Here is an 83,682-nt window from a genome sequence, read left to right as displayed (position 1 = left end):
CGAGCCGGCGCCTGCCGCCCCGCGTGCGCGCAGCCTGCCGCCAGGGCGGCCGGCCGCGGCGCAACCGGCCCCGGCGCGGGGTCGCCCTCCGCTTGCTGCCAAGGCGCCGCAGCGCACCGCCCGGGCGCCGGAGAGCGAAGTGGACGAGTCCTACTTCGGGCGCTTCTGACCATGCAGGGGGGCGCTTTCCATTCGCAACCCGTGCGGCAGATGCTCCGTCTGGCCGCGGCGGGCGAGTCCCTGCTGGTTCCCATCGAGGCGGTGCACGAGATCCTGGAGGTCGGCGCGCTCACGGTCATCCCGCGCTCGCCCGCGCTGCTGCGGGGCGTGATGAACCTGCGGGGCGCGGTGGTGCCGGTGATCGACCTGGCGGCGCGCTTCGGCATGGCCCCCACCCAGATCGAGCGGCGCAGCGCCATCGTGGTGGTGGGCCTCGAGGGTGACGCCGAGCGGGAGCGCCTGACGGCGGGAATGCTCGTGGACAGCGTGTTCGAGGTGCTGGAGGTGCGTGCCGACCAGCTGGAGCCGGTGCCCACGCTGGGCGTGCGCATTCCGGCCGGCCTGGTGCTGGGCATGGTGAACCTGCCGGGCGGCTACTCCGCGGTGCTCAATCTCGAGCAGATCCTGCACCCCGAGCAGCTGTGCGAACTGATTGGAGCGGCGCAAGCCGATTGAGCGCGTGGCACAGCAGCTTCGCCCCGAGACCTTCGCCGCCATCACCGAGCTGTTCCAGCGCACCTCGGGCATCCGGCTCGTGGAGAGCAAGCAGGCCCTGGTGTTCGGGCGCCTGCAAAAGCTGGCGCTCGACCATGGGGCGGCCGATGTCGAAACCTTCGCGCAACGCGTCATCAAGGGCCAGGTGAGCGAGCGCGTGCTGGTCGACGTGATCGATCGGCTCACCACCAACGAGACCTACTTCTTCCGCGAGCCGCAGCACTTCGATGAGCTGCGGGCGCGCACCAAGGCCCGTGCCAAGACGGCGGAGTGGACGGTGTGGAGCGCTGCGTCCTCTTCGGGTGAGGAGGCCTACTCGATTGCCATGCTGCTGGCGGAATGCCTGGGCCTCACGGCGGCCTGGCGGGTCATCGGCACGGACCTCAGCACCGCCATGGTGGCGGCGGCCCAGAAGGCCCTGTACTCCCTGGAGCGGGCCCGCAATGTGCCGGAGCCCTACCTGAAGGACTACTGCCTCAAGGGGCATGGGCCTTACGAGGGGCAGCTGCTCATCGCCCGCCCGGTGCGTGCGCATGTGCAGTTCCTGTGCGCCAACCTCATGCAGCCCCTGCCGCCGGAACTGCCCGAGTTCGACGTGATCTTCCTGCGCAATGTGCTGATCTACTTCGATGCCGAGGCCAAGGCCGCCATCGTGCGCCGGGTGATCGAGAAGCTCAAACCCGACGGCGTCTTGTATGTGGGGCATGCCGAGTCCTTGACGAACCTGAACCTGCCCCTGCGCACCGTGGCGCCAGCCACTTACCAGCATGCCTGAACCGACCCGTCCGCCCTTCCCCGCACCGGGCAAGCCCGCGCAGACGCTGAACCTGCTGCCGGGGCAATGGCATTTCGGGCCGCAGGGCAATCTGGTGACGCTGCTGGGCTCCTGCGTGGCCATCACGCTCTGGCATCCGCAGAAGGGCCTGGGCGGCATGTGCCACTACCTGCTGCCCAGCCGCACGCGGCGCAGCGGAGAGCCGCTGGACGGCCGCTTCGGCGACGAGGCGCTGGAGCTGCTGCTGCAGAAGATTCGCCTGCACGGCACCCACCCGCAGGACTACCACGCCCATCTGTACGGCGGCGCGGACACCTTGCCCGACGGCATGAAGGTCAAGTTCAACGTCGGCGAGCGCAACATCGAACAGGGCTGGTCCCTGCTCGACCAGTACGGCTTCCAGTTGCAGGGCGTGGACGTGGGCGACACCGTGCCGCGCACGGTCAGCCTCAAACTGCCCGAGGGCCTGGTGACGGTGCGCCGCGGCCCGTCCGTGAACTCGCTGCCGCCCAAGCTGCCATGAACCCACCGATTCGCGTCGCCATCATTGATGACAGCGCCGTGGTCCGCAAGCACCTGAGCGCGTTGCTGGAGGCGGCCGGCATGCAGGTCACCATCACCGCCAGCGACCCGCTGTTTGCGTGGCCGAAGCTGCAGGCCGACTGGCCGGATGTGATCGTCCTGGACGTCGAGATGCCGCGCATGGATGGGCTCAGCTTCCTGCGGCAGCTGATGGCGGAGCACCCGCTGCCGGTGGTGATGTGCTCGACGCTGACCGAGGCCGGCGCGGAGACCACGCTGCAGGCTCTCGCCGCCGGCGCGGTGGGTTTCGTCACCAAGCCCAAGCTGGGTCTGAAGAATTTCCTGGAAGACCAGGACAACGGGCTGGTGCCAGCGGTCAGGGCGGCCAAGCGGGCCAGCCTGAAGGCCTTGGTGCGCTTCTCGGCCCCCACCGCGGCGCCAAGCATGCCTTCCAGCGCGGCGCCCGTGCGCGCCGCGCCTGCCATGCCGCTGGCACAGACCACCGACCGCGTCATCGCCGTGGGCGCCTCCACCGGTGGGGTGCAGACTTTTGAGTCCCTGCTCTGCCAGCTGCCGCGCGACATGGGCGCCGGCATCGTCCTGGTGCAGCACATGCCGGCCGGCTTCACGGCCAGCTTCGCGCAGCGCCTGGCCCGGGTCAGTGGCCTGGATGTGCGCGAGGCGGTGGACGGCGAGCGCGTGCTGGCCGGCCGGGTGTTGATCGCACCGGGCGGGCGCCACATGCAGCTGCGTGCCAGCGGCGCGCAGTACCAGGTGGAGGTTCGCGACGGCCCGCTGGTGAACCACCACAAGCCCTCGGTGGATGTGCTCTTCAAGTCCGTGGCCCAGGTGGCGGGGCGCAACGCCATCGGGGTGCTGCTCACCGGCATGGGGGACGACGGTGCGCGCGGCCTGCTGGAGATGCGGCGGGCCGGCGCCTACACCGCGGCGCAGGACGAGGCCAGCTGCGTGGTGTACGGCATGCCCAAGGCGGCCTTTGAGCTGGGGGCCGCGGTGCAGGTGCTGGACTTGGAGGGGATTGCGGCGGCGATCCAGCGACAGATCAAGCCGGCCTGAGACGGCGCAGGCTCGGGGAGCGCCGCGCCGCCGTTCAGATCAAGCGCTGAACCACCGTCAGCACTTCGAGCGGGCTGAAGGGCTTGACCAGGTACTCGTCGGCACCGGCCTGGCTGCCGGCCTGGCGATCGGTGCGCTCCGTGCGCGCGGTCAGCAGCACCACCTTCGTGCGGCGCAGCCGCGGGTCGGACTTGATGGCCTTGCAGACCTGCAGGCCATCCATGCCCCCCGGCATCATCACGTCCAGGAGGATCAGGTCCGGCGCCAGGCGCTGCGCGGCAGCCAATCCGTCCGGGCCGTTGCTGGCCTCGTGGATGTCGTAATCCTCGAATTCCAGCGTGACGCGAACCAGCTCACGGATGTCTTCTTGATCTTCAACAATGAGCACGCGTTTCATAGGGGTGAGGCCGGGAATTTGCTGACTGGAATCATGCCTCATCCACACAGGGGCTCGGCTAGCATCAGATCGCCATATCGCCCAGGAATGCCGTGAAACCCCTCCCGACTTCGACTGCAGGATTGCGCGCCCACGATCTCTTGATGGCGGCCTTGGTCAGCTTCCTGTCGGTGCTGCTGATGTTGGGGGCTTGGGGCAAGTCGATGCAATGGACGCTGATGGGCCTGGGCGCCGCGTTCCTGGCGCTGGCCTGGTGGCTGCGCCAGACCCAGGGCGGCAGCTTCTTGGCCCGCTCCGGCCTGGCCATCCTGGGGGGGCTGCTGCTGGTCTTCATCGAGGCTTTTGCGCGTGTGCCGCTGGGCGATCGCGCCTACGGTGCGGCCCTGCCGGTGCTGCTGGCCCTGCTGCTGCCCTACCGCGACTGGCGGGTGCTGGCCCTGGCGGGTGCTGTCAGTGCCGTCGGACGGCTGGCCTTCGGGCAGACCGAGATCACCAACATCCTGCTGCTGCTGGCCTTGACCGCCGGCTTGGCGCTGCTGGCCCATCGCATGGACCTGGAAGCGAACGAGCGCTTCGAGTTGGAGTTCCTGGTCAATGCCATGGGGCGCGAAGGCCCGATCCGCCTGAACCTGGATGTGGTGCGGGCGGAATCCACCATGGGGGTGCGGCTCAAGCAGGTGCAGCAACGCATGGCCGAGGCCCTGGGGCTGGTCCGTGAGGCCACGCTCTCCATCCATCAGGTGTCCGACGAGCTGGGCCACAGCGCGGTGGAGCTGCGCGAGCGCACCGAGCAGACGGCCAAGGGCCTGGAAGACGCGGCGATGAGCCTGGAGCAGATCAACGTCATCGTGCAGGAAAGTGCGCGGGCGTCGGGCGAGGCCAAGAAGCTGGCCGGCGAGGCCAGTGGCCAGGCCGAGCAAGGCGGCTTGGCCGTGGGGCGCCTGGTCACCACCATGCGGGACATCGATGCCTCCTCGCGCAAGATCACCGAGATCATCGGCACCATCGACGGCATCGCCTTCCAAACGAACATCCTGGCGCTGAACGCGGCGGTGGAGGCCGCACGTGCGGGCGATGCCGGCCGTGGCTTTGCCGTGGTGGCAGCGGAAGTCCGCATGCTGGCGGGGCGCAGCTCTGAGGCGGCCAAGGAGATCAAGCAGCTCATCACGGCCTCGCTGGAAACCGTGGAGCGCGGCACGCGCGAAGCCGAACATGCGGGCAGCCAGATGAACGAGCTGGTGCAATCGGTCATTGGAGTCGGGCGGGCCTTTGAGTCCCTGACGGCCGATTCGGCGGAACATGCGGCATCGATTGACGTGGTCACCTCTTCCGTCAAGGAGCTGGACTTGGTGACCACGCGCAACTTGGATGTGGCGGTGCGGGCCAGCGAGATCGCAGCGTCTTTGCTGCAGGAGGCGGCCCGCTTGGCCGAGGTGCTCTCCAGCTTCCGCCTGGGCAACGACGACCAGGTGGCTCAATTGCTGCAACAAACCCAGGCAGCCGCCAGCTTGGCGCAACAGGCTGCCCAGGAGGCCGTGCAGTTGCGTGATCGCTCCGCCACGGCGCCCTCCGGCGGCATCGACTTCTTCTAGGTCCCGACTGCGCTGCGCGCCCCTGGTCTCAGGGGTCAAGTGAGCGGAAGTGCTCAAGCACCCGCCCGGCCTCGGCCGCCAAGGCGCGCACAACAGCACCCGCCTGGGCCGGCGTTTCCGCCAGGGCCGTTTGAGCCTCTCCGGCAAGCTGCGAGAGTGCCTCCGCCCCGAGCATGGCGGCATTGCCCTTGAGGGTATGTGCAAGGCGCACGGGCTCCTCGCCCGCCGGCTCATCCAGCGCGCGCAGCAGGCGTTCCACGATCTCCGGCAGCTCCCGCACCAGGGTCCTGAGCATGCGCTGGTAGATGCGCAGGTAGCCGCCCATGTGTGCCACGGCGGCGTCCACCTCAATGCCGGCCTGGCGTGCCAGCGCCAGGGCCGGGTCGTTCGGGTCGCCCGCCAGCTCGGCCTTGCGTTCGGCGGCGGACTTCGGGCGCCGCACGGTGGCCCAGCGCAGGATGGTGGCAATGAGCTGGTCGAGGTCGAAGGGCTTGCCGACGTGGTCGTTCATGCCCGCCTCCAGGCAGACCTGCCGATCGCTCTCCAGCGCATTGGCGGTCATGGCAATGATGGGCAGCGTGTCTCGACCGGCGTTGCTGCGGATCGCCCGCGTGGCATCCAGACCGTTCATCACGGGCATCTGCATGTCCATCAGCACCAGATCGCAGACGCTGTCATCGCCGATCAGTCGTTCGACGGCGATACCGCCGTGTTCCGCAATCTCGACCAACGCTCCCTCGGCCTCGAGCAGCTCACGCGCCACTTGCTGGTTGAGTGGGTTGTCCTCCACCACCATGAGGCGCAGCCCGGCCAGCCGCTGGCTGGAGGGCGCGGGGCCTGTCGCCTGCGCCGACTGAGGGCCCTGCCGCAGGAGTGCGAGGGCACGCGCGAATGCGCTCGGAAACACCGGCTTGGGCAGCACGGCCCCCGCATGCCGACCGAGGGCGGCCTCGGCCTGCGGGCGTTGCGCCGCCAGGGCCAGGATGAAGCAGGGCGGGCAGCGCGGATGCTCGAGCAGGGCGGTAAGTCGGGTGGCGCGCTCAACCCCCACAGCATCCCAGTCCACCACCCACAGCGAGTCTCCGGCGGGGCCTTCGTCCGTCGCGTCCAGGCGGCTCCGCAGGGCCTCCAGGCTGTCGACGGGGGTGAGCGGCCAGCCCAGGCCCTGCAGTGCGCGCGTCACCACGTCCGCTGCGGCCGCGGAGCCGCCGAGCAGGCAGACCCGAGACGGAGCGGCCGGCCCGGCCTGGACCGGGGCGGCTTCCGGCAGGGGCAGCTCCAGCTCGAACTCGAAGCAGCTGCCTTGGCCGGGGGCGCTGCGCAGGCTCAGGCGGCCGCCCATGAGCTGGATGAGGCTGCGGCTGATGGCCAGGCCCAGCCCGGTGCCGCCGAAGCGCCGGGTGATGGACCCTTCGGCCTGGGTGAAGCCGCTGAAGATGCGCTCCTGTGCCTCGGGGGCGATGCCGATGCCGGTGTCCTGCACCGCGAAGCGAACCCGGACGCGCTGGGCGTCCACGGCCTGGGCGCGCAGGCGGAGTCGAACCTCGCCCCGCTCGGTGAACTTGAGCGCATTGCCCAGCAGGTTGATCAGCACCTGCTGAAGGCGCAGCCCATCCAGCACCACCTTGCTGGGCAGCTGGCTGTCGATGTCGAACAGCAGCTCCACCGGCTTGCTGCCGAGGTTGGCGCCGAAGATGGTGGCCAGGTCGGTGAGGAAGCGGGCGAGGTCGAGCGGCTGCGGGTCCAGGCTCATGCGGCCGGCCTCGATCTTCGAGAAGTCCAGCACGTCGTTCAGCAGGCCCAGCAGGGACTTGGCAGCGGCCTCGGTCTTGCTGGCGTAATCGCGCTGGCGCTCGTCCAGGGCGGTGCGCTGCAGCAGCGCCAGCATGCCCAGGATGGCATTCATCGGCGTGCGGATCTCGTGGCTGACGTTGGCCACGAAGGCGCTCTTGGCCTGCGAGGCGGACTCGGCCTGCGCGCGGGCCTGCGCCAGCGGCGTCACGTCGACGACGAAGCTCACGAAGTAGTCGTCGCCGGCCAGGCCGTCCACCACATGCAGCACGCGGCCCTCGGGGCTGCGGTGCTCGCGCTCGGTGCCCAGCTGGTCCATCAGTTCGTCGCTCAAGCGCTTGAGCGTCACGGCATCGCGCTGCGGTTCCTCGGCCTGCAGCATGGCCCGGATGAGGGCGCGCATCGAGGTGCCCGCCTGGACCTGTTCGGGGGGCACGCCCGTCAGGGCGGAGAAGCTCGCACTGGCTTCGATGAGCTGCTGCTCGCCATCAAAGATGGCCAAGGCGGTGCCGGTGAGCTCCAGGGCTTTGCGCGTCAGTTCGCCGGCGCGCCGCGCCAGGGCTTCGGCCTGCAGCCGCGCCGTCACATCGGTGTAGGTGGTGACCACGCCGCCGCCGATCAGCGTGGCACGGCGTGCCTCCAGGGTGGCGCCGTGGGGGACCTGGCGCATGAAGATGTCGGGCGCCTGGGGGTCATAGATGGACCTGCGGCGTGCTTCCATCAGTTCGTCCAGGGCGCCCGGTCCGTAGTCCCCACGCTGCGCGAAGTAGCGCAGCATGTCCTCCACGCGGGTCTGGCCCGGCCGGCACAGTTCGGCCGGCAGCTGCAGCAACTGGCCCAGCAGGGGGTTGGCGAGCACCAGGCGCTCTTGTTCGTCGAACACGCTCAGGCCGGAGGGCAGGCTGGCGATCACGCTGTCCAGCAGGTTGCGGCTTTGCTCCAGCGCGGCCGTCATCTCCTCGCGCTGGGTGACGTCCTGCACCGCCCCCGCGAGACGGACCGGCAGGAAGTGCTCGAACTCCACCTCGCCAACCAGGCGGAACCACTGCAGCGGGCCGCTGCCGGCCCTACCCGCCTGGAGCACGAAGTCAAAGTTCTCGCCGCTGCTTTGTGCTTGCCGCAGCGCCTGGCGCAGTTGCCGACGCGCCTGCGGTGGGTAGAGGCGCAAGACCTCACGCAGCGCGGCCGTGTGGCCCGGCGGCAGGCCATGCAGCAGGCAGGCCTGGTCGTCCAGCACCAGGGTGTGGTTGACCAGATCCAGCTCCCAGCCGCCCACGCCGCCGACGCGCTCGGTCCGGTCCAGAAAGGCGCGGTTGGCCCGCAGCGCCTGCTCGGCGCGACGCTGCGCGCTCACATCGATGCAGACCCCGAGCAGCAGCGTGGCCCCCGTGTTCTTGCGGCTGACGCGCCGGCCCTTGAGCTGCAGGACTTTGTGCGCCTGGTCCAGGGTGTGCAATTCCAGTTCGAACTCGAAGGCGTCGCCGGTGATCAGCGCTTGCATCAAACGCACCGCCACCGCGCGCCGCTGCGCACGCGACACATGGTGGCGCCACACCCAGTTCGGGCTGCGGCCGGGCGGCATTCGGCCGAAGTGGGCCTCCATGGAGCTGTCCCACTCCATGCGGTGCGAGCCGAGGTCCATCGACCACAGCCCGATCCCACCCGCCTCGGCCGTCAGCTGCAGGCGCTGGAAGAGATCGTTCAGGGCCACCTGCTGCTGCTTGCGCTCGGTGATGTCGCTCTCGACGGCCAGGAAGGCGCTCAGCTGCCCCGCGCGGTCCCGCAGGGCCTGGATCTCGAGCTCGATCCAGTACTCATGGCCGTTCTTGCCGCGGTTCAGCAGTTCGCCCCGGAAGGGCTTGCCAGCGTTCAGGGCCTCGCGCAGGCGCTGCAGTTCCTGCTGGCTGGTGCCCTCAAACTGCAGCAGCTCGCCAGGGGTTCGGCCGATGGCCTCGGCCGCCGTGTAGCCGGTGATGCGTTCAAAGCCCTCGTTGACCCACTCAATGCGCCGCGCCGGGTCGGTGATGATGACGGCGTTCGACGTGCGCCGTGCCACCGCGGCCAGGCGGTCCAGCTCCCGGGTCAGGGCCGAGACTTTGTCCTCGGTGGCCTGCAGGGTCCCGATCTGCTGGCGGATCCACAGCGCCAGGGCGATCGATGTGAGCAGGAGCAGCCCTCCGGCCAGGTGCGCGGGTAGCAGGGAGAAGGCATGGTCCAACTCCGGCGTGCTGGACAGGCGCAGCTCAAAGGTCTGGCCCAGCGAGGTGAATTGCCGCGTCTGGTTCATGCGGCCGGCTTGCGCCGGCGCGCCCACCCGGTGCACCAGGTCGCCCTGCGTGGCACCGCGCAGCTCCAGTGACAAGCGGTTGCCGGCCAGGGAGGCCACCTCCGCAAAGAGTTCCTTGGCCACCAGCGGGGCATAGGGCACGGCCAGCAAGGCCCGGCGCCGCTCGTCCACGGAGCCCGCCGGCATGCCGTAGCGGTAGGCGGGCAGGAAGAGCAGGAAGCCCGGCGTCTTGGCCTGGTCCTGCACCAGCTCGATGGGGGCGGACAGGCGGGGCTCGCCGCTGTCGATGGCGGCCTCGATGCCCGCGCGGCGCCGGGGTTCGCTGCCGACGTCCAGGCCGACCGCGGCCAGGTTGCGCTCGGTGGGTTCGACCGTCTTGATGACGTAGTGCGGGTCCGGTGCGCGGCCGTTCAACTGCTTGACGCGAAACGTTGGCCAGCCCGCCTCACGCTCGGCGGCTTCAAACGCGGGCAGCGCGGCCCGCTCCACCCGTTCGATCAACCCCAGCCCGCGCACGCCCGGGAACTCCTCGTCCAGGCGCCGGGCCTCCATCCAGGTGCGCAGCTGCGCCCGCGTGAAGCTGCCGCCCTGCACCGACATGCCGGCCGCAATGCCGCGCAGCCCCCGCACCGGCGTGTCGAGCTTCTGTGCGTAGTTGCGGGAGACGAGGTCGGCGAGCCGCTCGAACTCCTGTCGCTCTTCGCGCAGGATCTGGCTGCGCAGCCACAGGGTGATGCCCAGCGCCAACACCAGGCCCAACAGCAGGGCGATCAGCGGCAGGCTCTTGCGGCGGCTCAGGAGAAGCTTTTTGAGCAATGGGGCTCCTCGGCAGACGAAATTCAAGGGGGCCGGCAGCGCGCAGCGTGCGCGTCAGCAACAAGGACGGGCGGCTTGCCCACCGGGCTGCAACTATCCTAGGGCGCCATGACGCAGCAAGCCTCCGTGACCACCCAAGAGATTGCGCCCGAGCAACTCTGCATCGGTCTGTACGTGCACCTGGATCTGCCCTGGTCTGCGCACCCCTTCACGTTCTCCAGCTTCAAGATCAAGGACCTGGGGCAGATCGCGACGCTGCAGTCACTTGGGCTGGAGCGAATCCGGTATTCCGCTTCGAAGAGCGATTGCGCACCGCTCGCGTTGCCGCCGCGCACGGCCGAGCCCGCAGCGCCGCCCGCCATGGCGTTGGCCGATGACCCGGCCCTCAAGCTCAAGCGGGAGCGGCTGGAGCGCATGGCCGCTCACCATGCCAAGGTGGCTCAGTGCGAGCGTGAACTGCTGTCGAGCGGCCGCGCGGTGAAGTCCATCACGCAAAACCTGTTTGCCAAGCCCAAGGAGGCGTACGCGGAGGCCTCGGGCCTGATCTCCGGTCTGGCGGCGTCCATGCTGGTCGATGCCGACGTGGCCATCCAGCTGATGGCCGACAAGGTCGGCGGGGAGGACGTCTACCACCACTCCTTGAACGTCGCCATCTTGTCGATGGTGCTGGCGCGCGAGCTCAAGGCCCCGCCCGCAGCGATGCAGGTGCTGGGGCTGGGCGCCCTGCTGCACGACATCGGCAAGGCCGACTTGCCCGAGCGCGTGGTGCGCAAGAGCACCCCGCTGACGGCGGCCGAAGCGGTCGTGTATCAAATGCACTGCGAAAAAGGCGTCGCCATCGCGCAGGCCATGGGCGTTGGCCCCGAGGTGCGGGCGATCATCGAGCAGCACCACGAGTGCTCAGACGGCTCGGGCTACCCCAAGCGCTTGAGCGGCACGCAGCTTGGGCTGCTCGTCCGCGTGGTGGCCCTGGTGAACGCCTATGACAACCTGGTCAATCCGCTTGACCCGCGGCGCGCGCTGACACCGCATGAGGCCATGTCCGTCATCTACGGGCAGCGCCGCGCGCAGTTCGACAACCTGGTTCTGACCACCTTTGTGCGCAGCGTGGGCATCTACCCGCCGGGCACCGTCGTCAACCTGAGCAACGGCACGCTCGGCATGGTGCTCTCCGTCAACAGCAGCCGGCCCCTGAAGCCCACCGTGCTGGTGTACGACCCCGCCATCCCCAAGGATGGCGCCATCGTGGTCAACCTGGAAGAGGAGCCTGAGGTCTCCGTGGCCACTACCGTGAAGCCGGCCGATCTGCCCGCCGATGTCTTCGACTACCTGTCGCCGCGCCGAAGAACGACCTATTTCTTCAACACCGAGGGCGGGACCTGAACCGCAGCGCCTGACAGGGTCAGTGTGCGTGCGGGGGCCGGCGCTCAGCGTCCACCTAAGGGCGAGCCGCGCGGGCTGAAGGTGCGCGGAAACACCACCGCGCTGTCGCGGTCGCGCAGGCGATAGCCCATCGCCGGGCGGCGCGAATCCCCTTCCACCGCGCCGGCCTCTTCGAGGAACTGCGCGGCCAGCATGCGTGTGCGAAAGCCGCTCTTGTCCACCGGGCGGCCCAGCACGATCTCGTACACGCGCTGCAGCTGCGGCAGCGTGAAGGGCTCGGGCAAGAGGAAGGCCGGCAGTGAGGTGTACTCCACCTTGGCGCGCAGGCGCTCCACCGCGGCGAGCAGGATCTCCGCGTGGTCGAAAGCCATGCGCGGCTTGGCCAGCAGCGCATCGACCTCGAACCAGGCCACATCGGCCGCGTTGGCTCCCTTGGTCAGCGTCAGCTGCGCGCCGGCGATCAGCGCAAAGTACACATGCGTGGCCGACCAGCCGCGCGGGTCGCGCGCCGCGCCGCCCCAGCTGCCCAGCTGCTCCAGATAGGGGCTTTCCACGCCGGTCTTCTCGCGCAGCTTGCGGCGCGCGCAGGCCTCCAGGTCGGCGTCCAGCGCCACGTTCACAAAACCCCCGGGCAAGGCCCAGCGGCCCGGAAAGGGCTCTTCGCCTCCCTTCGGCCGCTGCACCAGCAGCACCTGCAGCTGCTCGTCGATGACCGAAAAGATCACCACATCCACCGTGGTGAAAGGGCGCGGGAACTCCATGCGGGGTTTGCTGACCATGGGATCGAAGGCTTGACGCTTGAAGAGTTGGGTTGTATTGTGCAACTTATTGAAGGTTGTACAGAACAACTCATAAGGAAACCCCATGCTGGGCATTCGATTCATCCGCGCACAACCCACCGTCCACCTGATGCAGTTCCGCGCCGGCCGCCTGGTGCGCGAGGGTGCCGGACAGTCCTTCTTCTATTACGCGCCCACCAGCACCCTGGTGGCCGTACCCGTCGGCAGCCAGGACCGCCCCTTCATGCTGGAGCTGGTGACGGCGGACTTCCAGGCCGTCACCGTGCAGGGCCAGATCAGCTACCGCATCGCCCAGCCGGCCCAGGCTTGCCGCCTGATGGACTTCTCGCTCACGGCCGACGGCACGGGCCACGCCTCCGAAGACCCGCAGCGCCTGGGCGACCGGGTGCTGATGCAGGCCGAGGTGATCGTGCAGCAGGCCGTGCAGGCCTTGGCGCTGAAGCAGGCGCTGTGCAGCGCGGCGCCGATTGCCCGTCGCGTGCAGCAGGAGCTGGCCCAGCAGGCGGAGATCCAGGCCCTGGGCCTGGAGATCCTGGGCGTGGCCATCCTGGCCGTGAAGCCCACGCCGGATATCGCCCGCGCGCTGGAGGCCGAGGCGCGCGAGCAGAACCTCCGGGCCGCCGACGAGGCCATCTACCTGCGCCGCATGTCCGCGGTGCAGAACGAGCGCGCCATCCGCCAGAACGAGCTGGACACCGACATCGCCGTGGAGAACAAGCGCCGCCAGATCCGCGAGGCCCAGCTGGAAGCCAAGGCCCTGCAGATGCGCAAGGAAAACGAGCTGCGCGCCGAGCAGATGGACGCGGACGTGGCGCTGGAAGCCCACCGCCAGGAGCTGGTGCAGGGCCAGGCGCAGAACAGCCGCACCCTGGCCGAGGCCGAGGCCTACCGCGTGGCCGCCGTCATGCAGGCGCTGGAGAAGGCCGACCCGAAGCTGGTGCAGGCTGTGGCCGCCATGGGCATGCAGCCCGGCCAGCTGATCGCCCAGGCCTTCGGCGGCCTGGCCGAGAAGGCCGAGCGCATCGGCCAGCTCAATGTCTCGCCCGAGCTGCTGCAGGGCCTGCTGGGCGGAACCGCGCCGGCGAGCAAGGGCCATGGCGAGCGGCACTGAACGCCGCCTGGTGCTGGTGACGCGCCGCACCCGGCTCGAAGCGCTGGTGCAGCAGCACCACACGCTCGGCCAGGCGCGCTTCTACGTCGAGCACCTGGGCGCGGACTTCGAGGACTACCTGCGCGAGCACCAGGCCTACAGCCACAGCCTGGCCATCTGCAGCGCCGCCCTGCAGCGCTGGGGCCGCAGCCAGACCCTGGAGCGCAGCCTGCTGCCGAACTTCGTCTTCGACGCCGACGACATCGTGCTGACGCTCGGCCAGGACGGCCTGGTGGCCAATGTGCTGAAGTACCTGAACGGCCAGCCCCTGGTCGGGCTCAACCCCGAACCGACGCGCTGGGACGGCGTGCTGCTGCCCTTCGAGCCCGCCGACCTGGCCCGCCTGCTGCCTGAGGTGGCCGCCGACCGCCGGCCGCTGCAGTCCGTCACCCTGGCCGAGGCCGTGCTCTCGGACGGCCAGCGCCTGCGCGCCGTCAACGAGCTCTTCATCGGCCCGCGCACGCACAGCTCGGCGCTGTACGAGATCGAATGGGACGGCCGGCGCGAGGCGCAGTCCTCCTCGGGCGTGATCGTCGCCACCGGACTGGGCAGCACGGGCTGGCTGCGCAGCATGCTGACCGGCTCGGCCGGCCTGGCCGCCGTGCCCCGGACCCACGCACCCGAACCCTGGGATGCCGAGCGCCTGACCTTCGCCGTGCGCGAGCCTTTCCCCAGCCGCAGCTCGGCCGTGGGCCTGGTGCACGGCCATGTCAGCACCCAGCAGCCCCTGCGCCTGCGCTCGCGCATGCCCGAGCAGGGCGTGATCTTTTCCGACGGCATGGAGGCCGACTTCCTGCGCTTCACGGCCGGAGTGGAGGCGACGATCGGCCTTGCGGCGCAGCGGGGTTGTCTGGTGCGGTAGCCAAGCGCAACCCAGCTTCATAAGAATTCAAACGACATGAGCAAGAACACCCTGACAAGCCTGAGCAAGTTCCTCAGCCTGGTGCTGCGTCACCAGCCCCAACTCATTGGCCTGCACCTCGACGAGGCCGGCTGGGTTGGCATCGACACCCTCCTGGAGCGGGCCAACGCCGCTGGGCACGCGCTGACGCGCGCGTTGCTGCAGCAGATCGTGGACACCAGCGACAAGCAGCGCTTTGCGATCAGCGCGGACGGCCTGCGGATCCGCGCCAACCAAGGCCACTCTGTCGAAGTCGAGCTGGGCCTGGTTGCGCAAGTACCGCCAGCCCGGCTGTTTCACGGTACGGCGAGCCGCTTCCTGGATTCGATTCTGAGTTCCGGCCTCAACAAGGGCGCCCGCCACCATGTTCACCTCAGTACCGACCTGAGTGTGGCGGGGGCGGTAGGCCGGCGCTACGGGCAGCTGGTGATGCTGGAGGTCGATGCCGCGTCGATGCAGGCACAAGGCCATTGCTTCTTCCGGTCGGAGAACGGCGTCTGGTTGACCGACAGCGTGCCACCCCGCTTCCTGAAGGTACTGACTTGAAGAGCCGCTGCATCGCGCTGGATGCGGACGGCGTGCTGCTGGACTACAACCAGGCCTATGCCCAGGCGTGGCAGCGCGCCTTCGGCGTCCGCCCCGAAGAACGCGACCCATCTGCCTACTGGGCCATGGACCGATGGGGCGTCAAGCGCCTGGAAGGCGAACAACTGGACCGACTGCGCGCCGCCTTTGACGAGAGCTTCTGGAGCCACTTGCCCGCCATGGCCGGCGCGATCGGCGCCTGCCAGCAGCTCGACACGGCCGGCTTTGAACTGGTCTGCGTTTCGGCCATCCATCCGCGCTACGAAGCCGCCCGGCTGCGCAACCTTCAACAGCTGGGCTTCCCGATCGCGCGCGTGATCGCCACCAGTCACGGCGACGGTTCACGCAGCCCGAAGGCGGCGGCGCTGGAGCGCTTGATGCCCTTGGCCTTCGTGGACGACTACCTACCCTACCTGCGCGGTCTACCGCCGCGCATCCATGCGGCACTGATTCACCGCCAGAAGCGTGGCTCACCCAACACCGGGCCGGAGCTCTCGCTTGCCCATTCGCACCATGAGGACCTGGCCGCCTTTGCCACATGGTGGATGAAGGAAGGGCATGAGCAATATGACTGAAGCAATGCATCAAGCGTCCGTGCAGCCCGCTGCCGCAAGGGCTGAACGGGATCGCTACCGTGGCGCACTCCTCGGGCTGGCCTGCGGCGACGCCGTGGGCACCACGGCGGAGTTCATGCCCAGGGGCAGCTTTGTGCCCGTCACGGACATGGTTGGGGGTGGACCGTTCGCCCTGCTCGCCGGCAAGTGGACCGACGACACCTCCATGGCCCTGTGCCTAGCCGAAAGCCTGCTTGCCAAGGGGGGCGTGGATGTGTGGGATCAGATGGCCCGCTACGCCAATTGGTACGAGTGGGGGTACTGGAGCTCCACTGGAACCTGCTTCGACATCGGCATCACAACAAAAGGCGCGCTCCACCACTTCCTGACGACTGGCGAGCCACTGGCTGGGCCAACCGATCCGCAAAGCGCTGGCAACGGCTCCTTGATGCGACTGGCGCCTGTTGCGATGCGCTATGCAGGGGATGAGACGCAGGTGCAGGACATGGCGGCCCTCAGTTCCCAGACGACCCACGGTGCCGCCGAGTGTCTGGATGCCTGCCGGCTCTTCGCCGTTGCACTGAGCCGCGCCCTGCAGGGTCGCCCCCGGCAGGAGGTGCTCGACCTCGGTTCGCTGCAGCTGCAGAGTCCTTCGATTCAGCGCTTGGCACAGGGCAGCTATCGCCTCAAGCGGCGCGACGAGATCGTCGGCAATGGTTACGTCGTCAACAGCCTTGAAGCGGCACTTTGGTGCTACCAGCGCCACGAGTGCTTCGAGGAAGCGGTGCTGGCAGCCGCCAATCTGGGCGACGACGCGGACACCACTGCGGCCATCACCGGGCAGCTGGCCGGCGCCACCTGGGGGCATGGCGGCATTCCCGCCCATTGGCTTGAGCGCCTATGCCAGGCCCAAGAGATCGGGGGCCTGGCGGAGGCCCTCTGGCGCGCACGTCAGCAGCTGTGAGGGCCGCCGTGTAGGCAAAGCCGTCACCCAGGGCGGCCGCCTCGTCACGAATACATCAACATCACGACTTCATATGCAAACCCCCTTCTTCCAAGCCTGCGCCGAAGCCCAATCCATCCTCATCGCCGGTGCCGGCGGCGGCTTCGACGTGGTCAGCGGCATCCCGCTCTACCTCTACTTCCGCAGCCTGGGCAAGCAGGTCGTGCTGGCCAATCTCTCCTTCACCGCCCTGCCCTTCGCGGACTGCGAGGAGGTGTTCCCGGGCACCTACCGGGTCACCGAAACCGCGGCGGAACTGCCGTACTTTCCGGAGCGCCACATCCTGGAGTGGCTGCGTGAGCGCGGCGAGGCGCCGAGCATCTATGCGCTTTCCAACCAGCTGGGGGTGCAGCCGCTGCGCGCGGCCTATGCGCACCTGCTGGAAGGCCATCAGATCGACACCCTGGTGCTGGTGGACGGCGGCACCGACAGCCTGATGTTTGGCGACGAGGCCAAGGTCGGCACCATCGTCGAGGACGCCTGCTCGATCGTCGCGGCCGGGTGCCTGCCGGTGCCCAGGCGCTTCCTTGCCGCCATCGGCTTCGGCGTCGAACACCAGCTGAACCACCACGCCTGCCTGGAGAACATCGCCGACCTGATCAAGGGCGATCAGTACCTGGGCGCGCAGGCGTTGACCCCAGCCCTGCCCGAGGGCCGCGCCTTTGTGGAGCTGGTGGAGCACCTCAACCAACGCATGGCCCTGCATCGCAGCATCGTCACCAACTCGATTGCCAGTGCCATGCAGGGCGAGTTCGGCGACATCCACTTCACGGCGCGCACCCAGGGCAGCGTGCAGTTCGTCAATCCGCTGATGGGCCTGTACTGGTACTTCCAGCTCGATGGCGTGGCCACGCGCATCCGCTTCGCGGCCGAGATCGAGCACAGCACCAGCATGCGCGAGGTGGCCGATGTGTTCCAGCGCTACCGGATCCTGAACAGCCGGCGGCTGCCCAAGGCGATTCCCCTGGCCTGATGCCGGCGCCCGCAGGCGCCGGGCAGGCCCGAAACTCCGACCCTGTCAACGCCTTCGTTCGCACGGCCCACCATGCTCCGCTACCAGATCCTCCCCGTCACCGACTTCCAACAGAACTGCTCCCTGGTCTGGTGCGACCAGACGAACGAGGCCGCGCTGATCGACCCGGGCGGCGAGATTCCGCGCCTGCTGGCGGCCGTGCAGCAGCGTGGGTTGACGCTGAAGGCGATCTGGCAGACGCACGCGCACATCGACCACGCCGGTGCCACCGGTCAGCTGGCGCGCGAGCAGGGCCTGCCCATCGTGGGCCCGCACCCGGACGACCAGTTCTGGATCGACGGCCTGCCGCAGCAGAGCCAGATGTTCGGCTTCCCGCCCGCCGAGCACTTCACGCCCACACGCTGGCTGCAGGATGGCGACACCGTGCAGCTGGGCCAGGAGACCGTGCAGGTGCGCCACTGCCCGGGCCACACACCCGGCCATGTGGTGTTCTACAGCCCCACGGCGCAGCGCGCCTTCGTGGGTGATGTGCTGTTCGCCGGCTCGATCGGTCGCACCGACTTTCCGGGCGGCAATTTCGAGCAGCTGATCGCCTCCATCACCCAGCGCCTGTGGCCGCTGGGGGACGAGACCGTGTTCATCCCCGGCCATGGGCCGGAGAGCAGCTTCGGCGCCGAGCGGCGCAGCAACCCCTTCGTCAGCGACGCTGCGGTGCGGCGCGGCTGATCAGTCCAGACCCGTGTAGCGCCACCAATCCCGCGTGAAAGGGTGGCGCTGGTGGCCAAACACGCGGGCCTGCGTCAGATCGGTGCGCAGCGCATGGCTGTGCGCCAAGTAGGGGGCGTAGGCCAGCATCAGACGCTGGGCCTGGCGGATGTCGGCCAGGCGTTCGGGGCCGTCGGGCAGCTGGCGCTGGCGCTCGTACAGGCGGTCGAAGGCGGGTAGCGCGAAGCGGGCGTCGTTGGCCTGCCCGGCGTTGGGCCCATAGCCCAGCGCGAGGAAGAAGTCGGCATCGGGCAGGCTGGTGCTCCAGGCGAAGCTCCACATCATCAGCCGGCCGTTGAGCGAGTTCTTGATCAGCTCGCCGAACTGGCCCATCTCGAACTCGATGCGCAGGCCCAGGCGCGTCATCTGCTTGAGCCAGAGCTCGTTGATGACGCGCTGGCGGCTGTCGCCCGCCAGGCCGGCCATGCGCAGGGTCAGGCGGCGGCCGTCGGGGTGCTCGCGAAAACCGTCGCCGTCCACGTCGCGGTAGCCGTAGATGTCGAGCAGGGCGCGGGCGCGCGCCAGGTCGCCGCTGCCGGCCTCGCCGCGCAGGCTGGCGTCGTAGCCGTACACGCCGGGCACCACCAGCGATTGCGCGGCCAGGCCCTGGTTCTTGAACACGCGGTCCAGCTCCAGGCGGTTGTCGTAGGCCAGGCAGATGGCGCGGCGCAGGGCCACGCGCTCGGGTGTCAGGCCGCCGATGTCGGCGTCGCTGCAGTTGAAGAAGGTCTGGCGCACCGAGGCATCGAGCGTGCGGCGCGCCTGGATGCCGCGCTGCACCAGGTAGGGCGCCAGGCGCCCGCCCGGCAGGGCGGCCGGTGCCAGACCCTGCGGCAGTTCCAGCACGTCCAGTTCACCGCCGTGGAAGGCCAGCCAGCGCGGCTGTTCCTCCTGCACCACGCTGACCTCGACCTCGTCCACCAGCGGCAGGCGCCGGCCGCGCAGACGTGCGGCCAGGGCCTGGGCCTGCGGGTCGTCGGGCGGGGCCTCGCTGTCGAAGCGCTGCTCGCGAAAGCGCGGGTTGCGCTCCAGCAGGATCATCGAACCGCGCCGCCACTGCTTGAGCTGGAACGGGCCGGTGCCCACGGGGTGGGCGGGCAGCTCGTCGCCATAGCGCTCCACCACCTCGCGCGCCAGGGCGCCGGTGAGGCCGGGTACGGCAAACAGGTAGGCAAAGCGCGGCGCGGGCTCCTTCAGGCGGACCTCGAAGCGGTAGCGGTCGAGCGCGCGCAGGCCTTCCACGGGGCGGTCGTAGTCCAGCGCGCGGCCGGCCTTGCGCGCGGCCTCACGCAGCTCCTTCAGGCCCAGGATGCCGGCGCTTTCGAACAGGTGCAGGTGCTCGCTGGGGATCTGCGGGTCGTAGAAACGCTTGATGCTGTAGACGTAGTCGGCCGCCACCAGCTCGCGCGGTTGGCCGCCGAAGGCCTCGTCGTCCGCAAAGAAGATGCCCGGCTGCAGGGTGAAGACGAAGCGGCGGAAGTCGCTGCTGACCTCGGGCAGGGCGGCGGCCGTTTGCGGGCGCAGCAGGGCCGGGCGGGCCAGGTAGTCGTAGGTGAGCGGGCTTTCGAAGATGTGCGCGTTGACCGTCACCGAAGTTCGGTCGGACACGCGCGGCGGGTCGAAGCCGGTCTCGACCACGTCCACCACCACGCGCAGGCGCTTCCCTGGCGCGGCAGGGGCCGCCCCCAGGCCGGCCGCCGGCAGCGCACTGAAGCCCTGCAGCCAGCGGCGGCGCTGCATCAGCGGCTGGTGGCCGGTGGCAGCGGCGCAGGGGGCGGGAAGCGGCGGTCCGGCTTGGGCGCGCGGGCGAACAGGCCGGCCACCTGGGGCGTGGCGGCGCGGATGTCCTGGATGCGCGTCTTGCCCGAGGGGTGGGTGCTGAGCCACTGCGGCGGGGCGCCCTTGGCGGCCTGGCCCATCTTTTCCCACAGGCTGACGCCGGCCATCGGGTCGTAGCCGGCGCGCGCGGCCAGCTCCATGCCCACCAAGTCGGCCTCGGTTTCGTCTTCGCGGCTGAACTTCAGGGTCAGCAGCTGGGCGCCCATGCTGAGTGCGGCATCGCCCAGATTGCCCAGGCCGAGCAGGCTGGAGACGACGCCGGCACCGAGGCGGGTCACCGTGGTCTTGCCCATGCGCTCGCGCGCGTGCTCGCGCAGCGCGTGCGCCACCTCGTGGCCCATGATCGCGGCGACCTCGTCGTCACTGAGCTGCAGCTGCGCCAGGATGCCGTAATAGAAGGCGATCTTGCCGGCCGGCATGCAGAAGGCGTTGAGCTCGCGGCTGGTGATGACGTTGACCTCCCACTTCCACTGCTTGGCGCGGGGGTTCCATTCCTCGGTGAAGGGCAGCATGCGGGCGCCGATGTAGCGCAGGCGCTGGACCTGGGCGTGGTCCTGCGGCAGCAGGGCGCGCTTCTGCGCCGCCTCGTTCACCATCTGGCGGTATTGCAGGCTGGCGGCTTCCTCGATCTGCTCGGCCGGCGCCAGCTTGGTGAACTTGCTGCGCTCGCCCACCTGCACGCCTTCGCGCGCCCAGGCCGGCAGGGCCGCCACGGCGGCACCGGTCCCCACCAGGCCGGTGAAGAGGCGCCGCCCGCCCTCGGGCGTGCTGGCACAGCAATCGCAGCGGCCGAAGCCGTAGCGCGGGGCATGTTCAAGGTGGACGTGTTCCATGGGCGCAATTCTTCGTCAATCGTCGACGGCCAAGGGGCCAGCGGGTTGTTCGAGGCGCTCAATTTGGGGTCGCAGCGCCCAAAGCAAGAGGATGCCGGGGGCGGCGAACAGCAGACTGACCAGGAAGAACACCGGCCAGCCCAGGCTTTCGGCCAGCACGCCGGCCAACGGCCCCACCCACACGCGCCCCACGGCGCTGAGCGCCGAGAGCAGCGCGAACTGCGTGGCCGAATAGCGCTGCTGGCACAGGCTCATCATGAAGGCGATGAAGGCCGCCGTGCCCATGCCGCCGCACAGGTTGTCGATGGCGATGACCATCAGCAGCCCGCCGTCCAGCGAGGTGGGCGTGGCCAGTTTGACGATCAGCCAGTCGAAGGCCGGCACCTGCAGCGCCCCCAGCTGGCCCTGGCCCGCACCGGCCAGCCACCAGTAGCCCAGGTTGCTCAGGCCCTGCAGCAGCGCGAACAGCAGCAGGGCGCGAAACAGGCCCAGGCGCAGCATCAGCACGCCGCCGGCCAGCGCGCCACCGATGCTGAGCCACAGGCCGAAGATCTTGTTGGCCACGCCGACCTCGGCGGTGCTGAAGCCCACGCCGGTGAGCAGAAAGGGCGTGAGCAGGCTGACCGAGAAGGCGTCGCCGAGCTTGTAGAGCACGATCAGCACCAGCATGGCGGCCGCACCCGGCTGGGCCAGATAGTCGCGCAGGCCCCCCAGCAGGGTGTCGAAGCGGGCGCGGCGTGCCGTCCACGCCGCCATGGGCACCACCAGGCTCAGGCCGACGAGCAGCACCAGCAGGTCCAGCCATTTGCCGCCCATCGGCGTGGCGGGCGCCAGCCAGAGCTTGAGCAGCGGCGCCACGCCCTGCTGGGTGACGGCCACGCCGAAGCCCACTGCGGCCAGCACGGCCCCGAAGCCGAGCAGGTCGCGGCGCGCATCCGTCTCGGGCCGCAGGGCCTGCGCCAGGCGCGGGCTGGCCAGCAGGGTGAGCAGCGCGGCGCCGCCCATCAGCGCGGCGAACAGGCGGTAGACCTCCGGCCAGCTCAGGCCGCCGCCAGCGGCCGGGTCCACCCAGATGAAGGCCAGCCCGCCGCTGACGATCATGGCCAGGCGGTAGCCCAGGGTGTTCAGGCTGGCCCCCAGCGCGCGTTCGGCGGGCGGCAGCAGGTCGGCACGGTAGGCGTCGTAGGCCACGTCCTGGCTGGCCGACAAAAAGGCCACCAGGATCGCCAGCGCCGCGAAGGCGCCGAGCTGCTGCGCCGGATCCAGCTCCGAGAGCGCCCACAGCGCCAGCGCCAGCAGGGCCTGACTGAGCGCGATCCAGCCACGCCGGCGCCCGAACAGCGGCAGATCAAAGCGGTCGATCAGCGGTGCCCACAGGAACTTGAAGGTGTAGGGCAGGCCCACCAGCGTCAGGAAGCCGATGGTGGCCAGGCTCAGGCCCGACTGCGTCAGCCAGGCCTGCAGGGTCTGGCCGCTGAGCGCCAGCGGCAGGCCGGAGGCAAAGCCCAGCAGCAGGATGACGGCCAGCCGGTGCCAGCGGGCCAGGGTGGAGGTCAGGGGCACGGGAGGCTCTGAGAAAGCGGCGCGCGATTGTGCGGTCGCTGCCGCTCAAAGACTCAGGGCCAGGTGCGCAAACGGCCGCTGAGCTCTTCGGCCGGCATCGGCCGCGCAAACAAATAGCCCTGCTGTTGGTTGCAGTTGGCGGCGAGCAGGAAGTCGCGCTGGGCCTCGGTCTCGACGCCTTCGGCCACGACATCGATATCGAGCGCCTCGGCCAGGCCCAGCACGGCGCGCACCAGCACGCAGTCGTCCGGGTCGTCCGGCAGGTCACGCACGAAGCTGCGGTCCACCTTGAGCTTTTGCGGGCGCAGCAGCTTCAGGTAAGCGAGCGAGGAGTAGCCGGTGCCGAAGTCATCCACCGCCAGCGACAGGCCCAGGCCGCGCAGGGCCTGGATGGTCTGCATGGAGGTCTCCGAATCGCTCATCACCGTGCTCTCGGTCAGCTCGATGGTCAGCTCGCCCTTGCCCACGCCGTAGGCGCGGATCAGTTCGCTGAGCTGGTCGATCAGACGGGCATCGCGGAAATGGCTGGCCGAGAGGTTGACGGCGATGGAGCCCGGGTGGCGGCCCATGGTCTTCCAGCGTGCCAGCTGCTGGCAGGCGGCTTCCAGGGTCCAGGCACCGATCTCGCGGATCTGCCCGCTGTCCTCGGCCACCGGGATGAAGGTGCCGGGGTAGAGCAGGCCGCGCACCGGGTGCTGCCAGCGCACCAGGGCCTCGACCGAGCTGATGGTGCCGCTGCGCGCGTCCAGGATGGGCTGGTAGTGCAGCACCAGCTGGCCGCTGCGAATGGCCTCGGCCAGCTCGCGCTCCATTTCCAGCCGGGCGGCCAGGGCGGCGTCCATGTCCGGCTGGTAGAAGCTGTAGCGCGCGCGACCAGCCTGCTTGGCCTGGTACATGGCCATGTCGGCATGGCGCACCAGCTCGTCAAAGTTCTCGCCGTCCTGCGGGAACATGGCCACGCCCACGCTGGCCGAGACGGTGGCCTGCTGGCCGCTGGCCAGCTCGAAGCCTTCGGAAAGCGAGCCCAGCATGCGCTGCACGATCAGCTGCACGGTCTCGACCGAGGCGGCCTCGCGCAGCAGCAGCAGGAATTCGTCGCCGCTGATGCGGCACACCAGATCCGAGCCGCGCACCGCGGCGCGCAGGCGTTCGCTGACGGTCAGCAGCAGGCGGTCACCCGCAGCATGGCCCAGGGTGTCGTTGATGTTCTTGAAGCGGTCCAGATCGACGAACAGCAGGGCCAGCTGCTGGCCGTTGCGGCGCGCGAACGAGGCCTCGTGGGTGAAGACCTCGCGGAACAGCGTGCGGTTGGGCAGCTGGGTCAGATGGTCGTACATCGCCATCTGGCGCAGCTGGGTGTTCTTGGCCTCCATGTCGGCCAGCAGTCCGTCGATCTGCTCGCCGGTGTGGTTCAGGTGCTCGCCCAGCTCGCCCAGCTCGTCGCCGCGGTGCCAGTCCATCACCGGGTGGGGCTCGCGGGCGGCGATGGCGCTGGCCTGGCGCTTCAGCACATCGATGGGGCGCACCAGGCGCCAGTACAGCACCATCAGGATGATGATGCCGCCCAGCACCACCTGCAGGCCGACGATGGCGGCGATCTGCGTCTGGCGCTCCTTGACCAGGCGCTCGGTGGCGCCGTCATCGAAGGACACGGTGAGCGTGCCCAGCACCACGCCCTCACGGCGCACCGCCGCGGCCATTTCCACGGTGGGCCAACTGGGGTCGCACTTGCTCTGCTTGAGTTCCTTGGCACCCGGGCGGTCTTCCACCAGGCTGACGGCACAGACGCTGACATCGGCCAGCAGCTGCTCGATGGCGCGCTGGGTGGCCTGGGTGTCCAGCACCCACAGCGGGTCCACCAGCGAGGTCGAGGCCAGGTTCAGCACCGCCGCGCGCTGGCCTTCCAGGATGGGTTCGACGCTGCGGCGCATGAAGGCATCCGACAGCGCCAACACGATCAAGGCGGGCGCTGCGATGCCCACCACGACGGCGAGCAGGATCAACTGGCGCAGCGAAAGCTTGAAACGCGTGAGCATCAAGGGGTGACGAAGGGAGCTTCAACCATTCTGCGCCATGCCCGCCGGCCCTCAGGCTCGGGTCCACCCTCAGGGAATGACCTGAGTGCCATTCCGCCCACACCGCGCGCCCGTCGCGCCCTGGCAGGCCCGCCGGAGCCCGCCCACCTATGATGACCGGTTCCCCTGGAGACCCCCGCAATGTCAGGCGCAACAGCAGGTGAAGCGGCTTGGATCCGCGTGCGCGGCGCGCGCACCCACAACCTCAAGGCCATTGATGTGGACCTGCCCAAGCACAGCCTGGTGGTGATCACCGGGCTGTCGGGCTCGGGCAAGTCCAGCCTGGCCTTCGACACGCTTTATGCCGAGGGCCAGCGGCGCTACGTCGAGTCGCTCTCGGCCTACGCGCGCCAGTTTCTGCAGCTGATGGACAAGCCCGAGGTCGATGTGATCGAGGGCCTGTCGCCCGCCATCGCCATCGAGCAGAAGGCCACCAGCCACAACCCGCGCTCCACGGTCGGCACCGTCACCGAGATCCACGACCATCTGCGCCTGCTGTTCGCGCGCGCCGGCACGCCCTTCTGCCCGGACCACGGTCTGCCGCTCGAAGCGCAATCCGTCAGCCAGATGGTGGACGCCGTGCTGGCCCTGCCCGAGGGCAGCAAGCTGATGCTGCTCAGCCCCCTGGCGCGCGAGAAGAAGGGCGAGTTCAGCGATGTCTTCACCGCCCTTCAAGCCCAGGGCTTCGTGCGCTTCCGGGTGGATGGCGTGACGGTGGAGGCGCCCGACCTCCCGGCGCTGAAGAAGACCGAGAAGCACAACATCGACGTGGTGGTGGACCGCGTCAAGCTCGGGCCCGATGCCGCCACCGCCCTGCGCCAGCGCCTGGCCGAGAGCTTCGAGACGGCGCTGCGCCTCTCCGAAGGCCGCGCCCTGGTGCTGGACATGGCCAGCGGCCAGGAGCATCTGTTCAGCAGCAAGTTCGCCTGCCCGGTGTGCAGCTACGCGCTGGCCGAGCTGGAGCCGCGCCTGTTCAGCTTCAACTCCCCCGCCGGCGCCTGCCCCAGCTGCGAGGGCCTGGGCCAGGTGCTGGGCTTTGACGCCAGCCGCGTGGTGGCCTTCCCGTCGCTGAGCCTGGCCAGCGGCGCGGTCAAGGGCTGGGACCGCCGCAACCCCTACACCTTCGGCCTGCTGGAGGGTGTGGCCAAGCACTATGGCTTCGCCATCGAAACCCCCTTCGAGGACCTGAAGCCCGAGCACCAGCAGGTGCTGTTGCAGGGCTCGGGCGACGAGGAAATCGAGTTCGCCTACGTGAGCGAATCGGCCAGCGGCCGCAAGCGCACGGTCAAGCGCAGCCACCCCTTCGAGGGCATCCTCACCAATCTGCAGCGGCGCTACAAGGAAACCGACAGCGCCGCCGTGCGCGAGGACCTGGCGCGTTACCAATGCGCCCAGGCCTGCCCGGACTGCGAGGGCACGCGCCTGCGTCGCGAGGCCCGCCATGTGCACCTGCACAGCGCCGACCGCCCCGAGGACAAGGGCCGCGCGATCTACGAGATCGAGCGCATGACCCTGGCTGACGCCCAGGCTTATGTGGAAGGCCTGCACCTGAAGGGCGCCAAGGCCGAGATCGGCGCCAAGGTGCTGCGCGAGATCCACGCCCGCCTGCGCTTCCTGAACGACGTGGGCCTGAGCTACCTGAACCTGGAGCGCAGCGCCGAAACCTTGAGCGGCGGCGAGGCCCAGCGCATCCGCCTGGCCTCGCAGATCGGCAGCGGCCTGACCGGCGTGATGTACGTGCTGGACGAGCCCAGCATCGGCCTGCACCAGCGCGACAACGACCGCCTGATCGCCACCCTGCGCCGCCTGCGCGACCTCGGCAACACCGTGATCGTGGTCGAGCACGACGAAGACGCCATCCGCGCCGCTGATCATGTGCTGGACCTCGGTCCCGGCGCCGGCATCCATGGCGGCCAGGTGCTCGCGCAAGGCACGCCCGAGGAAGTGGCCGCCAACCCGGCCTCCATCACCGGCCAGTACCTCAGCGGCGCGCGCTGCATCGAGGTGCCCCAGCAGCGCCGCCCCTTCGGGCCCGACAAGCTTGTCATCAACAACGCCCGCGGCAACAACCTGCGCGGCGTCACCGCCGAGTTCCCGGTCGGCCTGCTGACCTGCGTGACCGGCGTCAGCGGCTCCGGCAAGAGCACGCTGGTGAACGACACGCTCTACGCCGCCGTGGCCAAGAAGCTCTACGGCGCCCACACCGAACCCGCACCCTTCGACCTGCTGGAGGGCATGGAGCTGTTCGACAAGGTCATCAACGTCGACCAGAGCCCGATCGGCCGCACCCCGCGCAGCAACCCTGCCACCTACACGGGCCTCTTCACGCCCATGCGCGAGCTGTTCGCCGAAGTGCCCACCGCGCGCGAGCGCGGCTACGGCGCCGGCCGCTTCAGCTTCAACGTGGCCGGCGGCCGCTGCGAAAGCTGCCAGGGCGACGGCGTGCTGAAGGTGGAGATGCACTTCCTGCCCGATGTGTACGTGCCCTGCGACACCTGCCACGGCCGCCGCTACAACCGCGAAACGCTGGAGGTGCTCTACAAGGGTCTTTCCATTGCCGACGTGCTGGACCTGACGGTGGAAGCCGCGCTGGCCCACTTCAACGCCGTGCCCGCCCTGGCGCGCAAGCTGCAGACCCTGATGGACGTGGGCCTGGGCTACGTGAAGCTGGGCCAGAGCGCCACCACGCTATCCGGCGGCGAGGCCCAGCGCGTCAAGCTGGCGCTGGAGCTGAGCAAGCGCGACACCGGCCGCACGCTCTACATCCTGGACGAGCCCACCACCGGCTTGCACTTCGCCGACATCGAGCTGCTGCTCAAGGTGCTGCACCAGCTGCGCGACGCCGGCAACACCATCGTCGTCATCGAGCACAACCTCGACGTCATCAAGACCGCCGACTGGATCATCGACATGGGCCCCGAGGGCGGCGCCGGCGGTGGACGGATGCTGGTGTGCGGGACGCCGGAGGATGTGGCGGCGCACCCCGAGAGCCACACGGGGCGGTATCTGGCGCCGTTGTTGCGGCGGGGGTGAGTCAGGCTGCGGGCGTGTGCGGGCCGGCCGCTGCCGGCTAAGAAAGTTCGTGCTGGGTCATCGCCGGCAACTCGCCAAACTTAGCGCGCAACGCCTTGGGCGGAGTCGGTGGGTGCATCCTGTTCAATGTAACTGCTGGCTCTCGCCTTACGCTCTGAGCGCTGGCCCAGGTACCAACAGACGACGGCGATCAGAAGTACTTTTCCGTGTTGAGACAGCAGGCCGAGCAGGACCCACCAGCGGCTCGCTCCGCAGCGGTGCAGCATCACCGTGGAGCAGGCGACAAAGAAGGCCAGCAGCACGATGTCCAGCGGGCCCGGTATGCGTAGCCACCGGTCGCCACCCAGCAGGATCCACGCGAAGGGCAGCAGGGAGAACAGCCACCATCCCACTGGCGGCTGGGCGAGTTCGCCAACACCCGTGGAATCCTTGCTTCGCTGGCTCAGGACCCGGTAGCCCAGCCAGGCAAAGACCCGAAATGCGATGGCCGTCCCGATGATCAGCGCGGTGGCCAGCCGGCCGTACGCGCAGGCGCCTTCGAAGCTGCTTCCGAAGTTCTGGCACGGCTGCACATGGACGATCCAAGCCGCAAGGGCTCTGATCAAGAGCGGGCCAGCAGGGCGCCGACCAAGCGGGTGGCTGTGCGCAGGAATTCTGAAAGGACTGGGCTCATTGCTGTGGTTTTGTCAAGAAGAGGTGCCGGCGCAAGAGCCAGCGGCAGGGCGCGATCGGCTTGGTTGCGGCCCTGCCGTATAAAGCTCACGCCCCAGTTGTGCTCGCCTAAGCCTCGGGCTCTGTCACCTTCACTCCCGAGCTGACCAAACTGCACACCACCACCTTGAGCCCCGCCAGCTCGCTGGCTTAAGCAGGTCGCTCCCTGTCCTGTCCTGTCTGATCCTTCTGACCCTTGGGCTGGCTGCTGGACTTGCCCAGAGCCTGCTGCTGCGCATCGTGCCTCGGCTACTGAATTGGCGGGCCACTCCAATTGATCGGAGCCTCTTTGGCGACCGGGTGGCCGTGCGGATAGAACGCCTGCTCGAACTCAATGAAGCCGGTCGCCTTCAAAAAGGCATCCCAATCGCGCCAGATTTCCCGCCCCTGCAGGTCGGTGTAGCGCACGCGCAATTCCTCGTCGCTGGGCGGCTTCTCGGGCGGTTTGCCGCGTTGGGTCCAGGCCTTCTTTGCACTCTTGAACAGGTCTTTGAGTGGGCCGCCCCGGCCTGAACTGGGCCCCTCCGGTGGCAGTGCCTTGGACCAACTCAGGGCCTTGAGCTGGTGCTGGCCGTCCGGCCCTACTTCGTACACCCGCAAGCGCACATGCGCGCGCGGCACCTTGATGCGCGGGTGGGCCAGCGCCTGGTCCAGCGCATCCCAGTCCTCGTCGTAGATCTTCGTCTTCTCTTTCGGGTCGTTGCTCATCAGGCCATCGTTGATGACCTGATAGACCTTGCCTTGTGCGTTGAAGCGTTCGTGCCGGAACACATTGCCCCCCGCATTGCGGGAGAAGATGCGTTCGGTGATGCCGCCATTGGGCGGGAACATTTCGCTCACCGTGCCGGAGGCCGTGGCCGGTCCGATGCGCACGCGCCGGTAGGCCTTGACGCTGTGCGGCAAGCCGTCCATCACCGACGTGGGGGTGGGCTGCGGAAAGCGGTAGATGGCAGCCAGTTTCGAGTCGTGCAACCGATGGTCGGACACGTTCTCGATCTGCGGCAGGCCCGTGACCCATCGCAAGCCCCACAGGTTGTCGGACTCGGCCTCGCCCCAATGCCCGGGCTGGGTTTCCAGTCGGTAGATTTCGCTCCAGAGATTGCCCTCACGGGCCTCTGCCTCAGAGGCGCCCATTTGCTGCACCGAGCCGATGTAACGGCCGCTGGCGTCGTAGCGATAGAGGAACTGCGAGCTGGCGCTCAGTCTGTCCACTTCGGCGCAAGACGTGCCAAGCTTGCGCATGCCGGCGACGAAGCGCTCCAGGCGCCCCTGGGGCCCGTAGAAGAAGCACTGGCGCTGCCCGGCTCTCTCTCTCCAGGGCTCAGGGCTGTTGATCTGGGGCTCCCATATCCGGGTCTGACGCCATTCCCGCAGCCGCCCCTGCGCGTCGTAATGGAAGGTGGAAATGAAGCGCGGGATGTACTTGGCCGCCATGGCCTTCAACACCGGCACATGCGCCAGGCTGGGTTCCCGCCAAATGGGTACGTAGTCAACGTGCTCAGGCTGGAGCTCTCGGTCCGGATGCCGCAGCCTCCACTCCTCAACGCGACAAACGCGCCGCTTGCCTTGCGCATCGCGTTCGTAGAACACGGCGAAGTGATCCCTAGATTCCCCTGCCTTGAAGGACTTCGCGTCGTAGCGCGTCGGATCCATGTGGTTCAGTGGGACGAAGCCGACGAACTGCGGCCTGTGGGGATAGTCGTCCGGCTTGTAAAGAAGCGCGCCGGACAGGGGCAAGTTCGTCGGGTTGGCGCCGGCCTTTTTGAGTGCGGCATCCAGCCCTTCATCGGCTTCTGCATTGAAGTGGAGGTCAAAGTAGACCTCTACCCCGGACGCCGGATAGGTGCCGAGGGACTCCGAGTTGAAGCACGCCGCCGTAACGGCCGGCGCTGCCAGCGAAAGTGCCAGCACGACACCCAGCATCCTCTTCATGAGAGGGTTCCGGATTCGGAGGGCGCTAGCCCGGCCATCTTCAGCTTCTCCTCGAACGCCTCCCGGCTCGGGATACCTGACGGGGAGCCCATGTCGGCGATGAGGAAGTCGCCCTTTTGCCCCCCCAGCCACTCGTTCTTCTCGTCAATCCCAAAGTCCAGCGGCATGGCGACGAAGAAGCCCGTGACTTGCTTGCGGAGGTGATCTGCCGCCCTCTCCATGTTGTGCACCTTGCCGGCGTAGTGAATTGCGGGCCGAACGGGCGGGGTCTGCATGTAGGCCGGAGCCAGGGCTGGAGGCTCGGCGCCGAAGTCGGGGGTGACGGACTGCAGATTGGGAAGACTGGGCACCGGCAGCACGGCGTCCGCAGTTCCAACCGCCACCGCGGTGACCGGTGCGGCCACCCGAACCCCATTGCGGATCGCGTCCGTCGCCACCCCAGACTTGCTGATGCGCTTGGGCCAGCGGTCGGCTACCTCGCTGAACTTGCGCATGCTGTTGCGCGGCGTGTGCAGGAACACCTCTTCGTAGGCCCGCGCGTTGTCTGCCGCGGTCTTTCTGATCGCACCAACAGTGGCCGCGCTAGCGGGCTTCAAAGGGTCGTAACCCTGTAGGAGATCAGTAGTCGCCTCCCGAGGCGGATACGACAACTCCCTGTCCTTCGGCAAGCCCGACTTCGAGTTGTCGGTGCCCTCCCGGTCCGCGCGCATGAACGCCTTGTCCTTGATCTCCAAGCCCATGTGCTTGCGCCACAGCGCCAGGCGCAAGTCGCGCGCAAAAGTTCGGGTAGTGAGCTTGATGCCATTGCCCAGGTCCACGCCCAGTTGCTTGTCGTTGTCGCGAATGACGGCCGCGATCTCGGAGTCGCCATTGCCGTTCAAGCTGCGGTCGTTGACGTTGGCGCTGCCGATGATGGCCACGGCGTCGTCCACGATCAGCAGCTTGCTGTGCACATAGATCTGCTCCGTGATGATGAAGCGGCCCTTCTCCTTGCTCAGGATGCGCTCCCCACCCCGCTCGCCCACACTCTTGGGCTCGCGCTCGAACAGCACGGTCTGGCCCCAGTTGCGCAGGTTCAAGAAGGTGATGTAGGGCTTCCAGGCGTCAGCCTGCATCTCGGCCTGAACCTCGGGCTCGCTGATGTTCGCGAGTTGGCTACCCTTCTTCTTGCGCGCCAGGGTTTCGCAGATCTTGCGCAGCAGGCTTTGCCGCCCATGCTTGATGGTCTGCAGGATCCAGTAGTGCTGCTTGGCCACGGGGCCGGCCGTCAAATTGCCCTCGGGATGGACGGGCAGCACCAGGTAGACATGGAAGGGAACCCCTGTAACGATGGCCCGAGAAATGCGGGCGGCCAGGCTGGCGGCGATCGGGTTATTGGCCGGTGACGCTTCGCCTTTGGCGGACGCCCCGCACTGTGAGATGAAGAACTGCGTCTCGATGTAGACATAGGCTTGCGCGGAAGCGATGCAATTCATCATGGCTTCCAGCACGGACTTCATGGGGCCGCCAGTTGTGGCCTCGAGGTCGCCGGTGTAGCGGTTGGCTGTCAGCGCACGCTCCTGCTCCACCAGCGGCGTGGACATGGAGCGCACGATTTGCACACTGACTCCTTGCCCGTCGGGCTGCCGCAGGTCGCCAAACAGCGCCATGCCGCCATGCTTGACAAGGAAGGCAGCGTCCATCGGGGTGGATGCACGGCGCCGTGCGTCGATGCGGTTGTCCGCCTGCGTGAAACAGAGATTCCAGCGGCGCGCAATGTTCTTGTAAATATCAAACACCGCCGCACCCTCGATGCGTGCATGCACGTCCTGCCACGGCATGCGGGGCTGGCAGCCCTCTTCCAGCGCGTGCAGCGCATCGAAGTAGTCGGGCAAGGCCTTCACTTCCTCCCAGGCCTGTCTGGCGTCATCCACCAGGCGACTCGGGTCTTCGGCGTAATAGGTGGCGTCCCGGGCCTTGGCCTCCAGATCGGCCACGGTGGCTTCCCAGGATTCCTGCAGCGACTTCTTCATCGCATCCAGCTTTTGCGCCATGTGCTGCAAGGCGATGCGCCCTAGATCCACTTCGGCCGACATCGAGGTGCCGATGGCATCCAGAACCCGCCCTTGCCGCATCTGCTGGCCCGCCAAGCGCTTTTTGGCCATGTAGTCGTTGTAGACCTTTTGCGCCGCCTGCAGCTTGCGCACCATGGCCTGGTACTTCTCCAGCAGAAACTTCTTGAGACTGCGGTTGACTTCCAGGGCCTCGATGAAGACCAGCACTTCGCTCCAGGTTCTACCCTCGGCCCACAACTCCTTGACGCGCGCCAACAGGATGGAGAGCACGTAGTACGGCTCGGCAAAACCCGGCAGTTGGCGACTGCCGGCCGGCAGGGGTCGCCCCATATTGGTCAAGGTCAACCGATGCTCTTCGGCCGTCAGTTCACGGCCCTTGGCAAGGCCCGGGTTGTACATGTCGTTGATGCGGTGCAGGTAGGGGTCTGCCACCACATCGAAGTTGCCGTTGTCCCAGCGTCCGTAGGTGATGTCCATTCCACCCACGAAAGCAAATTTGCCATCGACGACGATGAGCTTCTGGTGATGCGAAAAGCCGATGTTTTCCCAACCCCGGCCGGTGCTGGGCTTCTGCACTGCCACTTGGACGCGGCGCGGCTCATTGCTCCGGTTCAATGACTCCATGAACCGACGCACCTCGTTTTCGTGCGTGTAGGCTGGGCTTTCCACGCTGTCGTAGAGCAGGATCCGGACTTCAAGCGCGGGGGCTCGGTCCAGTTGCTCGGCAATCAACTGGCTGAAGCGTCCAGGATGGTTTGGATTGGAACGATTGACCAGTTCCACGTCGAAGTCCATCTGCCAATCCACGAACAGCAGGAACTTCTGCGCGCTGCGGATCGCTGCGGCAACGTCCTTGTAGAGCGCTTCGCCATCAACATAGAACTTCGCCTTGTTTCCATGGCGCGGCGCTGCAAAGTAGGGCCGCGAAACCGCCCAGTACTGAGGGGTGCTGTCTGCGCGCGTGTCAGTGGCAACGGCGACGTTGTGGCGCAAGTCAAGGACTTCGGTGCTCATCAATGTGCGGAGTCCTGCGACTCAAAGATCGGTTTCAGACTTGGGCTTGCCAAGCACCTTGCTGCCGTAATCGGTTTCGGCCCAGCGGCGCAGCTCTTGTTCCTCGTGCATGTCCATCTCCGCGAAGCGAGGTGCGTAATTGCGTGCGGCCATGATGCGAGTGACTTCAGCAGCCAGCGGATCTGCGTTGCTGTGCCGCCCTAGCACCAGCGGGACGCACTCAAGGCCGTAAACGAGGCAAACATCTCCTGCAAAGGCGCTGACATGCCGCATCAGCTGCTTGCGCTCTTCCGGGCTCAGAACCACCTTGCCGCTGGGGTCGGTCACGCCAGAGAAGTACACCTCGATGCGGGACGCCGGATCCACAAAAGCCGCACACCGCTGCACGGGATCCTCTATGGCGGCGATCCCAGGCTGAAGTCGAACGATCTCCCAGGGGCGCCCAGCCGCGCCAAGACCCGCCGGGCCTGGCAAATCCTTGATCGAGATCTCGAAGTTCAGATCCCGTGGCTCGATGGGCAGAGCCGGCAACTTGGGCATCGGATACCCCACCGTCGCCGCCGCAATCATGTCCTTCATCGCCGCCTTCACCGTGATCGTCCCCGGCGCGATCACGTCGATCTTGCCGGCCTGGATCACGATACAGGCCCCGCCGCTGGTGGCCAGGGTGATCTTCTTGGCCGCGGCCCAGTCGATGTGCTGGGTCTGGCTGCCCACCGTGAGCTGCTTCTGGGCATTGACCTGCAGCGTGTCGCTCTGCGCTTGGATCGTGATGTCCTTGTGCCCGGCGATCAGGTTGAGCCCGCTGGCGGTGGCGCCGGATCCCGGCGCGATCGCCCCGGCCAGGATGCCGATGGCTTGGCCGGTGTGCAGGCGGTAGTCGCCGCCCACAGCTTGTTCGAAGTCCTCGCCGGCCGCCTCGGTGATGGTGTGGCCTGCCGCCTGGATGTGGTCCTGCCCCGCCACTTCGGTGATGCCGCCCTGACCCTGGAAGGCGATCACCGGCGCCACGGTGTGGGGCAGCTTGTCGCCGCCGGTGTTGCGCTGCTGCGCGTCCTTCAGCGCGTCGTCCCAGGCCGTGCCGTCCACCAGGCCCTTGAGGGCGGTGAGCAGGGCGTGGGTCGGGGCTTCCTTTTCCGTCTGGACGCTGAAGCTGGCCTTGACCGTGCCCAGGTGCGCCATCAGCGGCGGCACGAGGTGGGTGGTGGCGGATTGGCTCAGCACCTGGCCGAGCTGCTTGAGCTGCTTGGCGATGGCGATGCCGGGGGCGTTGTCGCCGGCGGGTTCCTGGGCCTGGGTGGGGGCGGTGCTGAGCAGCAGGCCCTGGCCGGCGCGCAGGCTGACGTAGGCGTCGCTGCGCAGCTCGAAGCCTTCGCCGCGGAAGCTGCCGCGGTGGTTGTCGGCCTGGTGGATCAGGTGGCCGAGATTGAGCTGGCTGCTGTGGGCGGAGCTGTGCAGCTGCACGCGCAGCTGGCCGTCGCTGTCGTCCAGCACGAGCTGGTTGTAGCCGGTGTTGCCATCCCATTCCTGGCTCTTGAAGCCGCTCATGGCGCTGGCGTTGCGCTGGCCTTCGGCATCCAGCGCTTCGGGGCTGCCGCCGTGCCAGGCGGGGGCGTGGCCCTGGGTCAGATTGCCTTGGCTGCTCGGGCTGTGATCCGTCGAGAGGGCGTAGGGCTTGCGGTCCTCCTCGCCGCCCAGGCCGCCGGGCGTGGCGGGCAGGGCGCCTTCGCCGCGGCCGTCGTAGAGCGCGCCGATGACCTGCGGCTGCTCGATGTCGCCGTTGATGAAATCGACCAGCACCTGCTGGCCCAGGCAGGGGATGAACTGGGCGCCGCCGAAGGCGCCGGTCCAGCTCTGCTGCACGCGCACCCAGACGGAACTGGCGCTGGTGTTGGCGAACTGCGGCAGGCCCTGGAAGTCGTAGCGGATGCGGATGCGGCCCATGGCGTCGCCCACCACGCGGGCGTCGCGCGGCTCGGCGCTGCCGCGCTCATCCACCACCGTGGCCGAGAGCACGCCCGGGCAGGGCGCCTTGGGGTGCAGCGCGGTACCGGCGGGCCGGTGGATGGCCTCCAGCAGCGGGATCAGCTCGTCGTCGGGCTCTTCAATCGGTGCGGCATCCACGCCCAGCGCCCACCAGGCCGGACGCCAGGGGATGTCCACGCGTGCGCAGGCGAAGCGGTTGGCGTAGCCGTTCTGGGCCACTTGCTTGCGCAGCTCGGGCCCGACCCAGGCGGGCAGCGCATCCGCCCTGCGGTGCGCCCAGCCGCGCGCGGCCAGCTCGTCGCTCAGGGCCTTGGGCAGGTTGTTCAGGCCCACGTGGGCGATGGCGCTGAGCAGCAGGGTCTTGTCGCGCGCCTCGCTGCTCTGCACGTCCAGTGGGCTGTTGAGGATCTCGAAGCGCTGGCCCACCGCGAAGTGGCGCACGGTGCTGCGGCCGATGAAGCGCTTGTGCTGCACCTCCCAGCCTTCCTGCGCCAGGGTCAGGGCGCGGTCCAGCTGGCTGCGGCCCTGGCCTTCGAAGCCGACGCCCCAGCTGTGCTCGCCCAGGTGGGCGTAATGCTCCAGGCGCGGGGCGGCCTCGCCCAGCGTGCTCTGGCTGATGAGCGGCACCTCGGCGGCCACCACGCTGGCGGCAGCAGGCTGGCTGGCCACGCCGCTCAACAGCCAGGTGGGGATGAAGCGGGCCTGGCCCAGGGCCTGCACGGTGTCGCTGGTCTCGGTGGGGTTGTCGCGGTGGAAGCGCACCGGGCCGAGATCCGGGCAGGCGGCCTCGCTCGGGCTGTCGGCCAGGATCACCACCGTGTCGCTGTCGCGCTCGAAGCGCAGCACCAGGCCTTCTTCGCGCAGCAGGCGCTGCACGAAGGCGAGGTCGCTCTGGCGGTGCTGGACGACGTAGGGGCGCAGGCCCTCCGTCGTGGTCCAGGGGGACTGGGCCAGATGGGGTTCGACGCAGTCGGCATAGCGCCATTGCGCCTGCGGGGCGTAGGCGCCGAACACGGCGTCGAGGATGGTGGTGAGCGGCTGCTCCTGCCAGACCTGGCTGTGCTGGCCGTAGCCCAGCAGGGAGAGCCAGGAGCCCAGCAGCAGGCGGTAGCGGGCCAGGCCGCCGTCGGCTTCCTCGGCCTCGATGCTGAGCACCAGGGCGCTGCGCACACCCTCGCTGCCATCGGCCAGGCGCGTAAAGAGCCGCAGGCGCTGGCCGAGGATGGCATCCAGGTCCAGCAGCGGGTTCTCGCTCAGGCACACGAGCTCCAGCGACCAGGGCTGGTTGAAGGCCTCGCGTTCGGCCCAGGCTTCCACCAGCAAGTCGTCGGGGCCGAGGCCGTCGACTTCGGCGCGATAGAGCCGGCGCTCGGCGGTGAAACCACCGAGCAAGGAGGTGAGGAACGCGAGGGACATGACAGGTCCGCAGAAACAGGGCGGCGCGGATTGTGGGAAGCCGCGCGCCTTGTTGCGGGGTCGCCTTGCAATTGCTCACCATCGCTTGCAATTGCAGTCCCCGCGTCTGCGGGGAGTTCCTAGCTGGGTCCTGCGCTTAGGGCTTGACGGCGAGGCCCGCGCCCAGCACGCGTTGGCGCAGGCGTTCGGTGCGGCGGAAGAAGTCGACGTTCAGCAGCAGACCGGCCAGGTGCAGATCGGTGCGGCGGCCGTCGGGTTCGCGGAAGTGGCCGCGCAGCACGCCCTCGCGCTCGAAGCCCAGGTGCTCGGCCTGGCGCTGCGCCACCAGGTTGTTGGCGTAGAAGCAGGCGCTCAGGCGCTCCACGGCGGCGCGCTGGGCCAGCCACTGGATGGCCAGGTGCGCGGCCTCGGTGGCCGTCCAGCCCTCGGGCTCGGGCAGGCCGATCAGAAGCTCGGCGCGGCGCTGCGGCAGCGACCACTCCACCACCGAGATGAAGCCGCAGCCGCGGCCCTGGCGCTCGATGGTCCAGTGCATGGCGCCGCTCTCTTCGGGGATGGCCCAGTATTCGCGCAGCAGGGCCTCGTGCAGGGCGCCGTCGTCGGCCGGCAGCGGCTTGGCCAGGCGGTGGAAGCGCTGCATGAAGTCGCGGTCGCCCCAGCAGCGGCGCAGCAGCGCGGCGTCGATGGGGCCACGCCGGCGCAGGCGCACCGTGCGGCCCTGCACGGGCTCCCACCAGAAGGCCTGGTGCTGCCAGGCCCAGCGCGCCAGCGTGGCGTCCTTCGGGCGTTGGGCACAGGCGGTGTCCAGCAGGGCCAGGGCGTCGGCGCGGCGGCCGGTGCGGCGCAGGCGGCGCAGGTGTTGGGCTAGGGGTTCGCTCACGGCAGGGTCCAGGGGAAGTCGCGGACAGTGTCGGTCACGGCCGCTGGCGCGGCGGAAAGTCAAGGCTCGGCCCCCTGGCCGGTGCGAGGCAACCAATTGCTACGGTTGCGCCGGATGGGCCCCAACACAATGCCCGCCTTCATCAGAAGGGGGAGTCGACGATGGCCACGCTGCTGCTGTTCCGTTCCTGCACCGGCCCCGAGGTGGCGGCCCTGCGCCGCGCGCTGGCCGAGCAGCTCGGCGCCGATGCCGACGACTACCCCGGCCTGGCGCGCGGGGAGCGCTTCGATGCCCTGTGCGAGGCCGCGCTGCGGCGCTGGCAAAGCGGCGTCGGCCTGCTGGCCGACGGCCTCCTGGGGCCCCTGGGCCAGCGCCTGCTGGGCTTGCGCGAAGGCTTCGAGCCCCTGCTGCCGCTGCACCAGGTGCGCACGCTTTTTCCTGCCACCAAGCCGGCCAATGTGGAGCGCTACTGGCCCTATGTGGAAGCGGCGCTGCAGGCCTGCGGGCTGGTCGACCCCCTGCTGGTGCGCGCGGCGCTGGGCACCATCCGCGCCGAGACCGAGGGCTTTCTGCCCATCCCCGAAGCGCCCTCGCGCTTCAACACCCGCGACGGCCAGGCACCCTTCAGCGCCTACGAGGGCCAGGCTCGGCTGGGCAATACCGAGCCCGGCGATGGCGCCCGCTTCAAGGGCCGCGGCTTCGTGCAGCTGACCGGCCGCGCCAATTACCAGCGCCTGGGCGAACGCCTGGGCTTCGACCTGCTGGCGCAACCCGATGCGGCCTGCGCCCCCGAAGTCGCCGCGCTGTTGCTGGCCCTGTTTCTGCAAGGCGTGGCGCCGCGGCTGCGCAAGGCCATGGCAGCGCAGGATTGGGCGGCGGCGCGCAAGCTCGTCAACGGCGGCACGCATGGACTGGAGCGCTTTGCCGCCGTATGCGCCTGGAGCCCGCCCGTGCAGGCCCGCGCGCGCCAGAGCGTGGCGGCCCCGGCCACCGCCCGCAAGGACCCGGTGGACCTGCGCGACCGCCCCTACCTGCCCCCACCCACCAACCTGCTCGACGCCTTCCCACCCGACACCGAAGTGCGCGCCGCCCTGCCCGCCTACACCGCCGCCGGGCTCATCCTCAACCAGGGTCAGGAAGGCGCCTGCACCGGCTTTGGTCTGGCCTGCGTGGTCAACCACCTGCGCTGGCGCAGCGCTGGTCGGCCGGAAACGTTCGAATCCGTCAGCCCGCACATGCTGTACCGCTTCGCGCGCCGCTACGACGAGTACGCGGGCGAGGACTACGAGGGCTCCAGCTGCCGCGGCGCGCTCAAGGCCTTCTTCAAGCATGGCGTCTGTCTGAACGGCGACTGGCCACGCGGCGACGCGCGCCCGCGCTACGGCTACACGCGCCGCGCCGCCGAGCAGACCCTGGGCGTGTACTTCCGCGTGCAGCTGCGCGCCATCACCGATCTGCAGGCCGCCATCCAGCAGGTCGGCGCCGTCTATGCCGCTGCCTCCGTGCACGCGGGCTGGTACGCGCTGCAGCATGGCCGCGGCGACCACCCCGGCCCGCAAAGCCATGCCGACCTGCCGCGCATCGAGTTCAAGGGCGAGGCCCCGGGCGACGCCGGCCATGCCTTCGCCCTGGTGGGCTTCAACCGCGAGGGCTTCGTGGTGCAGAACAGCTGGGGCCCGGGCTGGGGCGCCGGAGGCTTCGGCCTGCTGAGCTATGCCGACTGGCTGAGCAATGGCATGGATGCCTGGGTGGTGGGTCTGGGCGTGCCCGGCGTGCTGGCCGGGCGCATCGAAGCACGCGCGCCCGGCTCCGGCAGCGGCGCCGCACAGGCCGGCGCCGGCTGGTGGAGCGAGGAGCAGGCCTACCGGCACAGCGTGGTGCTGGGCGACGACGGCCGCGTGCACCGCTACCTCAGCGAGGACGAACCCACGCGCAGCCTGCTGCACCAGGTGGCCGCCCTGCCCGAGGCCCAGTTCCGCCGCGGCACACCGCGCCAGCTGCTGATCTACGCCCATGGCGGCCTGAACAGCGAGGGCGACGCGATCCACCGCGCCCGCGCGCTGGGCCGCCTGGCCCTGGCCAACGGCGCCTACCCCCTCTTCATGGTCTGGAAGACCGGCCTGATGGAAACCTTGGGCAACCTGCTGCGCGGTGGCGCGCCCGCGGCCGGCCTGGGCGAACAGATCAGCGAGCGCACCGACGCGCTCATCGAACGCACGGTGGGGCGCAGCCTGGTGCGGCCGATCTGGAGCGAGATGAAGGCCAATGCCGAGCTGGCCTTCGAGGCCGGGCGCGGCGGCGATCTGTTCGTCTCCGCCCTGCTGCAGCTGGCGCAGGGCGGGCCGCTGAAGCTGCACCTGGTCGGGCATTCGGCCGGTGCCATCTTCCTGGGCCATCTGCTCAGCAGCCTGGCGCGGCGCGGCGGCCTGGGCCTGGTGCAGTCCGTCGAGCTCTACGCGCCGGCCTGCAGCATCGCCTTCGCCAACCGCCACTACGCCGCCCACCCCGGCGTGCTGGAACGCCTGCACCTGAACCTGCTGAGCGAGCGCCGCGAGCGCGAGGACGCGGTGGGCGGCATCTACCGCAAGAGCCTGCTGTGGCTGGTGGCCAATGCGCTGGAGACCGACCGCCGCACGCCCCTGCTCGGCCTGGCCGCCGCCTGGGACCCGGCCTACAGCAGCTGGGAGGGCAGCTCCAGCACCGCCGAAGCCCTGCGTCAATGGCGCCGCGCCGTGGCCGACAGCGCGCTGCAAGAGCGCCTGCGCATCCTCGACGCCGACTCGGTTTCCACCGCCCAGGGCAAGCCCATCCGGGCCGACCACGGCTGCTTCGACAACGACCTCGAGACCGTGCAGCGCACGCTGGAGCGCATCTGCGGCACGCCGCTGGCCGCGCCGCCGCAGGATTTGCGCGGGTTCTGAAACTGACAGACGGCGCTCAAGTGCGCCGCCCGTGCGGCCGATAGCAAGGCTTCATGACGCCTATGCGGAGGCCGTGATGAAGATCAGTTCCTCAGAGCTGGAGCTGGCCGCTGGCCATGCCTCCTGGCAGCGCCTTGAGCGCCGCGAAACCGACCGTGCCTGGATCGGCACCCGGAGGCCCGATTTCGACGGCCGGCCCAGCCTGCCCACGCGTGCGCAGTTCTCGCCCGCGGCCCAGGCGGTGGCGCAGGCGGCGCCCCCTTCCCGGCCCGCCACCGAGGCGGTGAGCGACCCGGCGCAGGCCAGTGCCGAGGCCGTGCGCCACGACCCACGCATGCAGCTGCTGCGCGCCATGCTCTGGCTGGTGTTCGGCGAGCAGCCGCCCGATCCGATCGACCGCCTGGAAAGCCCCGAGGACGCGCCGGATGCGGCCGATCTGCGACCGGCCGAGACCCCCGCCGCCGCCAGCCCGGCACCTGCGCCCACCCCGGCCCCCACGCCCCCGAGCGGCACGCAGCGCACCGTCGAGGAGACCCAGCTCTCCTTCGAATCCACGCGCTTCGAGGTGCAGGGCTCGGTGCGCACCGCCGATGGCCGCGAGCTGCAGTTCGAGCTCAAGCTGGAAATGAGCCAACTGCACTTCGAACACCGGCGCGAGACCAGCGCGGTGCAGGACCCGCTGGTGCTGAACTTCGACGGCCCCGCCGCCGACCTGCTCGGCCCGCGCTGGGACTTCGACCTCGATGCCGACGGCGTGCGCGAGAACCTGCCCGGCCTGGGCCCGGGGCGCGGCTGGCTGGTGTTCGACCGCAACCAGGACGGCGTGGCCAACGACGGCAGCGAGCTCTTCGGCCCGCGCAGCGGCGATGGCTTTGCCGAGCTGGCGGCCTTGGATGCCGATGCCAACGGCTGGATCGACGAGAACGACCCCGCCTGGAAGCAGCTGAACGTGTGGCGGCCGGGCGGCGGCCTGCAGTCCCTGGGCGCGGCCGGCGTGGGCGCGCTCAGCCTGGCGCGCCTGGCCACGCCCTTCACGCTGCGCGGCGCCGAGGGCTCGCCCGAGGGGCAGCTGCGCAGCAGCGGCTTCTACCTGCACGAGGACGGCCGGCCGGGGCTGCTGCAGCAGGTGGACCTGCGCGTCTAGGGCCTGTTAACACTACGCGGCGCCCGCCCCAGCAGGCCGGCTGGCTGGCGGGCGCCGCCCAGCAGCTGGCCGGCAGGGGCGCCAGGCGCAGCAGGCGGCGCGAGGCGCTGTGCTGCACCTCCAGCGCGGCCTTGAACTCCGGGTAGCTGGTGAGCAGGCGGTCGAAGCTGCCGTCGGCCAGCGCCAGCTTCAGCCCCAGCTCGATGCGCTCGGCGAGCGGAGCGTTGGTGTCGTTGACGAAGAAGTAGAACGGCGCCTCGTAGTAGAGGAAGAGCTTGTCCTCGATGGCCAGGCCGAGCTCCTGGTACTTCTTGAAATCGCTCTGGATCTCGTAGATGCCGCGCGGAAAGAAGTCGAAGCGCTGGGCGGCCAGCATCTTGAAGAGGTTCTCGTGCCAGGCCGAGCCTTCCACGGTGAAGCCGTTGCGCCGCATGATCTTCGTGTCCACCCACTGCGAACCCAGGCCGGCGGTGAGCTTGCGCAAGTCGTCCAGGGTTCGGATGCGGTCGAAGCGCGCCTGCTCGCCCTGGCGGATCAACAGGATGCGGTAGTTGTTCAGCTCCTTCAGCAGCGACACCGGAATGGGCCGCAGCCCGGTGGTCAGGCCCGGGTTGGGGGCGGTGAACACGAGATCGATGAGCTGCCCGTTCTTCAGCTCGGTCACGGCGCGCTCCAGGGAAATCACCTCCTTGAGGATCTGCACCTCGTAGGGGCCATGGCTGTCCTGGGTCTTCTTCAGTGCCAGCTCCAGCAGCTCGAAGAAGTAGCCCGGCCGGCCGTCCCGCGGGGCATCGAAGGCGGGCACGCGGACGCGCGTGGGCTCCGCCGCGTGCAGGCCGCCCGGGCCCAGCGCGCACAGCGCGGCGAGCAGCAGGGCGCGCCAGGCCAAGCGCCGCTCGGTGCCGAGGAACCAAGGAATCGGAAACAAGGTGCGCAAGACCATGCCGCAGATCCGTGGGCGGCCACGGATTCGTCGCGAGAGCCAGTTCAGGGAGCCCGGACGATACGGGGAACGGGCCGGACGCCGCTGGCGGTGGCCCCGAGAAGGTCCACCGCCTGTGTGCTGTTCACGCCGCGGCGCGCGCTCCGGGCGTGCTGAGGCCGGGCTGCAACAGGGGCTCCTGGATCCAGGGCCGGGGGTCGCTGCGCTGCAGCAGCTCGCGCAGGGATTGCGGGCTGCTGCCCGTCAGCGCACGCAGCTCACGCGCCATGTGCGCGCCGTCGCAGTAGCCGCTGGCCTGGGCGATCTGCTCCAACTGCGCCAGCGCCCCCTGGGCGGGCTGACCGGGCTGGTGCAGCAGGCGCAGGCAGTGCTGCATGCGCAGCACGCGCAGCAGGGGCTTGGGGCTGAGGCCTTGCAGGGCCTGCACGCGGCGCTGCAGCTGGCGCGCGCTGCAGCCCAGTTGGGCGGCCCAGCTCATCACGTCGAAGCCGGCCCAGTCGCGCACGGTCTGGGGCCAAAGCGGCGCCACGCTCAGGCCCTGCAGACGCTCCAGCAGCCATTGCTCCAGGCGCCAGACCTGCTGAGCCGGGCTGTCGCCGGGGTGGATCAGGCGCAGCAGGGCCTGGGTTTCGGCGGCGCCCAGCAGCGCTTCGGCCGGCACGCGGGCTTCGAGCGCGGGGGCGCGCAGCGGCCCCAGCCAGGCGCCCAGCACGCCGGGCTGGAACAGCACGGTGGTGACGACCGGCTCGCCGCGGTAGCGGCGCAGGCCGGGGCGCAGGCGCGGGCCGCAGAACTCGGCCCGGCCCACCGCCGCGCCGCTGTGGCCGTCCAGCAGCGTGCCCTCGCTGACGAGCGAGAGCGCGCCGCGCCACTGCGCCGGAAAGCGCTGCAGCGCCGGCAGGGGCGCCGCCTGCGCGCAGGGCCGGCGCAGTGCGAAGGCGTGCACGAAGGGCGCCAGCGCCGGGGCCGGCGCCAGCAGAAGCACGCGACTGCCGATCACCTCAGGCGGCCATGAAGCCCAGGTCTTGTGGGGTGAAGGCCGCCAAGTTCGGGAAGGCCGTGGCCAGGGCCGTGGCGTCCGCCCCGAACCAGCGCGCCAGCGTGGCGCCGAACTGCTCCAGCGAGGTGCTGGGGATCAGCGCGCCGCGGCCGTTGGCGTCGTCCGCCCCGCCCAGCGCCGGGTAGGGGAAGCGGCCGTAGACCTGGCCGCCGCGCACCGCGCCGCCCAGCATCAGCAGGTGGTTGCCCCAGCCGTGGTCCGAACCCGAGCCGCTGGGCTGCAGGGTGCGCCCGAACTCGCTCTGCGTGAAGCTGGTGACCTGGTTGGCCGTGCCCAGCTCCTGCATCGCCAGGTGGAAGGCGGCCAGGCCTTCGGCGAGCTGGCGCTGCAGGTCCCAGAAGGTCCAGCTCTGCGCCGAGTGGGTGTCGAAGCCGCCAAGCTGGCAGAAGAACACCTGGCGGCGCATGCCCACCGTGTTGCGCAGCGCGATGACGCGCGCCACCTGGCGCAGCTGGCGGCCGAGATTCGTGCCGGGGAACACGGTGTTGACGGTGGCACTGCCGCTGCTGCGCAGCAGGCCGTTGAGGGTGATGGCGTCGCGCCGCACCTGGTTGGCGGCCTGCACCAGGCGCACGCCGCCGTCCAGCATCAGGATCTCGTTCAGCGCCTGGCGGCGGGCGTTGGCGGCGCTGTCGGGCCACACCGCCATGCCGCTCATGTCGAGGTTGTTGTCGGGCAGCAGGCTGGCGCTCTGCACCTGGGCGCCAGTGGCGAACAGCGCATTGCCGGAGATGGACACGGCCGCCGGGAAGCGCGAGCTGCCGTTGCGGCTGTTGACCGCATCGGCCACGCGCCCGCCCCAGCCGGTGCCGCCGCCGTTGGCGTTGCCGGCCTGGGCGATGACCATCTGGTCGGAGTGCGAGTAAAGATTGCTGGGCAGGGGCACGCTGCCGGCCAGGATCTGCGCCCGCGTGGTGGGTGCCGCCAGCGGGCCCACATTGGCCACCGCCGCCAGCTGGCCCTGGGCCCACAGCGGGTGGATGGCCTGCAGGCCGGAGTGCAGCGCGAACGCGCCCTGCGGGCTGTTGACGGGCAGCAGGGTGGCGCTGTTGTCCGGCAGGGCCAGCGCGCCACGCGCCAGGCGGTAGGCGGCGTGCGCGGCGGTCTCCATGGGGATGAGGACGTTGTGGCCGTCGCAGCCGCCGGCCAGGTAGACGCAGACGAGCGCCTTGTAGTCGGTCTGCGTCTGTGCTCGCGCCGTGGGCAGGGCACCGGCGGCGGTGAGCGCGCAAGCGGCGCGCAGCAGGGAGCGGCGGGTGGTGGTGGGTTTCATGGCCGTTGCTCCTTAATGCTGAACAGCGTGCTGGCCCGAGAGCAGCGTGAGGTAGAGGGCGGTGAGCACGCGCTGCTGCGCGTCCGGCTGGGCGTTGATGGCATTGGCCAGGCTCTGGCGCATGGCCTGGGGCATGCGGCCCCACAGAAGGTTTTGGTCCACCGCGTCCACCAAGGCGGTGGTGTTGCCGGCCACGGCCTGGTAGGGGGTGAGATCGATGCGCCAGTTCGCGCCCGGTTGCACCAGCATCTGCCACAGCAGGTTGCCGCGCAGCGTGGCCTCGGTGGGCGTGTAGATCTGGAACTCGGGGGCGCTCAGCGTGGTTTGCGGCAGGCGGAACAGCGGGGAGTAGAAGCCGAACACCGAGGGCGGCGTGAGCGGCTCCTGCGCCATCAGGCTGAGTTCCCAGGTGACGGCATTGGTGGGCAGGAAGCCGCCACCCAGCGCACGCGCGGTGGCCGCCACATGCTGGATCGGGTCGCGCAGGCGGCCGTCGTTCAGGCCCGCCAGGTCGTTGCGCGCCTCGGGGTCCACCAGGATGGCGCGCACGGTGGCGCGCAGGTCGCCGCGGATGCCGCTGCCGTTGTTGTTGAACACGGTCGCGACACGGCGCACGTAGTCCGGGCTGGGGTTGCTCTTGACGAGCTGGCGGATCAGGCGCTGGGCCACGAAGGGGCCGGTGTTCGGGTGGTTGAACACGCAGTCCAGCGTGGCGCGCAGGTCGGCGTCAGCGCCCTGGCCGGCGGGCAGCACGCAGCCCAGGAAGCGCTTCTCGCGCGGGTCGTGGTTGATCTCGCGCAGCACCAGCGGGCCGCTGAAGTTCTCCCAGTTGTTGGTGCCGCTGCCCTGGTAGGTCCAACCCGTGAGCGCCAGCGCCACCTGCTGGATGGTGGCCTGGTCGTAGGTGGGCAGGGGCCGGCCATTGGCATCCAGCTGGGGCGTGCCGTCCGGATTCAAGCGCACCAGGCCGATGGAGAACAGTTGCAGCAGCTCGCGCGCGAAATTCTCGTTCGCGGCGGAGCCGTTCATGGGCTTGTTGCTGTTGGCCAGGTCCAGGTACTTGCCCATCTGCGGGCTGCGCGTCACCTGCTCCAGCAGCTGGCGGTAGTTGCCGAAAGCGTGGGCACTGAGCGTGCGCAGATGCGGCACCACCTCATCCGGGTAGATGTTCTTGTTGAAGCTGATGACCAGCAACTGGGCCAGCGCATAGGCGACGCGCTGGCGCAGCTGATCGGGCGCCTCGGTGAGGCGGTGCAGATAGCCCTGGGCGACGACGCGGCGGTCGCTGCCCGTGGTCACCGGGGTCTCGGGGGTCAGGAACTGCTCGTTCAGCCAGGCCTCGACGCCGAGCTGGCGCACGCGTGCCACGCTGCTGGGGCTGGGGCCGAAGGCGGCCTGATCAAGCAAGCGAGCGGCAGCCAGGTTGGGGGTGCCGGTGCCGGGCGGGATCGGGGCCGGGGCGGGCGGCGGTGCCGGCGTGGGTGCGGGAGCCGGCGGCGGCGCCGGGGTGGGAGAGGGCGCGGGGGACGGTGACGGGGAAGGTGATGGAGAAGGCGAAGGAGCCGGCGCCGCCGCCGTGAAGCTCACGCGCACGATGTCCGAGCCGATGCTGCCGGGCCCGAGCGCGAGCACCTGCACGGTCTGGCTGGTGCCGGCCCAGCTGGCCGGCGCGGTGCCGGTGGCCATGATCTGCGTGGCCGAGAGCCGCGTGGTGGAGGCCGGCATGCCAGCCACCAGCACCTTCACGTCGGTGCCGAAGGCGGCGCCGTTCAGGGTCAGGCTGTAGGCCCCCACCGGCACGCTGGTGGGGCGAGTGCTCCACAGGCGCGGCTGCACTTGCGTCACGGTGATGTTGGCGCTGCCCACCTTGTCCGGATAGGCGGTGCTGCGCGCGGTGACGGCCACGATATTGCTGGGCTGCGGCACCACGGCCGGCGCGGTGTACAGGCCGCTGCTGCTGACCGTGCCCAGCGTGCTGTTGCCGCCTGGGATGCCGTTCACCGCCCAGACCACGCTGTTGGGCGAGAGCGGCACATAGGCGGTGAGCTGGCGCGAGCCGCTGATGGGCAGGCTGACGCTGCTGTAAACGGTGATGGTCTGCGCGCTGGCCGGCAGGCTCAGGCTGCCCAGCAGGAGGCCGGCGGCGGTCCAGCGCAGCACCCGGCCGCGCACGGGCGGCGGCGGGGGCGGAAGAAGTAACGAGTTGTTGGCCATGGGATTGCTCCGCGCCACCGCGGACGGGTGGGCATGGCCAGGGTTCTGCAAGCGATGTGCCAGCCCCCCCTTCCCAGGTGCGGCGGGCCGGGCCGGGCGCCGGACTGACAGCCCTGGTCAGCGCGGGTGACGCCCGCTGTCAGGCCGCACGCAACTTGCTGTCCGGTTTCTACAAGCGCCCGCCCGAGCCTGTTACGGCCGCTTACAGCCGCGGGGCGGCAGCGGCCTGGGCACGCAGCTTGGCGGCCATCGAGTCCGCGTGCTTCACGTGCAGCAGGTCCGCCACCCGCCACAGCACATGGCGCTCGTGCGCGGCCAGCTCGCCATCGGCAAAGGCCACCGCCCACATCGCCTCCACCACACGCAGCTTGGCGACCTCGTCCAGATGCTGGTTCAGCAGGGTGGTGAACTGGTGCAGGTCGGTGGCGTCCTGGGCCACGCCTTCGGCGTGGCCCAGCAGGGTGTCGACCTCCTCGGCGCTGAGGGCGAACTTGGCCTGCAGCGCGCGCAGCGCGGCGGCGCGCTCGGCGGCGCCGATGCCGGCCTCGGCCCGCATCACCTCCACCAGCAGCACGGCGGTGGCCAGCTCCAGCGTGTGGGGGTCGGGGGCGGCGGGGCCTGGGGTGTCGAACAGGGATCCGAACAGGTCTTTGAGGGTGCGCAGCATGGGCGAATGATCGCCCGCCCTGCTCACCACTTCATCTCGCCCTTGTTGACCTTGGCGCCGATCTCCAGCGCGATGCCCAGACCGGCCTGCGGGTAGGCGGTGCGCAGGCGCTCGATCAGCGAGGCGCTGTTCGCGGCCTGCGGCAGCTCCGTCTCGAAGCGGGCCAGATAGTCCTGGCTCCAGCGGATCGCCGTCAGGTCCTGCGCCTGGCCCGGCAGGCTGTGGCCGGGAATGACGCGCTGCGGCTGCAGCGCCGCCATCTGCGCCAGCTTCTGCGCCCAGGCGGCGCGCTCGGCGGGGGTTTGCGTGTCGGCCGTCCACAAGTGCAGACCAGCAAACACATTGACGCCACCGGCGATGGTCTTGAGCGAAGGGATCCAGACATAGCTGCGCAGCGGCAGCCCGTCGTCCAGGCCGCGCAGCTCCAGGCGCTCGCCTTCGAGCTCGATGACATCGCCCGCCAGTGCCTCGGGCAGCGGCACGGATTGCGGGGCATTGGCGCCCAGACGCGGGCCCCAGACCTGCAGCTTGGTGGCCAGCGTGGCCTCGATCTTCTGGCGCGTGGCGGCCGTGCTCACCAGCCGCGCCTGCGGGAACTGCTGCTGCAGCAGCGCGGCGCCGAAGTAGAAGTCGGGGTCGGCCTGGCTGATGTAGATGGTCTTGAGCTGCTTGCCGCTGTCCAGCACCAGGGCGGCAATGCGCAGCGCGTCGGCGCGGGTGAAGCCGGTGTCCAGCAGCACGGCCTCCTTCTCGCCGCTCACCAGCACCGCATTGGCGTGGAAGCTACCGGCCGGCGCGTTGTAGACCTGTAGCTGCAGGGGTTGGGCCGCGGCGGCCACGCTGAGGCTGGAGGCGAGCGCGCTGGTGATCAGGGTTTTGGCTTGCATGGCGATGAGGGCATGAGGGGTGTCGATGGGCTGAACTCTAGAAGTTCGCATCGCGCAAATAAACCGCACGCCATGCGATGCTTTGTTGCGTCAATCGACGCAATGAAAAGGAAGCGCATGGACCGCCATACCGCCGTTCAGGTCTTCGTCGAGGTGGTGGACCGCGGCAGCCTGAGCGCCGCGGCCGAGGCGCTGGAGATGTCGCGCGCCATGGTCAGCCGCTACCTGGAAAGCCTGGAGCGTGAACTCGGCGTGCGCCTGCTGCAGCGCACCACCCGCCGCCTGAGCCTGACGGATGCCGGCGAGCAGGCCCTGCCGCGCTGCCGCCAGCTGCTGCAGCTGCGCACCGAGCTGCACGAACAGCTGGGCCAGCAAGCCGCACGCAGCCAGCCGCGCGGGCGCCTGCGCATCAGCTGCAGCACCTCCTTCGCCATCGCCCAGCTGGGGCCCGCGCTGGCGGACTTTCTGCAGCAGCACCCGCAGGTGCAGGTGGAGCTGCTGGCGGCCGACCGCACCGTGCACCTGGTGGAGGAGCGCATCGACCTGGCGCTGCGCATCAGCAACCGCCTGGACGAAGGCCTGGTGGCGCGCCGCCTGGCCACCTGCCGCTCGGTGCTGTGCGCCAGCCCGGCCTATCTGCGGCAGGCCGGTGCCCCTGCCGAGCCGGCCGAGCTGCGCCTGCACCGCTGCATCAGCCACGCCAACCTGAACCGCGGGGAGTACCGGCTGCTGCACGAGGGCCGGCTGCTGCGCGTGCCCATCAGCGGCCCGCTGCAGAGCAATGAGGCCGGCGCCACCCTGCAGGCGGTGCTGGGCGGCCTGGGCATCGCCATGCTGCCCACCTACCTGGTGGGCGAGCTGCTGGCGCAGGGGCGGCTGCAGGCCGTGCTGCCGGCCTGGGAGCCCGAGCCCCTGGGCCTGCATGCGGTGATGGCCTCGCGCCAGCACCCGCCGCAGCTGCTGCGCCTGATGGTGGATTACCTGGCCGCGCGCTTTGCCGGAGAGCCCTGGGACCCCCTCCCCTGAAAGGGCGCGCAAGCGCAGAATCGGCCGGCTCAGCAGGAGGCCCCCATGTCCTTCAAGCCCCTGGCGCTTGCCGCCACCCTGTCGCTCACCCTGACCGGCCCGGCCGGCGCGCATGAAGCCGAAGCCGGCGGGGGTCAGCTCGGCAAGGTGCAGTTCGCCAACTCCTGCAGCCCCGCGGTGCAGGCCGAGCTGCAGCGCGGCCTGGCGATGCTGCATTCCTTCTGGTACTCGGCCGGCGAGAAGACCTTCCGCCAGGTGCTGGCCCAGGACCCCGGCTGCACCGTGGCGCGCTTCGGCCTGGCCGCCCTGCTGATGAACAACCCGCTGGCCGGCCAGGGCGCCTCGCCCAAGGCCGCCGAGGCCGCGCAGGCCCTGATCGACGAGGGCCGCCGCCTGGGCGCCAGGAGCGAGCGCGAGCTCGGCTACCTGGAGGCCGTGGCCGCCTACTACGCCGACTTCGCCAACCGCCCCGAGCGCGCCCGCCAGCTCACGCGCGCACAGGCCTTCGAGGCCCTGGCGGCGAAGTACCCCGAGGACGATGAGGCGCAGATCTTTGCCGCGCTCTACATCGCCGGCACGCAGTCGCAGGCCGACCAGAGCTATGCCGCCTACCTCAAGGCCGCCGGCCTGCTGGAAAGGCTGTTCGCCAAGTACCCCGAGCACCCCGGCGTGGCGCACTACCTGATCCACAGCTACGACGCCCCGCCGATCGCGCACCTGGGCCTGCCCGCGGCGCGGCGCTACTCCGCCATCGCGCCCGATTCGGCCCATGCGCTGCACATGCCCTCGCACATCTTCACGCGCGTCGGGGCCTGGTCGGATTCGGTGGCGCTGAACCGGCGCTCGGCCGCGGCGGCCAAGAAGGACAGCAGCACCGTGGACGCCTTCCATGCCGCCGACTACCTCGTCTACGCCGAGCTGCAGCTGGGCCGCGACCAGGCCGCGCGCCAGGTGCTGACCGAGTTCCAGAGCGCCGGCGGCGCGCAGCTGCCGCAGTTTGCCGGCCCCTATGCCGCCGTGGCCATGCCGGCCCGCCTGGCGCTGGAGCGTGGCGACTGGGCCGCCGCCGCCCAGCTGCCCGTGCAGGGCACGGCCTTTGCGCACACCGAGGCCATCACCCACTTCGCGCGCGCCCTGGGTGCCGCGCGCAGCGGCGATGCCGTGGCCGCCGAGGCCGCGGCCCAGCGCCTGCAGGCCTTGCACAAGAGCCTGCAGGAGGCCAAGCAGGGCTACTGGGCCACCGAGGTGGAGGTGCAGCGCATTGCGGTGGCGGCCTGGATCGCCCAGGCGAAGGGGCAGGCCGACGAGGCCCTGCGCCTGATGCGCGCCGCCGCCGACCTGGAAGACCGCAACGAGAAGCACATCGTCACCCCCGGCCGCGTGGTGCCGGCGCGCGAACTGCTGGGCGAGCTGCTGCTGGCGCAGCAGCAGCCGGCGGCAGCGCTGCAGGCGTTCGAGCAATCCCAGCGCCGCGAACCCAACCGCCTGCGCGGCTTCGCCGGCGCCGCCGCCGCGGCCGAGGCCGCCGGCCTGCCCGCCAAGGCCGCCGAGCACCATGCCCGGCTGATCGAGCTGACCCGGAACGCCGACACCGCGCTGCCCGAGGTGGCACGCGCCAAAGCCTTCCTGGCCAAGCAATGAGCCCGCGGCGCCTGGTCTTGCTGGCAGGCTGCGCCCTGCTGACCCGCCCACTGGCTGCCGCGCCCTCCGAAGATGGCGCCGAAGAGGCCCTGGCCGCCGACCCCGACTACGCCGCGGCCAGCGCCGCCCTCAAGGCCCAGGACTTCGCCCGCGCCCTGCCCTTGCTGGAGGCGGCGCTCAAGCGCTTCCCCGATTCCGCCCAGCTGCACAACGACCTGGGCTACAGCCACCGCAAGCTTGGCCAGCTGCCCCCCGCCTTTGCGCACTACAAGCGCGCCCTGGCCCTTGACCCGCGCCACCGCGGCGCGCACGAGTACATCGGCGAGGCCTACCTGATGGTGGGCGATGTGGCCAGCGCCGAGCAGCACCTGGAGGCGCTGCGCGCGATCTGCGTGCTCGGCTGCGAGGAATTGCAGGAGCTGCAGGCGGCGATTGCCGCACACCGCCGGCGCGCGGCAGCGCGGCCCTGAGCGGCGGCCCCTCAGACCACCAGCACCTCGGTCCACTCGGCCACCAGGGCCGTGATCTGCGCGCGGTCCAGGGTCGGCTCCAGCTCCTCGGCCGGCGCGGCCTCGCCGGTGGGCACCGGCTCCAGGCCCAGCGGGCCTTCGTCCCAGCGGATGCGGGCCTCGCACACCGGGCAGCCCTGGTGCGAGCCGGCGCGCGTGTCCCGGTGGCGGATCAGGGTCGGGCCACAGCGCAGGCAGTGCTGCAGGGGGATGCCCGCGTCGCTGTGGCCGACGATGGCGTCGAACGCCCCGGCGTGGCCCAAGCGCAGGAACCGGGCGCCGAGCTCGGCGTCGAACTGGCGGCCCAGCCCGGCCTCGATCCGGTCCAGCGCCTCGGCCACCGCCATGCCGGCGCGGTAGGGGCGCGTGCTCGTCATGGCGTCAAAGGCATCGCAAAGCCCGACCAGCCGCGCATCGGCAGGGATCTGCGCGCCCGCCAGGCCCGAGGGATAGCCGCGGCCATCGGGCGTCTCGTGGTGGTGGTGGATGACGCCCACCACCAGCTCGGCCAGCGGGTGCCCGCCCAGCATGCGCGCGCCCACGCCCGGGTGCGTCTTGATGGTGGCGTACTCGGCCGGCGTCAGCGGCCCGGGCTTGCGCAGGATCGCATCCGGGATGCCGACCTTGCCCAGGTCGTGCAGGAAGCCCGCCATGGCGATGCGGCCGGCCTCGCGTGCGTCCGCGCCGCTGGCGCTCGCCAGCGCATGCGCCAGCCGTGCCACCCGCCACAGATGCCCGCCGGTGTAGAGGTCGCGCGCCTCGACCATCCAGGCCGCCACCAGCAGGCTGTCCAGCAAGGCGCGGCGGTGCTCGGTCAGCTGCGTGCGCAGCGCCTGCAGCGTGTCCGGAGCGTTCGTCATCGCGCGGCTCAGGCCGTCTTGCTGACGATCAGGTTGCAGACCTGCTCGTGCAGGTCCTGCAGATCCTGCGGCGCCTGCGAGAAGTTCATCTTCTGGTCCATGCGCACACGCGCGGCGGCCAGCGCCTGCTTCGTCGGGCGGTCCCAGCTGGGCCCGAGCAGGCCCTTCATGATGACGGTGGCGTGCTGCTCGGTCTGCTCGTCGCTGAGCGGCTTGCCCAGCAACTGGGCACCGCGCTTCAGGGTCTCGCCGTGGATGGTGACGAAGCAGCCGAGCATGGCGTCACGCGCCTCGGTGGGGCTGATGGGCGCGTCGGAGCGGGCCTTGGCGAGCATGGTCTTGATGTGCATGGAAGTCTTTCTGGCGCAGAGGCGTGACGAAGCCACCCGCACCGGCCGCCTCTCGCGCCGGTGGAGCAGTGGAAGGTTTCTGGAAGGGGCGGGCTCAGCCCGGCCGGGCGGCGCGCCGTGCGGCCGCTGCATGCAAGCGGCGGGCAGGGCGGAAGGCAGGGTTGAAGCTGGCGCGGCGCATGGGTGGGTGGAGCAGGTGCGGTGGGATGGCAGGCAGTGTCTTTGCTGCACCGGCAAAGCGGAATCGCCGGCCGATCCAACACAGCATTGCGCGCCGCGGAATAAAGCGCCCCGTCGTCCGTGCCGCCCAGTCCGTGCTTCGTCGCCTGGCAGCCCTGCGCCGGCCGCTGCGCGTGCAGCATGCGCGCCTTCCCCTCCCCTCCACCGTCACCATGCGCCTGCTGCCCACCCTGCTGCTCCTGCTCGCCCTGCCCGCGCGCGCGCTGACCCTGGAGCCCCTGCCCCTGACCGAGGCCCCCGACGAGCAGGCCTACAACTACCAGGAGCAGGGCGAGCTGCGCGTCTGGGCGCGCTCGCAGACCGGCTTCAAGGCCTCGCGCATCTGGCTGCAGCGCCGGGTCGAGGGCCGTTGGCAAGCGCCCGAGCCCTGGGTGCATGGCGATCCGCGCTGGCGCGATTCCGACCCCTTCCTCAGCAGCGACGGCCGCCAGCTGCTCTTCATTTCCGACCGCCCCGAGGCCGGCACCGCGCCGCTCAGGCACCTGGACCTGTTCGAGAGCCGCGTGCAGGAGGACGGCCGCTGGAGCCCGCCGCGCCGCCTGCCCGATACCCTGCAGAGCGCGGGCTACGAGCTCGGCCCCGAGCGCCATGGCGGCACGCTCTGGTTCGGTTCCTACCGCGCCCAGGGCCAGGCCGGCGGGCCCGGCAAGCTGGCCCTGTTCCGCGCCCCGGCCGATGGCAGCGCCGCCCCGCAGGCCCTGCCCGCACCGCTGAACGACGGCGGCGCCAACGGCGACCCCACTCTCAGCCCCGATGGCCGCTACCTGCTGTGGTGGAGCGCGCGCAGCGGCGATGGCGACCTCTATCTGGCCGAACGCCTGGGTGAGGACCGCTGGGGCGCCCCGCTGCGCCTGCCCGAGCCGGTGAACAGCGCACAGGGCTTCGAGTTCACGCCCTGGATCAGCGCCGACGGCGAGTGGCTGCACTTCGCCAGCACGCGGCCCGTGGAGGGCCAGCCGGCCGGCCTGGCCCGCGTGTACCGCGTGCGCTGGCCGGAGCTGCTGCGCGAGCTGGGGCCAGCCGCCCAGGCCGCCAGCCAGGCCGAACTGAACCAGGCCAACAGCGACTTCTGGCGCGCGCTCTCGCATGGCGCCCAGCAGGCCTCGGACACCGCCACGCTGCGCCGGCTGCTGCATCCGCAGGCCCAGGTCTGGGGCGCGCTGGCGCGCGAGCGCGGCACGGTGGCGGTGCAGCTCAGCGGGGCCGACTTCCTGCAGGCCATGAGCCGCCCCGAACCCCGCCCGCTGCAGGAATGCGAGCTGGCGCGCGAGCTGCGCCGCTACGGCGCCACGGCCCAGGTCTACAGCCGCGTGCGCAGCGACCGCGAGGCCGGCAGCCCGCCCTACACGGGCGTCAACAGCCTGCAGTGGCAGCTCGGCCCGCAGGGCTGGCAGCTGCTCTCGCTGCAGTTCGCGCTGGACCTGCCGGGCGAGCCGCTGCCCGCGGCCGGCGAATGCCTGGGGCCAGGCACGCCTTGACGGCGCCCGGCCAGAATCGGCCCATGCCCCAGCGCTTCTGGGCCCACCCGGCCCTGCCCTTTCTGCAGCTGCGTGCCACTGACGACGGTCGCTCGCTCTGCTACGACCTGCACAGCCACGCGGAGTTCTCGGTCGGGCTGATCGAGTCTGGCCACAGCCTCTTCCGCCATGGCCGGGAGGAAGAGCCGGTCGGCCCGGGTGACCTCGTGCTGATGAACCCCGGCCTGCTGCACGCCTGCCGCGCGCGCGACGAGGCCCAGCCCTGGGCCTACACCATGCTCTATGTGGAGCCGGGCTGGCTGGCCGGCCTGCAGCAGGGGCATGGGCAATTTCACCCCCTGGCTGCCGCCGTGCTGCGCGAACCCGCGCTGAGCCAGTCCTTCCGGGCCCTGGTGCAGGCCCTGGAGGGCCCGGCCCCCGAGGCTTGCGCCCCCCTGTGCGAGGACTTCTTCCGGGCCCTGTGCGCGGCAGCGGGTACCGGCCCTGGCGCGGCGCCCGACCCGCGCCTGCAGGCCGCTATCACGCTGATGCAGGCCCGCCACGACGAGCCCCTGAGTCTGGCCGACTTCGCCGCCGCTGCCGGGCTCTCGGTCAACCAGCTGACACGCCTGTTCCGCACGCATACCGGCCTCACGCCACACGCCTACCTGAACGATGTGCGCGTGCGCGCCAGCCGCGCCCTGCTGCGCCAGGGCGAGCTGCCGCTGGCCGAGGTGGCTGCGGCCACCGGCTTTGCCGATCAGGCGCATTGGCAACGCCACTACCGCCGCCAGCACGCCAGCACCCCGGGCGCCTACCGGCGCGGCCTGTTCAGCGCCAAAGCGCGAGCGCGCTGAGCAGCAGCAGGAGCGCCAGCACACGATTGAGCCGGCGCAGGCCCGCGCCACCGCGCACCCGCCCGCCCAGGCAGGCGCCGGCCAGGCCCCAGCAAGCCATCGAGGCCAGACAGACCACGGCGTAGATGGCGGTGAATTGCAGCACCCGGTCCAGTTCGCCACCGCCCGCAAACAAGCCCGTGCCGGCCAGCGCGGCCAGCCAGGCCTTGGGGTTCAGCCACTGCGCCGCGGCGGCCAGCCAGGCCCCGGCGCGCTCGCCCCGGGCCGGCCCCAGTTCGCCCGCATCCCGCGCCAGCTGCCAGGCCATCCAGAGCAGAAAGGCCAAGCCGGCCCAGTGCAGGGCCTCGTTCAGCAAGGGCCAGCGCGCCCAGGCCGACTGCAGGCCCAGGCCCGCCAGCAGCAGCAGGGCGGTGAAGCCCAGGGTCGCGCCCCAGGCCACGCGCAGCCCGGCGGGCCAGCCGTGCAGGGCACCGGCGCGCAGGGTCAACAGGTTCACGGGACCGGGTGAGATGGAGGCGGCCAGCGCAAAGCCGGCCATGGCGAGTTCGTGGTGCGGGATCAAGGCTGCGACTCCGTGAAGGGACGGCGTGCAGGCTAGGGAGCGCGGGCTTGCGTGTATTGAACGGAATCACCGCCGGCGCGTATCCGTCATCCGCTCGGCAAACCAGGCCAGTGCTTCTGGCAGAGCGTCGATGCTGGGGGCATGGCCGCCGTCGACGGTCCGCAGGCGCAGCTGCCGGAAGCCTTGTTCGCGCAGCGCGGCCTCGACGGCACGGTGCTGGCGCGGCGTGGCCACCGCATCGGCGCGGCCGCTCTGCAGCACGATGGGCAGCTGGCGGTAGCGCCCATCCAGCACCTCCAGGCTGCGCGCCGCGGGGCTTACCTGGTCTTCATTGACGCCGGACAGGAACAGGCCGGTGACGGGCTCGCCCTCGCGAACCAGCAGGGCAGCCAGCCAGCTGGCGTACTTGGCCCCGCCCGAGAAGCCGGCCAGCGCCAGGCCAGCGCGGCCCAGCTGGGCCTGCCGCTGCCGGGCCGCCGCCAGGGCGGCCTGCAGAAGCTGCCAGCGCAGCGCCAAGGTGTCATGCGCGCTCGGCACCGGCGGGTCCGGGTCCACCGCCAACAGCGCCCAGCCGGCGGCCAGGGCCGCGGGCTGGTAGACGGCCATCAAGGCCCGGCTCGACTGGTAACCGGCATCCGAGGTGGTGCTCACGATCAGCAGCGGCGCCCGCTCCGTACAACTGGATGGCAGGGCCAGCGCCACTTCCGCCGCTTGCGGTCCGGGCGCCGGCAGCTCGATGCGCAGCGCCTGTCGCGTGGGCGCGGCGCAATCCGGCGCGCCGCGGGCGGCACCGGCGAGCACCAGCAGCGCGACAAGAAGGGCTCGGTGGGGCATGCGGGTTGACAGGCCAGGGGAGCCGCCATCATCGGCCCGGCGCGGCGCATGGCAGACACTGCGGCCCGATGACGATCGCCCCCCTGCTCCAGGCTCTGGCGGCACTGCAACTGCCGCCTCAAGCCACCCGCCTCTTCCACGGCCGTGGCGGCCGATACCCCGGCTGCGAACACCTGACGCTGGACTGGTACCCGCCCTGCTTCCTGCTGACCAGCTTCGAGCAGGCGCTCAGCGAGGCCGAGCTGGCCGCCGTCCACGTCGCCCTGGCCGCGCGCTACGCCGAACTGGCGCCTGGCCAGGCCTTGAACTGGCTTTATCAGGGCCGCGAAGTGGGCGGCGAGAAGCGCCCGACCACGCGCCTGATGGCCGGCGCGGTGCCCGAGCCCCATGTCGTGCCCGAGGACGGTGCGCAGTACCTGGTGCATCTGCCGCGCGGTCAGAACCATGGCCTGTTCCTGGACATGGCGGCCGGCCGCCAGCATGTGCGCGCCTTCTGCGCCGCCCGGCCGGGGGCCAAGGTGCTGAACCTGTTTGCCTACAGCTGCGCCTTTTCGGTGGCGGCGCTGCAGGGCGGGGCGGCGCAGGTGGTGAATGTGGACATGAGCCCCGGCGCCCTGGCCCTGGGCCGACGCAATCACGAGCTCAACGGCCTGCCCAAGGGCGCAGCCAGCTTCCTGGCGCATGACCTGTTCAAGAGCTGGGGCAAGCTGACCCGCGGCGGCCCCTACGAGCTGGTGATTGCCGATCCGCCCAGCTACCAGAAGGGCAGCTTCGTGGCCACCAAGGACTACGCGCGTTTGGCGCGCCGCCTGCCCGAACTGCTGGCGCCGGGCGGCGAGGCCCTGGTGTGCCTGAACACGCCCAAGCTCGGCCCCGAGTGGCTGCAGCAGCTGATGGCGGAGCAGGCGCCCACGCTGCAGTTCATGCAGCGCCTGCCCAACCCACTGGCCTTTGCCGACGTGGACGAGACGCGCGCGCTCAAGGTGCTGGTGTACCGCGCACCGGGCTGAAACAGGGGGGGTGTTGGGGCGTTGGGGGCTGGGCCGGTGGTGCCCATGGCGGGAATCGGACCCGCGACCTCTCCCTTACCAAGGGAGTGCTCTACCACTGAGCCACATGGGCGGCCTGAGCCATTTGGAGCGGGAAACGAGGCTCGAACTCGCGACCTCAACCTTGGCAAGGTTGCGCTCTACCAACTGAGCTATTCCCGCAGTGCTGGCCGGCTGACGCCGGTCAAGCAAAGGCCCGTCGGGAGACGGACCTTTTGGTATTTGGTGGCCAAGGGCGGAATCGAACCACCGACACGCGGATTTTCAATCCGCTGCTCTACCAACTGAGCTACTTGGCCTTTTTGTTCTTCTTGCTAACTTCCCCAGGGTTGCCCCTGGAAAGCCTGCGACTATAGCACAGCTTTTTCAGAATCAGGCCGTGCGCTTGTTGCGGCTGATGTCCACACCCAGCTGCTTGAGCTTGCGGTACAGGTGGGTGCGCTCCAGCCCGGTCTTCTCGGCCACCCGGGTCATCGAGCCGTTTTCCTTGGCCAGATGGAACTCGAAGTAGCTCTTCTCGAAGGCGTCGCGCGCCTCGCGCAGCGGGCGGTCGAGGTGGAAGAGCTGCTCGGGCGCCGGGCCGCTGTGCGCGCTCAGGCCGACATGGCTGCTGAGCGGCGCCAGGGCCGGCATGGGGGCGGCGAAGACGGTGTCGGTACCGCGGGCCCAGCTGGGCATGGGCGGCGGCGCAGGCGGGCGCGGCGCGTTGCGGGCCAGCGCCTGCTCCACCGCGCGCAGCAGCTTCTGCAGCGTGATGGGCTTTTCCAGGAAGGCGATGGCGCCATGCTTAGTGGCTTCGACCGCCGTGTCGATGGTGCCGTGCCCGCTCATCATGATGACGGGCATGGTCAGCAGGCCGGCGCCGCTCCATTCCTTCAGCAGGGTGATGCCGTCGACGTCGGGCATCCAGATGTCGAGCAGGATCAGATCGGGCCGCAGTCGCTCGCGCGCCGCGCGCGCCGCGGCCGCGTTCTCCGCCAGTTCGACGGTGTGGCCTTCATCGGAGAGGATCTCCGACAGCAGGCCGCGAATGCCCAGTTCATCGTCAACAACAAGAATGGTGGCCATGCAGGAATCAGCCGGCTGCGGCGTTGCCGCCGGCCAGGTTGGCGAAGGTCAGGGAAACCACAGCGCCCTGGGGCGGGCCGCCGGGATCGTTGGAAGCGGAAGCGAGATTGCTCAATCGGATGCGGGCTCCGTGCTCGTCAGCGATCTTCTTGACCACCGCCAGGCCCAGGCCCGTGCCTTTGCTCTTTGTTGTCACATAGGGTTCGAAGGCGCGGGTCAGAACCTGCTCGGCAAAGCCGGGGCCGTTGTCGCTCAGGCTTAGACGCAAAGCGCGCACCGAACCATCGTCATGGCGCAATTGTTTCGTATTTACAACGACGCGCCCATCCGGGCGTTCACTCACCGCGTCGAGGGCGTTTTGCACCAGGTTGTGGATGACCTGGCGCAGTTGGGAGGCGTCGCCCATCAGCGCCGGCAGGCCGGTTTCGAGCTCCGCCACCAGGCGGCCGGACTCGACCGCATCGGGGTACAGGCCCATCACCTCGCGAATCAGGCCGTTCAGATTCAGCGGGGCGAGCTGGGCGGCGGGCAGGCGCGCGTAGTCGCGGAACTCGTTGACCAGCTGCTTCATCGCCTGCACCTGGTTGACGATGGTGGCCACGGCGCGCGCCAGCATGGCGCGGTCGCTCTCCTCGCTCAGCTTGGCCTCCAGCTTGTGCTGCAGGCGCTCGGCCGAGAGCTGGATGGGCGTGAGCGGGTTCTTGATCTCGTGCGCCACGCGCCGCGCCACCTCGCCCCAGGCGGCGCTGCGCTGGGCGGAGACGACCTCGGAGATGTCGTCGAACACCAGCAGCCAGTCGCCCTGGGGCAGTTGGGCGCCGCGCAGCAGCAGGGTGATGGGCAGGGCGGCGGCGCGCAGGCGCAGCTCCAGCGTGGCCTGCCAGAAGTCTTCGTCGTCGTCGGCCAGGCCGGCAAAGCGCGGCCAGAGCTGCTCGTCCAGGGCCTGCAGATCCTCGGGCAGGGCTTCGTGCTCGGGCAGCTCGTGCTCCAGGATGGCGGCGGCGCCCGGGTTGGCGCGCAGCACGCGGTGCTGGCGGTCGAACACGATAACGCCGGCGGTCAGGTTGTCCAGGATGGTCTGCAGCTCGCCGCGCGCGGCATCCAGCGCGCGCACGCTGCGCTCGGCCTCGGCCCGGGCGGCGCCGAGCTGGTCGGTCATGTCGGCGAAGGCGCGCGTCAGGCCGCCCAGTTCGTCACGCGAACCGAGCACCGGCTTGCGGCCCAGATCGCCGGCGGCCACCTGGCGCATGCCGTCGGCCAGCAGCAGCAGGGGCTTGGCAAGGTGGTTGCCCAGCTGGATGGCCAGCAGCATGGCCACGAACACCGCCAGCACCAGCACCAGAGTCAGGGTGCCCAGGTACATCTTGCGCAGGCCCTCACGCTCCAGGCCGCGGCGCTGGTACTCCACATTCGCCTCCTGCACCGCCAGGGCGTTGCGGATCACCGCCTTGGGCGGGCGACGCTCGACCAGCAGGTAGCGGTCGGCGTCCACCAGGCTGAGCGTGGCCGGCATGCGCACCAGCACGCGGATCAGGGCCTCGCCGCGCAGCGCGGCGGCCTCGTCGTCCAGGCCTTCCAGGCGCGCCACCAGGCCGCGCTCGGTGGCCTGACGCAGCAGGCTGGCGGGCAGGCGCTCGCGCGCCAGCGAGGCCTCGGGCGGCGTGGCCTCGTCCACCACTTCGCCGCGCGCGTTCAGCAGGGCCACGCGCTGGGCGTCCCATTGCTCGCGCAGGCGCGCCAGCGCCAACGTGGCGGCCGCGCCGCCGGGCTCAGCCAGGCGGCGCGCGCCCTGGCGGGCGAGCTGGCTCAGGTCCTGCACCTGGGCGTCCAACGTGGCGCGGCCCAGGTCGAGGCCGGCTTCCAGCGCGCTGGCCAGGCGCACGTCGAACAGGCTTTCGATGGAGCGGTTCACGAAGGAATAGGACACCGCATAGATCAGCGCCCCCGGCCCGACCGCCACGGCGGCGAACACCAGGGCCAGGCGGCCAAGCAGGTGGCCGCCGAAGCGGCCACGCCGCACCCGCCAGACCAGGCGCAGCGCCGCGCCCAGGGCCACCAAGCCGAGCAGGGCGCCAACGCCCAGGTTCAGCCAGTACAGCCAGGCCTGGTGCCGCTCGATGAAACCGCTGGGCGTGGTGGCACCGATGGAGAGCAGGTAGGCCAGCACGCCGCTGGCGGCCGCCACGGTCAGCAGGCTCAGCGTCCAGGCCCAGCGCCCGAGCCGGCTGGAACCCTGCACCTCCGTCATGAGGCCAGACCCAGCTCCGCCGGGTGCACCGGGCGCTCGCTGCGCACGCCCCATTCCGCCTCGCTGCCCAGGCCGATCTGCAAGGGCGCAGGCAGCTGGCGGGTGTCCAGCCGCAGGCTGAAGCTCAGCAGGTAGCTGGCGCCGGGGTCAGGTTCCTCGCGCAGCTCGATCGCCCAGGCGCTGGCGCGGCGCAGGGCGGTCAGGGCCTCGCTGAGGGTTTCGTAGCTCTGGTGCAGGCCGCCGGTGGAGAGCCGGTACTGGCGCGTGAGCGCCTGGTAGCTCAGGCGCCACTGGCGCTCGGCGCGGGCCAGCGTGGCGTCGCGCCAGTACCAGCGCTTGCGCGCCACGCGGGCCTCGGCCACGAAGTACAGCGGCACGCCCTTGTGCAGGGCGTCCTCGGCGGCGCGCGGCAGTTCCAGGCGCACGCTGTACGCCAGGCGCAGGCCGTCTTCGGCGCGGCTGAGCTGCAGCTGATCCAGGCTGGCGCTCGCCTGCGCCCAGGCCAGGGCGGGCAGGAGCAGCATCAGGACAACGGTAACCAGGGCGCGCAGGGGCACGTCGGCGGGGCGGAAGCGGGGGAGTCAGCTGCGCAGGAGCAGGGCGTAGAAAAAGCCGTCACTGGGGACGGCCCAGGCATTGTCCGGCAGGCCCAGCAGGTGGCCGGTGCGGCCGGGCAGATCCAAGCGCCGCGCCTGCGGCTGGCGTTGCAAAAAGGCCGCTATCTGGTGTTCACCCTCGGTCTTGAACAGCGAACAGGTGGCGTAGAGCAGGCGGCCACCGGGTTTGAGCAGGGGCCAGAGCGCGTCCAGCAGCTGGCCTTGCGTCTGGGCCAGGGCTGCGACGTCGCTCTCGCGGCGCAGCCAGCGCACATCGGGGTGGCGGCGGTTGATGCCGGAGGCCGAGCAGGGGGCGTCGAGCAGGATGGCGTCGAAGGGCTGGCCGTCCCACCACTTCGGCACCTGGCGCGCATCGGCGGCCTGGGTGCGGGCCTGCAGGCCCAGGCGCTTGAGGGTGGCGTCGACCTTGCGCAGGCGCTGCGCGTCGGCGTCCAGGGCCAGCAGGTCCAGTTCCGCCAGTTCCAGCAGATGGGCGGTCTTGCCGCCGGGCGCCGCGCAGGCGTCCAGCACGCGCGCGCCGGCAGGCAGGGGCGGCAGGCTGCCGGCGCCATCCAACAGCAGGGGGGCGGCCAGCTGGGCGGCACCGTCCTGCACCGAGGCGGCGCCCTCGGCAAAGCCGGGAAGGCGCTGCACCGGGCAGGGCGGTTCGACCACCAGGCCATCGGGGGTCAGCGCACTCAGGGGGCGGGACTGCAGGCCGGCGTCCGTCAGGCGCTGCGCATAGGCGGCGGCATCGCCCTGGCGGCGGTTGACGCGCAGCGCCAGCGGCGGCGGCTGCTGGGCGGCCTGCAGCAGGGCCTGCCAGTGCTCGGGCCAGTCGCGCTTCAAGGTGGCAATCCACCATTGCGGATGCTCGTGCTGCACCTCGGGCTGGCTGGCCACGCGATCGAGCAGCGCGCCCTGCTCGCGCTGGAAGCGCCGCAGCACGGCATTGACCAGCGCCGCCTGGCCCGGCACGGCGCGCTTGCAGGCCTGCACGGCCTGGTTCACCAGGGTGTGCGCGGGGTAGGCCTCGGCGCCGGGCAGCAGTTGGGTGAGCGCCGCGCGCAGCAGGCCTTCCACCACCGGCTGGGGCGGGCGCGGCAGCATGTGGCGCACCAGCGCCCCCACGCGGGCGTGAGCGCGCACGGCGGCAAAGGCCAGGGCCTGGGTGCCGGCACGCAGGGGGTCGGGGCAGGCGTCCAGCGCCTCGGTCAGGCTGCGCCCGGCCTTCAGCGCGGCCAGGGCGCGGGCGGTTTCGAGCAGGAGCTGGTGCAGGGGCGCGGCTTGCATCGCGCCAGTGTAGGGAGGGGCCTATTCGGCATTGCCGCCCAGGCGCTCCATCTTGGCCACCCAATCGGCCACGCCGGCCTCGCCAAGCTGCTCCACGCCACCGATCAGGGTCTCGCGCACCGGGGCGATGCCCACGAAGCCGAGGATGTTGCGCTCCAGGGACTTGACGCTGTGGGCGCGGAACACGAAGCGGTACACCAGAGCCGGCATGCCCATGGTGACGACGATGCGCGCCGAGCGCCCGCCCAGGGCCTTGGCCGTGAGCGGGTTGGCCACGTTCTTGTGGAAGGCGATGCCGGGCCGCGCCAGCTGTTCCAGAAAGCCCTTCAGCAGGGCCGGCATGTCGCCCAGCCAGAGCGGGAACATCAGCACCAGGTGGTTGCACCAGAGCAGGGTGTCGCGCGCACCCTCCAGGCCGGGCGGCAGCGCGCCGTCCTTCCAGTCCTCGGCGCGACGCAGCAGGGGGAAGTCGAGCGCGCTGACGTCGATGGTGCGCAGCTCATGGCCGGCGGCCGCGGCCCCGGCGGCGTAGGCGGCGGCCAGGCGGTGGCAGAGGTGGTGCTGCGTCCCATCAGGGTGGCCCTGCACCAGGGCAATGCGGCGGGTGTCCATAAAGCCCATGCTGCGTCGCCGGGTGCCTGGGCGCCTTGCGCACCGTCAAGCCGGCGCGCCGCCACAATGGTCGGCATGAATACCTCCACCCAGCCGCCGGCCGCACCCGACGCCGACGCCCCGGCCAGCGAACGCATCCGCTACCGGCTGGTGTCTGCCGGCTGCCGCCACCACGCCAACGACAACATCGCCGACTTCATCCAGCCCGGCGAGCTCGACGAGCTGCAGGCCGAGGTGCAGGCCAAGCTGCAGGAGGTGCTGAAGGCGCTGGTGATCGACACCGAGAGCGACCACAACACCCAGGACACCGCCAAGCGCGTGGCCAAGATGTTCGTGCGCGAGGTGTTCGCCGGCCGCTACAAGCACGCCCCGGCCGTCACCGAGTTCCCCAACGTCGAGCGCCTGAACGAGCTGATGATCGTCGGCCCCATCAAGGTGCGCAGCGCCTGCTCGCACCACCTCTGCCCCATCCTGGGCCGGGTGTGGATCGGCCTGCTGCCGAACGAGCACTCCAACCTGATCGGCCTGTCCAAGTACGTGCGCCTGACCGACTGGATCATGAGCCGCCCGCAGATCCAGGAAGAGGCCGTGACCATGCTGGCCAACGAACTGCAGGAACGCGTGCAGCCCGATGGGCTGGGCATCGTGATGGAGGCCGACCACTTCTGCATGCACTGGCGCGGCGTCAAGGACAGCGACTCCAAGATGGTCAACAGCGTGATGCGCGGCGCCTTCCTGAAGGACCCGAACCTGCGCCGCGAGTTCCTCTCGCTGCTTTCGAACAAGGGGTAAGCCATGCTCGTCCGACTGATCTACGCCAGCCGCACCCAGGCCAGCGAGGCCGAGCTGGCCACCATCCTGCGCCAGAGCCGCGCGCACAACGTGCCCCTGGGCGTGACCGGCCTGCTCTGCCACGCCGACGACTGGTTCGTGCAGGTGCTCGAAGGCGGCCGCAGCGCCGTGAACGGGCTTTACAACACCATCGTGCGCGACCCGCGCCACCGCGAGGTGACGCTGCTGGCCTACAGCGAAATCACCGAGCGCCGCTTTGCCGGCTGGAGCATGGGCCAGGTCAACCTGGCACGCCTGAACCCGGCCCTGGTGCTGAAGTACGCGCCGACCACCCGGCTTGATCCCTTCGAGCTGAACGGCAGCACGCTGGAGCGATTGTTCGAGGAGCTCATCGCCACCGGGGCGATCGTCTGCAGCTGATCTCTCAGCGCTGATTGCGCGGGTGAGCGGCCGCCAGGCTTTCGTTGCCGCGCTTGTAGTTGCCCGTCACCCGCGCCAGCAGCTGCTGGGCGGCCTCCTCGTCACAGCCGGCCAGGTCTTCCAGCAGCGCCGCGGCCTTGGGGCCGCGCAGGGTGCTGGCCAGGCGGCCGTGGTGGAAGACCTGCAGGCTGCCGTCCTTGGCCTGGCGCCAGTCAAAGCCGCTGGGATCGTTCATGGGCATCAGAACTTCCCGGCGTCATGAAAGCCGTACAGGCCGGCCAGCACGCGCGTGGGCAGCGGGGCCACGGCCTCGTTGAAGAGATCGACGCGGGTGTTGAAGAGCTGCTTGCCGAACTCGCGCTGCTGGCGCGCCAGCTTCAGGCCGGCGATCAGCTCGTCGCGCTCGGCGTCTTCGTCGTGCACATGGTGCTCGATCAGAGCCTGCACGCGCTGCAGCGCGGCGGCCTGCAGGGCCTGGGTGACGGCGAGCTGAGCCACCGGTTCAGCCGCGTAGGGCCGCGCCTTCACCAGCTGCACGGCGTTCTGCAAATCGTGGCTGTGCGTGCGCAGGGTGTCGAAGGCGGCGGCCTCCTGCGGCAGCCAGATCGGCCCCAACTCGGCCAGGCGCAGGCCCAGGCGGGCCAGCTCGGCCAGCGGCGCTTCCAGCTGCGCCCAGGAAGAGCTGATGGCATTGCGCAGGCGCATCAGGCGGTTGTAGGCGCCGATGCCCCAGAGCAGCAGCACCGCGCCCAGGATCCAGGCGGCAATCTCCATCACACGCCCTGCTGGTAGGCGGCGTGTCCGGCGGCGCGCAGCTCGCAGGCCGGGCAGTGGCCGCAGCCATAACCCCATTCGTGGCGCGGGCCGCGCTCGCCCAGGTAGCAAGTGTGGGTGTGCTCGCGGATCAGCTCGTTCAGCGCCGCACCGCCCAGCTGCTCGCTCAAGGCCCAGGTGTCGGCCTTGGTCAGGAACATCAGCGGGGTCTCGACCGTCATCGGCGTGGCCAGGCCGAGCGAGAGCGCCAGCTGCTGGGCCTTCAAGGTGTTGTCGCGGCAGTCGGGGTAGCCGGAGTAGTCGGTCTCGCACATCCCGCCCACCAGCACCGAAGCACTGCGCCGGTAGGCCACGGTGCCGGCCAGGGTCAGGAAGAGCAGGTTGCGGCCGGGCACGAAGGTGTTGGGCAGGCCGTTGGCCTGCAGCTCGATGGCGCGCTCGCTCGTCAGTGCCGTGTCGCTGAGCTGGCCAAGCAAGGCCAGGTCGAGCAAATGGTCCTCGCCCAGGCGCGGCGCCCATTGCGGGAACTGGCGGGCGATCTCGGCGCGCACGGTCAGGCGGCAATCCAGCTCGATGCGATGGCGCTGGCGGTAGTCGAAGCCGATGGTTTCAACGCGCGCGAAGCGGCTCAGGGCCCAGGCCAGGCAGACGGTGGAATCCTGGCCGCCGGAGAACAGCACCAGGGCGGTGCGGGGGTCGGTGTGCATCGCGCCAGTTTGCCAGCGTGCCAAGATCGCCGCCCATTGGAGGAATGACGATGAAGCCACTCGGTTTGGGCATCCTGGCCCTGATGCTGGCCAGCCACGCGAGCGCCCAGGGGCGCCTGGTGCAGGCCCTGGTCTACCCCGGCGGCGCGGAGCTGACGCGCGTGGCCGCCGTCAAGGCCGGCGCGCAGGAGTTCGTGTGGGATTGCCTGCCCGCCGGCGTGCAGACCGAGACCTTGCGCGCCCAGGGCAGCACCGGCCTGCGCGTGGGCGATCTGCGCGTGGAGAACCTGCCGCGCGAACGCGCCCCCGAATGCAGCGCCAACCCGGGACTGGACGCACGCATCCGCACGCTGGAGGAACAGCGCGCCGCGCTGCTGGCCGACAAGGGCGGACTGGACCTGGTGCTGCACTACCTGCGCGGCGCCGGCCAGGGCGAGGCCAAGGCGCCCGCCGGTCCCCAGGCGGCCATGGCCGAACACCTGCGCCGCCAGGGCAGCGAGGCTTTGAAGCAGCAGGCCGCGCTGCAGCGCAAGGTCGAGGACCTGGACCGCGACCTCAAGCCCCTGCGCGCCCAGCGCGACCAGGAGGCGCAGCGCGTGCCGCATTGGCTGCGCGCCACGGTGCGCCTGAGCGCCGCGCGCGACGGCGAACTCAGCCTGAGCTACCAGACGTCCCAGGCCAGCTGGGCGCCGCGCTACCAGGCCGATCTGCTGGCCGACAGGGGCGAGATCGCCTTCGAACGCCATGCCGAGGTGCGCCAATCCACCGGCGAGGCCTGGCGCGACATCCAGCTGGTGCTGAGCACCCGCCAGCCGCAGCGCCAGGCCGGCCTGCCCGACCCGCAGCCCTGGGTGCTCAGCGTGCTCGAACCGCCCCAAGGCATAGCCATGTCCCGCGCGATGGCCGCGCCGGCCCCAGCGGCCGCCCCGCAGGCGATGGCACTGAGCGGCAGTCGCGCCAAGGAGGACCACTTCGAAGTGGTGGCCGAGCAAACCGACATCGACCTGCAATTCACCCTGCCCGGCCGCGTCAGCCTCGCCGCCGACAACGAATCGCGCAGCTTCACGCTGGAACAGCTGCGCTGGCCGGCGCAATGGCTGGTTCAGGTGCAGCCGCGCCAGAGCGCGCAGGCCTTCGTGCGCGCCAGCTTCGCGCGCCCGCAGGGCTTCTTCCCGCCCGGTCGCCTGTTGCTGCTGCGCGATGGTCGCCCGGTCGGCCAGGACCACTTCGCCCTGAACGACGAAGCCGAGCAGCAACTCTTCTTCGGCCCCGAGGAGCGCCTGCGCGTGCGCGTGGAGCCCGAGCAGCGCGCCGGCAGCGACGCCGGCTTCATCGGCCCGCGCAAGCAGATCACCCTGCAGCGCCGCTATGTGCTGGAAAACCGCGCCGACCGCGGCCTGGCCGTGCAGGTGGTGGAAGCCGCGCCGCACAGCCAGCATGCCGACATCAAGGTGCAAAGCCGCTTCGAACCGCCCACCGCGCTGGCGCGCTGGCGCGAGCTGGACGGCGTGCATCTGTGGCGCCTGACCCTGGGCCCGGGCCAGAGCCAGGTGCTGAAGGCCGAGCACCAGCTCAGCGCGCCGCGCGAGATGCCGGTAGCGGGGTGGCCCTGAGCCGCGGGCAACAGCGCGTCGACAGGGCCTTTCACCCGTGATGGGCTCCGAGCGTCTTGGCACTGGCAGCTTCAAGATTCACGGAGCACCGAAGCGCGTCCGAACAGAAGCCTCGTGGACTCAACCGACCCGCCTCAATCGCGCTCCAATCGTCAAGCGGCTCAGCCATCGCAAGCGCCTGGACCACACATCAACCCGGCTCATTGAGGGTCGTTCAATGAACTTGTAGCTGGCAAAGGCCATCATGATCAGCATGGGAGCCATTGCGGCAATAACTGCCCAATAGGCCAAAGCGGAAAGCCCAGCCGCAGCGCCCCGACCAAGCACCCATTGCATTACAAAATACAGAAAAATCCCATGCAACAGATAAATACCATAAGCCATATCACCAAGAAATCTTGATATCGGATGAGAAAGTAGTCCGTATAGATTGGTGCCAGCAGCAATATGCACGAAGGCGATGGTAAGCAGGCCAGTCACTGCCAGGTTGTGCGAACCAGACCACATTGCAAGCACTCCCGAGTACAGCAGCAGGCACCCTAAGGATGCACCGGGCGTTTTGGCCCATTTGCGGAAATTCGCGTTCCTTACCGCATAGGCCGCGACGATGCCGCCCAGGAAGGGTGCCAGATGAATCAGCCGCTTTTCATAAGTGAAGAAGACGATCAGCAGGGCCAAGCTGACACCGAGCGCCAGCCAAGTCGTGCGCGCTCCTGCAAATATGGCAAGTAGTGGCAGCGAAAAGTAGAAAAACCATTCGAACGGCAGGGACCAGACAACACCGGCCGTAATCACAAAGGTCTGCGAGAGTCCATTGAGATCGCGGGTCGAAAAGAATGTGAAGAGCAGCCAATGCAACATGTCCTTGGCCAAGGCCATTGCACCGACCCGAAGCTCGAAATCCGTCGCAGCGAATACCGCCAGCGTCATCAGGGCCAAAACAACAAGATACAGAGGCACTATTCTCAGAACGCGCGAAACATACATGCGCAACCAGTCAACAGCCTTCCCCCGACTGGCCAGCAGTTTTCCGTAAAACAGGAAACTGGTGATCATGAAAAACATATTGACCGCAGCCTCGCCCATATGGGTAAAAAGAGGAGAGGGCGGCGCTCGCCATGCCCCAGTGCGCACATAAAAATACCAAATGCTTGCGTGGTGAATAAAAACAAGCAGGGCCAAAAATCCCCGGAGCCCGTCAATGGTTTCGAACCGACTCGAATCGGGCACGCCGCCAGAGGCGCGCATGAGGAACGCGGCAGTAAGCCAAGCGATCACCAGTATCGCGAGCGCTGGAATGGGACTAAGCGGATCCATCGAAAGCTGGACTTCATTGATTCAGAGTACGGCACCATGCCACAGCCGCCGGAGAGGCTCGAATGGGTCTGCAGGTGGATCCATCTCGCCAACGAAGCGAAGCTCAGTCGCACCACGATAGACCGGCGCGCTGGTCCAACCCGTCAGGGTTCGTCGTCCCAGTAATCCAGCGAATCCGCCCGCCGCTGCATGAAGCTCGTGCCCGGCGGGCCCGGAAAGGCGCCGACCTTGCCCGAATCCGGGTACTCGCAGACCTCGGGCCGCTGCATGGTGCTGACCGACAGGTACTTCAGGTCGCGCGTGCCGGTGTTGATCAGGTGATGCGGGTACTCGGGCCCGGCGGGGATGAAGATCACGTCGCCGGGCTTCACGGGCAGCATCTCCTCGGCCACGCGCAGCGTGCCCTCGCCTTCCAGGATGACGAACAGCTCCTCCTGCGCCCAATGGAAGTGGTAGGGGCAGCTGCGCTTGCCGGGCGGCACGATGTCGTAGGCGCAGCCCAGCTGCTGCGCGGCCGTGCCCTCGCTCACGCCGCCGCTGCGGCTGCGGTACAGCGGCAGGCGCTCCAGCGCTTCCAGCGGCAGCTCGTGCAGGTTGCGGATCAGCTTCTCTCTCAGGCTCATCGGGTGGCTCCCTGACAATTCCCGGGCAATGTCCCAGTCCCGCGATCTTCAAGAGGCGCAAGCCGTCCTGCAACAAGTCTTTGGTTATCCGAGCTTCCGGGGCCTGCAGGCCGAGGTGGTGGCCGAGGCCGTGGCGGGGCGCGATGCCCTGGTGCTGATGCCCACCGGCGCGGGCAAATCGCTCTGCTACCAGGTGCCGGCCATCGTGCGCCAGCGTCAGGGCAAGGGCGTGACCCTGGTGGTCAGCCCGCTGATCGCGCTGATGCACGACCAGGTGGGGGCGCTGGAAGAGGTGGGCGTGCAGGCCGCCTTCCTGAACAGCAGCCAGGACTTCGAGGCCACCAAGCGCATCGAACGCGCCCTTCTGGCCGGCGAGCTGACCCTGCTCTACGCCGCGCCCGAGCGGGTCACCAACGCACGCTTCCAGGCCCTGCTGGATTCCTTGCACGAGCGCGGACTGCTGAGCCTCTTTGCCATCGACGAGGCGCATTGCGTCAGCCAGTGGGGGCACGATTTCCGCGAGGACTATCTGCAGCTCAACCTGCTGCACGAGCGCTACCCCGAGGTGCCGCGCTTGGCGCTCACCGCCACCGCCGACAGCCACACCCGCGCCGACATGGTGGAGCGCCTGCAGCTGCAGGACGCGCAGGTCTTCATCAGCAGCTTCGACCGCCCCAACATCCGCTACCGCGTGGTCGAGAAGAAAGACCCGCGCGCGCAGTTCCTGCGCTTCCTCTACGACGAGCACCGCGGCGATGCCGGCATCGTCTACTGCGGCAGCCGCAAGAAGGTGGATGAAACCGCCGAGTGGCTGGAGCAGCAGGGCATCAAGGCCCTGCCGTACCACGCCGGGCTGGACCAGGCCAAGCGCGCCAAGCACCAGGACCGCTTCTTGCGCGAGGACGGCGTGGTGATGGTGGCCACCATCGCCTTCGGCATGGGCATCGACAAGCCCGATGTGCGCTTCGTCGCCCATCTGGACCTGCCCAAGAACATCGAGGGCTATTACCAGGAGACCGGCCGTGCCGGCCGCGACGGCGAGCCCGCCAACGCCTGGATGGCCTATGGCCTGGCCGATGTGGTGCAGCAGCGCCGCATGATCGACGAGAGCCCGGCGCACGAGGACTTCAAGCGCATCCAGCGCAGCAAGCTCGACGCCCTGCTGGCCCTGGCGGAAAGCACCGACTGCCGGCGCCAGCGCCTGCTGGCCTATTTCGATGAAGACAGCCAACCCTGCGGCAATTGCGACAACTGCCTGCAGCCCCCCGCCGTGTGGGACGCCACCGAGCCCGCGCGCATGGCATTGAGCTGCATCTACCGCTTCCAGAAGGAGCGCAACCAGCGCTTCGGCGCCGGGCATCTGATCGACGTGCTGCGCGGCAAGGAAACCGACAAGACGCGCCAGCACCGCCACCAGGAACTCAGCACCTGGGGCATCGGCCGCATGGTCACCGAAACCCAGTGGCGCGCCGTGCTGCGCCAGTTGATTGCGCTGGGTGCCGTGGAGGTCGAGGGCGAGTACCAGACCCTGTGCCTGGGCGAAGCCGCCAAGCCCGTGCTGCGCGGCGAGCAGGCGGTGAAGCTGCGCGAGGGCACGGGCGAAGGCAAGGTGCGCGCCAGCAAGAAGCCCGGGGGCAGCACGGCGGCCGCCGAACCCCTGAACCTGGACGCCGAGGCCAAGGTCCGCCTGGAAGCGCTGCGTGCCTGGCGCACCGAGGTGGCCCGCGAGCACGACCTGCCGGCCTACCTGATCTTCCCCAACAGCACCTTGAACGAACTGGCGGTGAAGGCACCGCGCACGCTCGATGAGGTGGCGGGGGTCAGCGGCGTCGGGGCGAAGAAGCTCGAGGCCTATGGGCGGGAGATCTTGCGGGTGCTGGAAGCGGTGAACCCGTAGGACAAGACGGCAGCGCTAGGCCCGCAGGCGCCGCTTCAAGCGCTTCAACACCCAGCCCAGCACCGGCACGCGCTCCCACAGCTCCTCGGCGGCGTCCCAGTAATCGCGGTGGTAGATCACCCGCCCATCCGGCGCGAAGCGCAGGTGGCTGCTGCCGTGGATGCGCCACTCGTCCGCCTGGCCGGGGCGGCGGAACAGGAAGTCCCAGGTCAGAAAAGCCTGCTCGCCCTGCGCAAAGGCGTCGCGCACCACGAAGCGGGGCTGCTCCAGGGTCTCGAACATATGGGCAAAGATGCGCTGCACCGCCGCCAGGCCACGCACCTCGTTGAAGGGGTCGCGGAAGTAGGCGTGTTCGCCGTACAGCTCGCCCAGGCGTGCCAGGTCATTCGGCTGCAGGGCCTCGAAGAACTGCCGCACGGCGGCCAGGCGCGGGTCGGTGCTCACAGCTGCGTGCCCTTGCGCACCAGCCAGAAGTAGGGTCGCGCCGGCAGGTGGCGCAGGAACTTGACGAAGCGGGTGAAGCGCTTGGGGAAATGGATCTCGAAGTCGCCGTCCTGCCAGCCCTCCAGGATGGCGGCCGCCGCCTGCTCGGGGGTCTGCAGCGCGGGCATCTTGAAGTCGTTCTGCGCCGTCATCGGCGTGGCCACGAAGCCGGGGTTGACGACGGAGACGCCCAAGCCCTTGGGCGCCAGGTCCAGGTACAGCGTTTCGGCCAGGTGGATGAGCGCGGCCTTGGCTGGCCCGTAGCCCAGGGCCTTGGGCAGGCCGCGGTAGCCGGCCACGCTGCTCACCAGGCTCAGGTGCCCGCCCTGGCCGGCCTGGCCTTGCGCCAGCAACTGCGGCAGCAGCGCGTCCAGCAGGTTCAGCGCGCCCTGGTAGTTCGTCTGCCACTGCGCGGTGGCGCTGGCCAGGTCGAAGTGGTCGGCGCGCAGCGGGGTGTAGGTGCCGGCGCAGTAGACCGCCAGGTCCACGCGGCCAGTCTTGGCCACCAGGGTGCGCAGCGCGCTCTTCAGGGCCGCGGGGTCGAGCACGTCGGCCGGCAGGGCCAGGCTGCCGGGGTGGGCGTCGGCATAGGCCTGCAGCTTGTCGGCACCGCGCGCACTCACGGCCACGGTGGCGCCGGCGGCGTGCAGCGCTTCGGCCAAGGCGGCGCCGATGCCGGTGCTGGCACCGATCAGCCAGACCACCTGACCTTGCCAACTTTTGAACTTGGGATTGAGGCTCATCGACTGAAGCTGAGGGTGACCTCACCGAGATCAATACCGAATTTGCGCATGCGCGCCTTGTTGATCATCACCCGTTCGTCGATGAGCCACATCCAGTCGTCGAACTGCACTTCGTAGACCTTGCCGTCCACCGGCAGCTTCAGGGTGTAGCCCCAGCGCAGCGCGTTGCCGGCGGCCTGACCCTGGGCCTCGCCCACCACGTCGTCGGCGCGGCCGCTGTAGCGGCCATTGCCGTGGTGGGTCAGGCGCCAGACGCGGCGCTCCTTGCGGCCGTCGCTGTACTCAAAGTCTTCTTCCAGCACGCCCTGCTCGCCCTGCCAGCGGCCCACCATGCGCACCACAAAGCGCGCCTTGACGTGGCCGTTGCGGTCGGTGAACACGCCGTGGCCGACGAGCGGGCCGTTGAAGTACTGGCGCAGGTCCAGCGGGGGGCGTTCCTGGGCGTAGTCCTGCACGTCCGGGCCGGCGCAAGCGCTCAGCAGCAGGGGGGCCGGCAAGGCGGCCAGCAGAAAACGTCGTTTCATAAGGAGTCCTTGTCGCGCCCGAAGCAGCGCCACAGCAGGCCCAGCGCCAGGGCCTTGAGCAGGCAGGGCAGCAGGGCATAGCACAGGGTGAGGGCCTGCAGCGACGCGGCGTCGCGCGCGCCCTCGCGGTAGCCCAGGCCTTGCAGCAGGGGCAGGGCCAGGCCGGCGGCCAGGGCCAGGTTGAGCTTGGTGGTGGCCGTCCACCAGCCGAAAAAGCTGCCTTCGGCGTGGCCGGCCAGGCCGCTGCGCTGCACCACACGGGTCAGCATGGCGCCGGGGATGGCCAGGTCCGCACCCGCGGCCGCGCCCGTCACGGCGCAGACGAGCAGGAACAGCCCGCGGTCTCCCGCCTCCAGGCCCAGCACGCCGATGAAGCCGGCGATGGCGAGTGCCATGCCCAGCGCCCAGCTGCGCGCCTGGCCAAGCCGTGCCACCGCACGCAGCCACAGCGGCAGCGCCAGCGCGGCCGCGGCGAAATAGACGAGCAGGTAGGCGGCCTCCCACTCGGGTGCTTGCAGGCGGTCGCGCACGAAGAACAGCAGCAGCGTGGCAGGGATGGCGGCGGCGATGCCGTTGAGCGCGTACACACCCAGCAGGCGGCGGAAGGCGGGGTAGCGCCAAGCCAGGCCGAAGGGCTTGGGCGCGGGCGCCTGCTCGGGCCCGGGCAGGGCCACGCGGCGCAGCGCGAGCAGGCTGAGCAGCAGGCCGATCAGCAGCAGCGCGGTGGTCCAGCCCCAGCCGGCCTGGCTCATCAGCACGCTGGCGGCCAGCACGCCGATCAGGCCCAGGCCCTCGCGCCAGGCCACCAGGCGGGTTTGCTGCACGGCCGCGCCCCCTAAGCGCGCGCCCCAGGCCTGGTGCGTCACCGCCAGCACGCTGTAGGCCAGGTAGCCCAGCACCAGCAGGGCGCCGGCCCAGGCCAGCAGAGCGGTGCCGCCTTGCGGAACCGGGAAGAACAGGCCGGCAAAGCACAGCGCCATCAGCGCGGCGGCGCCACCCATCACCGCCACCCAGCGCCCGGGGCGCAGCCAGCGGTCGGCCTGGCGGCCGATCCAGGGATCGGCCACGGCATCGATGCAGCGCGCGCCCAGCAGCAACGCGCCCAGCTGGGCCAGCGGCAGGCCGTACTCGCGGGCGTAATGCGCGGGCAGGCTCACGTACAGCGGCAGGGCCACGAAGGCCAGCGGCAGGCCGAGCAGGCCGTACTGCCAGGGCGCCGCGCTCACAGACCCAGCAGGCGCTTGCGCAGGCCCGGCTCCGAAGTGGCGGGGTGCAGCCAGATGCCGAAGAAGCGCGCCGCGGCCTCGCGGTCCAGCTGACCGGGCCGGGGCTGCCCGTTGTGCCAGAAGCGGGCGCCCTGCTGCGGTTCGTGCACGCCGCGCAGGCGGTCACCCTCGCGCACGTCCGGGAAGGCGGCCTTCAGCGCGGCGAGCCAGCGCTCGGCCTGCTCGGGCGCCAGCTCGCCTTGGCGGCGCATCTCATCGAGCGAGCGCTCGGCGATGCGCACGCCCTTGAGTTCGCGGGCGTAAACCAACTCCAGCGCAAAGGCCTGCTCGGTCCAGCGCTCGGGGTGCAGGGGCTGCGGGGCCAGCAGCTTGGCGTCGTACACATGCAGGCCCAGGTAGCGAAAGCGCCCCTGGCTGCGCAGCGGCCAGTCCTCATGCGCGCGCAGCGCCGGGCTGACGAGCAGGGTGGCCCCCGCCAGCAGCGCCTTACGCCTTGACCAGGGTGAACTGCACGACATCGGTGTTGCCCGTGGCGAAGGCCGCCTCGCAATAGGCCAGGTAGAACTCCCACAGGCGCTGGAAGCGGGTGTCGAAGCCCTGCGCCTGCACCTCGGCGGCGCGGGCCATGAAATCGGCACGCCAGCGCTTCAGCGTCTCGGCGTAGTCCGAGCCGAAGGCGAAGGTCTTCTCGATGCGCAGGCCCGCGGCCTCGGCCTGCTCGCGGAACACGCGCGGGCAGGGCAGCATGCCGCCGGGGAAGATGTACTGCTGGATGAAGTCGGTGTTGCGGCGGTAGCGCTCGAACAGCTCGTCGCGGATGACGATGCTCTGCACGCAGGCGCGGCCACCGGTCTTGAGCATGCGCGCCAGGGTCTGGAAGTAGGTCGGCCAGTAGGCCTCGCCCACCGCCTCGATCATCTCGATGGAGACGATGCCGTCGTACGGGCCATCGTTGAGGTCGCGGTAGTCCTGCAGGCGCAGGTCGGCCTTCAATCCGGCGCGCGCCAGGCGCTCCCGTGCATAGGCCAGCTGCTCATCGGAGAGCGTGATGCCGGTGACCTGCAGGCCGTAGTCGCGCGTGGCACGCTCGGCGATCGCCCCCCAGCCGCAGCCGATCTCCAGCAGGCGCTGGCCCGGCTTGAGGATGAGTTCCTCGAGCGCGCGGTCCATCTTGGCGTGCTGCGCGTCTTGCAGGCTTTGCGCGCGGCCGCCTTCGAACCAGGCGCTGCTGTAGTTCATGCTCGGGTCCAGCCAGAGCTTGTAGAACGCATTGCCCAGGTCGTAGTGCGCCACGATGTTGCGGCGGCTGCCGGCCTTGTTGTTGCGGTTCAGCCAGTGCTTGATGCGGTAGGCCAGCGCGCCCCACCAGCGGCCGTAGATGGCGGATTCCAGGCTGTTGCGGTTGCGCAGGAAGAGCGTGAGCAGGGCCGCCAGGTCGGGGCTGCTCCAGTGGCCTTCGATGTAGCTCTCGGCAACGCCGATGTCGCCGCGCTGCAGCGTGGCCTGGGCCATGGCCCAGTCGTGGATGCCCATGGCAGCGCGCGGGTGCAAGGGCTGGCCGGCGTGCAGGGTGCTGCCGTCGGGCAGCTGCAGGTCCAGGCTGCCGTGCTGCAGGTGCTGCAGCAGCTTGAAGACGGTGCGCACCGCCGCCGGGGCGTCGGCGGGCGGGGTCAGGGGTTTGACGAGCGTGGTGTCCATCAGCGGCTCAGTGCTTGAGGAGGGGGAAGGGGTTTGCTGAACCAGGGCACGCCCTTGAGCCACAGGCGCAGCGCGTGCCAGTGGATGCGGGCCACCAGCATCAGGCTGTGCAGGGGCTGTGCCAGGGCGGCGCGACGCAGGGCCGGGGGGGTCAGCGGCTCCAGCTGGCCGGCGATGCTGGTTTGCAGCAGCGCACGGCCCTGGTCGTCGTCGAGATCGATGCGGGCGATGCAGCGGGCATCTGCCCCCACGCGGCGGTGGAAGCGGAAGCGGTAGCGCCCCTGCACCTCGGCGAAGGGCGAGACATGGAAGACCTTGCGCGCCTGCGCCTCGGCACCACGCGCCAGGCCTTCGCCTTTCAGCAGGTACACGTGGCGCTCGCCAAAGGTGTTGTGCACCTCGGCCAGCACGGCGCGCAAGGACCCGTCGCGGCGCTCGCAGAACCAGAAGCTCACCGGCTTGAAGGCGTGACCGGCCACGCGAGGGAAACATTGCAGCCAGATCTCGCCGTCCACGCCCTCCACACCTTCGCGCGCCAGCAGGGCCTCGCACCAGGCCAGGGCGTCGGGGCCACTCTCGCCGTGGTCGGCGTCGTGGAAGCTGACCCAGGCGGCGCGGTTGCGCGCCAACGCCTGATCCGGCTGCAGGCGCAGCGAGCGCATGGGCAGCAGCAGAAAGAAGCTCGGCACCTCAAAGGCATGGGCGCGCGGCCACAGGCGGCGGTGGCGCACCGGGCCGCGGCCGAGCAGGGGGCGCTTCAGCTCCACACCCGCTCCATGGCCTGTTCCAACGCCTTGGCCGCCTGCAGACCGGACCACAGCCCATCCTCATGGAAGCCGTAGCGCGCCCAGGCGCCGGCAAACCACACATTCCCCTGGCCCTGCAGCTCGGGCAGGCGCTCCTGCGCGCGCACCGCGCCTTCGTCGAACACCGGGTGGGCGTAGTGGAACTCGCGGCTCTCTCCCTTCGGCTCGCGCAGCGGGTTCAGGCTCACCACCACCGGCTCGGCCCAAGGCAGGGGCTGCAGCTTGTTGATCAGGTAGTGCAGGCACACCGGGCGCTCGCCCGGGCCGGACTCAAAGTTCCACGCCGCCCAGGCGCGGCGGCGCTGCGGCAGCAGGCCGGCGTCGCCATGCAGCACGGCGCGGTTGTCCTGGTAGCGGATGGCGCCCAGCACCGAGCGCTCGGCGGGGCGCGCCTGCTCGCCCAGCAGGGCCAGGGCCTGGTCGCTGTGGCAGGCCAGAATGACAGCGTCGAAGCGCTGCTCACCCGAGGGGCCGCGCAGCCACACGCCTTCAGGGGCGCGGCGCAGCGCCAGCACGGGCTCGGCGGCGCGCACATCGGGCAAGGCCTTCTGGATGCGCTGCACGTACTCGCGCGAACCGCCGCGCACGGTGAACCATTGCGGGCGGTTGGCCACCTGCAGCAGGCCATGGTTGTGGCAGAAGCGGATCAGCGTGCCGATCGGGAAGGCGAGCATCTGCTGCACCGGGCAGGACCAGATGCAGGCCACCATCGGCAGCAGGTAAAGCGCGCGGAAGGCCTCGCCAAAGCCGCGGCGGTCCAGGAAGGCGCCGATGGGCTCGGCGAGCTCGCGGTCGTCGCCGCGCGCGGCCAGGGCCGTGCATTCGCGGTTGAAGCGCAGCAGCTCAGTCAGCATGCCCCAGAAGCGCGGGCGCAGCAGGTTGCGGCGCTGGGCGAACACGCTGTTGAGTTCGGAGCCGCACCACTCCAGGCCTTGCGCCTGGACGGAGAAGCTCATGTCGCTGTGCGCCACCGGCACGGCGAGTTGGCGGAACAGCTCCTGCAGCAGCGGGTAGGTGCGTTCGTTGAAGACCAGGAAACCGGTGTCCACGCCATGGCGCCGGCCGGCCTGCTCCCAGTCCACCGTGTGGGCATGGCCGCCGAGGCGGTTTTCGGTTTCGAACAGGGTCAGCTCAAACCGATGGCGCAGCGCCCAGGCCGCGCCCAGGCCGCTGATGCCGCCCCCCACCACGGCCACGCGCTGGCGCGGCCGGCCGGGTTCGGAGGCACCCGGCTGGCCCGGCGCACCGGGCGCGCGGCCACGCAGCCAGGGCAGCAGCTCGCTGGCGTGATCGGTGGGGCCCGGCGCGGGCGCAGGAGAAAGTGCCTGCCGACGAGCCGCCGCCCAATGGGGGAGTCCCAGGGAGGAGGAGGTAGGCGACGACCGCGTCATGGCGTCGGCAGGCAAAACTGGATTCATGGCTGGGCCTTGAGCAGGCGCTCGATCTCGGCCACCAGCTTGGGGCTGTCGGGGCTGGTCAGCGAGGTGAAGGCAGCGGCCGGCTTGCCGTCACGCCCCACCAGGTATTTGTGGAAGTTCCACTTCGGGTTGCTGTCCGTGGCCTTGGCCAGCGCCACGAAGAGCGGGTTGGCGTTGGGCTGGTCGGGCTTGACGACCGACTTGGCGAACATCGGGAACTTCACGTTGAAGGTGTTCGCGCAGAACTCGGCGATCTCCTTGTTCGTGCCGGGCTCCTGGCTGCCGAAGTCGTTCGAAGGGAAGCCCAGCACCACCAGGCCCTTGCTCTGGTAGCGGCGCTGCAGCGCCTCCAGGCCCTCGTACTGCTTCGTGAAGCCGCAGTAGCTGGCCGTGTTCACCACCAGCAGCACCTTGCCGGCGTACTGGCACAAGTCCTGCGGCGCTTCGTCCTGCAGGCGCGGCTGGCTCTGGTTCAGCAGCGCGGGGCAGTCGGCCCAGGCCGCGGGGCTGGCCAGGGCCAGCAGGGGGGCAAGCAGGAGGGCGAAGCGGATGTTGCGCATTTGTCTTGGTCAAATCTGGTGTCGGCGGGGCAATTGCAGCACAATGTCCAACGCATTGCAACTTTGTCCAAGACAAACATGGATCCCGTCGAGGTCTCTCCGCAGCTGGGCATCGCCGCCGTCGAACGCGACACCGGCCTGTCCAAGGACCTGCTGCGCGTGTGGGAGCGTCGTTACGGCTTCCCCACCCCGCGGCGCGATGCCCAGGGCGAGCGCCTCTACCCGCTGGAGCAGGTGCAGCGCCTGCGACAGATCAAGCGCCTGATCGACGCCGGCCACCGCCCGCACCAGGTCGTCAGCCTGGAAGCCCCCGAGTTGCAGGCCCGCCTGCAGGCCCTGCAGGAACGCCCGGCCACGACCCCGCTCACCGCCGCCGCGCCCGAGGGGGCCGAGCTTGACCGGCTGCTGGCCCCGCTGTTCCAGCACCAGCCGCACGAGTTGCTGGACGCGCTGCAGGCCGAGCTGCTGCGCCTGGGGCTGGAGCGCTTCATCGTCGAGCTGCTGGCCCCGCTGATCGAGCGCGTCGGCCAGCTCTGGGCCGACGGCCGGGTGCAGATCCATGAAGAGCACCTGTTCTCCGAGGTGGTGCAGCAACAGCTGCGCCGTGCGCTGGCCCAGCTGGGCCCGGCCCTGGGCGCGCGCCCGCGCGTGCTGCTTTCCACCCTGCCCGGCGAGGAACATGGCCTGGGCCTGCTGATGGTGCACTGCCTGCTCGCCGCCGCCGGCTGCGAATGCCGCTCGCTGGGCCTGCAGACGCCGCTGCCCGAGCTGGCGCAGGCCTGCGCCCGCCACGAAGCCGACGTGCTGGCGCTGAGCTTTTCCAGCTACGCCAGCCCGGCCCTGGTGGAAGAAGGCCTGCAGACCCTGCACGCCAGCTTGGCCGAACCCTGCGAGCTCTGGGCCGGCGGGCGCGCCGCCGGCCTGCGCCGCCCCTTTGCCCAGCGCCTGCAGCGCCTGCGCGTGCTGGCCGAACTGCCCGAGCTCGGCCGCGCGGTGCAAGCCTGGCGCAACCACGAAGGCCCTGCCACAAAGGCGTAAGGGTCACTCCCTAGAATGCGCCCTCTAATTTGAGGCCCCCCATGCTTTACCCCGAACTCTTCAAGCAGCTCGAAGCCGTGCGCTGGAACATGGAACGCGACATCCCCTGGGACGCGTTCGACCCCGCCAAGCTCAGCGACGAGCAGGCGCAGACCATCAAGATGAACGCCATCACCGAGTGGGCGGCACTGCCGGCCACCGAGATGTTCCTGCGTGACAACCGCGACGACAGCGACTTCTCCGCCTTCATGTCGGTGTGGTTCTTCGAAGAGCAGAAGCATTCCCTGGTGCTGATGGAGTACCTGCGCCGCTTCCGGCCCGATCTGGTGCCCACCGAAGCCGAGTTGCACGAGGTGCGCTTCGAGTTCGACCCCGCCCCGGCGCTCGAAACCCTGATGCTGCATTTCTGCGGCGAGATCCGCCTCAACCACTGGTACCGCCGTGCGGCCGAGTGGCATACCGAGCCGGTCATCAAGGCCATCTACGAAACCCTGGCGCGCGACGAAGCCCGCCACGGCGGCGCCTACCTGCGCTACATGAAGCAGGCCATGGGCCGCTTCGGCGACGAAGCGCGTGCCGCCTTCGCCAAGGTGGGCGTGCTGATGGCCAGCGCGCGCCGCACCGCGCAGGCGCTGCACCCCACCAATCTGCACGTCAACGCCAAGCTGTTCCCGCGCGACACCATCCAGAGCCGCCTGCCCGACCCGGCCTGGCTGGAAGCCTGGCTGGACAAGCAGATCCAGTTCGACGCCGTGTGGGAGAACAAGGTCGTCGAGCGCATCCTGCACAACATGAGCCTGCTGATGGAACGCAGCTTCGCCTCCGTGCAAGAGCTCAACCGCTTCCGCAAGGAAATGATGGGCAAGCTGGGCACGCCCCCCGCGGCCCCGCTGGCCAGCGCCTGAGCTCCGTCGCTCCCAAAGAAAAACGCCCGGCAAGCCGGGCGTTTTTTCATGGCGCCGCGCAGGCTCAAGTCATGTGCTTGCGCTTGTAGATCAGCAGCGCGAAGCAGGCCGCGGTGATGACCGCCCCCGACAGGAACTGCACGCTGGCCAGATTGCCGAGTTGGTTCAGCAGATCCTCGCCGACCAGATGCCAGATTTGGCCCAGGTCCATGTGGTCGGCCTGCATCGCCCCACCGCTGGCGGCTTGTATCTGGCCGGGATTGCCGATGAAAAAGGCCTGGCTGGCGCCTTTGGCATGGCCTTCCAGCCAGGCGCGCACGAGGTAGCGCGTGGCCGGCAGATTGGCCAGCAGCACCCCCGCCAGGGCCACGGCCGCCACGCCCCAGCGCTTCAACCAGGCCGAAGCCACCATCAGCAGCAGCAGCGCGGGCAGCAGCCACAGCAGGAACAGCGGCAGGCCCGCCACCAGGCGCACCAGGCCGGGCAGCAGCAGCTGCACCACCGAGCCCCACTGCACCTCGGCCAGGCCGGCAAAGCCCAGCAGCTTGACCGTGACGCCCGCGGCGATCACCAGCCCCGACACCGCGCCGGCGAACAAGGCGGCCAGCGGCACCAGCAGGCAGTGCGCCAGCAGCGTCGCGCCCAGGTGCTCGCTGTGCGAACCCGGCAGCGACATCCAGAACTCCAGCGAGCGGTCCTGCACGTCGCGGCGCGCCAGGCCCGACACCTGGAAGCTCATGGCCAGCAGCGAGAGCGACAGCACCGCCATCGTGCTGATGCCCCAGACCGCCGCCGTCAGCTTGCTGGCCTTGCCCAGCATCACCGCACTGATCTCGGCATTGACGCCCTCGTTCGGGCCCAGTTGCACGCCGCCGAAGGGCAGCGTCACCAGGGTGATCACCAGCGGCGCAAACATCACCAGCAGCCAGCCCCAGCGGTGCTGCATCCACTCGCGTTGCAGCAGGGTCTTGAAACGCATCGTTGCGACAGACATCGTGTTCTCCTTCAGGCGCGCGGCGCCAGTTCGGGCTTGCGCGTCAGCGCCACAAACAGATCCACCAGGCTGGGCCGGAAGCGCTGGCCCATGCTTTCCAGGTGCGGGGGCGGGGCGCCGTCAAACAGCGCGGCTGGCTTGCCGCCCATCGAGCGGTAGCGCAGCAGCGGGTGCGCGCGCGCCACCTCCTCGGCGGCCTCCGGGTCGTGGCTGAGCGCCACGAAGCGGCTCTCCATCGCCTCCAGGCTCAGGTTCAGCACCAGCTTGCCCTCGTCCATCATCAGCACGTCGGTCAGCAGGGCCTCGATCTCCTCCACCTGGTGGGTGCTGATCAGCACGCTGCGCTCACCGTCGCACCACTCGTCGATCAGCATCTCGTAAAAGCCCTTGCGGCTGATCACGTCCAGGCCCAGCGTGGGCTCGTCCAGGATCATCAGCTTGGCGTCGATGGCGGCGATCAGCGCCAGATGCAGCTGCACCACCATGCCCTTGGAGAGGCTCTTCACCTTGTCGTTCAGCCCCACCGAGGTCCGGCGCAGCAGCTGGCGCGCGCGCTCAGCGCTGAACTTCGGCTGCAGGCCGCTCATCAGCGTGATCAGCTCATGCGCCCGGGCCCAGCGCGGCAGCACCGCCACGTCGGGGATGTAGCTCAGCTCCGTCAGCAGCTGGCTGCGCTCGGCCACCGGGCTGCGGCCCAGCACCGTCAGCTCCCCCTCGGTCGCCTTCAAGCCCACCAGGGCCTTCATCAGCGTGGTTTTGCCGGCGCCGTTGTGGCCCAGCAGGCCCACCACCCGGCCCTTGGGCAGGGTGAAGGACACATCGTCCACCGCCGTCTTGTTGCGCCCGTAGCGCAGGGTCACGCCCTTGGCTTCGATCAGATTGCTCATCATGCGTGCTCCCAGTTCAGATCCTTGGCCGACAGGCCCATGCGGCGCAGGCGCTCCCGCAGCACCGGCCACTCATCGCGCAGAAAGCTGTCGCGCTCGCTCTGCATCAGGCGGTGGCGCGCGCCCTCGGTCACATACATGCCCAGACCCCGGCGCGGCTCCAGAAAGCCCTCGTCCACCAGCGACTGCAGCGCGCGGCTCACGGTCAGCGGGTTGATCAGGTACTGCTGGGCCAGCTGGCGCACCGAAGGCATCGGCTGCCCTTCGGCCGGCTCGCCGTCGAGCAGATGGCCGGCCAGCTGCTGGGCCAGCTGCCGGTAGATCGGCGCCGAGTCGTTCCAGTTGTTGAGCATAGGACGCTCCCGCTAGGGTGTGTTGGTGAGGTAACACACTATGCCGGGGGCCCCCGAACGGGCCCAGGCGGGTGCGACACGCCGGAGCGCCAGAGCGACGAACTGCAGAAATGGCGGATCGGCTGTCGGCCCCTGGATTTCCTGAGTCAGCCCGTCAGCAGACCTGCGCCGC

At 69.8% G+C, this 83,682-nt stretch carries 72 protein-coding genes and 3 tRNA genes; 28 read left to right on the top strand and 47 right to left on the bottom strand.

What is annotated here, in order from left to right:
• Positions 1-210 precede the first annotated feature (210 nt).
• From I7X39_RS09825 to I7X39_RS09810, 4 genes are read left to right on the top strand one after another with little or no spacing between them, the layout of a single operon-like run.
• Entirely contained in the window at positions 211-675 is a 465-nt protein-coding gene (locus I7X39_RS09825) for a chemotaxis protein CheW (RefSeq protein WP_232351869.1), read from the top strand.
• 4 nt (positions 676-679) lie between these two features.
• Positions 680-1,489, top strand: a complete 810-nt coding sequence (locus tag I7X39_RS09820; RefSeq protein WP_198110971.1) for a CheR family methyltransferase — start codon at positions 680-682, stop codon at positions 1,487-1,489.
• Entirely contained in the window at positions 1,482-2,012 is a 531-nt protein-coding gene (locus tag I7X39_RS09815; RefSeq protein ID WP_198110970.1) for a chemotaxis protein CheD, read from the top strand. Before I7X39_RS09820 ends, I7X39_RS09815 begins: the two co-directional genes overlap by 8 nt.
• Positions 2,009-3,088, top strand: coding sequence for a protein-glutamate methylesterase/protein-glutamine glutaminase (locus I7X39_RS09810; protein ID WP_198110969.1), 1,080 nt, complete (start codon positions 2,009-2,011; stop codon positions 3,086-3,088). The genes I7X39_RS09815 and I7X39_RS09810 overlap by 4 nt, the downstream gene beginning before the upstream one ends.
• Before the next feature lie 34 nt (positions 3,089-3,122).
• Here the strand turns inward: I7X39_RS09810 and I7X39_RS09805 are convergent, their stop codons facing one another.
• The gene (locus I7X39_RS09805) at positions 3,123-3,485 is read right to left on the bottom strand and encodes a response regulator transcription factor (protein ID WP_198110968.1); all 363 of its coding nucleotides are present in this window, start codon (positions 3,483-3,485) and stop codon (positions 3,123-3,125) included.
• A 143-nt stretch (positions 3,486-3,628) separates the two neighbouring features.
• Between I7X39_RS09805 and I7X39_RS09800 the strand changes: the two genes are divergently transcribed.
• A complete protein-coding gene (locus I7X39_RS09800; protein WP_198110967.1) occupies positions 3,629-5,077 on the top strand; it encodes a methyl-accepting chemotaxis protein in 1,449 nt (482 codons plus the stop codon).
• Between the two features lie 28 nt (positions 5,078-5,105).
• Here I7X39_RS09800 and I7X39_RS09795 read toward each other — a convergent pair whose 3' ends face one another.
• Positions 5,106-9,971, bottom strand: a complete 4,866-nt coding sequence (locus I7X39_RS09795; RefSeq protein WP_198110966.1) for a CHASE domain-containing hybrid sensor histidine kinase/response regulator — start codon at positions 9,969-9,971, stop codon at positions 5,106-5,108.
• Between the two features lie 108 nt (positions 9,972-10,079).
• On the opposite strand from I7X39_RS09795, the gene I7X39_RS09790 reads away from it, so the two are divergent.
• Positions 10,080-11,354, top strand: coding sequence for an HD-GYP domain-containing protein (locus I7X39_RS09790; RefSeq protein WP_198110965.1), 1,275 nt, complete (start codon positions 10,080-10,082; stop codon positions 11,352-11,354).
• Positions 11,355-11,398: 44 nt separating this feature from the next.
• On the opposite strand, the gene I7X39_RS09785 is transcribed toward I7X39_RS09790, so the two are convergent.
• Entirely contained in the window at positions 11,399-12,133 is a 735-nt protein-coding gene (locus I7X39_RS09785) for an NUDIX hydrolase (protein ID WP_198110964.1), read from the bottom strand.
• An 85-nt stretch (positions 12,134-12,218) separates the two neighbouring features.
• On the opposite strand from I7X39_RS09785, the gene I7X39_RS09780 reads away from it, so the two are divergent.
• From I7X39_RS09780 to I7X39_RS09750, 7 genes are all read left to right on the top strand, one after another.
• Entirely contained in the window at positions 12,219-13,265 is a 1,047-nt protein-coding gene (locus I7X39_RS09780; RefSeq protein WP_198110963.1) for an SPFH domain-containing protein, read from the top strand.
• Positions 13,249-14,166: a diacylglycerol kinase catalytic domain-containing protein gene (locus tag I7X39_RS09775; RefSeq protein WP_198110962.1), complete on the top strand. Its 918-nt coding sequence runs from the start codon at positions 13,249-13,251 to the stop codon at positions 14,164-14,166. The genes I7X39_RS09780 and I7X39_RS09775 overlap by 17 nt, the downstream gene beginning before the upstream one ends.
• 36 nt (positions 14,167-14,202) lie before the next feature.
• Entirely contained in the window at positions 14,203-14,751 is a 549-nt protein-coding gene (locus tag I7X39_RS09770) for an RNA 2'-phosphotransferase (RefSeq protein ID WP_198110961.1), read from the top strand.
• On the top strand, positions 14,748-15,365 hold the full coding sequence (locus tag I7X39_RS09765) for an HAD family hydrolase (protein ID WP_198110960.1): 618 nt from the start codon (positions 14,748-14,750) through the stop codon (positions 15,363-15,365). The genes I7X39_RS09770 and I7X39_RS09765 overlap by 4 nt, the downstream gene beginning before the upstream one ends.
• 19 nt (positions 15,366-15,384) lie before the next feature.
• The gene (locus tag I7X39_RS09760) at positions 15,385-16,308 is read left to right on the top strand and encodes an ADP-ribosylglycohydrolase family protein (RefSeq protein ID WP_375140771.1); all 924 of its coding nucleotides are present in this window, start codon (positions 15,385-15,387) and stop codon (positions 16,306-16,308) included.
• Between the two features lie 73 nt (positions 16,309-16,381).
• Positions 16,382-17,320: a DUF1152 domain-containing protein gene (locus I7X39_RS09755; protein WP_198110959.1), complete on the top strand. Its 939-nt coding sequence runs from the start codon at positions 16,382-16,384 to the stop codon at positions 17,318-17,320.
• A gap of 72 nt (positions 17,321-17,392) precedes the next feature.
• Positions 17,393-18,046: an MBL fold metallo-hydrolase gene (locus tag I7X39_RS09750; protein ID WP_198110958.1), complete on the top strand. Its 654-nt coding sequence runs from the start codon at positions 17,393-17,395 to the stop codon at positions 18,044-18,046.
• On the opposite strand, the gene I7X39_RS09745 is transcribed toward I7X39_RS09750, so the two are convergent.
• The 4 genes from I7X39_RS09745 to I7X39_RS09730 are packed head-to-tail and all read right to left on the bottom strand — an operon-like array spanning position 18,047 to position 24,356.
• The gene (locus I7X39_RS09745; RefSeq protein WP_198110957.1) at positions 18,047-19,825 is read right to left on the bottom strand and encodes an ABC transporter substrate-binding protein; all 1,779 of its coding nucleotides are present in this window, start codon (positions 19,823-19,825) and stop codon (positions 18,047-18,049) included.
• On the bottom strand, positions 19,825-20,757 hold the full coding sequence (locus tag I7X39_RS09740) for a M48 family metallopeptidase (protein ID WP_198110956.1): 933 nt from the start codon (positions 20,755-20,757) through the stop codon (positions 19,825-19,827). The genes I7X39_RS09745 and I7X39_RS09740 overlap by 1 nt, the downstream gene beginning before the upstream one ends.
• A gap of 15 nt (positions 20,758-20,772) precedes the next feature.
• Complete coding sequence (locus I7X39_RS09735; protein ID WP_310739902.1) at positions 20,773-22,320, bottom strand: AmpG family muropeptide MFS transporter; 1,548 nt, start codon at positions 22,318-22,320, stop codon at positions 20,773-20,775.
• Positions 22,321-22,373: 53 nt separating this feature from the next.
• A complete protein-coding gene (locus tag I7X39_RS09730) occupies positions 22,374-24,356 on the bottom strand; it encodes a putative bifunctional diguanylate cyclase/phosphodiesterase (RefSeq protein WP_198110955.1) in 1,983 nt (660 codons plus the stop codon).
• Between the two features lie 180 nt (positions 24,357-24,536).
• Between I7X39_RS09730 and uvrA the strand changes: the two genes are divergently transcribed.
• On the top strand, positions 24,537-27,428 hold the full coding sequence (gene uvrA, locus I7X39_RS09725) for an excinuclease ABC subunit UvrA (RefSeq protein WP_198110954.1): 2,892 nt from the start codon (positions 24,537-24,539) through the stop codon (positions 27,426-27,428).
• 80 nt (positions 27,429-27,508) lie between these two features.
• Here the strand turns inward: uvrA and I7X39_RS09720 are convergent, their stop codons facing one another.
• The 5 genes from I7X39_RS09720 to I7X39_RS09700 form a co-directional block, all read right to left on the bottom strand.
• Positions 27,509-28,000, bottom strand: coding sequence for a hypothetical protein (locus I7X39_RS09720; protein WP_198110953.1), 492 nt, complete (start codon positions 27,998-28,000; stop codon positions 27,509-27,511).
• A gap of 388 nt (positions 28,001-28,388) precedes the next feature.
• Positions 28,389-30,071: a hypothetical protein gene (locus tag I7X39_RS09715; RefSeq protein WP_198110952.1), complete on the bottom strand. Its 1,683-nt coding sequence runs from the start codon at positions 30,069-30,071 to the stop codon at positions 28,389-28,391.
• Positions 30,068-33,139: a phospholipase D-like domain-containing protein gene (locus tag I7X39_RS09710; protein ID WP_198110951.1), complete on the bottom strand. Its 3,072-nt coding sequence runs from the start codon at positions 33,137-33,139 to the stop codon at positions 30,068-30,070. Before I7X39_RS09710 ends, I7X39_RS09715 begins: the two co-directional genes overlap by 4 nt.
• Positions 33,140-33,160: 21 nt before the next feature.
• Positions 33,161-36,541: a type VI secretion system Vgr family protein gene (locus I7X39_RS09705; RefSeq protein WP_198110950.1), complete on the bottom strand. Its 3,381-nt coding sequence runs from the start codon at positions 36,539-36,541 to the stop codon at positions 33,161-33,163.
• Between the two features lie 136 nt (positions 36,542-36,677).
• Positions 36,678-37,421, bottom strand: a complete 744-nt coding sequence (locus tag I7X39_RS09700; protein ID WP_198110949.1) for a GNAT family N-acetyltransferase — start codon at positions 37,419-37,421, stop codon at positions 36,678-36,680.
• A 161-nt stretch (positions 37,422-37,582) separates the two neighbouring features.
• Between I7X39_RS09700 and I7X39_RS09695 the strand changes: the two genes are divergently transcribed.
• Both I7X39_RS09695 and I7X39_RS09690 read left to right on the top strand, forming a co-directional pair.
• Positions 37,583-40,342: a C1 family peptidase gene (locus I7X39_RS09695; RefSeq protein ID WP_198110948.1), complete on the top strand. Its 2,760-nt coding sequence runs from the start codon at positions 37,583-37,585 to the stop codon at positions 40,340-40,342.
• A gap of 76 nt (positions 40,343-40,418) precedes the next feature.
• Positions 40,419-41,486 (top strand): SPM autocatalytic domain-containing protein, encoded by a 1,068-nt coding sequence (locus I7X39_RS09690; RefSeq protein WP_198110947.1) that lies wholly within the window; start codon positions 40,419-40,421, stop codon positions 41,484-41,486.
• Here I7X39_RS09690 and I7X39_RS09685 read toward each other — a convergent pair.
• From I7X39_RS09685 to I7X39_RS09660, 6 genes are all read right to left on the bottom strand, one after another.
• Complete coding sequence (locus tag I7X39_RS09685) at positions 41,374-42,429, bottom strand: hypothetical protein (RefSeq protein WP_198110946.1); 1,056 nt, start codon at positions 42,427-42,429, stop codon at positions 41,374-41,376. The two genes, I7X39_RS09690 and I7X39_RS09685, sit on opposite strands and share 113 nt — an antisense overlap.
• A gap of 124 nt (positions 42,430-42,553) precedes the next feature.
• Positions 42,554-43,429, bottom strand: a complete 876-nt coding sequence (locus I7X39_RS23690) for an AraC family transcriptional regulator (protein WP_198110945.1) — start codon at positions 43,427-43,429, stop codon at positions 42,554-42,556.
• 1 nt (position 43,430) lies between these two features.
• The gene (locus I7X39_RS09675; RefSeq protein WP_198110944.1) at positions 43,431-44,762 is read right to left on the bottom strand and encodes a DUF1501 domain-containing protein; all 1,332 of its coding nucleotides are present in this window, start codon (positions 44,760-44,762) and stop codon (positions 43,431-43,433) included.
• 12 nt (positions 44,763-44,774) lie between these two features.
• Positions 44,775-46,976, bottom strand: coding sequence for a DUF1800 domain-containing protein (locus I7X39_RS09670; protein WP_198110943.1), 2,202 nt, complete (start codon positions 46,974-46,976; stop codon positions 44,775-44,777).
• 202 nt (positions 46,977-47,178) lie between these two features.
• A complete protein-coding gene (locus tag I7X39_RS09665; RefSeq protein WP_198110942.1) occupies positions 47,179-47,643 on the bottom strand; it encodes a tellurite resistance TerB family protein in 465 nt (154 codons plus the stop codon).
• A gap of 23 nt (positions 47,644-47,666) precedes the next feature.
• The gene (locus I7X39_RS09660) at positions 47,667-48,530 is read right to left on the bottom strand and encodes an MBL fold metallo-hydrolase (protein ID WP_198110941.1); all 864 of its coding nucleotides are present in this window, start codon (positions 48,528-48,530) and stop codon (positions 47,667-47,669) included.
• A gap of 117 nt (positions 48,531-48,647) precedes the next feature.
• Between I7X39_RS09660 and I7X39_RS09655 the strand changes: the two genes are divergently transcribed.
• From I7X39_RS09655 to I7X39_RS09645, 3 genes are read left to right on the top strand one after another with little or no spacing between them, the layout of a single operon-like run.
• Positions 48,648-49,556 (top strand): LysR family transcriptional regulator, encoded by a 909-nt coding sequence (locus I7X39_RS09655; RefSeq protein WP_198110940.1) that lies wholly within the window; start codon positions 48,648-48,650, stop codon positions 49,554-49,556.
• Positions 49,557-49,601: 45 nt separating this feature from the next.
• A complete protein-coding gene (locus I7X39_RS09650; RefSeq protein ID WP_198110939.1) occupies positions 49,602-51,197 on the top strand; it encodes a tetratricopeptide repeat protein in 1,596 nt (531 codons plus the stop codon).
• Positions 51,194-51,667: a tetratricopeptide repeat protein gene (locus I7X39_RS09645; protein WP_198110938.1), complete on the top strand. Its 474-nt coding sequence runs from the start codon at positions 51,194-51,196 to the stop codon at positions 51,665-51,667. Before I7X39_RS09650 ends, I7X39_RS09645 begins: the two co-directional genes overlap by 4 nt.
• An 11-nt stretch (positions 51,668-51,678) precedes the next feature.
• On the opposite strand, the gene I7X39_RS09640 is transcribed toward I7X39_RS09645, so the two are convergent.
• On the bottom strand, positions 51,679-52,566 hold the full coding sequence (locus tag I7X39_RS09640) for an HD-GYP domain-containing protein (RefSeq protein WP_198110937.1): 888 nt from the start codon (positions 52,564-52,566) through the stop codon (positions 51,679-51,681).
• 8 nt (positions 52,567-52,574) lie between these two features.
• Positions 52,575-52,916, bottom strand: a complete 342-nt coding sequence (locus tag I7X39_RS09635; RefSeq protein ID WP_198110936.1) for a hypothetical protein — start codon at positions 52,914-52,916, stop codon at positions 52,575-52,577.
• Positions 52,917-53,230: 314 nt separating this feature from the next.
• On the opposite strand from I7X39_RS09635, the gene I7X39_RS09630 reads away from it, so the two are divergent.
• The gene (locus tag I7X39_RS09630; RefSeq protein ID WP_198110935.1) at positions 53,231-54,634 is read left to right on the top strand and encodes a nuclear transport factor 2 family protein; all 1,404 of its coding nucleotides are present in this window, start codon (positions 53,231-53,233) and stop codon (positions 54,632-54,634) included.
• 23 nt (positions 54,635-54,657) lie between these two features.
• Positions 54,658-55,470 (top strand): AraC family transcriptional regulator, encoded by an 813-nt coding sequence (locus I7X39_RS09625; protein WP_198110934.1) that lies wholly within the window; start codon positions 54,658-54,660, stop codon positions 55,468-55,470.
• Here the strand turns inward: I7X39_RS09625 and I7X39_RS09620 are convergent.
• Both I7X39_RS09620 and I7X39_RS09615 read right to left on the bottom strand, forming a co-directional pair.
• Positions 55,445-56,008 (bottom strand): LysE family translocator, encoded by a 564-nt coding sequence (locus I7X39_RS09620; RefSeq protein WP_198110983.1) that lies wholly within the window; start codon positions 56,006-56,008, stop codon positions 55,445-55,447. The genes I7X39_RS09625 and I7X39_RS09620 overlap by 26 nt on opposite strands.
• A gap of 90 nt (positions 56,009-56,098) precedes the next feature.
• The gene (locus I7X39_RS09615) at positions 56,099-56,866 is read right to left on the bottom strand and encodes an alpha/beta hydrolase (RefSeq protein WP_198110933.1); all 768 of its coding nucleotides are present in this window, start codon (positions 56,864-56,866) and stop codon (positions 56,099-56,101) included.
• Positions 56,867-56,940: 74 nt separating this feature from the next.
• On the opposite strand from I7X39_RS09615, the gene I7X39_RS09610 reads away from it, so the two are divergent.
• Positions 56,941-57,876, top strand: coding sequence for a class I SAM-dependent methyltransferase (locus tag I7X39_RS09610; RefSeq protein ID WP_198110982.1), 936 nt, complete (start codon positions 56,941-56,943; stop codon positions 57,874-57,876).
• Positions 57,877-57,913: 37 nt separating this feature from the next.
• Here the strand turns inward: I7X39_RS09610 and I7X39_RS09605 are convergent.
• The 8 genes from I7X39_RS09605 to I7X39_RS09570 form a co-directional block, all read right to left on the bottom strand.
• Positions 57,914-57,988: transfer RNA gene (locus I7X39_RS09605), tRNA-Thr, on the bottom strand.
• A 13-nt stretch (positions 57,989-58,001) separates the two neighbouring features.
• Positions 58,002-58,077, bottom strand: a tRNA-Gly gene (locus I7X39_RS09600).
• A 61-nt stretch (positions 58,078-58,138) separates the two neighbouring features.
• Positions 58,139-58,214, bottom strand: a tRNA-Phe gene (locus I7X39_RS09595).
• Positions 58,215-58,287: 73 nt separating this feature from the next.
• On the bottom strand, positions 58,288-58,983 hold the full coding sequence (locus I7X39_RS09590) for a response regulator (RefSeq protein WP_198110932.1): 696 nt from the start codon (positions 58,981-58,983) through the stop codon (positions 58,288-58,290).
• Positions 58,984-58,990: 7 nt separating this feature from the next.
• Positions 58,991-61,231, bottom strand: a complete 2,241-nt coding sequence (locus I7X39_RS09585) for a sensor histidine kinase (protein ID WP_198110931.1) — start codon at positions 61,229-61,231, stop codon at positions 58,991-58,993.
• Entirely contained in the window at positions 61,228-61,755 is a 528-nt protein-coding gene (locus I7X39_RS09580; protein ID WP_198110930.1) for a DUF4390 domain-containing protein, read from the bottom strand. The genes I7X39_RS09585 and I7X39_RS09580 overlap by 4 nt, the downstream gene beginning before the upstream one ends.
• Before the next feature lie 57 nt (positions 61,756-61,812).
• The gene (rsmB, locus tag I7X39_RS09575; RefSeq protein WP_198110929.1) at positions 61,813-63,120 is read right to left on the bottom strand and encodes a 16S rRNA (cytosine(967)-C(5))-methyltransferase RsmB; all 1,308 of its coding nucleotides are present in this window, start codon (positions 63,118-63,120) and stop codon (positions 61,813-61,815) included.
• Between the two features lie 21 nt (positions 63,121-63,141).
• The gene (locus I7X39_RS09570; protein WP_198110928.1) at positions 63,142-63,732 is read right to left on the bottom strand and encodes an NAD(P)H-dependent oxidoreductase; all 591 of its coding nucleotides are present in this window, start codon (positions 63,730-63,732) and stop codon (positions 63,142-63,144) included.
• 75 nt (positions 63,733-63,807) lie between these two features.
• Here I7X39_RS09570 and folE point away from each other — a divergent pair, with 75 nt between their 5' ends.
• Positions 63,808-64,524: a GTP cyclohydrolase I gene (folE, locus tag I7X39_RS09565; RefSeq protein ID WP_198110927.1), complete on the top strand. Its 717-nt coding sequence runs from the start codon at positions 63,808-63,810 to the stop codon at positions 64,522-64,524.
• Between the two features lie 3 nt (positions 64,525-64,527).
• Entirely contained in the window at positions 64,528-64,944 is a 417-nt protein-coding gene (locus I7X39_RS09560; protein WP_198110926.1) for a BLUF domain-containing protein, read from the top strand.
• Positions 64,945-64,948: 4 nt separating this feature from the next.
• Here I7X39_RS09560 and I7X39_RS09555 read toward each other — a convergent pair whose 3' ends face one another.
• From I7X39_RS09555 to queC, 3 genes are read right to left on the bottom strand one after another with little or no spacing between them, the layout of a single operon-like run.
• The gene (locus tag I7X39_RS09555; RefSeq protein ID WP_198110925.1) at positions 64,949-65,185 is read right to left on the bottom strand and encodes a hypothetical protein; all 237 of its coding nucleotides are present in this window, start codon (positions 65,183-65,185) and stop codon (positions 64,949-64,951) included.
• Positions 65,185-65,718, bottom strand: a complete 534-nt coding sequence (locus I7X39_RS09550; RefSeq protein ID WP_198110924.1) for a LemA family protein — start codon at positions 65,716-65,718, stop codon at positions 65,185-65,187. The genes I7X39_RS09555 and I7X39_RS09550 overlap by 1 nt, the downstream gene beginning before the upstream one ends.
• On the bottom strand, positions 65,718-66,425 hold the full coding sequence (gene queC, locus I7X39_RS09545; RefSeq protein ID WP_198110923.1) for a 7-cyano-7-deazaguanine synthase QueC: 708 nt from the start codon (positions 66,423-66,425) through the stop codon (positions 65,718-65,720). Before queC ends, I7X39_RS09550 begins: the two co-directional genes overlap by 1 nt.
• Before the next feature lie 50 nt (positions 66,426-66,475).
• Here queC and I7X39_RS09540 point away from each other — a divergent pair, with 50 nt between their 5' ends.
• Positions 66,476-68,038 (top strand): DUF4139 domain-containing protein, encoded by a 1,563-nt coding sequence (locus I7X39_RS09540; protein ID WP_198110922.1) that lies wholly within the window; start codon positions 66,476-66,478, stop codon positions 68,036-68,038.
• Between the two features lie 120 nt (positions 68,039-68,158).
• Here the strand turns inward: I7X39_RS09540 and I7X39_RS09535 are convergent, their stop codons facing one another.
• On the bottom strand, positions 68,159-69,355 hold the full coding sequence (locus I7X39_RS09535) for an acyltransferase family protein (RefSeq protein ID WP_198110921.1): 1,197 nt from the start codon (positions 69,353-69,355) through the stop codon (positions 68,159-68,161).
• Between the two features lie 143 nt (positions 69,356-69,498).
• Positions 69,499-69,978 carry a cupin domain-containing protein gene (locus tag I7X39_RS09530; RefSeq protein WP_198110920.1) on the bottom strand — a complete coding sequence of 160 codons (480 nt, stop codon included), beginning with the start codon at positions 69,976-69,978 and terminating at the stop codon, positions 69,499-69,501.
• Between the two features lie 28 nt (positions 69,979-70,006).
• On the opposite strand from I7X39_RS09530, the gene recQ reads away from it, so the two are divergent.
• Complete coding sequence (gene recQ / locus I7X39_RS09525) at positions 70,007-71,875, top strand: DNA helicase RecQ (protein ID WP_198110919.1); 1,869 nt, start codon at positions 70,007-70,009, stop codon at positions 71,873-71,875.
• 15 nt (positions 71,876-71,890) lie between these two features.
• Here recQ and I7X39_RS09520 read toward each other — a convergent pair whose 3' ends face one another.
• From I7X39_RS09520 to I7X39_RS09480, 9 genes are read right to left on the bottom strand one after another with little or no spacing between them, the layout of a single operon-like run.
• On the bottom strand, positions 71,891-72,319 hold the full coding sequence (locus tag I7X39_RS09520) for a nuclear transport factor 2 family protein (protein WP_198110918.1): 429 nt from the start codon (positions 72,317-72,319) through the stop codon (positions 71,891-71,893).
• Complete coding sequence (locus tag I7X39_RS09515) at positions 72,316-73,101, bottom strand: SDR family NAD(P)-dependent oxidoreductase (protein WP_198110917.1); 786 nt, start codon at positions 73,099-73,101, stop codon at positions 72,316-72,318. Before I7X39_RS09515 ends, I7X39_RS09520 begins: the two co-directional genes overlap by 4 nt.
• On the bottom strand, positions 73,098-73,625 hold the full coding sequence (locus I7X39_RS09510; protein WP_198110916.1) for a DUF3833 domain-containing protein: 528 nt from the start codon (positions 73,623-73,625) through the stop codon (positions 73,098-73,100). Before I7X39_RS09510 ends, I7X39_RS09515 begins: the two co-directional genes overlap by 4 nt.
• The gene (locus tag I7X39_RS09505) at positions 73,622-74,851 is read right to left on the bottom strand and encodes an MFS transporter (RefSeq protein ID WP_198110915.1); all 1,230 of its coding nucleotides are present in this window, start codon (positions 74,849-74,851) and stop codon (positions 73,622-73,624) included. Before I7X39_RS09505 ends, I7X39_RS09510 begins: the two co-directional genes overlap by 4 nt.
• Positions 74,848-75,369 (bottom strand): chalcone isomerase family protein, encoded by a 522-nt coding sequence (locus tag I7X39_RS09500; RefSeq protein ID WP_198110914.1) that lies wholly within the window; start codon positions 75,367-75,369, stop codon positions 74,848-74,850. The genes I7X39_RS09505 and I7X39_RS09500 overlap by 4 nt, the downstream gene beginning before the upstream one ends.
• On the bottom strand, positions 75,338-76,549 hold the full coding sequence (locus I7X39_RS09495) for an SAM-dependent methyltransferase (RefSeq protein WP_198110913.1): 1,212 nt from the start codon (positions 76,547-76,549) through the stop codon (positions 75,338-75,340). The genes I7X39_RS09500 and I7X39_RS09495 overlap by 32 nt, the downstream gene beginning before the upstream one ends.
• Entirely contained in the window at positions 76,549-77,316 is a 768-nt protein-coding gene (locus tag I7X39_RS09490) for a DUF1365 domain-containing protein (protein WP_375140770.1), read from the bottom strand. The genes I7X39_RS09495 and I7X39_RS09490 overlap by 1 nt, the downstream gene beginning before the upstream one ends.
• Positions 77,307-78,773, bottom strand: a complete 1,467-nt coding sequence (locus tag I7X39_RS09485; protein WP_232351846.1) for an NAD(P)/FAD-dependent oxidoreductase — start codon at positions 78,771-78,773, stop codon at positions 77,307-77,309. Before I7X39_RS09485 ends, I7X39_RS09490 begins: the two co-directional genes overlap by 10 nt.
• On the bottom strand, positions 78,770-79,333 hold the full coding sequence (locus I7X39_RS09480) for a glutathione peroxidase (RefSeq protein ID WP_198110912.1): 564 nt from the start codon (positions 79,331-79,333) through the stop codon (positions 78,770-78,772). The genes I7X39_RS09485 and I7X39_RS09480 overlap by 4 nt, the downstream gene beginning before the upstream one ends.
• 78 nt (positions 79,334-79,411) lie before the next feature.
• Between I7X39_RS09480 and I7X39_RS09475 the strand changes: the two genes are divergently transcribed.
• Both I7X39_RS09475 and I7X39_RS09470 read left to right on the top strand, forming a co-directional pair.
• Positions 79,412-80,371 carry a MerR family transcriptional regulator gene (locus I7X39_RS09475; RefSeq protein WP_198110911.1) on the top strand — a complete coding sequence of 320 codons (960 nt, stop codon included), beginning with the start codon at positions 79,412-79,414 and terminating at the stop codon, positions 80,369-80,371.
• Positions 80,372-80,412: 41 nt separating this feature from the next.
• Positions 80,413-81,276: a ferritin family protein gene (locus I7X39_RS09470; RefSeq protein ID WP_198110910.1), complete on the top strand. Its 864-nt coding sequence runs from the start codon at positions 80,413-80,415 to the stop codon at positions 81,274-81,276.
• Positions 81,277-81,340: 64 nt separating this feature from the next.
• Here the strand turns inward: I7X39_RS09470 and I7X39_RS09465 are convergent, their stop codons facing one another.
• From I7X39_RS09465 to I7X39_RS09455, 3 genes are read right to left on the bottom strand one after another with little or no spacing between them, the layout of a single operon-like run.
• A complete protein-coding gene (locus tag I7X39_RS09465; protein ID WP_198110909.1) occupies positions 81,341-82,270 on the bottom strand; it encodes a hypothetical protein in 930 nt (309 codons plus the stop codon).
• Between the two features lie 11 nt (positions 82,271-82,281).
• Positions 82,282-83,160 (bottom strand): ABC transporter ATP-binding protein, encoded by an 879-nt coding sequence (locus I7X39_RS09460; RefSeq protein WP_198110908.1) that lies wholly within the window; start codon positions 83,158-83,160, stop codon positions 82,282-82,284.
• Complete coding sequence (locus I7X39_RS09455; RefSeq protein WP_198110907.1) at positions 83,157-83,510, bottom strand: GntR family transcriptional regulator; 354 nt, start codon at positions 83,508-83,510, stop codon at positions 83,157-83,159. Before I7X39_RS09455 ends, I7X39_RS09460 begins: the two co-directional genes overlap by 4 nt.
• Between the last annotated feature and the right edge of the window lie 172 nt (positions 83,511-83,682).

The sequence above is a fragment of the Inhella proteolytica genome, assembly GCF_016093275.1.
Classification (GTDB): Bacteria; Pseudomonadota; Gammaproteobacteria; order Burkholderiales; family Burkholderiaceae_C; genus Inhella; species Inhella proteolytica.
This window is presented reverse-complemented; position numbering and strand designations above follow the sequence as displayed.

What these genes read in the sequence shown, in the direction of transcription:
- I7X39_RS09770 (WP_198110961.1), top strand. Translation starts at nt 14,203, where the DNA reads ATGAGCAAGAACACCCTGACAAGCCTGAGCAAGTTCCTCAGCCTGGTG.
- I7X39_RS09745 (WP_198110957.1), bottom strand. Translation starts at nt 19,825, where the DNA reads ATGCAGCGCCGCCGCTGGCTGCAGGGCTTCAGTGCGCTGCCGGCGGCC.
- I7X39_RS09805 (WP_198110968.1), bottom strand. Translation starts at nt 3,485, where the DNA reads ATGAAACGCGTGCTCATTGTTGAAGATCAAGAAGACATCCGTGAGCTG.
- uvrA (WP_198110954.1), top strand. Translation starts at nt 24,537, where the DNA reads ATGTCAGGCGCAACAGCAGGTGAAGCGGCTTGGATCCGCGTGCGCGGC.
- I7X39_RS09465 (WP_198110909.1), bottom strand. Translation starts at nt 82,270, where the DNA reads ATGTCTGTCGCAACGATGCGTTTCAAGACCCTGCTGCAACGCGAGTGG.
- I7X39_RS09750 (WP_198110958.1), top strand. Translation starts at nt 17,393, where the DNA reads ATGCTCCGCTACCAGATCCTCCCCGTCACCGACTTCCAACAGAACTGC.
- I7X39_RS09485 (WP_232351846.1), bottom strand. Translation starts at nt 78,773, where the DNA reads ATGAATCCAGTTTTGCCTGCCGACGCCATGACGCGGTCGTCGCCTACC.
- I7X39_RS09590 (WP_198110932.1), bottom strand. Translation starts at nt 58,983, where the DNA reads ATGGCCACCATTCTTGTTGTTGACGATGAACTGGGCATTCGCGGCCTG.
- I7X39_RS09620 (WP_198110983.1), bottom strand. Translation starts at nt 56,008, where the DNA reads ATGGCCGGCTTTGCGCTGGCCGCCTCCATCTCACCCGGTCCCGTGAAC.
- I7X39_RS09685 (WP_198110946.1), bottom strand. Translation starts at nt 42,429, where the DNA reads ATGGTCTTGCGCACCTTGTTTCCGATTCCTTGGTTCCTCGGCACCGAG.
- I7X39_RS09650 (WP_198110939.1), top strand. Translation starts at nt 49,602, where the DNA reads ATGTCCTTCAAGCCCCTGGCGCTTGCCGCCACCCTGTCGCTCACCCTG.
- I7X39_RS09670 (WP_198110943.1), bottom strand. Translation starts at nt 46,976, where the DNA reads ATGGCCAACAACTCGTTACTTCTTCCGCCCCCGCCGCCGCCCGTGCGC.
- I7X39_RS09635 (WP_198110936.1), bottom strand. Translation starts at nt 52,916, where the DNA reads ATGCACATCAAGACCATGCTCGCCAAGGCCCGCTCCGACGCGCCCATC.
- I7X39_RS09550 (WP_198110924.1), bottom strand. Translation starts at nt 65,718, where the DNA reads ATGGAGATTGCCGCCTGGATCCTGGGCGCGGTGCTGCTGCTCTGGGGC.
- I7X39_RS09625 (WP_198110934.1), top strand. Translation starts at nt 54,658, where the DNA reads ATGCCCCAGCGCTTCTGGGCCCACCCGGCCCTGCCCTTTCTGCAGCTG.
- I7X39_RS09460 (WP_198110908.1), bottom strand. Translation starts at nt 83,160, where the DNA reads ATGATGAGCAATCTGATCGAAGCCAAGGGCGTGACCCTGCGCTACGGG.
- I7X39_RS09790 (WP_198110965.1), top strand. Translation starts at nt 10,080, where the DNA reads ATGACGCAGCAAGCCTCCGTGACCACCCAAGAGATTGCGCCCGAGCAA.
- I7X39_RS09585 (WP_198110931.1), bottom strand. Translation starts at nt 61,231, where the DNA reads ATGACGGAGGTGCAGGGTTCCAGCCGGCTCGGGCGCTGGGCCTGGACG.
- I7X39_RS09615 (WP_198110933.1), bottom strand. Translation starts at nt 56,866, where the DNA reads ATGCCCCACCGAGCCCTTCTTGTCGCGCTGCTGGTGCTCGCCGGTGCC.
- I7X39_RS09640 (WP_198110937.1), bottom strand. Translation starts at nt 52,566, where the DNA reads ATGACGAACGCTCCGGACACGCTGCAGGCGCTGCGCACGCAGCTGACC.
- I7X39_RS09530 (WP_198110920.1), bottom strand. Translation starts at nt 69,978, where the DNA reads ATGAGCCTGAGAGAGAAGCTGATCCGCAACCTGCACGAGCTGCCGCTG.
- I7X39_RS09495 (WP_198110913.1), bottom strand. Translation starts at nt 76,549, where the DNA reads ATGGACACCACGCTCGTCAAACCCCTGACCCCGCCCGCCGACGCCCCG.
- queC (WP_198110923.1), bottom strand. Translation starts at nt 66,425, where the DNA reads ATGCACACCGACCCCCGCACCGCCCTGGTGCTGTTCTCCGGCGGCCAG.
- I7X39_RS09800 (WP_198110967.1), top strand. Translation starts at nt 3,629, where the DNA reads ATGGCGGCCTTGGTCAGCTTCCTGTCGGTGCTGCTGATGTTGGGGGCT.
- I7X39_RS09675 (WP_198110944.1), bottom strand. Translation starts at nt 44,762, where the DNA reads ATGAAACCCACCACCACCCGCCGCTCCCTGCTGCGCGCCGCTTGCGCG.
- I7X39_RS09660 (WP_198110941.1), bottom strand. Translation starts at nt 48,530, where the DNA reads ATGCAAGCCAAAACCCTGATCACCAGCGCGCTCGCCTCCAGCCTCAGC.
- I7X39_RS09480 (WP_198110912.1), bottom strand. Translation starts at nt 79,333, where the DNA reads ATGCGCAACATCCGCTTCGCCCTCCTGCTTGCCCCCCTGCTGGCCCTG.
- I7X39_RS09710 (WP_198110951.1), bottom strand. Translation starts at nt 33,139, where the DNA reads ATGAGCACCGAAGTCCTTGACTTGCGCCACAACGTCGCCGTTGCCACT.
- rsmB (WP_198110929.1), bottom strand. Translation starts at nt 63,120, where the DNA reads ATGCAAGCCGCGCCCCTGCACCAGCTCCTGCTCGAAACCGCCCGCGCC.
- I7X39_RS09645 (WP_198110938.1), top strand. Translation starts at nt 51,194, where the DNA reads ATGAGCCCGCGGCGCCTGGTCTTGCTGGCAGGCTGCGCCCTGCTGACC.
- I7X39_RS09695 (WP_198110948.1), top strand. Translation starts at nt 37,583, where the DNA reads ATGGCCACGCTGCTGCTGTTCCGTTCCTGCACCGGCCCCGAGGTGGCG.
- I7X39_RS09785 (WP_198110964.1), bottom strand. Translation starts at nt 12,133, where the DNA reads ATGGTCAGCAAACCCCGCATGGAGTTCCCGCGCCCTTTCACCACGGTG.
- I7X39_RS09715 (WP_198110952.1), bottom strand. Translation starts at nt 30,071, where the DNA reads ATGAAGAGGATGCTGGGTGTCGTGCTGGCACTTTCGCTGGCAGCGCCG.
- recQ (WP_198110919.1), top strand. Translation starts at nt 70,007, where the DNA reads ATGTCCCAGTCCCGCGATCTTCAAGAGGCGCAAGCCGTCCTGCAACAA.
- I7X39_RS09780 (WP_198110963.1), top strand. Translation starts at nt 12,219, where the DNA reads ATGCTGGGCATTCGATTCATCCGCGCACAACCCACCGTCCACCTGATG.
- I7X39_RS09580 (WP_198110930.1), bottom strand. Translation starts at nt 61,755, where the DNA reads ATGCTGCTCCTGCCCGCCCTGGCCTGGGCGCAGGCGAGCGCCAGCCTG.
- I7X39_RS09510 (WP_198110916.1), bottom strand. Translation starts at nt 73,625, where the DNA reads ATGAAACGACGTTTTCTGCTGGCCGCCTTGCCGGCCCCCCTGCTGCTG.
- I7X39_RS09740 (WP_198110956.1), bottom strand. Translation starts at nt 20,757, where the DNA reads ATGGAACACGTCCACCTTGAACATGCCCCGCGCTACGGCTTCGGCCGC.
- I7X39_RS09755 (WP_198110959.1), top strand. Translation starts at nt 16,382, where the DNA reads ATGCAAACCCCCTTCTTCCAAGCCTGCGCCGAAGCCCAATCCATCCTC.
- I7X39_RS09825 (WP_232351869.1), top strand. Translation starts at nt 211, where the DNA reads ATGCTCCGTCTGGCCGCGGCGGGCGAGTCCCTGCTGGTTCCCATCGAG.
- I7X39_RS09775 (WP_198110962.1), top strand. Translation starts at nt 13,249, where the DNA reads ATGGCGAGCGGCACTGAACGCCGCCTGGTGCTGGTGACGCGCCGCACC.
- I7X39_RS09470 (WP_198110910.1), top strand. Translation starts at nt 80,413, where the DNA reads ATGCTTTACCCCGAACTCTTCAAGCAGCTCGAAGCCGTGCGCTGGAAC.
- I7X39_RS09555 (WP_198110925.1), bottom strand. Translation starts at nt 65,185, where the DNA reads ATGCCCATGAACGATCCCAGCGGCTTTGACTGGCGCCAGGCCAAGGAC.
- I7X39_RS09810 (WP_198110969.1), top strand. Translation starts at nt 2,009, where the DNA reads ATGAACCCACCGATTCGCGTCGCCATCATTGATGACAGCGCCGTGGTC.
- I7X39_RS09560 (WP_198110926.1), top strand. Translation starts at nt 64,528, where the DNA reads ATGCTCGTCCGACTGATCTACGCCAGCCGCACCCAGGCCAGCGAGGCC.
- I7X39_RS09690 (WP_198110947.1), top strand. Translation starts at nt 40,419, where the DNA reads ATGAAGATCAGTTCCTCAGAGCTGGAGCTGGCCGCTGGCCATGCCTCC.
- I7X39_RS09570 (WP_198110928.1), bottom strand. Translation starts at nt 63,732, where the DNA reads ATGGACACCCGCCGCATTGCCCTGGTGCAGGGCCACCCTGATGGGACG.
- I7X39_RS09655 (WP_198110940.1), top strand. Translation starts at nt 48,648, where the DNA reads ATGGACCGCCATACCGCCGTTCAGGTCTTCGTCGAGGTGGTGGACCGC.
- I7X39_RS09705 (WP_198110950.1), bottom strand. Translation starts at nt 36,541, where the DNA reads ATGTCCCTCGCGTTCCTCACCTCCTTGCTCGGTGGTTTCACCGCCGAG.
- I7X39_RS09500 (WP_198110914.1), bottom strand. Translation starts at nt 75,369, where the DNA reads ATGTCGTGCAGTTCACCCTGGTCAAGGCGTAAGGCGCTGCTGGCGGGG.
- I7X39_RS09540 (WP_198110922.1), top strand. Translation starts at nt 66,476, where the DNA reads ATGAAGCCACTCGGTTTGGGCATCCTGGCCCTGATGCTGGCCAGCCAC.
- I7X39_RS09815 (WP_198110970.1), top strand. Translation starts at nt 1,482, where the DNA reads ATGCCTGAACCGACCCGTCCGCCCTTCCCCGCACCGGGCAAGCCCGCG.
- I7X39_RS09475 (WP_198110911.1), top strand. Translation starts at nt 79,412, where the DNA reads ATGGATCCCGTCGAGGTCTCTCCGCAGCTGGGCATCGCCGCCGTCGAA.
- I7X39_RS09455 (WP_198110907.1), bottom strand. Translation starts at nt 83,510, where the DNA reads ATGCTCAACAACTGGAACGACTCGGCGCCGATCTACCGGCAGCTGGCC.
- I7X39_RS09515 (WP_198110917.1), bottom strand. Translation starts at nt 73,101, where the DNA reads ATGAGCCTCAATCCCAAGTTCAAAAGTTGGCAAGGTCAGGTGGTCTGG.
- folE (WP_198110927.1), top strand. Translation starts at nt 63,808, where the DNA reads ATGAATACCTCCACCCAGCCGCCGGCCGCACCCGACGCCGACGCCCCG.
- I7X39_RS09665 (WP_198110942.1), bottom strand. Translation starts at nt 47,643, where the DNA reads ATGCTGCGCACCCTCAAAGACCTGTTCGGATCCCTGTTCGACACCCCA.
- I7X39_RS09535 (WP_198110921.1), bottom strand. Translation starts at nt 69,355, where the DNA reads ATGGATCCGCTTAGTCCCATTCCAGCGCTCGCGATACTGGTGATCGCT.
- I7X39_RS09730 (WP_198110955.1), bottom strand. Translation starts at nt 24,356, where the DNA reads ATGCTCACGCGTTTCAAGCTTTCGCTGCGCCAGTTGATCCTGCTCGCC.